Source organism: Pseudomonas luteola NBRC 103146, from assembly GCF_002091675.1.
Lineage (GTDB): Bacteria > Pseudomonadota > Gammaproteobacteria > Pseudomonadales > Pseudomonadaceae > Chryseomonas > Chryseomonas luteola.
This window is the reverse complement of sequence record NZ_BDAE01000002.1, coordinates 399,356-487,814: the sequence shown is the minus strand read 5'-3', so window position 1 is coordinate 487,814 and position 88,459 is coordinate 399,356. Positions and strand designations below refer to the sequence as shown.

Annotated in this window: 78 protein-coding genes, 1 pseudogene and 1 riboswitch (1 of these 80 only partly in view); of the genes and pseudogenes, 41 read left to right on the top strand and 38 right to left on the bottom strand. The window is 56.7% G+C overall.

Annotated elements, in window-relative coordinates; all coding sequences use genetic code 11:
• Positions 1-25: 25 nt before the first annotated feature.
• Positions 26-427, bottom strand: a complete 402-nt coding sequence (locus PLU01S_RS04545; protein WP_074822575.1) for a hypothetical protein — start codon at positions 425-427, stop codon at positions 26-28.
• Between the two features lie 317 nt (positions 428-744).
• On the opposite strand from PLU01S_RS04545, the gene PLU01S_RS04540 reads away from it, so the two are divergent.
• The 4 genes and pseudogenes from PLU01S_RS04540 to PLU01S_RS04525 all read left to right on the top strand — a co-directional run bounded on the left by PLU01S_RS04540 (position 745) and on the right by PLU01S_RS04525 (position 4,234).
• On the top strand, positions 745-1,542 hold the full coding sequence (locus tag PLU01S_RS04540; RefSeq protein WP_074822572.1) for an outer membrane protein OmpK: 798 nt from the start codon (positions 745-747) through the stop codon (positions 1,540-1,542).
• Between the two features lie 105 nt (positions 1,543-1,647).
• Positions 1,648-2,178 (top strand): annotated as a pseudogene (locus PLU01S_RS04535) (TetR family transcriptional regulator C-terminal domain-containing protein); the annotation flags it as partial.
• Positions 2,175-2,765 carry an IMPACT family protein gene (locus PLU01S_RS04530; protein WP_074822567.1) on the top strand — a complete coding sequence of 197 codons (591 nt, stop codon included), beginning with the start codon at positions 2,175-2,177 and terminating at the stop codon, positions 2,763-2,765. The pseudogene PLU01S_RS04535 and the gene PLU01S_RS04530, both read left to right, overlap by 4 nt.
• Positions 2,766-3,025: 260 nt before the next feature.
• Positions 3,026-4,234 (top strand): ammonium transporter, encoded by a 1,209-nt coding sequence (locus PLU01S_RS04525; RefSeq protein WP_074822565.1) that lies wholly within the window; start codon positions 3,026-3,028, stop codon positions 4,232-4,234.
• A gap of 381 nt (positions 4,235-4,615) precedes the next feature.
• Here the strand turns inward: PLU01S_RS04525 and PLU01S_RS04520 are convergent, their stop codons facing one another.
• Positions 4,616-5,719, bottom strand: coding sequence for a calcium:cation antiporter (locus tag PLU01S_RS04520; protein ID WP_074822560.1), 1,104 nt, complete (start codon positions 5,717-5,719; stop codon positions 4,616-4,618).
• A gap of 422 nt (positions 5,720-6,141) precedes the next feature.
• Here PLU01S_RS04520 and PLU01S_RS04515 point away from each other — a divergent pair, with 422 nt between their 5' ends.
• Together PLU01S_RS04515 and hisN are read left to right on the top strand one after the other, a co-directional pair.
• The gene (locus tag PLU01S_RS04515) at positions 6,142-7,089 is read left to right on the top strand and encodes an adenosine deaminase (RefSeq protein WP_074822673.1); all 948 of its coding nucleotides are present in this window, start codon (positions 6,142-6,144) and stop codon (positions 7,087-7,089) included.
• Between the two features lie 70 nt (positions 7,090-7,159).
• Complete coding sequence (hisN, locus tag PLU01S_RS04510) at positions 7,160-7,951, top strand: histidinol-phosphatase (protein ID WP_074822557.1); 792 nt, start codon at positions 7,160-7,162, stop codon at positions 7,949-7,951.
• Positions 7,952-7,958: 7 nt separating this feature from the next.
• On the opposite strand, the gene PLU01S_RS04505 is transcribed toward hisN, so the two are convergent.
• Entirely contained in the window at positions 7,959-8,879 is a 921-nt protein-coding gene (locus PLU01S_RS04505; RefSeq protein ID WP_074822670.1) for a LysR family transcriptional regulator, read from the bottom strand.
• Between the two features lie 93 nt (positions 8,880-8,972).
• Between PLU01S_RS04505 and PLU01S_RS04500 the strand changes: the two genes are divergently transcribed.
• The 4 genes from PLU01S_RS04500 to PLU01S_RS25650 all read left to right on the top strand — a co-directional run bounded on the left by PLU01S_RS04500 (position 8,973) and on the right by PLU01S_RS25650 (position 13,927).
• Positions 8,973-9,266 carry a putative quinol monooxygenase gene (locus tag PLU01S_RS04500; protein ID WP_010795508.1) on the top strand — a complete coding sequence of 98 codons (294 nt, stop codon included), beginning with the start codon at positions 8,973-8,975 and terminating at the stop codon, positions 9,264-9,266.
• A 10-nt stretch (positions 9,267-9,276) separates the two neighbouring features.
• Positions 9,277-10,296: a zinc-binding alcohol dehydrogenase family protein gene (locus tag PLU01S_RS04495; protein WP_074822554.1), complete on the top strand. Its 1,020-nt coding sequence runs from the start codon at positions 9,277-9,279 to the stop codon at positions 10,294-10,296.
• A gap of 149 nt (positions 10,297-10,445) precedes the next feature.
• Entirely contained in the window at positions 10,446-13,679 is a 3,234-nt protein-coding gene (locus tag PLU01S_RS04490; protein WP_074822551.1) for a bifunctional diguanylate cyclase/phosphodiesterase, read from the top strand.
• 77 nt (positions 13,680-13,756) lie between these two features.
• The gene (locus PLU01S_RS25650; RefSeq protein WP_010795511.1) at positions 13,757-13,927 is read left to right on the top strand and encodes a hypothetical protein; all 171 of its coding nucleotides are present in this window, start codon (positions 13,757-13,759) and stop codon (positions 13,925-13,927) included.
• Positions 13,928-13,932: 5 nt separating this feature from the next.
• Here the strand turns inward: PLU01S_RS25650 and PLU01S_RS04485 are convergent, their stop codons facing one another.
• Positions 13,933-15,111, bottom strand: a complete 1,179-nt coding sequence (locus PLU01S_RS04485; RefSeq protein ID WP_010795512.1) for a Bcr/CflA family multidrug efflux MFS transporter — start codon at positions 15,109-15,111, stop codon at positions 13,933-13,935.
• Between the two features lie 129 nt (positions 15,112-15,240).
• On the opposite strand from PLU01S_RS04485, the gene PLU01S_RS04480 reads away from it, so the two are divergent.
• Entirely contained in the window at positions 15,241-15,873 is a 633-nt protein-coding gene (locus tag PLU01S_RS04480) for a TetR family transcriptional regulator (protein WP_010795513.1), read from the top strand.
• Here the strand turns inward: PLU01S_RS04480 and PLU01S_RS04475 are convergent.
• Positions 15,852-16,049 (bottom strand): heavy-metal-associated domain-containing protein, encoded by a 198-nt coding sequence (locus PLU01S_RS04475; RefSeq protein WP_010795514.1) that lies wholly within the window; start codon positions 16,047-16,049, stop codon positions 15,852-15,854. The genes PLU01S_RS04480 and PLU01S_RS04475 overlap by 22 nt on opposite strands.
• Positions 16,050-16,216: 167 nt before the next feature.
• Here PLU01S_RS04475 and PLU01S_RS04470 point away from each other — a divergent pair, with 167 nt between their 5' ends.
• The 4 genes from PLU01S_RS04470 to cyoB all read left to right on the top strand — a co-directional run bounded on the left by PLU01S_RS04470 (position 16,217) and on the right by cyoB (position 21,820).
• Entirely contained in the window at positions 16,217-16,750 is a 534-nt protein-coding gene (locus PLU01S_RS04470; protein ID WP_074822549.1) for a cytochrome b, read from the top strand.
• A 51-nt stretch (positions 16,751-16,801) separates the two neighbouring features.
• The gene (locus PLU01S_RS04465) at positions 16,802-19,201 is read left to right on the top strand and encodes a heavy metal translocating P-type ATPase (protein ID WP_074822546.1); all 2,400 of its coding nucleotides are present in this window, start codon (positions 16,802-16,804) and stop codon (positions 19,199-19,201) included.
• Positions 19,198-19,608 (top strand): Cu(I)-responsive transcriptional regulator, encoded by a 411-nt coding sequence (cueR, locus tag PLU01S_RS04460; protein ID WP_074822542.1) that lies wholly within the window; start codon positions 19,198-19,200, stop codon positions 19,606-19,608. The genes PLU01S_RS04465 and cueR overlap by 4 nt, the downstream gene beginning before the upstream one ends.
• A gap of 187 nt (positions 19,609-19,795) precedes the next feature.
• Positions 19,796-21,820, top strand: a complete 2,025-nt coding sequence (gene cyoB / locus PLU01S_RS04455) for a cytochrome o ubiquinol oxidase subunit I (protein ID WP_074822539.1) — start codon at positions 19,796-19,798, stop codon at positions 21,818-21,820.
• A gap of 77 nt (positions 21,821-21,897) precedes the next feature.
• On the opposite strand, the gene PLU01S_RS04450 is transcribed toward cyoB, so the two are convergent.
• The 5 genes from PLU01S_RS04450 to PLU01S_RS04430 form a co-directional block, all read right to left on the bottom strand.
• A complete protein-coding gene (locus PLU01S_RS04450; protein WP_019364929.1) occupies positions 21,898-22,761 on the bottom strand; it encodes an isocitrate lyase/PEP mutase family protein in 864 nt (287 codons plus the stop codon).
• Between the two features lie 146 nt (positions 22,762-22,907).
• On the bottom strand, positions 22,908-23,537 hold the full coding sequence (locus tag PLU01S_RS04445) for a phosphatase PAP2 family protein (protein WP_074822536.1): 630 nt from the start codon (positions 23,535-23,537) through the stop codon (positions 22,908-22,910).
• A 166-nt stretch (positions 23,538-23,703) separates the two neighbouring features.
• On the bottom strand, positions 23,704-24,441 hold the full coding sequence (locus PLU01S_RS04440; protein WP_074822534.1) for a substrate-binding periplasmic protein: 738 nt from the start codon (positions 24,439-24,441) through the stop codon (positions 23,704-23,706).
• A complete protein-coding gene (locus PLU01S_RS04435; RefSeq protein WP_074822531.1) occupies positions 24,438-26,183 on the bottom strand; it encodes a sensor domain-containing diguanylate cyclase in 1,746 nt (581 codons plus the stop codon). The genes PLU01S_RS04440 and PLU01S_RS04435 overlap by 4 nt, the downstream gene beginning before the upstream one ends.
• A 160-nt stretch (positions 26,184-26,343) precedes the next feature.
• Positions 26,344-27,102, bottom strand: coding sequence for a substrate-binding periplasmic protein (locus PLU01S_RS04430; protein WP_074822667.1), 759 nt, complete (start codon positions 27,100-27,102; stop codon positions 26,344-26,346).
• Between the two features lie 186 nt (positions 27,103-27,288).
• Between PLU01S_RS04430 and ada the strand changes: the two genes are divergently transcribed.
• Together ada and PLU01S_RS04420 are read left to right on the top strand one after the other, a co-directional pair.
• On the top strand, positions 27,289-28,350 hold the full coding sequence (ada, locus tag PLU01S_RS04425) for a bifunctional DNA-binding transcriptional regulator/O6-methylguanine-DNA methyltransferase Ada (protein ID WP_074822527.1): 1,062 nt from the start codon (positions 27,289-27,291) through the stop codon (positions 28,348-28,350).
• A 25-nt stretch (positions 28,351-28,375) separates the two neighbouring features.
• Positions 28,376-28,615, top strand: coding sequence for a hypothetical protein (locus PLU01S_RS04420; RefSeq protein WP_010795525.1), 240 nt, complete (start codon positions 28,376-28,378; stop codon positions 28,613-28,615).
• 31 nt (positions 28,616-28,646) lie between these two features.
• On the opposite strand, the gene bfr is transcribed toward PLU01S_RS04420, so the two are convergent.
• The 6 genes from bfr to PLU01S_RS04390 all read right to left on the bottom strand — a co-directional run bounded on the left by bfr (position 28,647) and on the right by PLU01S_RS04390 (position 33,556).
• On the bottom strand, positions 28,647-29,138 hold the full coding sequence (gene bfr / locus PLU01S_RS04415) for a bacterioferritin (RefSeq protein WP_074822525.1): 492 nt from the start codon (positions 29,136-29,138) through the stop codon (positions 28,647-28,649).
• Positions 29,139-29,182: 44 nt separating this feature from the next.
• Entirely contained in the window at positions 29,183-30,076 is an 894-nt protein-coding gene (locus PLU01S_RS04410; protein ID WP_010795527.1) for a PA4780 family RIO1-like protein kinase, read from the bottom strand.
• A 94-nt stretch (positions 30,077-30,170) separates the two neighbouring features.
• On the bottom strand, positions 30,171-31,124 hold the full coding sequence (locus tag PLU01S_RS04405; RefSeq protein ID WP_074822520.1) for a 5-oxoprolinase subunit C family protein: 954 nt from the start codon (positions 31,122-31,124) through the stop codon (positions 30,171-30,173).
• Positions 31,121-31,801, bottom strand: a complete 681-nt coding sequence (locus PLU01S_RS04400; RefSeq protein WP_074822518.1) for a 5-oxoprolinase subunit B family protein — start codon at positions 31,799-31,801, stop codon at positions 31,121-31,123. The genes PLU01S_RS04405 and PLU01S_RS04400 overlap by 4 nt, the downstream gene beginning before the upstream one ends.
• On the bottom strand, positions 31,798-32,544 hold the full coding sequence (locus PLU01S_RS04395) for a 5-oxoprolinase subunit PxpA (RefSeq protein ID WP_074822516.1): 747 nt from the start codon (positions 32,542-32,544) through the stop codon (positions 31,798-31,800). Before PLU01S_RS04395 ends, PLU01S_RS04400 begins: the two co-directional genes overlap by 4 nt.
• A gap of 97 nt (positions 32,545-32,641) precedes the next feature.
• Positions 32,642-33,556, bottom strand: coding sequence for a LysR family transcriptional regulator (locus PLU01S_RS04390; RefSeq protein WP_074822512.1), 915 nt, complete (start codon positions 33,554-33,556; stop codon positions 32,642-32,644).
• A gap of 359 nt (positions 33,557-33,915) precedes the next feature.
• Here PLU01S_RS04390 and PLU01S_RS04385 point away from each other — a divergent pair, with 359 nt between their 5' ends.
• From PLU01S_RS04385 to pcp, 3 genes are read left to right on the top strand one after another with little or no spacing between them, the layout of a single operon-like run.
• Positions 33,916-34,647, top strand: a complete 732-nt coding sequence (locus PLU01S_RS04385; protein ID WP_074822506.1) for a DUF969 domain-containing protein — start codon at positions 33,916-33,918, stop codon at positions 34,645-34,647.
• Positions 34,648-34,651: 4 nt separating this feature from the next.
• On the top strand, positions 34,652-35,602 hold the full coding sequence (locus PLU01S_RS04380) for a DUF979 domain-containing protein (RefSeq protein ID WP_074822504.1): 951 nt from the start codon (positions 34,652-34,654) through the stop codon (positions 35,600-35,602).
• Between the two features lie 8 nt (positions 35,603-35,610).
• On the top strand, positions 35,611-36,252 hold the full coding sequence (pcp, locus tag PLU01S_RS04375; RefSeq protein ID WP_074822501.1) for a pyroglutamyl-peptidase I: 642 nt from the start codon (positions 35,611-35,613) through the stop codon (positions 36,250-36,252).
• A gap of 56 nt (positions 36,253-36,308) precedes the next feature.
• Here pcp and PLU01S_RS04370 read toward each other — a convergent pair whose 3' ends face one another.
• Positions 36,309-37,160, bottom strand: coding sequence for an urea carboxylase-associated family protein (locus tag PLU01S_RS04370; protein WP_074822498.1), 852 nt, complete (start codon positions 37,158-37,160; stop codon positions 36,309-36,311).
• Positions 37,161-37,328: 168 nt separating this feature from the next.
• On the opposite strand from PLU01S_RS04370, the gene PLU01S_RS04365 reads away from it, so the two are divergent.
• The 6 genes from PLU01S_RS04365 (at position 37,329) to PLU01S_RS04345 (ending at position 42,996) form a co-directional block, all read left to right on the top strand.
• Positions 37,329-38,690, top strand: coding sequence for an MATE family efflux transporter (locus PLU01S_RS04365; protein WP_074822494.1), 1,362 nt, complete (start codon positions 37,329-37,331; stop codon positions 38,688-38,690).
• 174 nt (positions 38,691-38,864) lie between these two features.
• Positions 38,865-39,899, top strand: coding sequence for a GGDEF domain-containing protein (locus PLU01S_RS04360; protein WP_074822492.1), 1,035 nt, complete (start codon positions 38,865-38,867; stop codon positions 39,897-39,899).
• Between the two features lie 71 nt (positions 39,900-39,970).
• Positions 39,971-40,111, top strand: a complete 141-nt coding sequence (locus PLU01S_RS25645) for a hypothetical protein (RefSeq protein ID WP_159435095.1) — start codon at positions 39,971-39,973, stop codon at positions 40,109-40,111.
• 131 nt (positions 40,112-40,242) lie between these two features.
• Complete coding sequence (locus PLU01S_RS04355) at positions 40,243-40,770, top strand: hypothetical protein (RefSeq protein WP_010795539.1); 528 nt, start codon at positions 40,243-40,245, stop codon at positions 40,768-40,770.
• Positions 40,771-41,244: 474 nt separating this feature from the next.
• Complete coding sequence (locus tag PLU01S_RS04350; protein WP_074822489.1) at positions 41,245-42,294, top strand: acyltransferase family protein; 1,050 nt, start codon at positions 41,245-41,247, stop codon at positions 42,292-42,294.
• 114 nt (positions 42,295-42,408) lie between these two features.
• Complete coding sequence (locus PLU01S_RS04345; protein WP_074822486.1) at positions 42,409-42,996, top strand: O-methyltransferase; 588 nt, start codon at positions 42,409-42,411, stop codon at positions 42,994-42,996.
• 47 nt (positions 42,997-43,043) lie between these two features.
• On the opposite strand, the gene PLU01S_RS04340 is transcribed toward PLU01S_RS04345, so the two are convergent.
• From PLU01S_RS04340 to PLU01S_RS04310, 7 genes are all read right to left on the bottom strand, one after another.
• Complete coding sequence (locus tag PLU01S_RS04340; RefSeq protein WP_139208686.1) at positions 43,044-43,451, bottom strand: hypothetical protein; 408 nt, start codon at positions 43,449-43,451, stop codon at positions 43,044-43,046.
• Positions 43,452-43,609: 158 nt separating this feature from the next.
• Entirely contained in the window at positions 43,610-44,620 is a 1,011-nt protein-coding gene (locus PLU01S_RS04335) for a class 1 fructose-bisphosphatase (protein ID WP_074822479.1), read from the bottom strand.
• Between the two features lie 123 nt (positions 44,621-44,743).
• A complete protein-coding gene (glgX, locus tag PLU01S_RS04330) occupies positions 44,744-46,843 on the bottom strand; it encodes a glycogen debranching protein GlgX (RefSeq protein ID WP_074822476.1) in 2,100 nt (699 codons plus the stop codon).
• A 58-nt stretch (positions 46,844-46,901) separates the two neighbouring features.
• Positions 46,902-49,340: a glycogen/starch/alpha-glucan phosphorylase gene (locus PLU01S_RS04325; RefSeq protein WP_074822473.1), complete on the bottom strand. Its 2,439-nt coding sequence runs from the start codon at positions 49,338-49,340 to the stop codon at positions 46,902-46,904.
• 186 nt (positions 49,341-49,526) lie between these two features.
• Positions 49,527-51,461 carry an esterase EstP gene (gene estP / locus PLU01S_RS04320; protein WP_074822471.1) on the bottom strand — a complete coding sequence of 645 codons (1,935 nt, stop codon included), beginning with the start codon at positions 51,459-51,461 and terminating at the stop codon, positions 49,527-49,529.
• A 133-nt stretch (positions 51,462-51,594) separates the two neighbouring features.
• Complete coding sequence (gene mutM, locus PLU01S_RS04315; protein WP_010795547.1) at positions 51,595-52,407, bottom strand: bifunctional DNA-formamidopyrimidine glycosylase/DNA-(apurinic or apyrimidinic site) lyase; 813 nt, start codon at positions 52,405-52,407, stop codon at positions 51,595-51,597.
• Positions 52,408-52,437: 30 nt separating this feature from the next.
• Positions 52,438-53,262: an HDOD domain-containing protein gene (locus PLU01S_RS04310; protein ID WP_162493719.1), complete on the bottom strand. Its 825-nt coding sequence runs from the start codon at positions 53,260-53,262 to the stop codon at positions 52,438-52,440.
• A 214-nt stretch (positions 53,263-53,476) separates the two neighbouring features.
• On the opposite strand from PLU01S_RS04310, the gene PLU01S_RS04305 reads away from it, so the two are divergent.
• Together PLU01S_RS04305 and PLU01S_RS04300 are read left to right on the top strand one after the other, a co-directional pair.
• Entirely contained in the window at positions 53,477-54,016 is a 540-nt protein-coding gene (locus PLU01S_RS04305) for a type 1 glutamine amidotransferase domain-containing protein (protein ID WP_010795549.1), read from the top strand.
• Between the two features lie 158 nt (positions 54,017-54,174).
• The gene (locus PLU01S_RS04300) at positions 54,175-55,368 is read left to right on the top strand and encodes a class I SAM-dependent rRNA methyltransferase (protein WP_019364904.1); all 1,194 of its coding nucleotides are present in this window, start codon (positions 54,175-54,177) and stop codon (positions 55,366-55,368) included.
• A 39-nt stretch (positions 55,369-55,407) separates the two neighbouring features.
• On the opposite strand, the gene PLU01S_RS04295 is transcribed toward PLU01S_RS04300, so the two are convergent.
• Together PLU01S_RS04295 and PLU01S_RS04290 are read right to left on the bottom strand one after the other, a co-directional pair.
• The gene (locus PLU01S_RS04295; RefSeq protein ID WP_074822466.1) at positions 55,408-56,313 is read right to left on the bottom strand and encodes an AEC family transporter; all 906 of its coding nucleotides are present in this window, start codon (positions 56,311-56,313) and stop codon (positions 55,408-55,410) included.
• A gap of 78 nt (positions 56,314-56,391) precedes the next feature.
• A complete protein-coding gene (locus PLU01S_RS04290; protein ID WP_074822463.1) occupies positions 56,392-57,162 on the bottom strand; it encodes a CPBP family intramembrane glutamic endopeptidase in 771 nt (256 codons plus the stop codon).
• A gap of 129 nt (positions 57,163-57,291) precedes the next feature.
• Here PLU01S_RS04290 and PLU01S_RS04285 point away from each other — a divergent pair, with 129 nt between their 5' ends.
• Together PLU01S_RS04285 and PLU01S_RS04280 are read left to right on the top strand one after the other, a co-directional pair.
• A complete protein-coding gene (locus PLU01S_RS04285; protein WP_074822461.1) occupies positions 57,292-58,557 on the top strand; it encodes an Hsp70 family protein in 1,266 nt (421 codons plus the stop codon).
• A gap of 119 nt (positions 58,558-58,676) precedes the next feature.
• Positions 58,677-59,132, top strand: coding sequence for a GyrI-like domain-containing protein (locus PLU01S_RS04280; RefSeq protein WP_074822664.1), 456 nt, complete (start codon positions 58,677-58,679; stop codon positions 59,130-59,132).
• 9 nt (positions 59,133-59,141) lie between these two features.
• Here PLU01S_RS04280 and PLU01S_RS04275 read toward each other — a convergent pair whose 3' ends face one another.
• The 3 genes from PLU01S_RS04275 to PLU01S_RS04265 form a co-directional block, all read right to left on the bottom strand.
• On the bottom strand, positions 59,142-59,408 hold the full coding sequence (locus PLU01S_RS04275; RefSeq protein ID WP_074822458.1) for a PAAR domain-containing protein: 267 nt from the start codon (positions 59,406-59,408) through the stop codon (positions 59,142-59,144).
• Between the two features lie 92 nt (positions 59,409-59,500).
• Positions 59,501-60,712: an N-acetylmuramoyl-L-alanine amidase gene (locus PLU01S_RS04270; RefSeq protein WP_074822456.1), complete on the bottom strand. Its 1,212-nt coding sequence runs from the start codon at positions 60,710-60,712 to the stop codon at positions 59,501-59,503.
• 318 nt (positions 60,713-61,030) lie between these two features.
• Entirely contained in the window at positions 61,031-61,915 is an 885-nt protein-coding gene (locus PLU01S_RS04265) for a lipase family alpha/beta hydrolase (protein ID WP_074822453.1), read from the bottom strand.
• Positions 61,916-62,098: 183 nt separating this feature from the next.
• On the opposite strand from PLU01S_RS04265, the gene osmE reads away from it, so the two are divergent.
• From osmE to PLU01S_RS04235, 6 genes are all read left to right on the top strand, one after another.
• On the top strand, positions 62,099-62,431 hold the full coding sequence (osmE, locus tag PLU01S_RS04260; protein WP_074822447.1) for an osmotically-inducible lipoprotein OsmE: 333 nt from the start codon (positions 62,099-62,101) through the stop codon (positions 62,429-62,431).
• A gap of 70 nt (positions 62,432-62,501) precedes the next feature.
• The gene (locus PLU01S_RS04255; protein ID WP_074822445.1) at positions 62,502-63,251 is read left to right on the top strand and encodes a Mut7-C RNAse domain-containing protein; all 750 of its coding nucleotides are present in this window, start codon (positions 62,502-62,504) and stop codon (positions 63,249-63,251) included.
• 13 nt (positions 63,252-63,264) lie between these two features.
• Positions 63,265-64,551 (top strand): GDSL-type esterase/lipase family protein, encoded by a 1,287-nt coding sequence (locus PLU01S_RS04250; RefSeq protein ID WP_010795562.1) that lies wholly within the window; start codon positions 63,265-63,267, stop codon positions 64,549-64,551.
• A 350-nt stretch (positions 64,552-64,901) separates the two neighbouring features.
• Positions 64,902-66,740: a dihydroxy-acid dehydratase gene (gene ilvD / locus PLU01S_RS04245; RefSeq protein ID WP_074822442.1), complete on the top strand. Its 1,839-nt coding sequence runs from the start codon at positions 64,902-64,904 to the stop codon at positions 66,738-66,740.
• Positions 66,741-67,083: 343 nt separating this feature from the next.
• A complete protein-coding gene (locus PLU01S_RS04240) occupies positions 67,084-69,735 on the top strand; it encodes a bifunctional diguanylate cyclase/phosphodiesterase (RefSeq protein WP_233432118.1) in 2,652 nt (883 codons plus the stop codon).
• Positions 69,736-69,821: 86 nt separating this feature from the next.
• Positions 69,822-70,391, top strand: coding sequence for a hypothetical protein (locus tag PLU01S_RS04235; protein WP_074822436.1), 570 nt, complete (start codon positions 69,822-69,824; stop codon positions 70,389-70,391).
• A 29-nt stretch (positions 70,392-70,420) separates the two neighbouring features.
• Here the strand turns inward: PLU01S_RS04235 and PLU01S_RS04230 are convergent, their stop codons facing one another.
• Positions 70,421-71,035: a DedA family protein gene (locus PLU01S_RS04230; RefSeq protein ID WP_074822435.1), complete on the bottom strand. Its 615-nt coding sequence runs from the start codon at positions 71,033-71,035 to the stop codon at positions 70,421-70,423.
• Positions 71,036-71,352: 317 nt separating this feature from the next.
• On the opposite strand from PLU01S_RS04230, the gene PLU01S_RS04225 reads away from it, so the two are divergent.
• Complete coding sequence (locus PLU01S_RS04225; RefSeq protein ID WP_010795568.1) at positions 71,353-72,729, top strand: nucleobase:cation symporter-2 family protein; 1,377 nt, start codon at positions 71,353-71,355, stop codon at positions 72,727-72,729.
• A gap of 108 nt (positions 72,730-72,837) precedes the next feature.
• Positions 72,838-73,320, top strand: coding sequence for a metallophosphoesterase family protein (locus PLU01S_RS04220; RefSeq protein ID WP_074822432.1), 483 nt, complete (start codon positions 72,838-72,840; stop codon positions 73,318-73,320).
• Between the two features lie 9 nt (positions 73,321-73,329).
• Here the strand turns inward: PLU01S_RS04220 and PLU01S_RS04215 are convergent, their stop codons facing one another.
• The 3 genes from PLU01S_RS04215 to PLU01S_RS04205 form a co-directional block, all read right to left on the bottom strand.
• Positions 73,330-74,820, bottom strand: a complete 1,491-nt coding sequence (locus PLU01S_RS04215; protein ID WP_074822429.1) for an NCS1 family nucleobase:cation symporter-1 — start codon at positions 74,818-74,820, stop codon at positions 73,330-73,332.
• Between the two features lie 390 nt (positions 74,821-75,210).
• On the bottom strand, positions 75,211-75,831 hold the full coding sequence (locus PLU01S_RS04210) for a TetR/AcrR family transcriptional regulator (protein ID WP_074822662.1): 621 nt from the start codon (positions 75,829-75,831) through the stop codon (positions 75,211-75,213).
• A gap of 65 nt (positions 75,832-75,896) precedes the next feature.
• On the bottom strand, positions 75,897-76,301 hold the full coding sequence (locus PLU01S_RS04205; RefSeq protein WP_010795573.1) for an acyl-CoA thioesterase: 405 nt from the start codon (positions 76,299-76,301) through the stop codon (positions 75,897-75,899).
• Positions 76,302-76,487: 186 nt separating this feature from the next.
• A riboswitch (S-adenosyl-L-homocysteine riboswitch) is annotated at positions 76,488-76,583 on the top strand.
• A gap of 69 nt (positions 76,584-76,652) precedes the next feature.
• Here PLU01S_RS04205 and ahcY point away from each other — a divergent pair.
• The 3 genes from ahcY to rhlE2 all read left to right on the top strand — a co-directional run bounded on the left by ahcY (position 76,653) and on the right by rhlE2 (position 81,110).
• The gene (gene ahcY, locus PLU01S_RS04200) at positions 76,653-78,059 is read left to right on the top strand and encodes an adenosylhomocysteinase (protein ID WP_010795574.1); all 1,407 of its coding nucleotides are present in this window, start codon (positions 76,653-76,655) and stop codon (positions 78,057-78,059) included.
• Between the two features lie 117 nt (positions 78,060-78,176).
• Positions 78,177-79,025 (top strand): methylenetetrahydrofolate reductase [NAD(P)H], encoded by an 849-nt coding sequence (gene metF, locus PLU01S_RS04195; protein WP_010795575.1) that lies wholly within the window; start codon positions 78,177-78,179, stop codon positions 79,023-79,025.
• A gap of 147 nt (positions 79,026-79,172) precedes the next feature.
• Positions 79,173-81,110, top strand: coding sequence for an RNA helicase RhlE2 (gene rhlE2 / locus PLU01S_RS04190; protein ID WP_074822426.1), 1,938 nt, complete (start codon positions 79,173-79,175; stop codon positions 81,108-81,110).
• 87 nt (positions 81,111-81,197) lie between these two features.
• Here the strand turns inward: rhlE2 and adeC are convergent, their stop codons facing one another.
• From adeC to PLU01S_RS04165, 5 genes are all read right to left on the bottom strand, one after another.
• Positions 81,198-82,718 (bottom strand): AdeC/AdeK/OprM family multidrug efflux complex outer membrane factor, encoded by a 1,521-nt coding sequence (adeC, locus tag PLU01S_RS04185; protein WP_074822423.1) that lies wholly within the window; start codon positions 82,716-82,718, stop codon positions 81,198-81,200.
• Positions 82,719-82,720: 2 nt separating this feature from the next.
• Positions 82,721-85,858: an efflux RND transporter permease subunit gene (locus tag PLU01S_RS04180; protein ID WP_074822419.1), complete on the bottom strand. Its 3,138-nt coding sequence runs from the start codon at positions 85,856-85,858 to the stop codon at positions 82,721-82,723.
• Between the two features lie 14 nt (positions 85,859-85,872).
• The gene (locus PLU01S_RS04175) at positions 85,873-87,087 is read right to left on the bottom strand and encodes an efflux RND transporter periplasmic adaptor subunit (protein ID WP_074822417.1); all 1,215 of its coding nucleotides are present in this window, start codon (positions 87,085-87,087) and stop codon (positions 85,873-85,875) included.
• Between the two features lie 383 nt (positions 87,088-87,470).
• Positions 87,471-88,049, bottom strand: a complete 579-nt coding sequence (locus PLU01S_RS04170) for a YceI family protein (RefSeq protein ID WP_026003820.1) — start codon at positions 88,047-88,049, stop codon at positions 87,471-87,473.
• A 30-nt stretch (positions 88,050-88,079) separates the two neighbouring features.
• Positions 88,080-88,459, bottom strand: the 3' portion of a protein-coding gene (locus PLU01S_RS04165; protein ID WP_074822414.1) for a cytochrome b. The gene runs 169 nt beyond the window's last position; only the last 380 of its 549 coding nucleotides appear in the window; its start codon lies beyond the right edge, outside the window; the stop codon is at positions 88,080-88,082.

The window sequence follows — 88,459 nt, the reverse complement described above, 5'->3', positions numbered from 1 at the left end:
TTTGAAATATATCTGTAATCAACCTTTATCGATCTTGATAGAGATCGACAGGCGCCAGGAAGTAGCCCTGCTCACTTTGGACGACGCGGTATTGCTTTATCTCTCCGGGTGCAAGCAACAATGACTGACTCTTTATAGAAGCCATTGGAGCAGAGCAATAGCCAGCACCCAGCGAACGCAGCGTAACAGTGGTTTCGCCCGGCGGCAGGTTAAAGGATACGCTTTCGCCTGCCATCAAACGGGCAGCCAGCTCATTCTTAAGGTAAATGCCGACATCACAGGCAGATGTAGTGGCTGTATCCCCTCGCGTAATCATCAAGACTGAAGGAGAGCCGCCTGCAGCGCCCGGGCTATTAATGGTCTGGGCACAGATAAAGCTAGCGTGAAACGCCAGAATGCCTGCTAACAGCTTTAGGGGATGCCGCATGTTGGTTTCTCCTGCTCACCTGTGGTGATGATTTTCTGCTCTGCTCAAGCGTGGAACAGAGCCTTTCCTTTATATCGACAAAGCGCCCGAATTCTTATTACACGGTGCTCATTTTTTTGCACGGCGAAAAGCCTACCTGTCGGCCTTACCTACCGCTTACCTGATTGACTCAAAAAGCCCTTTCGCTTGGCTTAGACCTCTGTAGAATGCCGCCGCCCAAACCTTGGCTCTGTTCTTGCTAAACGGGGAAAAGCCTGACCGAGCGGACAGGTTTGGAGCGTTTATTACTAAAAACGACTTTTCTCTAGGAGCAGACAATGAGCCGCGCCCTTTCTTCCGTTGTATTAGCCAGCGGCCTGTTGTTAACAGGAAATGCTATGGCTGATGGCATGTTACATTGGCAGGACAATAGCCTTACCTACCTATATGGGCAAAATTACAAGGTTGATCCTGATACCCAACAAACGATCACCTTTGAACATGCCAGTGACTGGTCATGGGGCGATATCTGGTTTTTTGTCGATAACAGCTGGTACAACGGTGTCGGGCGCTCCAACGCCAATGGCCATCACAGTTACTATGGCGAATTCAGCCCTCGCTTCTCGCTGGGTAAGCTGACGGGTACCAAATTAGAGCTTGGCCCGATCACTGATGTGCTGCTGGCCACTACCTATGAGTTTGGTGAAGGTGATGTCGATAGCTACCTGATCGGCCCTGGTTTCGATCTGAAGGTGCCCGGCTTCAATTTCTTTACTCTGAACTTCTACTATCGCAAGCCTGAAGGTAGCCGGGTTCGCTCAGGCGCCTGGCAGGTTACGCCCGCATGGTCCATTACTTTGCCGGCGGGGACTTCAGATATCCTGTTTGACGGCTACATCGACTGGGTCGTTAATAATAGAAACGATAACAAAACTCCTAGTCGCAGCTATCACGCCAATTTCCACTTCAATCCACAGATCAAATATGACCTTGGCAAGGCGATGGGCTACGAAGCCAAGCATATGTATGTAGGGGTGGAGTACGATTACTGGTCTGACAAATACGGCATCAAAGACAGCCACGCTTTTCGCACGGACCAAAATACTTTTAGCGTGATAGCCAAATATCATTTCTAAGAGCTTAGGCGCAGTGCCTATTTGATGCGCTGCGCCTGCTTATGCTACTCATTTTATCAAGCGCCGTTCTCGAAACGCGGCACTCCTGAGGCCCTGACTGGCTTTATAAATACCATTGCCCAGCGGGTCGGCTTGCCCAAGGCAAACGTACATTACTGTTTCAATAACACGTTAGGCTTCATATGGCTCTGCTGGCCAATATCCTTGAGCTCTGGCAGTACATTTAACACGCTTGCGTTTAAAGAGAATCCTGCCGAAGCATTGGCTCGCTACATTCAAGCCAAAACGACGCTTTCTCGGCGGTATCTTTTAGCCTCGTGTATTTTTGCCGTGGAAATTGTTGGTGACGGTACTTGCCTGTATGAATATTTCGATCAGGACTACCGGAACTGGTTTAGGCAGCAGGCAGCTGTCTTTGAAGCATGGATCAAACACGGCAAAATGGATCCCGTTGACCCTGTACATCTTATTTTCCTGCTATGGGGCAGCACTTAGCACTATGCTGACTTTTCCAGCCAACTCTGCCATGTGACAGGACGCAATCAATTGACTGACCAGGATTTCGAGGCAGCGACCCATACGTTGACTCATATCACATTCAAGGGCTGTAGCCTTCAGCTGCCGGCTCGCATATGAGCGAAACACTATTAGTTGAAGCGGTGTTTCAGGAAGAGATCCGCAAGAGTCGCTTTCAGGCCTTTGCTGCGCCTATTTCAAGTGCTGCCGATGCGCAGACTTTTATTGACCGGGTCAGCGACCCTGGCGCTACTCACAATTGTTGGGCCTGGAAGCTTGGCCAACAATATCGGTTCAACGATGACGGCGAGCCTGGCGGGACTGCCGGCCGCCCCATCCTAACGGCCATCGAAGGACAGAACTGTGACCGTGTGGTTGTAGTGGTAACACGCTGGTTCGGTGGCATAAAGCTGGGGACAGGTGGATTGGTGCGCGCATATGGAGGCTGCGCTGCCAAATGCCTTCAACAGGCTGAGCGTGTGGAGTTGGTACCTCGAGTACTGGTGGCCTGCCACTGCACTTATTCTGAGCTTCCCCTGCTCGAATCCAGACTACATGAATTTGATGCTCTTCTAGACGACAAGGCATTCGGTGCTTCGGGTGTCGATATTCGCCTGGCTTTGCCGGAAGAGCATCTCTCTCCTCTAGAGCGCTTTCTGGCAGATGTTAGCCGGGGCCGCATAGCGTTGCACCGTATCCGAGAATAAGACTGCCCAAGCGAAGCGTATAGCTTCGCTCTTCACCGCTTCGAACGGCACAAGAATTGCTGCCTTATGGTGCGCAGGAGAGGGACCCTGCTCTGCAAGCGTGCAATTGAGGCTTGCGGGCTCGTCTTCTCTGCCATTTAACATCTGCACCTAACATCAAAGCATGTAAATCACGTCAGGTAAATGCGCCATTTCAGTGCGCCGACCTTGAATACTGACTGCTTTTGGTGCCGTTATTCATTCTTGTGTAACTGCCAATCATGAACGAACTGCAAAGCGCCGTAAGCATTCTGATCCACGGATCCAACACATTATTCATTCTGGTAGGCGCTGTCATGGTTCTGGCCATGCATGCTGGTTTTGCCTTTTTAGAAGTAGGCACGGTTCGCCAGAAAAACCAGGTAAATGCGCTATCAAAAATACTGGCTGACTTCGCCATTTCTACCCTGGCTTATTTTTTTATCGGGTATTGGATTGCCTATGGCGTCAACTTCTTTGGCCCGGCTGAAGCGCTAATGGCCGATAACGGCTACGCCTTGGTGAAGTTTTTCTTTCTGCTGACATTTGCAGCCGCTATTCCGGCGATTATTTCTGGCGGTATTGCTGAGCGGGCACGGTTTGCACCACAGCTCTGCGCAACGGCTCTAATCGTGGCTTTTATCTATCCGTTTTTTGAGGGAATCGTCTGGAATAACAACCACGGCATACAAGCGTGGCTTGAAGCCTCTTTTGGCGCGAAGTTTCATGACTTTGCCGGATCGGTTGTGGTGCACGCCGTTGGGGGTTGGCTTGCATTGGGAGCCGTCCTGTTACTCGGCCGCCGTAACGGTCGTTATCGCGATGGACGGCTGGTGGCGTTCCCTCCCTCCAATATTCCTTTCCTCGCACTTGGCTCATGGATTCTGATTATTGGCTGGTTTGGCTTTAATGTCATGAGCGCTCAGACACTGGACGGCGTGAGCGGTCTGGTTGCCGTAAATTCGTTGATGGCCATGGTAGGCGGTGTCGTGGCGTCGCTTATTTTTGGCCGAAACGATCCCGGCTTTCTACACAACGGTCCGTTAGCTGGACTGGTCGCGGTTTGTGCCGGTTCGGATTTAATGCATCCTATTGGTGCATTGGCAACAGGCCTGGTTGCTGGGGGACTCTTCGTATGGGCATTCACTGCCACCCAAGTGAAATGGAAAATCGATGACGTTCTGGGTGTCTGGCCTTTGCACGGCTTATGCGGCGTCTGGGGTGGTGTCGCATGTGGCATCTTCGGGCAACCCGTGCTGGAAGGCCGTGGAGGCGTAAGCCTTGTAAGCCAGCTGATTGGCACATGTATGGGCGTAGCGATTGCACTGGCAGGCGGACTAATCGTTTATGGCGTCATCAAAAAAGTGCTTGGTCTGCGTCTGACGCAAGAGGAAGAGTATTACGGAGCGGACTTATCCATCCACAGGATTTCTGCTACCAGTCCAGAATAAGTGCTTGATTTCAAAGCGTGTATCGGATTAACAGGCGCGTTGAGAGGCTCGACTTGCTCACACTTAACGTGGATGGGGCTGTGGATAAGCCAAGGATACATGTGCCAAACGCATACGTTGCGCGGCCTAGGGAAAATTGATCACTTTTTGATCACTCCATGACGGATTGATCCTTTATCTTGCTCCCCTATAGATTTTCAGCCCTACCCTAGTGCTAATGGCCTACAGGCCTTCCCTTGCCTAGCCGTTTATTAGGAGTCTAGTAATCCCAATTGTTACCAACAATATGGCAGGCCGAAAATAAGGTGCATTGAATTTTCAAGTTGCCACTTTCTGAACGATGCATGGAGCGGGCAAGCATTACCAAGCCCGCCCTCAAGATCAAAGACCTATGATTGTCAGCATAATAAAGGTCAGGAACAGTACAAAGTGAGTCATGCCTTCAATTGCATTGGTCTCACCGTCATTGAGATTGATGGCAGCAATGATGAGGGTGACACCCATCATGACCGTCTGCACTGGGGTCATAGCCATTTGCATAGGCTGCCCGGTATAAAGTGCAATGGCCTCAACAACCGGCACCGTTAGAATAACGGTGGAAAGCGATGCTCCCAACGCGATGTTGATAACAGACTGCATGCGGTTGGCCATAGCTGCACGCAAAGCAGTAAGAATCTCTGGACTGGCTGAGATAACAGCAACCACCAAGGCAGACACCATAGGCGGAACCGGCAGCCCTTCAAGACCAGCGTCTAGTGATTTTGACATGACTTCGGCCAATGCGCCTGTCACTACCACGCCTACAATCAGCAGACCAACCGATAACCCTGTATTCGCTGGCGCTTCGTGCTCTACGACAGTTGAGTCACCAGCAGGCTTCTTTTTCTTCTTTTCTGGATAGTTGTAGCTGAAGAAGTAACTATGGGGACCAGTCTGCATCCGCAGAAACAGGGCATACATCAAGACCATTACGATAATGGTAAAGCCGGAGTAGACATGCCAGCGCTCGACCGGAATGAATTCCGGCACCAGCATGGAGATACTCACTGCGGTCAGGATCATTACCCCATAACTACGGCTGGAATCATCATTGTAGCGCTGCTCGCCATGCTTGAGCCCTCCAAGAAGAGCGGCCAAGCCGATCAGTCCATTGATATCGAGAATAACAGCTGCGTAGATCGTATCTCGCGCCAGGGTCGGCGAGTGATCGTGCCCCATCATAATGGCTAGGATGATCACTTCTACCAGCACCGCCGAAAGCGTCAGGATCATCGTACCGTAGGGATCACCCACTTTTTCAGCAAGCACCTCTGCATGGTGAGCAACACGCATGGCAGCGCAGATGATGGCTGCGATCAGGGCCACCGCCCCGACCAAAGCAATCGTCTGGCCGCTTCCTATCAATTGATGCTCGAAAACATAGGCCAGCACGCCGGCGATAATGGCGATCAGCAGAAATGCTTCGCCCCTCAATGTTGAAACCATGTAAGTCGTATCCTTTGAAAGACTCGCCTCATGCGGCGAAAGGCCAGCCAATTGACGGCATAGGGTTACGACATGTTTCAACGCGTGATTTCGCCATCGGCCCGCAAAAAATCATCGCCCTCCGCCAAAATGCCCTCGTGCCACAGGGCTCTTTCTGAAAACGACTGGCAACCTGTAGGCGAGATCGAGCTGCTAGTTGAGGATTTCTATCTGAACGCTTTTCCTGCTCGTCTTTTTCTACAATAGACAACACAGAGATGGGCCAGGAGGCTGCCAGACTGCAAGGCGTTGGCCTGACACTCTGCACGGGCATTATTAGCGCTTTGCCTGCTTCAATGCCCCGCTCAGGCAGTAAAGACCTGCATAGCGCCGGTGGGCATGACATAATTTCGGGCAAATCGCTGTTAATGAGTAATCCCACCATGTACGACTGGCTCAATGCCCTCCCCAAAGCCGAACTTCATCTTCATCTGGAGGGCACGCTCGAGCCCGAGCTCATGTTCAAGCTGGCTGAGCGCCATGGCATCCAGTTGCCTTTCGAGAATGTCGAGGCGCTGCGCAAAGCCTACTCCTTCAACAACCTTCAGGAATTTCTGGACCTGTATTACCAGGGCGCGAATGTTCTGCGCACTGAAGAAGACTTTTACGACCTGACGTGGGCCTATCTGCTCAAGTGCAAGGAACAAAACGTCATTCATACCGAACCATTCTTCGACCCGCAAACACATACGGACCGTGGTATTCCGTTCGAAGTAGTCCTGCGCGGTATCCAGCAGGCGCTCAAGGATGGCGAGCAGAAGCTGGGTGTAACCAGCGGCTTGATCCTGAGCTTCCTGCGTCACCTGTCTGAAGACGAAGCCCAGAAGACATTGGATCAGGCGCTTCCCTTCCGTGACGCCTTTATTGCGGTTGGCCTGGACAGTTCCGAGATGGGTCATCCACCAAGTAAGTTCAAACGTGTTTTCGACCGCGCGCGCAGCGAAGGCTTTGTTGCTGTGGCACATGCTGGCGAGGAAGGCCCGCCCGAGTACATCTGGGAAGCTCTGGATCTGCTGAATGTGGTCCGTATCGACCATGGCGTCCGTGCAGCCGAAGATGAGCGCCTGCTGCACCGCCTGATTGACCAGCAGATTCCGCTGACGGTCTGCCCGCTGTCCAACACCAAGCTGTGCGTGTTTGATGACATGAGCCAGCACAACATTCTCAAACTACTTGAGCGTGGCCTGAAAGTAACCGTGAACTCTGACGATCCAGCCTATTTTGGCGGTTACGTGACCGAAAACTTCATGGCACTGTACGAAAGCCTGGGCATGACTCAGGATCAGGCCAAGCGCCTGGCCCAGAACAGCCTGGACGCCCGACTGGTCTGACAGGTACTACCGGTCGCTCTCGTGCGGCCGGTTTTCATTGTGCTTTCCGTAATCGCTATCGAGAACTTCAATGCCTTTGAATGCCGCTGAAACGACCCAGTATCAACAGTTCGCCGAGCGCCTGGCCGATGCCGCCGCCGTGGCTATCAAGCCGTATTTCCGCTCGCAGCTTCAGGTAGATGACAAAGGCGGTCGCCTATTCGACCCCGTCACGCTGGCCGACAAGGCCGCCGAGCGCGCCATGCGTGAGTTGATCCTGAGCGAATTTCCGGAACACGGCATTCTGGGTGAAGAAGAAGACGCTGTTACCGGAAGCAGTTCGCTGACCTGGGTGCTGGACCCTATCGATGGCACGCGCGCCTTCATTACCGGGCTACCGCTCTGGGGTACCTTGATCGCCCTGAACGATGGCTTTCGCCCCGTCATCGGCGTAATGAATCAGCCGTTCACAGGCGAGCGCTTTGTCGGCACACCAGAAGGCGCCTGGCTCAATGGCGCCCCGCTAAAGACCCGCGCCTGTGCCAGCCTCTCCAAGGCCCGTGTGATGTGTACAAGCCCCCAGATCCTTGATACACCAGAGCGTCTGGCAGCGTTTGAACGCATTGCCGAACAGGCCCAGCTGGTTCGCTTCGGTGGTGACTGTTACGCCTATTGCATGCTGGCGTCGGGCTTTGTGGATGTCATTATCGAGGCGAGTCTACAACCCTATGATGTCCAGGCGCTGATTCCGATCATCGAAGGCGCTGGCGGTGTCATGACCAGTTGGAATGGTGGCGACGCGCAGAATGGCGGTGCAATCATCGCCTGTGGTGACAAGACGCTGCATGCCGAACTCATTCAGCAGCTTGCCCCCTACGCCTGATTTCTGTCTATAGGCCTTGCCAGGGCGCTTTTTCCAGAAGCCTCTGGCAATGCAGCCGGATCAGATCCCTCAATTGCGTCACGGCGCTCGATAGTTGGGCGCGGTGTGGACAGAGCAGGTTAAGCGGCGTTACTTCGCCATGCCACTCCGGTAGCGCCAGTTCCAGTAGCCCCGCTTCGACATCACTCGCGACATCCAGCCACGACTTATAAACAAGCCCCTGCCCGGCCACGGCCCAGCGTCGAATGACATCGGCATCATCACTTATGCGGTCTCCCTGAACGGTGACCGTTACCTGTCGCTTGCCATCATCGAATACCCATCGATCATGAGCCCTGGAACCACGCATATAGCAGAGGCAATTATGCTGACGCAGTTCATCCGGCTGCTGAGGATGGCCCCGTCGTTGAAAGTAAGCAGGCGACGCACACAGTACACGTCGATTGAGCGGAGCGAGGGGCAAGGCCACCAGGGAAGAATCTTCAGGTGCGCCATACCGGATGGCAATGTCTACAGACTCACGAAACAGATCGTTCAGGTGATCGGACAGGAGCAATCGAAAGCTTACCTCAGGATGCAGCGCCTGAAATTCGTCCAGCCATTCTAGTAGATGATTGCGACCCAGATCCGAAGGTGCCGACAGATGCAGCACACCCCTGATCCCAGCCTTGCCGCTTTCCAGCAGGCGCTGCCCTTCTTCAAGGCTCTGTAAGGCTTGTCGGGCGTGCTCCAGATACATCTGCCCTTCAGAGGTTAGCCGAAGGCTTCGGGTCGAGCGCGCCAGCAGCCTGGTATCGAGCGCATCCTCCAGACGCTTCAGTGCCGCGCTTGCGACTGCCGCAGACAGACCTAATTCTCGCGCAGCGGCGGAAAGACTGGCGCATTCCACAGTCCTAACAAACAGTTGTAAGTCAGCCAGACGGATCATTTTCAAGATTTTATTGAAAGAGCCTTGCTTTATAACGGCTTTTATCATCCAGCGAAAGAGAACACCATTACTGCATTTCACAGGAGAAATACGATGACTACTCCCCTGACACTGGTTGCTACCCTGGTTGCCAAAGAGGGTTCCGAAGCTGAACTGGAACAAGCCCTACGTGGCCTGCAGCCGCAGAGCCGCGCAGAAGATGCCTGCATCCAATATGACTTCCATCGTGATGCCGAGCAGCCACGCACGTTTCACATGATCGAACAATGGCGTGACGAAGCGTCCCTGGCCCAGCACGAGGCAACACCACACTTCCAGGCCGCATTACCGGTTATCGAGCGTACCGCTGAGAAATTCAGTGTGACCAAGATGTACCGTATTTCCTGAGGAAAACAGCATGAAAGTCGTTGCACATTACAAGTGCCTGCCTGTCGACAACCCGGATAGTCTGCAGGACATCGAACTTCCCGAGCCAACCCCAGGCCCGCGTGATCTGCTGGTTGAAGTCAAAGCTGTCTCGGTGAATCCGGTAGACACCAAGGTTCGCCAGGGTTACGTACCCCATGCCGATGAATCGCAACCGCGTATTCTGGGCTGGGACGCGACCGGCATCGTCAAATCGGTAGGCCGCGATGTCACCCTATTCAAGCCGGGCGATAGGGTTTGGTATGCCGGATCACTGGTGCGCCCGGGCAGCAATAGCGAGTTTCAGCTGGTTGACGAGCGTATCGTAGGTCGCATGCCTGAGTCGCTGGCGTTTGCTCAGGCGGCTGCGCTGCCATTGACCTCCATTACAGCATGGGAGCTGCTATTCGACCGCCTGGGTGTCACACGTGATAAGGCTGATCGTGGCGAAACCCTGCTGATCGTGGGTGCTGCGGGTGGCGTAGGCTCTATCATGACGCAACTGGCTCGCCAGTTGACCGGGCTTACCGTCATCGGTACGGCTTCTCGTCCTGAAACGCAGGCTTGGGTAACCGAACTCGGCGCGCATCATGTGATCGATCACAGCAAACCGCTCAGCGAGGAGCTCAAGCGCATCGGCATTCCGCAGGTTACCTATGTCGCGAGCCTGACCCAGACCGATCGTCATTATGAGCAGATCATCGAGTCTCTGATGCCTCAGGGCAAACTCGGCCTGATCGACGACCCTGAGTCGCTGGACGCCGTACCGCTCAAGCGCAAGAGCCTGTCGCTGCACTGGGAGCTGATGTATACCCGCTCGCTGTACGAGACGCCGGACATGCAGGAGCAGCATAATCTGCTCAACGAGGTGGCTCAGCTGATTGATAGCGGTGTACTGCGCACTACGTTCGGTGAGCATTACGGAAAGATCAACGCCGAGAACCTGCGTCGCGCCCATGCTCTGCTGGAAAGCGGCAAGGCCAAGGGCAAGATCGTATTGGAAGGCTTCTGATCGCCAGCAGCTCGGTAGTGAAAAGCTGCCGGGCTGCTTTCAGAGAGCTATCAAGCGTCAGGCCAATGGCATGGCAGTGAACCTCGTCACACGCTACCCTGTCCACTGTGGATATCAGCTTTCGCTTCGTGCGAACGATGGGGACACGGATGCGGACATTTCATCCATTTCGCTTGGCTGGTCTGTATGCCCTGATCGGGATTGCGTGGGTAGGGATCACTGACTACCTTCTGGATCATGCGTCATTCAACGCCAGTACGCTTAGCGCCCTGCAAACGACCAAAGGCATTCTGTTTGTCTGTGGCATTGCCGTCCTGCTCTACTTCTATGTTCGTCGAGAACACCACGCGCGCCAACAGCTGATTGATGAGTTACAGCGGCACGTAGAGCAACTGCAACAAACATTAAATACCACTGCTCAGGCTGCCGATGATCCCTCCCCGCCCCAGCCTGTTGCTCAGACGCACGCTGAAACACATCATTATCAGGACATAATCGATCATCTCCCGATTGTGGCCTTTCTGGTCGATATAGATGGGCATTGGCGCTTTCTCAGCTCTGCCTGGGAGCGGATGACCAACAAACCCATCGCTCAGACGATAGGCGTTTCGGTTTTCCAGTGTTTCCATAGCCAGGAAAGCCAGCCCATCCGCCAGATGCTTAATGAGTTTCGTGATGGTACGCGACAAGACTGCTCTGCCACGCTGCGCCTGTGTCAGGCAGATGGCTCGCATCGCTGGGTCTCGTTCAGGATTCACAAGGTCATCGATAATGGTCTTCAGGGAACTCTCACTGATATCCATCATCAGTTCCAGGCCGACGCCTTACAGCGCGCCCGCAATGCCGTGCTCGACGAGCTCCTGCTGGCGCATTCCAAACGCAGCATCCTCACGGGTATTGCTAAGCGTCTGGAGGATATATTCCCTGAAATGCGCGTTATCATTCAGCTAGCGGATTATTCTCAAAACAAACTCCGCGTCAGCGCAGCACCAAGCCTGCCGGATGCGTATATCAATGCAATGGAAGACTCGCCTATTGCTCCAGACTCAGGCACCTGTGGCGCAGCGGTCTATCGTAACGGACTGGTCATCAGCCAGGACATCGAGCACGATCCGAACTGGGAAGGTTTGCGCGAGGCTGCCCGACAGGCCGATATCCGCTCCGGCTGGTCCTTGCCGATTCGTGATGAGACCGAAAGTGCTGTTGGGGTATTTGGCATCTATTACCACACGCTCACGTCACCCGAGCAGGCCACCATTGCGCTGGTCAACGAATTTACCCGCCTGGCCGCACTGGCCATCCGGCAACAGCGTCATACTCAAGAGCGGGACGAGATTGAACACCGCTTCCGCGCCACGTTCGAACATGCGGCCATCGGAATCGCTCTGGTAGGGCTTGATTACAAGTGGATGCGTGCCAATCGATACCTGTGCCAGATGGTGGGATATTCGCACGATGAATTAAGGAACCTGACGGTTCATGATGTTACCTATTCCGAGGATTTGCCTTCCGGTACCGAGCGGATTCGCGAACTGCTCGCCGGAACAATGGATAGCTATGAGCTTGAAAAACGCTATGTGCGTCGGGATGGCCAAGTCATCTGGGTCGATCTGAACGTTACCCTGATTCGAGGCACGCAGGGCGAGCCTCACTACTTCATTGCGGTCATCGAGGATATAACGCTGCGCAAGATTCAGGAGGAGTCGCTGCGTCAGGCGGCGGCTCTTTTCGAAAACAGCCGTGACAGTATTGTGGTGCTTGATCAGCGACGCCGTATCCTCATGGCTAACCCAACCTTTCAAGCCTTGTGCGCTCGCTCCATCATGGAGTTGCAGGGTCAGAAACTGCCGCTGCCGCTCAGTGGCCGCCAGGATCATCACTTCTATCGCACCCTATGGCGCACGTTACTGAAGGAAGGCCACTGGGAAGGCGAGGTCTTATGGCGCCGCCCCAACGGCATGAACTTCCCCGGCTGGCTCAACATCAGCCAGATTAGCCAGCGGGACCAGCGTCAGTTCGTCATGGTGCTGAGCGATACCAGCCAACTTAAGGAAAGCGAAGCACGGCTGGCCCATTTGGCCCATTTCGATCCACTAACTGATCTACCCAACCGCCTGCTCGCCCGGACCCGACTGGATCATGCCTTGAAACGGCTGCAGGGAGAGGGTCAACTGGCCGTGCTGCTGCTTGATCTCGACCATTTTCGTACTGTTAACGAAAGTTATGGCCATCCCGCAGGGGATGATTTGATCAACGCAGTAGCCAATACCCTCAGATCCGGCCTGAGACCCGAGGATACGCTGGCCCGCATTGGAGGAGATGAGTTTCTGGTCATCCTTGAGCAATTCGAACGGCTCGATGAAGTGGCGACGCTGGCGCAAACGCTGCGCCAGCTGTTAGAAGCCCCGCTACGTCTGGAAGATGGCGAGGAGGTCTTTCTTAGCTTGAGCCTGGGTATCAGTGTCTACCCCAGCGATGGTAGCACTGCCGACGAGCTGATTCGCAATGCAGACGCGGCCATGCACTTGGCTAAGAACCAGGGCCGCGACACCTATCGCTTCTATACACAGGCGTTGACAGAGCAGGCTCGTCGGCGGTTAAGCTTGGAATCGCGCCTGCGCGTAGCGTTGCAACGCTGCGATTTTGTCTTGTATTACCAACCCCTGATTGATGTCGCAACGGGCCAACCCATTGGCGCAGAGGCGTTGGTGCGCTGGCGTGACCCGGAATTTGGAATGATCTCCCCAGCCGATTTTATTCCTCTGGCCGAGGAAACCGGGCTGATCGTCCCTCTGGGCTTCTGGATTCTAGAGCAAGCCTGCCACCAAATTCGAGAGTGGCTCGACAAGGGTATTGAACTCGACATCATCGCGGTCAATTTGTCTCCAAGGCAGTTTGCCCAAGCCGATCTGGCTGAGCGCATTACCAGAGCCCTGAATCGACAACATCTGCCTGCCAATAAGCTGGAGCTGGAAATCACAGAGGGAACGCTGATGGAAAATGTCGAGATGGCATTGACCAGCCTTGCGGCTCTGAAAGCGCTTGGGGTGCGCATTGCAGTCGATGACTTTGGCACTGGCTACTCGTCGCTTGCCTACCTGCGCCGTTTCCCACTGGATAAACTCAAGATCGACCAGAGCTTCATGCGCGATATCCGTACCGATAATGGCGAACATGGCAATCAGGCCATTGCGTCCGCCATTATTGCCTTGGGGCACAGCCTGCACCTGGACGTTCTGGCAGAAGGTGTTGAAACCGACGAACAGCTTGAAGTGATCCGTAAACTCGGCTGTCAGCAATGCCAGGGGTATCTGTTCAGCCCTCCGCTTCCACCGGAAGCGTTCGAGAAATGGTATTACGATTACCACCGGTCACTAACTTGACCCACGTCACGCTTCTGTAACCTAAGTAATGTCTACACTAAGCGCCCACCGACAACCGAGGGAAGGGGGAATACGCAATGAAAATTGAAGTCCGCCCGTTGACGCGCTCGCCTCAAAGTAGTTGGCAAGTTCGTCTGGATGATCAAGCCATCACCTTTAGAACCGAGGACGAAGCGCGTACATACGTCGATAAGCTCAATGCTCGATTGAAAGCCCCTCATAAGCTGCCGGAAAGCCTTCCGGCCTGATCGGATCAGTGGGGTGCTGGCCTTGTACGTGTTGTCAGCCAGGCCAGCACCGCTGCTGCCACGCCACAGATCGCAATGATTGCCGCCATTGGCCGTGCCGTACCGTCATGCAGCATTCCTACCGCCGCGGACGATAAGGCCGCGATGGAAAACTGCAGGCATCCCAACAGTGCAGACGCACTGCCTGCGTTGCTCCCCTGACCAGCCATTGCGCATGCCGAAGCGTTGGGAATGATGCCGCCTAACGAGGCGATGCAGCAGAACAGCGGCACACAGATCCACCACAACATGGCGGGCTGAAAGGCCGCGATGGCGAGCAGCACAAGGCTTGCCGCACCGTAAAACCGCGTGACTCTTGTCAGCAGCCAGGATGGGCCGTGCCGGCTCAAAAGGCGCGCATTAATCTGACTAAATAAGATGAATCCTGCCGCATTGCTACCAAACACCCAGCCGAAATGCTCTGCCGGTACACCGTACAGGTTGATGAACACAAACGGAGAGCCTGCGATATACGCAAACATACCTGCCATGGAGATGCCGCCGATAAGCGCAAACCCCATGAAGTTCCTGTCACTCAACATTTGCCAGTATTGCCGCAGCGCGTTGCGCAACAATGGACGCGGTGCCTCGGGCGGCAGGGTTTCTGGTAGCCAGCGCGCAACCGCGCTGCCACATAGCAGGGCAAAGACCACCAAACTGATAAAAATGGCTTGCCATCCAACATGATTGAGTAGGAAGCCTCCGCCAATCGGCGCGAGGATCGGCGCAACCCCGGTCACCAGAACGATCTGGGAAAACGCCTTGGCAGCATGAATCGGATCGCACAAGTCACGCACTACGGCACGCGAAATCACCATGCCTGCGCAACCGCCTAATGCCTGAACGAAACGCGCTGCAATCAGCCATTCCAGCGTAGGCGCCATGGCACAAGCCAATGAGGCAAGGGTGAACAGAACGATACCCGTGAGTAGCGGTATACGCCGGCCGAACCGGTCTGCCAGCGGTCCGTAGAACAGTTGTCCAATGGACAAGCCTGCGAAATACGCCGAAAGGCTCAACTGGACGTGTTCCACATCCGTTGAAAAGGCTTTTGCCAGTGACGGGAAAGACGGCAGGTACATATCGATGGCAAACGGCGCAAACGCGCTGAGCGCACCCAGCATTAACAAAATGCGAAATGTCATTGAGGAGATCCGGAGGGGGCTAGCGGCCCAAAAGCGATGAACTGCCATGCTGTTACATACAACAATGTTTGTAAATACACGGCCAACCGTTAAACTATCGTTTTAATCCTTGATTTTCATACGAACCTTATGCGCAGAACCAAAGAAGAAGCCGAGCAGACCCGACGCGACATTATTGAGGCCGCTGAACAGCTCTTTCTCGCCAATGGCGTGGCGCATACCAGCCTTGAGATGATAGCTCGTGAATGCGGAGTCACACGTGGCGCTGTGTATTGGCACTTCCAGAACAAGGCACATCTGTTCCATGAGATGCTCAACGAGGTTCGTACCCCCATGGAAGTGCTTAATCAGCAACTCTGCGGTTGTCAGGGACGAGATCCGATTATTTCCTTGAAAGATGTCTGTGTGAACGGCATGCACCGGCTGACTCAGGATGAGCGCAGTCGCCGGGTCATGACCATTCTGCTGCATCGCTGTGAATTTACCGACGAGTTGCGGGAGGCCGAGGAGCGCAATAACGCCTTTATTTCACAGTTCATAGGTTTGTGCGAGCAGCTATGGAAGCATCAGGAAAAGCGGCTGCAACCGGGCGTCACGCCTCGCATGGCTGCCTTTGCCGTGCATTCGATGTTCATTGGCCTGATCAGCGACTGGCTGCGCGACCCCGGCCTGTTTGACCCGGTCAAGGATTCGACCGCAATGTTCGATATCCTCTTCCGGGGCCTGGTGCGGGACTGGGATCAGGCGATTTCAGCGGAATAACCTTCTTCGCGAATCGCCTCCAGCAGCGGCTCGGGAGCTTCGCGACTGTCTACCGTGACTTTGCCGGTTGGCAGATCCACGTCGACCCTGGCCGATGCGTCCAATGCGGTGATCGCCTGGGTAACCGCCTTGACGCAGTGGCCACAGCTCATGCCTTGTACATTAAAGGTATGCATGGGGTATCTCCTGACGGGAAAATTTCATTCTCAACCTTCCCACGAGGTCAAGGTCAAGTCCGACAGCTTCTGTTAGCACGGTAAGTCACCTATTATTGCGGAAGGTCGCCTTGCCCTTTCGGAAGAACGGCCTATCACCACTACACCGTGCGGATAGGGACTCGCTCATGGCTACACTGCCGCGTTATTCGAATGCACAGATTCTTTTGCATTGGCTAACGGCCCCTCTGGTCATCCTCATCATTTCCCTTCCCTACTTCGAAGATTTTTTCAGTGGGCTACTGGGCAGCGGAGCCGATGTCTTCACCCTGCATAAATCGCTGGGCATTACCGTTCTGGCTCTGACCGTGATTCGTCTGATGATTCGCTTCAAACATGGCTCACCAGCCCTGTTGCCGCCGGATGCCGTGCTTCAGCAGAAACTGGCCAAGCTGGGGCATGCAGTACTGTATGCCCTGCTTTTTCTCATGCCCATCACAGGACTTATCTTCAGCGTTCGCCCCGTCAACTACTTCTGGTTGTTCAGCTTTGGTCCCCTGCCCTTGCCTGAAGCGCTTCGCGGTGCAGCCAAGCAATTTCATGTCACCGTGCAGTATGCGTTTATCCTACTGATTCTGGGACATGCCAGCATGGCGATCTGGCACTACGTGGCGCGTCGGGACCGTGTATTGCCCGGCATGTTGCCCCTGATCAAGGATTGATCGGCAGGGCTTGACCTTAACACGAGGTCAAGGTTGATCCTCTATCCTGTGATGAGGAGATTAACCATGACCGAATTCGATCTACCCGTACACGGCATGACATGCGCGGCCTGCGCCGGCCGGGTGGAGCGTGTGCTCAGAAAAGTTGAAGGTGTGGAAAGCGCCAGCGTCAATCTGGCCAATGAACGTGTCCGGGTCCACGCACCAGAGGGATCGCTTCCTATCTTGCAGCAAGCCATTACGCGCGCAGGATATAGCGTTCCTACCGAGTCGCTCGAACTTGATATCACCGGCATGACCTGCGCCAGTTGCGTCAACCGGGTCGAGCGCGCGCTGCGCAAGGTTCCGGGCGTCAATACCGTAAGCGTGAACCTGGCCTCCGAACAGGCCCATGTCGAGCTGATACCGGGAACAGATTCGAGCCTGCTCCTGGTCGCCATCGGCAAGGCGGGGTATGAGGCCCGACTTGCTACCACCCATGATGACAAAACGGCTGGGCAGCGTTTGGCCCGGGAACGAGGTGCCCTGATACTCGCTTTGTTATTGGCCCTTCCCCTCATTGTGCCGATGCTGCTGCAACCACTGGGTATCCACGCCATGCTGCCACCTTGGGTGCAGTTTGCACTGGCAACACCCGTTCAGTTCCTGCTGGGTGCTCGCTTTTATGTGGCTGCATGGAAGGCTGTGCGGGCCCGCTCCGGCAATATGGATTTGTTGGTTGCCCTTGGCACCAGCGCAGCCTACGGCCTCAGCCTGTACCAGTGGTGGAGCGCCCCGTCCAACAGCATGCCGCACCTGTATTTCGAGGCGGCTGCCGTAGTTATCGCCCTGGTCCGCCTGGGCAAATACCTGGAAAGCCGCGCCAAGCAGCAGACCGGTGATGCCATCCGGGCCCTGCAAGCCTTGCGACCGGAGCGGGCTTTTAGGTTATCCAACGACGGACTGGAGCAGGAGGTCAGTCTGGCGGAGCTCAAGATAGATGATCGGGTACGTATCCGCCCCGGTGAACGGATACCCGTAGATGGCCTTGTGGAATCTGGAGACAGCTACGCCGATGAAGCCTTGATCAGCGGAGAAAGTCGTCCAGTAGCCAAGGGGCCAGGGGATCGTGTCACAGGAGGCTCCATCAACGGCGAAGGTGTACTGACGGTTCGTGTGACCGCATTAGGCAGTGAAAGCGTTCTGTCGCGTATCATTCGTCTGGTAGAGGACGCCCAGGCCGCCAAGGCGCCCATTCAACGCCTGGTCAATCGCGTCAGTGAGGTGTTCGTCCCCGTCGTGCTGGGTATCGCGTTGTTGACGCTGGTTGGCTGGCTGCTGGCAGGCGCAGGTTGGGAAACATCGCTCATCAATGCCGTCGCCGTTCTGGTGATTGCCTGCCCCTGCGCCCTGGGGTTGGCCACGCCTACGGCCATTATGGCAGGAACAGGCGTCGCGGCACGCCACGGCATCCTAATCAAGGATGCGCAGACGCTGGAAATAGCCCATGCCGTGGATACCGTTGCCTTTGACAAGACCGGTACACTGACCTCAGGGCAGCCTCGCCTGATTCATCTGGCGACAGATACCGTAAGTGAGAAAGAGGCACTGGCCCTGTCGGCCCGCCTGCAACGCGGTAGCGAACATCCTTTGGCTCAGGCCGTTCTCACTGCCTGCGAGCAGAACCTGCTGGACGCACCTGCTGCGCAGAATATCCGCGCCCTGCCGGGGCGCGGTATTCAGGGCCAGATCGGCCACCGGCAGTTGGCGTTGGCCAATGGGCGACTGCTCCAAGAACTAGCGCTCGATAAAGGTCCGCTTTTCGCTCAGGCCAACGCCTGGGAAGAGGAAGGTCGCACGCTTTCCTGGCTGATTGAGCAGCAGCCCGAACCAAGGGTGCTGGCCCTTCTGGCCTTTGGCGATGAGCTCAAGCCGGGAGCGGGTCATGCGATTGCCACGCTTGAAAAACACCATATCAGCAGCCATCTGATCACAGGTGATACCGAAGGCAGCGCAAGGGTTGTTGCACGGCAGACCGGTATTCGAGACGTTCATGCCCAAGTGCTGCCAGCCGATAAGGCCGCGGTCGTACAACAGCTCAGGTCGCAAGGTCGCTGTGTGGCAATGGTGGGTGACGGGATAAACGACGCACCCGCCCTGGCGGCCGCCGATGTGGGTATCGCCATGGGCAGCGGGACGGATGTGGCCATGCATGCCGCCGGGATTACCCTGTTGCGTGGCGACCCGGCATTGGTGCCAGGGGCGCTGGATATCTGCCGTCGTACGTATCGCAAGATTCGCCAGAATCTGTTCTGGGCCTTTATTTACAACGTCATTGGTATTCCGCTGGCGGCGTTTGGCCTGCTTGACCCGGTCTTCGCCGGGGCTGCTATGGCCTTTTCCAGCGTGAGCGTTGTCAGTAACGCTTTACTGCTCAAACGTTGGCAACCAGAGAAGATGAATCAGTCATGAACATCAGCCAAGCCGCCCGTGCAAGCGGGCTTACCCCCAAGATGCTCCGGTACTACGAAAACATCGGGTTGCTGGACCCAGCCGGGCGCAGCGCCAGTGGTTATCGACAGTACCGCACCAGTGATCTGGAGACGCTGGCCTTTATCAAGCGCTCACGAGACCTGGGATTTTCGCTTGAAGAAGTCGGCAGGCTCCTGGGGCTCTGGCGTGATCGGCACCGCTCCAGCGCCGAAGTCAAGGCCCTGGCCAGCGCCCATGTGGATGAGCTGAACCGCAAGATCGCTGAACTGGCGAGCCTGCGTGACACTCTTCAACAGTTGGTGGATCAATGCCCGGGCAACGAACATCCTGAATGCGCCATTCTGGACTCGCTGGGCAAAGCGTCCTGTCGGCATTGCAGTTCTTGAGCGATACCAGGACCAGCACTGAAGGCATGCGCTCTTTTCGCTTCGTGCCGCCAATGTTCGCTGAGCCTCACCCTAGACACAGACCTGCAAAAAGACCTGAGGCGAGTTTGATAGGGTATTGAGTGGAACTAACGAAATCTCCAGCGTTCAGGTCATTACGCCTAGTTACATTGGAGGAGCAACGCGAATGTACGGAAGATTCAGTGTATCGGACATTCCGATTCATGAACCTATTATCATGGGCGCCATCGGCTTCATTATTCTGGTGGCCCTCTCCTCTGTGGGTGCACTCACCTATTTTCGCAAGTGGCGCTGGCTGTGGTCGGAGTGGCTGACCTCGGTCGATCACAAGCGAATCGGCGTGATGTATATCATCGTCGCCATGGTAATGCTGCTTCGTGGTTTCTCGGATGCAATCATGATGCGCGCCCAGCAGGCCATTGCGGCGGGCGGCGCAGAGGGCTACCTACCTCCGCATCACTATGACCAGATTTTTACCGCCCATGGCGTGATCATGATCTTTTTCGTAGCCATGCCGTTGGTGGTCGGCCTGATGAACGTGGTGGTACCGCTGCAGATTGGTGCACGTGACGTGGCCTTCCCGTTCCTCAACTCGCTCAGTTTCTGGCTGTTCGTTGTCGGAGCAGTACTGGTCAACCTGTCGCTCGGCCTGGGCGAGTTCGCCAAGACGGGCTGGGTCGCCTATCCGCCGCTCTCCGGGATCAAGTACAGCCCTGGCGTTGGCGTGGACTACTACATCTGGAGCTTACAGATCTCAGGCCTCGGCACGCTCCTGACCGGCCTCAATTTCTTCGTTACGATCCTGAAGATGCGTACCACCGGCATGACGTTGATGAAAATGCCGATCTTTACCTGGACGGCCTTTTGTACCAGCGTGCTGATTCTGGCCGCCTTCCCGATCCTGACCGTAACCCTGGGACTCCTGAGTCTGGACCGCTACCTGGGAATGCACTTTTTCACCAATGAGCTGGGCGGCAACGCCATGATGTACGTGAACCTCATCTGGGCCTGGGGCCATCCCGAGGTGTACATCCTGATTCTGCCGGCGTTTGGTGTGTTCTCCGAAGTGACCGCGACGTTTACCCGCAAGCGCTTGTTCAGTTACAACATGATGATCTGGGCTACGGTGGCGATCACGGTGCTCTCGTTCCTCGTATGGCTGCACCACTTCTTCACGATGGGCTCAGGAGCTAACGTCAACGCATTCTTTGGCATTGCCACCAGCATCATTGCTATTCCAACCGGCGTAAAGATCTTTACCTGGCTCTTCACCATGTACAAGGGGCGGATTCAGTTCACTACCCCAATGCTGTGGACCGTTGCCTTCATCGTAACCTTTACCATCGGTGGCATGACCGGTGTGCTGCTGGCCGTCCCGGGGGCTGATTTTGTCCTGCACAACAGCCTGTTCCTGGTGGCCCATTTCCACAACGTAATCATTGGTGGTGCCTTGTTTGGCTACTTTGCCGGCATCACCTACTGGTTTCCCAAGATGTTTGGCTTCACTCTGAACGAAAGGCTTGGGCGCTATGCCTTGTTTTTCTGGGTGGTCGGCTTCTACCTGGCCTTCATGCCGCTTTATGTGCTGGGCTTCATGGGCATGACGCGCCGCCTCAACCATTATGCCAATCCAGACTGGCATCCCTGGCTGATCGTGGCAGCTGTCGGTGCCCTGACCATCCTGTGCGGCATCATCTGTCAGATAGCGCAGCTGCTCGTCAGCATTCACCAGCGCGCCCACAATAAGGACCTGACCGGCGATCCGTGGGATGCCCGTACGCTCGAATGGTCCACAGCCTCGCCTCCAGCTCCGTATAACTTTGCCGAGCTGCCGGAAGTCCATGGCATTGATGCCTATCTGGACATGAAAGAGCATGGCGTCAGGGAAAAGCACCAGGCGGATTACAAGGATATTCACATGCCGAGTAACACCGGCGCCGGGCTGATCATCGCCGGATTCAGCTTTGTGCTGGGCTTTGGTCTGATCTGGTACATCTGGTGGATGGCCATACTGGGATTTATCGGCATGATTGCCACTGCCATCCTGCATAGCTTCAAGGACGATCACGGCTATTACATCAAGGCTGCAGATGTGGCCCGCATGGAGGAAGCGCACAAGGCGCAGCGGGAGCAGTGTACGGGGGTGAGTCAGGAGGATGCGGCATCGCCCAAGGCGTATACGATGGTTTAAGCGGCCCGCCTGCTGAGTGGAAGTTCTCCGTTCAGCAGGCAGTCGGGCTCACTGGAGTCGGGACGCGAAGAAGCGCCTTACTCTTTCACGTTCATGTAGTCACGTGCCCAGACACGGTACTCATCAAGCGTGGAATACTTCGTCGAGAGTTCGGAAGCACTCAGGTCGGAAGCATGGATGCCGCGCTGTTCACGCAGGCAGTCGTAGGTGGCCTTGATAGCGGCGAAATAGGCCGCATGGCCATTTAGAACGATACGCACGCCCAGGCTGGCCAGACGCTCGAAATCACGCAGCTCAGGATTGCCATAGGCAACCAGCATCAGCGGCACGCTCAGGTGCTGCGAAATCTGCTCCAGATGATCGAAGTCCTTGATACCCACCATGCAGATACCATCGGCGCCTGCATCCTGATAGGCGCGGGCGCGCTCGATGGTTTTCTCAACGCTCAAGACACCGGCATTGGTCCGGGCAAACACGCTTAGTGCCGGATCGATACGGGCTGCCAGAGCGGCCTGGATCTTGCCAACAGCTTCATCCAGTGGAATCAGGTCGGTGGACTTGCGACCATACTGGGCAGGCAGCAGGGTGTCTTCGATGGTCAAGGCTGCCACACCGGCGCGCTCAAGCTCGACGATGGTACGCATGACGTTCAGGGCATTACCGTAGCCATGATCGGCGTCGGCAATGATGGGCAGTGTCGCAACACGACCGATACGGGTCGCCTGCTCAACGAATTCGCTTAAGGTAATGAGGGAAAAGTCAGGTGCAGCCAGAACCTGGAGCGATGCGACAGATCCACCCAGGATACCCATTTCGAAGCCTAGATCGGCCGCGATGCGGGCAGACATCGGATCGAATACCGAACCAACGTCATAGCACTTATTGGATTCAAGCAATGCACGAAACTGCTTTCGCAACTCATGCTGCGAAGGTGTGGCCATAAGACCTCCATTGGACAGGGCTGATGGATTCGAAGCCGATGACACACGAGCGCACCATCTATGCTTCTATGACAGCTGTACGGGAGAAGATTGCTCCATGGCAGCTGTCACTCCTCGGGATGCACCATCATACACCCTACTAAGGTCTAATCGCCTATCGGCTTAACACCTGCACGCTGATGAGCACGCGTATAGGGGTTCGCACCGTTGGCCAGCTTGGTTGCGACATCTTCCATGAAATGCTGGGTCGGTGCATTGAGTCCATAGAGCACCAGCAAGGGGGCCAGCAGGCTGGCAATGACAGCCAAGTTTGATTTCACCACGACCGCTCGATCACGCATGAGCCAGAGAAAGACACCACTGGCTGCAAAGCCGATCGGCACCCCGGTAACCACTTCGGAAACCGAGTGAAACCCCAACTTGATTCGGGTGACCGCAATCGCGAGGGCGAAGAGCGCCCCGGCTCCGGCACAGACCCAGCGCACGACAGACCGGGCCTTGGCTGCCAACAGCCAGAACAGAACCGGTATGACACTGCAGGCCAGCATGGAGTGTCCACTAAAGCCGGTGAAGTCGTAGGCGCGGATGCCAATACCCCAGCCAAAGAAAGCCATCTTGGAAATTGCTACCAGCAGGCATGCCCCACCAAACAACGACAGCCAGAGCAGTACCGTACGGCGTGAAGCGCCCAGCCACAGCCATAGAGCAATAATCAATGCGCACGGCAACATGACCGAGGAATCACCAAAATTGGTAATGGTTGTCAAAGCCTGCATCGCTCAATCCCTTAATTACAAAAACAATCCTCAGACACCCTAGGATAACGGCATGTCGGCGCAAGTGATCACCGGATTGCCAAGGTGTGTATTCCTGCAAATAACCGGCAATGCGTTACGGTAAAGACGAGACCTGGATCAATTCATAATGCAGCGAGCAGGTGTCTCAATGGTTGTTCGTGAGCGTACCAATGATCTTGTCGACAACACCTTCCTGCTGGAGCTGTCCGAAGGCGGTGCGGGTCCTTTCCACGACAGCATCATCCGTTGCCACGCTATAGGCCATGTACAGTTCCGCCTCAATGGTACCTAGCGCTGCAACCTGTTCCAGTTCGGTACAGTCAAAATGCTTTCGGGCGCACTCATGGGCGGCGCTGCTTTCCGTCAGCGGTGCCAGCTGCACCTGCCCATTGATAAGCTTTTGAAAGTTCTCTTCAACCCCAGCCGATATCACCAACCGGGAAAACCCATGGTGCAGTAGATACTGATGCCGGAAATCATCACGCATCACGCCTACGCTGTATTGCCGCGCATCCTCCAGGCTCTGCGGATCAATATCCGTACGGGACTTTAGCTTGTAAAAGTAATATTGCATGCTCGTTACATGCCCTACCCATTTGAATAAGGATTCACGCTGCGGTGTTCGGGCAACCAGATAGATGAGAACGTTTGGCTGGTTGGTCGCGATATCGTAGGCCCTTGCCCAAGGGTAAAGACCAATCCTGTAGTCCGTCTGCCCGGCCCGGCTCAGCGTGAGCTCAACGACCTCTGTTGCCGCCCCTCCAATACGCCCATTTTTGACTGTAATGAACTGGCTTTCTTCGGTAACCACCTGAATCGGCTCGGCCATGACATGATTAACAACCATCCCCGCCAGCAGTGCCATCCATTTTCCAATTTTCATAACGTCTCCCTGAATGTGGCGCTCACCACCCGATTACGACCATCCCCTTTCGCCTGGTACAAGGATCGATCAGCCAGTTCGAGCAGCTCATGAAAGGTGCTGGAAATGCCTGCTTCGAACGTGGCCAGTCCGATGCTCAGGGTGACGATGGGTGCGACAGACGATTCGTCATGAGGAATAGCCAAGTCACAGACAGCCTGACGCAATCGCTCTGCCAAGAGGTACGCCGCATCCTTGTCTGTAGCCGGCAGCAGAACAGCGAACTCTTCCCCACCCAGGCGCGCGACCAGATCACCCGCCCGCGCAATGCTGGCCTTCATGGCCGCCGCCACCAGGCGCAGACACTCATCCCCCTGGGCATGGCCATAGGTGTCGTTGTAGCGCTTGAAGTAGTCGATATCGCACATCAGCACGGACAGGGGTTGGCCCGAACGCTGAGCACGGCTGAACTCAACGTCCTTGACCTCATCGAAATGCCGCCGGTTGGGCAACCCCGTCAGCGGGTCGCTCCGCGAAAGCGCTTTCAACTGAGCATTGGCTTCCCGCAACGCCTCCTGGGTTTGCATGATGTCGCCCAGCTGCACGCGATGCCGGGTGCTGTGCAACAGCATTTGCGCCGTCATGGCCAACAAAGCGTGCTCATCGGGCTGCCAGACGTCGGTAACCTGCTTGCGAATGAACACCAGAAAACCCAGCTGCTCATCGCCAGCTCCTACCGGGACAAATGCAGAGGCTTCGGCATTCAATAATTGGAAGGCGGCAGCACCATACGCTGACAGCACATCGGTAAGCGCCTTGCCGGAAGTGAACGTAACCGGCTCGCCCTGATCAAGAAGTACCTCCAGATGCGCCAGCTGCGCTGCGTTGATCTGGTTTTCCGGGACGGCGTGGGTTTCACAGCACCAATGCATGGCCAGACGAAAATAAGCACCCGACTCCTCACGGATATACCAAAGGGCATAACAGGCCCCCAGGCGCTGGGCCACTTCGCTCAGGCAGGACTGCTGATACAGCTCCAGCCGCTCATACGGCGCACGGATAAGCCGATTAGACAACAACAGCACCATGTGCTGCGCCTCGGTCAGGCGTTGCAACTCCGCCGTACGGGCCTGTACGCGCTCGGCCAACTGATCCCGGTGCGCGGCCAACTCCTTTTCGTACACATGTTGCCGCCCCAGATACCCGGACAGGTTGTTCTGTAGCTGATTGATCCCCTGTACCAACAGGGTCAATTCGTCCTCGCGCCCGGCAGAACGAAAAAGCCGTAAGGGAAGGTGAAGCCGCTCGGGGCTCAACTCAGCCAAGTGAAGCGCAATACGCCGGATATGTACCGTGACCAGACGGCTGAACATAAGAATGATCAGGCCGGCCAGCGGCATGGATTGCAGGAGCTGGAACCCGACGATTGACACCACGACCGATTTCAGTTCAGACCAGAGCAGCTCTTCATTGCCATAGAGTCTCAGCGCCCCAACAGTCTCCCTACTCCCGGCGTACGGTGAAAAGACCAGAGGAACCTGGCGCATCGGAGCCAGGTTTGACTCGATCCATCCGGTACGGGAGCGCACCTGAACGATCGGCGTTTGCTGAGCGGAAAACACGGTCAGCTGCACGCGCGCCACCGACGCGATATGAACGGCACTGTCCAGATGCGCCTCGACCGACTCCTGATCCATGTCCCAGATGGCCTTGGTCAGGGTGCGCTGGTAGACCTGCTCGATCAGCCCCAACTCAATGTCCATTTGATGGACATTCTCGTGCCACACCGCCCAGGTACGAACCCCAACGGTGATCAGCGTGAAAAAAAACAGAACCCCAGCGTGACAACTACCAGACGCCAGCCCAGCGAGTGTCGTCCCTGCTGCCAGTGCTCCGGCAGCTCTGCATGAGTATTATCGGTATCTACAGCCATTTCTTTTTCAATGCCTCATAGATACCGTTACGCTTGATCTGCTCGAACCCTTCTCGGGCTCGGGCGACTACTTCATCGGGCGTCCGGGCGCTGAAAGCCATATACAGCCCTTCGTTGCGTCCGATATCGGTCAGTGGATAAACCTGAGTCACGGTGTCATCAAACGGTTCACCTGCCTGCCGTGCCAGATACTTGGCCATAACGGCATTGGCGACCCACAGGTCCACCCGTCCACGCTTGAGCTTCTGGTAGTTTTGCGCATAGGTATTGCTGGATTGCAGGTTCAGTCCCACGGAAAAGCCGCGGGACTGCAAATACTGTTCACCTACATCACCATGTACCGTAGCGATCTGATAGCGCCTGGCATCCTCAAGTGCATTAAGAGAAATATTTCGCGTACGGTCACTGAATAGCCCCCATTGAGCTGGAGCAATGACGCCAACCCATTTGAATAGCCCGTCCCGCTGGGGTGTACGGGCAATCGAATAAATCAGGACATTTTCATCGTGCAGCGCCGTCTCGTAGGCGCGGGCCCAGGGCATTGACTGAAAGGCCCCGTTGAGTCCGGCCTGGACCAATACAGCCTCTACAACTTCTGTACTAAAGCCGGTCAGCTTGCCGGAAATGGTCATGTTGTAAGGCGGCAGCTCTTCCGTCACGACGCGCAGCGCTACCTCGTGGGCCTGAACAGGTTGCAGACCGCCCATGAGAAGCGTCAGAAAAAACAGTGCGGTCTTGATCTGGCTCATTGCCTGATCCCAGAAGCCCATAGGCTAGTTTCGTGTTAACTGTGAGAGGGTATCGCTCGAGTGATACAAATCTTTATTCGTCTCGGACGGAGCGTGCCTGTACGGATTTGAAAGCGTGAACCGGATTGCCCACCGCGGCCTGGAAGCCGACAATCATCCAAACCCTGACGAGATGAGATCCCCGCCATGCTCGACATCGACCTCTGCTGGAATGCCGTCTGTACCCGCGATACGGCCCATGACGGCCGATTCGTGTTTGCGGTCCAGACCACTGGCATCTATTGCCGCCCCTCCTGCCCTGCCCGTCGCCCTCGTCAGGAGCGTGTGACGTTCTACACAACGCCAAGCGAGGCAGAAGCAGCCGGGTATCGCGCCTGTAAACGCTGTCAGCCGGACCGGGAAAGCCCCGTTAAGCAGCAGGACGCCTTGATTCAGGCCGCATGTGCCCTGCTCGACCAGGCCGAGCAGCCGCTCTCCCTGGATCAACTGGCCTCGCGCATTGGGCTTTCACCCTCGCATCTGGCCCGGTTGTTCAAACAGCGTACCGGGCTTACACCCCGCGCCTGGGCTGAAGCCCGTCGCCAGCAGCATCTGCAGGCCAACCTGCCTCGAGCGGAGACTGTTCTGGAAGCTGCGCTAGCCAGTGGGTATGGCAGCAGCCGCGCTGTCTATGAACAGCCCAACGCCCTGGCGCTGGCGCAACGTCGGCGCAAGGGTGCGGGAGAACACATCCGTTATGGCATTGCTGTCTGTTCACTTGGGCTGGTATTAGTCGCCAAGACCTCCCGTGGTCTCTGCGCCGTATTGTTTGGGGACGAGGCATCAGCGCTTGAACGGGAATTGGCCGAGCGCTTTGCCGCCGCCCATTGCGAGCATGACGACGCCGCCCTGGCCGATGAGCTTGCCCATGTCCATGCTCAGCTCGATAAGCCGACCCAGGTGCATGCCCTGCCGCTGGATATGCAGGGTAGTGCCTTTCAGCAACGGGTCTGGCAGGCCCTCATGCAGATCCCGCCCGGCGAGACCCGGCGCTACGGGGAGCTTGCTGTAGAACTGGACAGTCACCCACGCGCCATTGCCCGCGCCTGTGCCAGTAACACCCTGGGCCTGCTGGTGCCCTGTCATCGCGTCATCGGCGCCAGCGGAGCGTTAACCGGTTATCGCTGGGGCGTTGCGCGCAAGGAGACGCTACTCAAGCGCGAAGCCGAAATGATTGAAACGAGTAAGGCGCCGCCGCGGTCCATCTAGGTACAGGCCCTTCAAGGAGATCGTTATGCATAACCTGCACCGTTACGCCATTCACTACCGCTTTAATGGCGAGCCGCTCGAAGAACAGATGGAGAGTTTTGAACCCATCACTCAGGAGCAGGCCATCATGCAGCTACTGATCAAGCATGTCCCCGAGCCCACCGGTGTGGTGGATGCCCCTTGGGAGCTGCATGCTCAGCCCAGCATCGAGCGACGTGCCGTTGAGGTTGGGCTAAGTGATGTCTGTATTCAGGAAGTGGCCTGAGGCGCTGTATTGCGCCTCATAACCAGGCGCGCTATACCGTCTCGGAAGGCTCGCCGGCCTTCATTTGGGATTGCAGGTAATTTTCCAGTCCCAGCTTGTCAATCAGCCGCAGCTGTTGTTCCAGCCAATAGGCGTGGTCTTCCTCAGTGTCTTCAAGCTGTGCCACCAAGATTTCACGACTGACGAAATCACCCACGCTGTTACACAGCGCAACGCCTTGGGCCAGTGCCTCACGCACTTCGTATTCCAGCGCCAGATCGCTGCGCAGCATGTCCGGCACTGTATGGCCTACATTGATGTCCTTGGGGCGCATGTCCGGCTGCCCTTCCAAAAAGAGGATACGACGCAGCAGGGCATCTGCATGTTGGGTTTCCTCTTCCATTTCATGGTTGATGCGCTCGTAAAGGCGCAGATACCCCCAGTCTTCATACATACGGGAATGGATGAAGTACTGATCGCGTGCGGCCAGCTCACCACGGAGCAGGTCCTTTAGATAATCAATGACTTGCGTATGACCTTTCATGGTTACTACCTAATTAAATGATCGCACCGGACCGAGCATCAGGCTCAGCTCAGCCATGGTGGGGGTGGAGGCTCATCGCTGGACGACGGTGCCTCGGCCTCTTTACGAGCCGCTTGGCGACGTGCCTCTTCGCGCCGGGCATCTTCGATTTCGCGCATGACGGATGAAACATCGGTCTGCCCCTCGGGTTCAGCATAGATGCCCGTAAGCGGGGTGTGCGGGTATAGCTCGCCCTTCTGATAAAGCGCCCACATCTCCGGTGCATACCGGGTCTGCTTCAGCTCAGGCGCAAAACGCCCAAAATACTGGGCCATGTTTTCCACATCACGGGCGAGCATACGGAAGGCATGGTTGTTGCCCGCCGCATCGATTGCCTGAGGGAGGTCAATGATCATCGGCCCATCGGTCGCCAATAACACATTGAACTCGGACAAGTCGCCGTGTACCAGTCCGGCACACAGCATAAGCACCACCTGCCGGATCATCAGCTCATGATATTCACGGGCCTCGTCGGGCGTCAGGGTCACGTCATTCAAACGCGGAGCGGCATCCCCCCGCTCGTCCGTCACCAGATCCATCAGCAGGACGCCGTCCAGGAAGTCATGCGGCTTCGGTACGCGAACGCCGGCGCCAGCCAGCCGGTACAGGGCGGCAACCTCAGCATTCTGCCAGGCTTCCTCCCGTTCCTTTCTGCCGTATTTAGTGCTCTTGGCCATGGCGCGCGCCTGACGGCTATTACGCACCTTGCGACCCTCCTGATACTCGGACGCCTGACGAAAGCTGCGCTTGTTTGCTTCCTTGTAGACCTTGGCGCAACGGATCTCGTCGCCGCACCGAACTACATATACGGAGGCCTCCTTGCCGCTCATCAGCGGGCGCAGCACCTCATCAATCAGGCCGTCCTCGACCAGAGATTCCATGCGCTTGGGTGTTTTCATCTGTTTATACGTTGATCACTTCTGGCCATACCTACATAACGTTATACGTCATGACGCACGGCTCAGCAAAAATCACTCGCACAAACGGCACCCTCTAGTCCGCACATAAGTTCATTTCATGGTGCTTGAAGAACCGATAGAACCGCTTGAGATCACCCTGGGCCTCCTCCAGCTCGATCGGCCTGAAGCGCACTTCATGGTGGGCGGGGCATTGCGCCAGCCGGCAGAGATCCAGCGGATGCACGAAGCCGAGGACCGGATATCCCCCCATGGTCTGACAGTCTGCCATGAGCACAATGGGCTGGCCTTCCGGCGGAACCTGAACCGCTCCGGCCAGAACCCCCAGAGACCACTGACGGACTGGCGCTGCAAGCGGTGCATCGCCCTGTAGACGAATCCCCATCCGATCGGCCTGAGGACTGATTCGCCAGGATGAACCAAAGAACCGATCCCGCTGCTCGACCGCAAAGGCTTCTCCATCGCCCCCGACGACCAGACGTAACACCGGAGACTCACGGTAGTCGGGAATGAAGCGGCTCGCCGCACCCAGTGCCTTGTCGAAAGCCTCAAGCCCAGGGCTGCAAACCAGAATGTCATCGGCCTGCAACGCTTGACCATCGCCATTCAGTCCGCCCAGACCTTCGCGACGATGTGTGGCCACGCTACCCAGCACGGTCTTACCCCTGAAGCCACCCACTACGCCCAGGTAAGCGCGTTGCCCGGCCTGGGCAAATCCCAATTGCAGCCGCTGCCCGGCCTTCATGCAGAAGCGCGACCAGGCAGGAACCGTCTGTCCATCTACCGTCGCGCCCAGCGGCGCCCCGGTCAGCGCCAGCCAGGTATCGACCTGGGCTTCCATCTCTACGCCACCCAGGGCAATTTCCAGGACCGGACTACCATAGGGATTTTCGAGCAGATGATTGGCCCAGGCCGCCGCCTGACGGTCCATCGGACCTGATGTGGATACGCCCAGATGACGCCACCCATAACGACCGACGTCCTGCAGCAGGCTCAGCGGCCCCGGTTTTATGACTTTCAACCCTTTCATACCTGACCTCCCGCGGCGCGATAGGCGGCCTCGTCAACCGCAACGAACCGAACCTGATCGCCCACAGCAAGCGGACATGGCGGCTCGGCCTGTGCGTCAAAGAGCGGCCAGGCACTTAGTCCAAGGATATGCCAGCCCGCGGGTGACGCCTGGGGATAGATGGCGGTCATGCGCTCGGCAATCGCCACGCTGCCAGCCTCTACCCGAGGCCGTGGTGAGGCCAGTCGAGGCAGGACAATTCGCTCATCCAGCTCGCCCATATAGGCAAAACCGGGCGCAAAGCCGATGGCACCGACCAGATAATCGCGTCCGCTATGCAAAGCAATCAATTCCGCGACCGTCAGCGAGCAGGCCTTGGCCACCGGCTCCAGGTCCGGCCCGCAGTACCAGACGGGCACTTCATGCCGGCGTGAAGTGCTCTGCACGGCTTCCGGCTCCTTGCGCCACCGCTCGACGATCGCCGTGACGCGAGCCTGAATGTCCGTCAGGTCGTAGCGCAGCAAGTCATAGTGAATGAGCAACGTATTCCAGCCCGGCACCAGATCGATCACACCGTCGCCCAGTCTGTGTTCAATCAGATCGGCCAGACGGGCAATACGTCCGGGGAGATCGGGCGTGGGTGTATCCGCCAGGGTCAACATCAGCGCCTCGGCGCCGTAGGGCTCAATCCGGATCATGCCGCATCCAGAGCCGCCCGCAGGCGACGTAACACAGCGAGTGACTCGGCGTTGTCTCCATGGACACACAGGCTGTCTGCCGTCAGGCACATGGGTTGGCCATCGAAACCGGGAAAGGCATCCCCGCGGGAAATGGCGATCGCCTGGGACAGAATACGTTCAGGATCATGATGGACCGCGCCCGCTTCCCGGCGAGGCGCCAATTGCCCGTCGGGCATGTAGGCGCGGTCGGCGAAGGCTTCACGCAGCAAGGGTACGCCGACTTTCTCCGCCAGCTGCTGCTCACGGGTATTGTCCGTCTTGGCGAGCACCATAAGCGGTAGCCCCTCACGAAACTGCAAACAGGCCTCGAGCACGGCAGTGAGCAAGGTATCGTCACGCACCAGATCGTTATACAGGGCGCCGTGAGGTTTCACATATTGCACGGTCGTTCCTGCTGCGCGGCAGAAGGCATCCAGTGCGCCGATCTGATAGAGCACCAGCGCCTTCACCTCCTCCGGCGAGCACACCATATGCCGGCGGCCAAAGCCGACCAGGTCTGGATAAGCCGGATGAGCACCGATTCGAACACCATGCCTTACGGCCAGGGCTACGGTCTTCTGCATCGTCAGCGGGTCCGAAGCATGGAAGCCACACGCGAGATTGGCCTGGTCTACCAGTGGCATGGCATGAGCATCGTCGCCCATCGTCCAGGCCCCGAAGCTTTCGCCCATATCGCAATTCAGAAGGATACGCGTGCTCATATCAGGATTCCCTTGATGCGGAAAAACCAGTCTTTGAGGAAATCATGCCGGCTGTCCAACAAAACTTTCCGGCCCCCGGCGATAAGGCTTTGTTGCTTCAGGCCGGTAATGCCTGTTCAGGCCCCACCTGCGCACAGAAGCCGCCGACTACCTGCTGGCTGAGCGTTACAATGGCCTCGTTCAACGTCAGTCCCACGCCCGTATGCCAACTGGCATACACGGCAAACGGCGGCGGCGCCTCGAAAGGCAGAAGCGCCAGGGCCCCGTGCTTCAGCGCCTCGCTAACGAGGGCCGGGGGCAACGCACCAATGCCAAATCCGTCCCTGATCAACTGGATGATGGCCGCCGCCGAGTTGACGCAAGAGACCCGGGGCGTCGAAATCCCATGCTGATGCAGAAAGTTAAGCAGGTCCTGATGGGGACGCGAATTACGCGAGAAGGTAATCAACCGCTCGCGGGCCAGCTCATCCAGACTGGTGTACGCGCGGTTGAGCGGCGAGTCGGTTGCAACCACCCAGCGGATGGGATAACTGGCCAGCTTCAGGTTACGCACGCTTTCGGCGCGCAAGAGATCGGTCTGGAATACCAGATCAAGCTGTCCCTTGAGCAGCTGGTCGCTCAAGTTGAGCGCTGTATCGGCCAGCAACTCGATTTCCACGTTTGGATGGGCGTCGGTTACACAAGTGAACAAGGCGCTCAGCCAGCTGTGGATGACCGTGTCCATGGCGCCGATGCGTATCCGTCCGCTCAGCCGGGTTTCCTGCCCAAGCACTTTGCGCAGGTCGTGCCAGGTATCGATCATCTGCTCGGCGTAACCCAAGACCTTCTGGCCATCGGCTGTCAGCGTGACGCCTCGTGGATCGCGCAGGAACAGCTGGACACCCAGCTCGCCTTCAAGCACGGCGATACGGCTGGAAATTGCCGCCTGGGTGCTGGACAGTTTTTCAGCTGTCAGCCGAAAGCTGCCCAGACGCGCCACCCAGACAAATGTTTCGAGAAAGCGAAGGTTCATGCTGGCTTACCATCCCCGTAGAGCATTTCACTCTACCCCCTTTGAACGACCTCTCACCACTGGCCGTCAGTCGCCTCGCCCCTGAAAGGCCACGCTTTTTATCAATCAGCGGTGAACACTTTTATTTGTTGGACGTTCTTCACTATCCATACAAAAAATGGGGACGCTTCGCCTTGAGCGAGCCACTGCAGGTTTCTGGTATCGCAGATTGATACCTTTGGCGCGATCGTGCCCGTTGCAGTCATAACAAGAACTGACGCCGGCTCGGGCGGCGTAAATATCAAAGGAGGCGCTCCCGATCGCCTCCACACAGCCGTCAAACCCACCTGCCTGGGCATAACCGGCGAGGGAGACTCCCTATGCAAACCACAGTCAACCTGTGGCCACTGATCGGTGTGCTGGTCATCGTCATCGGCTTTGTGCTGCGCTTCAATCCCATGCTGGTCGTAGCCCTGGCAGCCCTGGCGACCGGTTTTGCGGCATCCATGCCGTTCGAGACCATTCTTGCCACTATCGGCGCCGGGTTCGTCAAGACACGTGCCCTGCCCCTCATCATCCTCCTGCCGCTTGCCGTAATCGGTCTTCTTGAACGGCATGGCCTGCGTGAACATGCCCAGAACTGGATTGCCAAGATCCGCACCGCCACGGTGGGCCGGCTCCTGATCTTTTACCTGTTTGTACGGGAGCTGACGGCTGCGCTGGGCCTGACCAGCCTTGGAGGGCATCCGCAAATGGTACGCCCTTTGCTAGCGCCCATGGCGGAAGGTGCTGCAGAAAACCGCTACGGCAAGCTGCCGGAGAAAATTCGCTACAAACTGCTCGCCTTGTGCGCCGCTACCGATAATGTCGGCCTGTTTTTTGGCGAGGACATCTTTGTCGCCTTTGGTGCCATCGCCCTGATGCATACCTTCCTGCTCGGCTCCAATATCGATGTCGAGCCGCTGCACATTGCGGTCTGGGGCATTCCTACCGCCATTTGTGCGTTCATCATCCATGCCATTCGCCTCAAGCGCTTCAATAGCCAACTGGAGCGCGAGCTGGGCGGAAAACGTCCGGACACCGACCATACGCCTATCGGCCGTCAGGAGTGATGCCATGATCCTCTCGATTCAATACCTTTACTGGCTGGCCGGCATCATCCTGGCAATCACGGCAATCATGACCTTTGCCGATCGCGCTCATCCCAAGCGCTGGACGACAGGTTTTTTCTGGGCGCTGTTCAGCCTTGTTTTTTTGGTAGGCGATCTATTGCCGCCCGCCTGGGTAGGCGTAGGCGTGCTGGTCATGGCCGTCATTGCAGGCACAGGTGGCGTCGGACTGGGCAAGCATGGGGAATTGCCTGCTGAAAAACGCCAAGCCAGTGCGCTGCGCCTCAAGAACAAATTGTTCATTCCCGCCCTGGCCATTCCGCTGGTCACCGTTATCGGCTCGGTAGTGGTCAAGGACGTGCAGATCGGTGGTCTTCCACTGCTGGATCCTAAAAATACGACCTTTGTCTCCCTGGGGGTCGGCTGTCTGATTTCCTTGGCCCTCGCCTGCTGGCTGACGCGCGATACGCCTGTGCAATCCATGCGCGAATCACGCCGCCTGACCGAGGCCTTGGGCTGGGCCCTGGTACTGCCGCAGATGCTCGCCATGCTGGGGCTCCTGTTCAACGATGCGGGCGTCGGCAAGGCTGTCGCCCACCTCACCACCTCCTATATCAACATGGATTTCCGCTTCGTGGCGGTGGCCGTGTATGTCGTGGGGATGGCGCTGTTTACCATCATTATGGGTAACGGCTTTGCGGCTTTCCCAGTGATGACAGGCGGTGTGGGCGTTCCGGTTCTGATCGGGCAATACGATGCCAACCCGGCGGTGATGGCGGCCATAGGCATGTTTTCAGGCTACTGCGGCACGCTGATGACACCTATGGCAGCCAACTACAACATCGTGCCAGCCGCCCTGCTGAATCTGCCGGACAAGAATAGTGTCATCAAGGCACAAATCCCCACCGCCTTGAGTCTATTGGCAGTTAATATCATGCTGCTATATATCCTGATGTGAGGACCACCATGACTACCATCCTGTTGACCGGATTCGAACCGTTCGAGAACGAGCCCGTGAATCCTTCCTGGGAGGCCGTGCGCCAACTGGATGGTCTGAATCTGGGCGATGCCTACATCATCACGCGCCAGCTGCCGTGCGTCTTTGGTGCTGCCTTGGTCTCGCTGGATCACATGCTGGCAGCTCATCGGCCCGCCCTGGTGATTGGTGTAGGCCAGGCCGGGGGGCGTACGGACCTGACCCTCGAGCGCATAGCCATCAACGTGAACGATGCCCGTATTCCCGACAATAATGGTCAACAACCCATCGATACACCTGTAGTGCCAGGCGGTCCGGCGGCCTATTTCTCGACGCTACCTATTAAAGCCATTGTACGGGCACTCAGGGATGCCGGTATTCCTGCCTCGGTATCGCAGACGGCTGGCACATTTGTCTGCAACCATGTGTTCTATGGACTGATGCACCGGCTCGCCGGCACGAATGTGCGCGGCGGCTTCATTCATATCCCTTATCTGCCCGAACAAGCGGCCCGGCATCCAGGCCAGCCCTCCATGGCACTCGAGACCCTGGTAGCGGGTCTTGGAATTGCCGTGAAAGCGGCCATGATGACGCCCACCGATCTCAAGGAAACCGGTGGACAACTGAACTAGCTTTTACCGTCACACGGAACACGGCTGTACAGTGCAAGGCTCAAAAGGACAGTCCTTCACCGATCCCACGCAGGCCTCACCAGCTCCAGGCCGTGGTTTCCCTTGTAACCCGCCCGCTCCGGGGATGACCAGCCTGCCAGTAGGGTGTCATCCAGCGAATAAACCTCAACGCCCAGAGGGCGGCAGACGGACAGCGGGTCTTGCGCGTCCGGCCCCCACAGCGCAACGGACAGATCACCACCCGGGCAGGTCGACAGAGCGCACAGCACGTCGATCTCCGTGAAAAGCTCCAGGTAGTCTCCTTGCTTCGCCGGGCAGGCCTTCATGAAGTACATGTCCTCATCGTTAAGCCCGGTCACCTGAAAAATGTTCAGCACATCATGTACGTCGAACTCGGTCAGCCCGTAGGGCAATACCGCGCGGGTCAGGTTCGAATGGCAGTGATGATGGAAATCTTCTCCGGTCAGGAGCTTGTTGACGTAAGGATCGCAGCGGGTGCCCAGCAGGTCATGAACGCGCCCGCCATGTTCGTCGATGCCATAATTGGCCAGGGTGTCGTCCGTGATGGTGACCATTGGCCGCAGAAAGGGCAGGTTCGACCACAGTCGATCATAGATAGACACATGAGCGCCCTGTAGCTGACGGGTACGGGCTGCCCATAACCGCTCGCGTGGATCATGGGCATTCCAGATATTGAAGTCGCCCACTTGCGGCCCTACAGGCGTCGTCACTCGAAAGACATGCCCGGCCGGCACCCGCCACGCACGACCGGTACGGATCGGAACGTCAAAGGACTCAATAAGCGTCCGCTTATCCTTGCCCTCCCGAATACGGTCATAGAAGGCCGTATCCACCGACAGGGCCGAACCGTGGCTCGCTTGATAGGCAGCAGGGTAATGCTTATACATGTCAGCTCCTTTCCCAAAGAAAAATCACTACACACAGGTAATGCCATGCCGATGGCGCACCCTCAACACTAGCCCTGCCGCCCCTGCCCGGCCAGTACTGTTTTCTCAGCCATGAAACATGATGATCGGTAAGCCTTTACACTAGGGGTTCTGCTGACTGGAGCCCTTATGTCCACCCTGCTTGCCGATTGGCGCTACCGTCCAATGCATCGTCGTGTCTGGCTGCTGGCCGGCCCGATGATTCTGTCCAACCTGACCGTACCCCTCGTGACCCTGGTAGACAGCGCCATCGCCGGTCATCTGCCGGATGTACATGATCTGGGCGCCGTGGCGGTGGGGGGAAGCCTCTACACTACAATGGTCGCGGTGCTGGGCTTCCTACGCATGGGAACGACCGGCTTCGCTGCGCAAGCCAGCGGCCGTAAGGATGGCAGTGCGCTTCGGCAAATTCTGTTGCAAGGTCTGTTGCTGGCCTGTGTGCTGGCGCTGGGGTTGATCGGCCTTTCACTGCTAGGCCTTCCTCTGCTGCTGAACAGCATGACCTCCTCGGCAGCGTTGAGCGAGGCCACCGAGCGCTTTTTCCAGATTCGCCTGTTGGGTCTGCCTGCCGCCCTGTCGAGCTATGCCCTGATTGGCTGGCTGCTGGGCACCCAGAATGCGCGTGCGCCGCTGGCGATGCTGCTGACCACCAACATCGTCAATCTGCTGCTCGACGTGTTGTTCGTGTTCGGCTTTGGCTGGGGAATTCGCGGTATTGCAGCAGCAACCGCCATGGCCGAGTGGTTCGGCGTGGGGCTCGGCCTATGGCTGGCGCGCCAGACACTGCATCACATGGCAGGCGCGGTTCGCATCAAGCGACTCAAGCGCTGGTCCACCTGGCGCCCCCTGCTGGCGGTTAACCGCGATATCTTTATCCGCTCGCTGGCCTTGCAAGGCGTCTTCTTTCTGATCACATTTCAGGGCGCACGTTTAGGTAATGCCACGGTGGCCGCTAACGCCCTTCTCCTCAATGGCCTGATGGTGACCGCATTCGCCCTGGATGGACTTGCCCATGCGGTGGAAGCGTTGGCAGGGCACGCCATTGGGGCTCGTGATCGCAAGGCCCTCCGGCAAACCCTGGTCATTGCCGCCGGCTGGTCGCTGCTGGCCAGTCTCTTATTTGCCCTGGGATTTGCCTTGTTCGGTGCACGCTTCATCGACTTGCAAAGCGATCTTCCCGCGGTACGTGAAGCGGCTTATACATACCTTCCGTATCTGGCCGCACTGCCAGTCATTGCCATGAGCAGTTACCTGCTGGATGGGCTGTTCATCGGAGCAACCCGAGCCCGGGAAATGCGCAATGCGATGGTCATTGCCGTCCTGCTCGCCCTGCCGCTAGGCATTGCGCTCAAAGACCTGGGCAACCATGGGCTATGGTTGTCGTTTCTGGGCTTCATGGCCTTGAGAGGTATCGTCCAGAGCTTTCAGGCCTGGCAGATGACCAGACGCAACGCCTGGATACCTGATCAGCACCCTCAAGACCCTTCTTGATGCCTAGCAAAGGTTGGCACAGGTAGCCCAGCGGAGAGATGACAGCCGGGCTTCGTCTCTCGCCTCCTACACGCCGCCTATTTTCCTTGGCAACACCGCGCGTTTCCAAGGGTCATATCAAGCGGAACGCCTTCTGGAACAAGGTTATCGCACCTACCTGCCACAGGACTCACCATGCACGCTGCGCCTGCACACCCTCGTGAAGCCGAGCGCCAAAAAGCGCTGGAGTCGCTTGAAATACTGGACACCCCGGCGGATGCCTATATGAATGCCCTGGTGCGGATCGCGCGGGACCTGTTCAAGGTCGACCGAGTGCTGATCAGCTTGATCGACCGTGAACAACAGTGCATCAAGGCCCACAGTGGATCACCCTTCAGCGCTACAGCACGCAGTGTTGCCTTTTGTGCCCATGCTCTGCTCGATACCCATCGCCCGCTAATCGTACCGGACGCCTTGAGCGATGAGCGTTTTGCATCCAACCCACTGGTGATCGAGCCCCCGTACATACGGTTTTATGCCGGGCATCCCCTCGTAGCGCCATCAGGTCTGCCCATTGGCACCCTGTGCCTGATGCATTCCGAGCCCAGGCAGCTGACGGCTCAGGAGCGTGACCGCCTGAGAGACCTTGCCCAAATGGCTGACGGCTACTTGAAACTACGCAGCCTTTCAGAGCAGACCCGCTACCTGCGCACCATTATCTCACGCGAACGCCGCAGGGCGATGCTCGATCCGCTGACACAATTATGGAATCGTGCGGCGCTGGAGCACTTCTATCCGGTCGAGCAAGCTGCCGCACGGCGCGACAACGAGCGAATCGGCGCATTGTTCATCGACCTGGATCACTTCAAGGCAGTCAACGATCAGCATGGCCATGCCGCAGGCGATCAGGTGCTTGTCGAAACCGCGCATCGGATCGCCACCACGCTTCGCCCCCATGACCTGTTACTCAGACTGGGAGGTGAAGAATTTGCCGTGATTACCCGCATCGACAAGGCGGAGCAGCTGGATGGCATCGCGGAACGCATACGCTTTGCCATTGCCGATACTCCCTTTTTGACCGTCAGCGGCCCTGTTGCGGTTACTACCAGCATTGGCGGTGCCAATGGGGATGCCGATGAGCCTGCCGAGTCACTGTTGAAACGCGCTGATGCGGCTCTTTATCAGGCCAAGCACGAGGGCCGTAATCGAGTCGTGATGGCCTCTGAATAAAATTCCCGAGGAACCTGATGGGCATTTATCGGCCCAAACAATAGACCCCGTATCCACTGGAGGACGCCTGTATGCCTGAAGCTGATGACTATCCCAAGGACGATACCCAGCCTGAAACCCTGGATGACACGACGCCGGAGCACAGCAAGAAAGAGAACATCGACAAGATCAAATATGACTCTAACGACATCATTCCTCCTAGCGTCTGGTAATTCACCTCTGAACGGGTAAGCCTGGGTTCCCCTCCCGGCTTACCCGGCGACTGCACCACTTCTTTCAACATCGCTGACATGAGGTATGATGCGCGTCATCATCATTCACCCTTACGTCGGAATGTCATGTAATGCGCAAGTCAGGGTATCTGCTAGGCGTTATCGCTTCGCTGCATGCAGGCCTTTCCCAAGCCGTAGACGGCTATAAGGATTTGCACTTTGGTGATAGCAAGCAAACGGTACTGGAAAGCAAGATCTGCACCCTGACACCGCGTACTGCACCTATCGAGGGGCTGGAGTATTACAGCTGCCCCGATCTTAAGCTGGGCAAGGATAGCCTTGAGGCTGGGCTGTTCTTTATCGACAACCGCTTCTTGCGCCTTTCGATTGTCACGCCGGTTGAAAAGAGCTTTCTCATTGCTCAAGGCCTGACCGAGAAATACGGGCCACCCTCCTCGCAATCGCCGTCCGATCACTTCATCAAACTGGAAAGTCAGCCCAACAGTCATGCGTTCATGGCGTTCGATAACAATACGGTGTTCTACAGGTTTTCCACCAACGCAGATATGAAGCGGCAGGCACTTCTGATCTACACCTCACCCGATTACGAGAAAATCCTCGTCAAACAGCAGCTCAAGGGCATCAATCCAGACCTCTAGACTGCCAGTGAGCACTCCAGCGTGCAGATGTCCAGCCTCAAATGCTGATTTGGCGATCTGCCAGACAGAACAGCGAAATCTTTTCAAAGCGCCACGGAACAATAGCACATCGCCATTGTCAGACCTCGTCGCTGGAGTTGTGATTGTTCCATAAACACGTTTTTATCTTGTTATAAAACCCGTTCTTTATTCAGGGTTTTATTGGCGTATTTAATTTTGCCAATAACAATAAGCGTGTGCAGGTCTGGCCAGACTTTAAAGCAAATCTCGATTGTCGGAATTATTTTTTTAGACTTTTCACTATACGTTTCACATTCTAATTTATGATGACTTTACGATCTCGCGTTGTTATTAAAGCGGCCAAGCCTGATCAAGGAAGCGGAACTCCTCAGGAACAGGGATGAGCAGTTGGATCCCAACTTACTACCTCTAAAAAATCGTCTTAGTTTCAACCTTTGAATCAAGGATAGTTCAATGAATAACCGAAATGTGTGGGTCGATTATGCCAAAGCCATTGGCATAATCCTGGTTGTCTATGGCCATGTGCTCCGCGGGCTTTTAAATGCCGGCATCATCAAGACCGATGTCGAGACGCACATGCTTGTGGACAGCATCATCTACAGCTTTCACATGCCGTTGTTCTTCTTCCTGTCTGGCCTGTTTTTCTTCAAATCGCTAACGAGTCGCGGCGGCAAGGGTGTATTCGTCAACAAGCTGGACACGGTTGTCTACCCTTTCCTTGTCTGGTCAATCCTGCAGGGCGTAATTGAAGCCTTTCTCTCTCGCTATACCAATGGCGATGTGACGCTGGGTGAGGTGTTCTCCCTCTTGTGGCGGCCCAGAGCGCAGTTCTGGTTCCTGTATGCGCTGTTCTTTGTATTTGTTTTGTCCATCGTGCTGTACGGCAGCAAATCGAAGAAGGTTTTCCTACCCATTTTCCTGCTGTCCGCCGTGGCCTACGGGCTCCAGCAATACGCGCCGCGCCAGATGCTGGTCGACTTTCTGATCCAGAACTTCGTGTTTTTCGCCTTTGGCGTCTGGTTTACCAATATTGCTGCTGCCATCGAAGCGCAGCCAGGTCGCATAGCAGCCTTTACGCTTCTGGTTACAGCGGGACTGGAGTATCAGTTCCATATCATCTCGCATCACACTTATACCGACCGCGGATGGATGTCGCTGATGGTGGCGCTATCGGCCATTCTGCTGGTTACGAGCCTGTCCATGCTGCTGGCCCGCAAACCTGTTCAGTGGTTCATTACCATCGGCACGCTGTCCATGCCGATCTATCTCATGCACATCCTGGCCGGGAGCGGCGTACGCGTTATCCTGAGCAAGTTCCTACATATCGATAACGTCTATCTGCATATTTTTGCAGCATGCCTTGTTGGCATTGTCGTACCGATTATTGCTGCTAAAATCATGCTGAAACTGCACATGGACTATATGTTCCAGGCACCAAAGTTAAACTTCCTAAAAAAGCACCCAAAGCAGCCGAGTAACGATACACCCCCGGTTGCTTCTTAAAGCGTTAACTAAAAGCCCCGCCAACTATATTGGCGGGGCTTTTTTATTCTCCAAACACTTACTATTATCCAGCAGTATTAATTCCCTAAAACAAAAACAGTGAGTAGATAATTAATGCCTTCCAATCTGGATACTTTATTAAAAGAACTGGAAACCTTTGGGGAAGTTAACGATAGCCGTACGCATGAGCGGCCAAGTCGCATGCTGAACATCACACGTGATACGGGTGAGTTTCTTTATGTCATGGTTCAGGCTACCAATGCCAAGCGTGTCTTGGAAATCGGGACCTCCAATGGCTACTCCACTTTGTGGCTGGCAAAAGCGGCTCATACAGTGGGCGGAACCATTCGCACCGTGGAGCTTTCTGAAGCCAAAATCGAGCTGGCACGGCAGAACTTCAAGCGCTCCGGGCTCGAGGCGCTGATAACACAGCTTCACAGTGACGGCGGTGCCATCCTGGCTGCACAGGACAAGTACTCACTGGACCTTGTGTTTCTTGATTCCGAGCGCTGCCAATATTGTGGCTGGTGGCCTGACCTCAGAAGAGTCCTGCGCCCGGGCGGCCTTCTGATCGTGGACAATGCCTTGTCCCATGCCGATGAAATGGCGGCCTTCAAGGCTCTGGTTGAGAGCGATCCGGACTTTTCGACTTGCCTTGTGCCGGTAGGCAAAGGTGAGTTTCTGGCAACCCGTCGGCCTTGAACCTGCCCTGCCGGGAGCACTGCGCTCCCGTGCAGAGCTTTACACCATCAGATTGTCTCTTTATCGGACAAGTACGGTGTCGGCTGATGAGCGGAGGTACTTTGCTCAAGGGACGGAACCTCGAAAGCTACAGCACCCTGCGGGTTTGTGGCCGAGACACCGGAGTAATGCCCAGAGGGGTTGTGCGACTCAATAGCCTTACCGTTGAAGCGTTGGGTTGCAATTGTATAGCGCTGACCGGAGCGCCCAAGACGCTGACTCCATGACTGACCCTGGGAAACCCCATCGCCAGTATCGGATTCTTTGGCTGTCTGCAGTAAGTCCCGGGTATCCATCACATCACCACCCGTAGAGCCGACCGGGGTTTCAACAGAAGCATCGCGATCTGCTGCCAGGGCGGTGTAGCTCACGGTATTGATTACTGCAAACGCTGCCATTTTCTGAAAGAGATTCATAATACTGTCCTCGCTGGCCATGAATGAGCAAGCAGGGTCAGAGTAGAAAAAGAGCTCTTAACAGCGTCTGAATCGCGGCTTAATACAGGCTGAACGAAGCCTGCATTAGCGGGAGAAGAGAACTGGCCAACGGTAAATGACCATTGGCCAGTCGGTCATCAGGCGTCCTGATGGTAACGGGTAACGCGCTCGACTTCTTCTTTGGAGCCGAGGAAGACGGCTACACGCTGATGCAGGCCTTCCGGTTGCACTTCCAGAATACGCTGGTAACCATTGGTGGCCGCACCGCCTGCCTGCTCGACCAGCATGGCCATCGGGTTGGCTTCGTACATCAGACGCAGCTTGCCGGGCTTTTCCGGTTCACGAGCATCACGTGGGTACATGAAGATACCGCCACGGGTAAGAATACGATGCACATCGGCCACCATGGAGGCGATCCAGCGCATGTTGTAGTTCTTCTCCAGTGGACCTTCCTTGCCAACCAGCAGCTCGCTTACGTAACGCTGTACCGGCGGCTCCCAGTGACGCTGGTTGGACATGTTGATAGCGAACTCGGCAGTTGTCTCCGGAATGGAGATGTTTTCGTGTGTCAATACGAAGCTGCCCAGCTCACGGTCCAGGGTAAAGCCTTTGACGCCATCACCCAGGGTCAGAATGAACATGGTCTGGGGGCCATAGATGGCATAGCCTGCAGCGACCTGCTCAGTGCCCTTTTGCATGAAGGCTTCTTCAGTGGTATCACCGTAGGTGGCACCCCCATGATCCTTACGCAGAACGGAGAAAATAGTGCCAACCGACACGTTAACGTCAATGTTGGAGGAGCCGTCCAGGGGATCGAACATCAGCAGATAAGCACCCTTGGGGTACTCACCAGGGATCTGGTGAACCTGGTCCATCTCTTCGGACGCCATGCCAGCCAGGGTGCCGCCCCACTCGTTGGCTTCAAGCAGGATTTCGTTGGACAGGACGTCCAGCTTCTTCTGAACTTCGCCCTGAACGTTTTCAGTGCCCATGCTGCCCAGTACGCCACCTAGCGCACCCTTGGATACCTCATAGCTGATTCGCTTGCAGGCACGGCCTACGACTTCGATCAGAAAACGCAGATCGGCTGGGGTTTTATGACTACGGGTCTGTTCGATCAGATAGCGGCTCAGCGTAATACGGGACATGTGAGGCTCCGGTAGAAAAGGTTCGCGCAGTGTAGCGCGGATGCTCAAGCTCCGTCTCAAGCGAAGCGGCCTACAAGCCCCACCCAACGTTCTGATTGTTCGAGAGACAAGGTCTGCACGCCGCTAGGGACGCAGCAACTCCACGGCTATGCTAACACCGCGGCCGAGCGCTAGGCTTTCGGCGCTGGAGTAGACTGCATGACCGGCTTCCAGTTCAGGTCGTGCGCTATCTAGAATGAGCGACCAGTGATGGCCGTCACGAGATAGCGCTAACCGACACGTCTGAGGATGGTTAAGCGGCTGGAAACAGAGCCATAACCGCTCTGCCCTGAGGTGCCCGGCACCGTTCATGGGCGAGAGCACCAGTGCCAATGGCGCAGATTCAGGCCTATTCCAACCCGCCTCGTCCAGGGGTTCACCCTCTGCATCGAGCCATTGCACGCTAACCCAGTCACCGTAAGCGGGACGCCCGATGAAGTGCTCGGCTTGCAACGCCTTGTATTGACGACGCAGCGCAGCCAGCCGGGCGACAAAATCGATCTGGCGTTTGCCGGTTGGGCTGCTGGCAAGTGCCCAGTCCAACCATGACAGCGGATTATCCTGAACATAGGCATTGTTGTTGCCATGCTGAGTACGACCGAACTCATCGCCAGCCGTCAACATTGGCGTGCCACCTGCCAGCAGCAGCGTTGCCAGCAGGGCACGCTGATCAGCTGCACGCTGCTCATTGATGTGGGGATCGTCGGTCGGGCCCTCGGCACCGTTGTTCCAACTGTGATTGTCTTGAGTCCCGTCGCGATTTTCTTCGCCATTGGCTTCATTATGCTTATGTGCATAAGTCACAAGGTCTGCCAGCGTGAACCCATCATGAGCCGTCACAAAGTTGATGCTGGCGTCGATGTTCCGGCCGTGCCGGTCATACAGATCGGCGCTTCCTGACAATCGGGTCGCCAGTGCGCCACGCATGCCGTCGTCGCCCCGCCAGAACTTGCGAACATCGTCGCGAAAATCATCATTCCATTCAGCCCAAGGACTGCGGAACTGTCCGACCTGATAGCCGCCCGGGCCAATATCCCAAGGCTCGGCGATCAGCTTGACCTGTTTTAGGACCGGATCTTGGGCAATGGCCAACATGAGTGGCGCGTCGACGCTAAAGCCGGTCTCAAGCCGTCCAAGTGCGGGCGCCAGATCGAAACGGAAACCGTCTACACCTGCCGCCTGCACCCAATAGCGCAGCGAGTCCATCGTCAGCCTCAGCCCTGGCTCGCGTTGCAGCGCCAGGCAATTACCGCAACCTGCATCATTGATGTAAATCGAAGGATCATCCGGATGCAGCCGGTAATAGCCTCGGTTATCCAGTCCTCGCATACAAAAGGTCGGACCCAGCTCGTCACCTTCACCGGTGTGGTTGAACACCACATCAAGGATGACCTCGAACCCTGCCGCATGCAGCGCTGCCACGGTTTCACGTAACTCAATAATGGCGTCACGTCCTGCCAGACGGGGGTCGACAGCCATCATGGTGACGGGGTTATAGCCCCAGTAATTGCCAAGCCCAAGCTTGGGCAGATGACGATCATCCGCCCAGGCCGCAATAGGGAGCAGCTCCAGCGTAGTCACGCCAAGCTTTTGCAGATACTCGATCACGGCAGGCTGCCGAAGCCCGGCCAGTTTACCGCGCATGGTTTTAGGAACTTTGGAATGCTGCATGGTCATGCCACGCACATGCAGCTCATAGATGAGGCTTTGGCTACCCCTGTAACGCGGGCCTTCCAGCTCAAGCGGTGTTAGCGGTGCCTGAACAATGGCCTTGGGAACATGAGCCGCGCTGTCGCGATGGTCCGGTCGATCATGGTGGTCTGGATCGAAGCCATAGACGCTGGGATGCAGCACGAACGGGCGGTCTACCGCTTTGGCGTAAGGATCGACCAGTAGCTTATGAGGGTTGAAGTAAAGTCCTTGAGAAGGCTGATAGGCACCGTAAGCCCGCAGCCCATAACGCTGCCCCGCCTTACCTCCCGGAAAATGCCCGTGCCAGACACTGCCTGTCTTTTCGTGGAAGACGAGTCGATAGGTTTCATGCTCGCCCTTGGCATCGTACAGGCAGAGCTCTACCCGCTCGGCCTCTGGCGCCCACACAGCAAAGTTGATGCCATCGCCGACCAGTGTCGCGCCCAGTTCAGCAGGGTTTCCGGTTTCGAGATGAGTCACGTGGCGGGGCACAGAAAATCTCCGTAAAGCAGAAAAAAGCCGGCACGCGAAAGGTGCCGGCTATTGAGACTTACAAGACTTGCCAGATATCCGTGGCGTATTCACGAATGGTTCGATCGGAGGAGAACCAACCCATGCTGGCCGTGTTGAGTACCGCTGAGCGCCACCACTCGTCCGGCTGATTCCAACGCTCCTCGACGGCCACCTGAGCATTCCAGTAGGCATCAAAATCAGCACAGACCAGGAAGCGGTCGTGCCAGGTCAGCACGTCCAGCAGCCCGTTATAGCGAGAGGGATCATCCGGTGAGAACTGCCCGCTGCGAATGGCCGAAAGCACGGCCGACAGCCGTGGCGAGCTGTTGATGATGTCCGAAGAGTTGCCCCCCATGCGCTGGCGCTCTTCAACCTCGGCCGCCTTTAGGCCAAAGATGAACATATGTTCCTGACCGACAAACTCGCTCATTTCAACGTTGGCGCCATCGAGCGTGCCAATGGTAAGTGCACCGTTCAGGCCAAATTTCATATTGCTGGTGCCTGACGCCTCGAGACCCGCTGTGGAAATCTGCTCGGAAAGGTCGGCCGCCGGGATAATGACTTCAGCCAGGCTCACATTGTAGTTAGGCAGGAACACCACTTTGAGCAGGTCACGAATGGACGGGTCATTATTAACCACCTTGGCCACGTCGTTGGCCAGCTTGATGATGAGCTTGGCCTGGTGATAGCTGGCAGCTGCCTTGCCCGCAAAAATCTTTACACGAGGTGTCCATTGCCCGTTGGGGTTGTCCTTGATGGCCTGATACAGCGCAATGGTCTGCAGCAGGTTCATCAGCTGCCGCTTGTATTCATGGATGCGCTTGATCTGCACATCGAAGATGGCGTCGGTACTGAGGGAGACGTCCAGCGTCTTTTTCACCAGCTCGGCAAAACTGTTCTTGTTATGCAACCGCTGGTGGGCAAAACGCTCTCGAAAATTGGCATCGTTGGCATAGGGCTTGAGCCGGGGGAGCGATTTTTCAGGATCGTGCTGGACATCCTCGCCCAATACATCCACCAGAAGATCGGTCAACGCAGGGTTGGCCTGATAGAGCCAGCGGCGGAAGGTAATGCCGTTAGTCTTGTTGTTGATTCGATCCGGGAAGAGCCGGTGCATGGAGCGGAAGACGGTCTTGCGCATCAGCTCGGTATGCAATCCGGACACACCGTTGACCTTGTGCGAACCGATAAAGGCCAGGTTGCCCATACGTACCCGACGGCCGTGACTTTCATCGATCAGGGACACGTAAGACAGCATGGAGCCATCTGTCTCGCCCCGTGCCCGGAGCGAATCGAGGAACTGGGCATTGATCATGTAGATGATCTGCATGTGGCGCGGCAGGAGGCGCTCCATCAGATAGACCGACCAGGTTTCCAGTGCTTCCGGCAGAAGGGTGTGGTTGGTATAGGACAGCGTGTTGACGGTGGTGCTCCAGGCAGCGTCCCATGGCAGACCGTACACATCCACCAGCAAGCGCATCAACTCGGCCACGGCAATGGCCGGGTGAGTATCATTGAGCTGGATGGCCGCGTATTCGGGCAGGCTCATGATGTCGCCGTGCTGCTTGATATGGCGGCGGGTAAGATCCGCCAGCGAGGCGGCCACGAAGAAATACTCCTGACGCAGGCGCAGCTCCTGTCCCGCCTCGGTGCTGTCGGCCGGATACAGCACTCGAGAGATGCTTTCAGCCCGGGCCTGATCGGCTACGGCCCCGACATGGTCACCTGCGTTGAAGGTGTCCAGCTTGATGTTTTCCAGAGGGCGGGAGCGCCACAGGCGCAGCGTATTGGCCCCTTCCCCACCCCACCCCATGATGGGCGTGTCATAGGCAACCGCACGAACTTTCTCACCCGGCGTCCAGACCTGACGCAAGGAATTACCTTCATAGGGCGTGACATGACCGCCGAACCCGATCTCGTACACGACCTCGGCACGCTCGAATTCCCACGGATTACCGAAATCAAGCCAGTTCTCCGGCTGCTCGTGCTGGAAACCATCAGCGATGACCTGACGGAACAGGCCGTGCTCGTAGCGAATACCGTACCCATGGGAAGGAATACCCAGCGTCGCCATGCTTTCCATGAAGCATGCCGCCAGACGGCCCAGACCACCATTACCCAAGGCAGCGTCCGGCTCCAGTCCGCGGATACGCTCAAGGTCGACACCCAGGTCTGCCAGTGCGCGACGGGTTTCCTCCAGTATGCCCAGATTGGACAGGCTATCGATCAGCAGGCGGCCAATGAGAAACTCCAGGGACAGGTAATAGACGCGCTTCTGGTTGGCCCGGTAAGCCTCACGCGTCCGACTCATCCAGCGATCGACGATATAGTCACGCGTCGCCAGGGCAGTCGCCATGAACCAGTCATGATCCAGGGCGTGCTCGGGGTCCTTGCCTACGTCATAGGTCAGCTTGGAAAGAATGTTTGAACGCAGAGCAGCAACTTCGTTGGGCGAGATAAAACGGGCTCTCGTCATCTAGTAACAACCTCGGCATAACGAACACTGATAGGCTGACCGGCAAGCGTGTCTGGAAGGTATTGGGAGACACATCGACCGGCCCATGATTAAGGGTGCATACCTATCTTTGTAGGTCGAAACGGCAAATAGGTCCAAGGAATCGACGACTTTTTTATGCGCCGACTCCTATTTCAGACCTCTTTATTACCACTGCCACGACACACTGAGGCCTACAGACTGCTGGGCATCGTCTTCCCGGCTCTTGCGATAGGAATAGCTCGCACGCACTGCCACATCGTCGGTCAGCTGTTGGCTAACCCCTAGCGAAGCACGGTCCAACCGATCCGATGGCGTATAGCCCTGCAACGTATAGCTGAGTCCTGGCAGGTCAACCTGAGACATCGTAAGGTCCTGCGTACTGTCCTCGAATTCCTTTTCCCGAGCTACTTCTGCGAAAACCTGCGTTCTGGTGGTCAGCTCGAACTGCCCCTGCAGACCAGCACCCAGGCGCCGCGAGCGGCGCTTTTGCTCGTCGATGTTCAGCGCCGTTGCTCGATCACTGTTTTCCGAATAACTGTCCACGGTAATTCGCGCGTAGTCGGCACTGATGAACGGCGACAGGTGCCAGGCGCTTTGTGGCTGGGCCAGATCAAAGCCCAGCCGTCCGCTTGCCGCCCACAGATGACCGTTGGTATCGCCTTTTTCGCTACGCTCAGTCGGCCCCAGGGCGAAGGTACGCTTGAGATCATGGTAATCCAGGTGCCCCCCGGTCAAGGCCAGGTCGGCCCACCAGTGATTCTGCTGATATTGCGCGAAGGCGGTAGCGAAATAACTGCGCAGGTCATAGCGAGAATCAGCAGCACCCACGTTCAGATCCTGCTTGTAAAACCCGGCGGCCACGCCCACACGCCAATAGTCATTCAGGCGGAAACTGCCTCCCAAGTCCAGGCTGTAGCCGTCGCCATCACCGCTCACGCTGCTGGACTGTCCATCAAAGTTCTGACGCAACCCGCCCGGCGATACGAAGGAATTCCATGTGCCTACTGGCTGCCAGTGATTGCGGTCACTCAGCCATTGCGAATACAGCTGCCCCTGATGGGCAGTCAGCGAACCGTAGGCCATTTCCGGCAGCAAGGTCAGCTCCCAGGGGGCCGCCAGAATTGAATAGGCATAGTCGGCGATCAGGCGCTGACCAGTAATCGTAGGGTGCACACGGTCGTTGTAGAGCAACCGGGTCGGATCAGGGTTGGCGCTGTCGAGGCCGTAAACAGCGTTCTGCTGCGTGCAGTCATCGAAACAGGTAGCCGTCAGGTTCTGGTCGGCCGCCAGGCCGTAACGGGCAGGATCGGCCAACACTTCACTCAGAAGTCGTGGCACATTCAATGGAATGATTTGCGCATCGATGGTGGGAAGCTGTGACACCAGCTGGTTGTTGAACACAGCACTGAGCTGGGACGCAGCCGCTTGCTGTGGGGTTCCGCTCAAGGCAGGCGTAAGGCCGATATCAGGCAGCAGCCAGACCATGATGTAGCGGGCACCGGCCTGCTGCAGTGCGCTGGCACTGGCAGCCAGTTGATTGGCCGCTGTCTGGGCGGTTGCAGGCGATGTGACCACACCCTGCAGGAAGTCATTTCCCCCTCCCGTCAGGTAATACAATGCGTTGGAGTCAAGGCGTTGGCCCTGATCCGCCAGATCGACCAGATAGCCATCCCGGCGGCGGAGCGTCAGACCATTAGTGGCTACAACAGAGCCATTCTCCTCGGTAATCGACGCGAGGATCTGGTCGGTTCGATAACCGCCTACCGCCCAGTTGTTGCCGTCGGGAAGTCCCAACACGGAATTGATGAGCGCTGTGGAAGGCCCAAGCTTCTGGCTGGAAAAGCCTAGCCGGCCGCCCAGCAGCATGACGCTGGTAGGCCCGACTGGCTCACCACTCCCCGGTTGGTACGTGGGCCCTACCCGATTGGTAAAGCGCAGCGAGGAGCCTAATGGGCCATTCAGGTCGGGAAACTGTCCCGAGTCGCTCAGACTATCGCCAAAGACGACCAGATGACTGTAAGGGTTGGGAGCGGCATGGGCGGCGCTGGCGAAGGAAATCGCAGCGCACAGTGAGGCAAGAGCGAGACGACGGACTGACATGGCTTATCCTTGATCTTGTGGGTCAGTTCTGCTGTTTGGCAAGCGACCACAGCCTAGACCAGGATTCCGCCCTGTGCAGCCCGTACGTTAACCGGCTGACTTATAAAAAGAGAAATAGCTCACGCACGTTCACTTATCGCTGGCATTTGCCGCAATAAACACTGGCGCGTTGCCCCAGCCGTATCTCGCGCAGGCCAGAGCCACAGTTCTTGCAGAACTCACCCGCCCGGCCATAGACAAACAGCTCCTGCTTGAAATAGCCCGGCTTGCCGTCGCCGCCCACAAAATCCCGAAGGGTTGTGCCCCCGGACTCGATAGCCAGTGCCAGGATGCGCTTGATCTCCTGGGCTAACCGGTCGTAGCGCGCTCGGGAAATGCTGCCCGCCGCCCGACGCGGATCGATACCGGCCGCAAACAGGGCCTCCGTCGCGTAAATATTGCCAACGCCCACCACAACGGCGTTATCCATGATGAAGGGCTTTACTGCCATGGAGCGACCACGCGACATTTCGTAGAGACGCCGCCCGTCAAACGCCTCGGTCAGAGGCTCCGGCCCCAGCGACTTGAGCAGCACATGCTCCAGAGGCTCATGGGACCACAGCATGGCGCCGAAGCGGCGGGGGTCGGTATAGCGCAGCGACAATCCTGACTCGAGTTCGATATCCACATGCTCGTGCTTAACCGGCGGCGTCCCGACCGGCACCATTCGCAGGCTGCCGGACATGCCCAAATGAGCAATCAGCGTACCCGCCTCGGCACGAATCAACAGGTACTTAGCGCGCCGCTCGACCGCCTCGATCCTCTGGCCGGACAGGCGAACATCCAGGTCTTCCGGAATGGGCCAGCGCAGCCGGGCATCACGAATGATGACGCGGGACACACGCTGCCCTACCAGGTGCGGCGCTATTCCACGCCGGGTCGTTTCGACTTCAGGTAATTCAGGCATTCAGCCCTCGACAGAGAAAACAATATGCTCTTAAAAATGGATGTGCCCAAGCCCCATTTCAAGGATGTTGTTCTTGAGCATATCGAAGTCATACTCGGACAGACCGATGTAATCCAAAACCTGATTACTGACCAGATTCCACTCGGCGTCCTGAGCCTGATTGCCCAGCACGCGATAACAGCCACAGATATGCTCGGCCATTTTCAGAATGGCCAATAGGTTTTTCATCGGCACACTGCTGGCGTCACCGTCGACAAAAATCCGGTGGGCATTGTGATGATTGGAAATGGCCTCAGCGACATGGGCCGGCAAACGCCATGAGCGGGCCGTGTAATAACCGACGACCGCATGGTTGGTGTTGAAGTAATGGTTTTCCGTATCCACGACACGCCTTTCAGGCCCAACCCGCCCATAGGCCTCCTCCAGCACTTCCATATAATGAGGAAACCGCCCTAGCATCAGCGGTATGCCGCAGTTGTGAAAGAGCCCAAGAGCGTATGCCTCATCCGGAGCCTGATAGCCTGTCCGCTTGGCCAGTGTCAGGCAGGTTTCCGCCACATCCTGGGCGGTGTCCCAGAAGCGGTTTAGCGTCACGATCGTCTCATCACTCATCTCGCTCTTGATGGACTGCGCATTGATGAGATTGACGACGGAATTGATCCCGAGCAGGTTGACGGCCCGCTGGATAGACGTAATCCGGTTGGCCAGCCCGAAACAGGGTGCATTGACGAGCTTGAGCAGCGCGCCTGCCAAGCCGGGGTCCTGGCTAATCAGCTGCGCAATCACCTTGAGGCTGGGATCCGGGGCAAGCTGCTCAAGTTGTAGATCAACCATGATCTGCGGTTGAGGCGGGATGGTGATTCCCTGAAGCGCCTGGCGAATCTGCTCGGGTTGAAGCTCTAGCGACATGGATCAGATACCTGTGAATGACCTCACATTTTAGCCCACCCTACGCTCAGCAACCACTGATCACTGGAGGAACTTGCCTGCTTTCCCGGGTTCGACTCATACAGAAGCCGTGGAAACGCATCTCCACTTAATCCTAGATCACATAGCTTACGGAGGTTCCATGATGGCATCGTTAGAAGGCAAAAAAGTAGCAATCCTGGTAACTGACGGTTTCGAGCAGGCCGAGCTGACCGGTCCCAAGGAGGCCCTCGAGAAGGTCGGCGCCAAGACTCATATCATTTCTGCCAAGTCTGGCACCGTCCAGGGTTGGAACCACACCGACCCGGCGGACACATTCAATGTCGACCTGACGTTCGATGCTGCCAACATCGGCGACTATGACGCGGTGGTTTTACCAGGCGGCGTCGTCAACTCAGACACCATTCGCACCGATGAGCGTGCGCAGACTTTGGTCAAAGAGGCCAGCAGCAGCGGCAAGCCGATCGCCGTGATCTGCCATGGTGCCTGGCTGCTGATTTCCGCCGGTCTGGTGGATGGCAAGACCATGACTAGCTGGCCTTCGCTGACCGATGACCTGAAAAATGCCGGTGCCCAGTGGGTGGATAAGGAAGTCGTCGTGGACGGAAAACTGGTCAGCAGCCGCAAGCCTGATGACATTCCCGCGTTCAATCGCGAGCTGATCAACATGATCGCTGCCTGATCTCCAACCTGCCTGATCCATGGCCCGCGCGGTATCAGCCGGGCCATTTTTCATCCGTACGTCGTGTTTCTCTCTATCTTTGAGACTGATCTTCAAGCGCGAAGGCGCCGTGCCGCCCGGGCAGGTATACTTCGCCCCTTTTTCTTGGAGTCCCTCAAATGTCCTTGCCCAGCCTGCGACTGAAAGCCAATGCCGAGCGCCGTCTGCGCGCCGGGCACCTTTGGGTCTACAGTAACGAAATTGACGTGGCAGCCACTCCGCTGACCGCTTTCCAGGCCGGCGAACAAGCCGTTCTCGAAGCTGCTGGCGGCAAGCCGATCGGTATCGTTGCCCTGTCCCCACACAACCTGATCTGCGCCCGTCTGATCTCCCGCGATACCAAGCATGTACTGGACAAATCCCTGCTTGTTCATCGCCTGAAAGTCGCCCTGAGCCTGCGTGAGCGCCTGTTCGATAAACCGTTCTATCGCCTCGTCTACGGCGACTCGGACCTGTTGCCCGGCCTAGTGGTGGATCGCTTTGGCGATGTCATCGTGGCTCAGCTGGCATCGGCCACCATGGAGCGTCACAAGGATGATGTGCTGGCTGCACTGCTTCAGGTGCTCAAGCCAGCGGCCGTATTGTGGAAAAATGACTCCAGTGCTCGAGAAGCCGAGGGCCTGCCCCGCTATGTCGAGTCCGCCTACGGTGACGTACCGGAATGGGCTGCCCTGGAAGAAAACGGCGTGAAATTCGAAGCGCCTATCGTTGAGGGCCAGAAGACCGGCTGGTTCTATGACCATCGCATGAACCGTGCCCGCCTGGCACCTTATGTACAAGGCAAGCGCGTTCTGGACCTGTTCAGCTACATTGGTGGCTGGGGCGTGCAGGCCGCTGTATTCGGTGCCAGCGAAGTGATGTGCGTGGATGCCTCCGGCTTTGCCCTGGATGGTGTAGAGCGCAATGCGGCCTTGAACGGCGTTGCCGAAAAGATGGTCTGCGTAGAAGGCGACGTGTTCGAGGCCCTGAAGGAGCTGAAGGCTGCTGACGAGCGCTTCGACGTGATCGTGGCCGACCCGCCCGCCTTCATCAAGCGCAAGAAGGACGTGAAAAACGGCGAGGCCGCCTATCGTCGTCTCAACGAGCAGGCCATGCGCCTCTTGAACAAGGACGGCATTCTGGTCAGCGCCTCCTGCTCGATGCATCTCGTTGAAGAGAACCTGCAGGAAATCCTGCTCAGCAGTGCACGTCACCTAGATCGTCATATCCAGCTGATCGAGCGTGGTGCCCAGGGCCCTGATCATCCGGTCCACCTTGCCATCCCCGAGACCCGCTACATCAAGAGTCTGACCTGCCGTATCCTGCCCAGCTGATCCCACGCTCTGGCCGTCCGATCCTTACCGGACGGCCAGTCACCGATTCAGTCCGACCAGTGCCATCCACAACGGCACGGTTACGACAGCCAGAACGGTTGAAAGAAACACCGTTGAGCTGACGACACGGTTTTCCTCAGGCGTCCGGGCAAATGCCAACACGTTTACCCCGCTCGGGCAGGCGGCCATCAGCATCAGCACACTCCGTGCTGCACCGCTCAAGCCCGGCAGCCACAGGCATACCGTCCAGACCACGAAGGGAAAGACCAGCAGCTTTATTGCCGTCAACCCGACAACGAAAAGGCTCGGCCTTAGCCGGTAGCGTGAAAGGTTCACGCCTAGCACAATCAAGGCGCAAGGCAGACCGGCTTGTGCCAGCCAGGTCGCGATTTGCCATATCGGGCCCGGCAAAGTTAGCCCCGATACATTCACGGCAGCCCCCAGCAAAAGTCCGACGATCAACGGGTTTGCCAGACTCATCAGCAGCTCTGGGATGCTAACCTTTTCCGTGCCGCCAAAGGCCGTATAAAAGCTCTGCATGGCAAACAACGTCAGGCTATGCAGCGCCAGAATAGCGAACACATAGACGAGATTTTCCTCCCCCATCAAATTGACGACCAGAGGAATACCGATCAGGACATTGTTCGAATAACTGGCCGTCAATCCGAACGCCGTAGGCTCACGCCGGCGCCAATGCACAAACAGATTGACCAGTAGAAACACCAGCAGGACCGGGCCGAAATATCCGAGCAGCAGTAAAGGTGACAAACCATGGCGCAAGTCTGCTTTGGCAATTCCCGTGAGCAGCACAGCCGGCATGAACACCTTGAACGCCAGTTGGGTCAGCCCACCCATAGACTCTGGCGTCAACCACTGCCGCCACCCTAATACATAACCCAGCACAATCAGTCCGAATACGGGCATGATTGCGAGGACAACCACCATGTACGTCTACTCCTTGCCTTAACCATCGGGACGCCGGACTGAGGATTCAGACGCCATGAACATGCCTACCGATGCAAGCTAGGACAATCGCAGCGGATAGCTGAGCAGCAGAACATGCAGCACATTGACAGCCAAATGCAAGGCCACGGCCATACTCAGTCGCCGTCCACTCCGCTCGAATATCGCGCCGTACCCCAGAGCCGCCACGGCAGCAACCAAGGCAAAACCGGCACTGAATGGCCAGTGCGCCATGCCAAACAAGACTGCCGTTACCAACAGACCTGCCCAGAACCCAAACCGATCAATCAACCCGCGCTGCAGCAGGGCTCGAAACAGCAGCTCCTCCGCCAGTACCGCAACGCCCAGATTAAGAGAAAACCAGGTCCAGAACAGTGCTGGCCATTTGGGCTGGAAGGCCACTAATCCCATTCCTAACGCTAGGGCAGGCACTACGGCAAGAGTACCGACAGCAATCAGCACGCATGGCCTGACCTGCAGCATACGCCGCGTATCGTACGGAACCGCCTTGCCAAGCCACCAGGCCAGTAGCGTCACTCCCACCAGTGCCTTATCCCAGCTTAACCTTAGCCACACTGGCCCGGCGTCCGGGCTGTATTGCAGCGGCCCGCCGAGCACATGAGGAGAGAATCCCGGCGCGACATGAATGGCGAGCGCAACACTGGATGCCAATGCCCCAAACCACCATAGCCAGGACGGCAACCGCCCCTCGCTCAGCACCCAGCCGACATAAAGTGCTCCGGTCAACAACCCCGCTTCGTCAATATCGCCCAGCCCATAGCCCAGCGCCAGCAAAAGTCCGGGAAGCAACATTTGTAGATGAAACGGCATGGCTACTCCCAAACAGAAGATGACAACGTAACATCGTGCAGCATGCTAACCGAGCCTTTTGCCTGACCGAGCGGACAGGTTCGGCAAGTCGCGATAAACTGTGCGGCTGCTTCTGGATGGACCAGCACCATGACTATCGCTTTACCCGCACGTGCCTGTGGTATCGACTTTGGCACGTCGAACTCCACCGTCGGCTGGCTGCGGCCCGACTCGGATATCCTCATACCTTTAGAAGACGGCAAGGTGACGCTTCCCTCGGTCATTTTCTTCAATGTGGAAGAGCGCCGTCCCGTCTACGGCCGTCTGGCGCTTCATGAATACCTGGAAGGCTATGAAGGACGCCTCATGCGCTCGCTCAAGAGCCTGCTCGGCTCCAAGCTGCTCAAGAGCGAAACCAGCATTCTAGGCAGTGCCCTGCCTTTCAAGGACCTGCTTGGCCTGTTTCTCGGTACGCTGAAAAGCCGCGCCGAAGCCACGGCCGGACGTGAGTTCGACAGTGTCGTGTTGGGCCGCCCTGTTTACTTTGTGGATGATGATGAAACCGCCGACCGCGAAGCTCAGGACACATTGGTTGCCGTAGCGCAAAAGCTAGGCTTTAAGGACATTTCCTTTCAATTCGAGCCTATCGCGGCAGCATTCGACTACGAGCGAACACTGAATCAGGAAGAGCTGGTGCTGATCGTCGACATTGGCGGCGGTACGTCCGACTTTTCCCTGGTACGTCTGTCACCCGAGCGCCGGCAGCTGGCGGATCGACAATCGGATATTCTCGCCACCGGCGGGGTACACATCGGTGGTACCGACTTTGACAAGCAGCTTAGCCTGCAGGGCGTCATGCCGCTTTTCGGCTATGGCAGCCTGATGAAAAGCCAGGCACTGATGCCTACCAGCCACTTCATCAACCTGGCGACCTGGCACACCATCAATACCGTATACAGTCAGAAGGCACAGCTTGCCCTCAAGGACATGCGCTACGACGCTCAGGACACGGCCGGGATGGATCGGCTGTTCAAGCTGATCGAGCAGCGCGCCGGGCACTGGCTCGCGATTCAGGTAGAAAACAGCAAGATAGAACTGACCCATGCCGATCGGTTGAGTCTGGACCTGTCGCATATCGAGAAGGACTTGTCTGCTGAACTGACCCGCCCATTGTTCGAGGAGTCGATCGCTCAGCTACTGGCGCGTATTCAGGCAAGCGTCAATCAACTGCTGGCCTCGGCAGGCGTTTCCCATGAGCAGATCAATACGGTCTTTTATACCGGCGGCTCGAGTGGTATTCCGGCGCTGCGCCACAGCATTGACCAATTGCTGCCCCAGGCGCGCAAGGCAGAAGGCGATCAGTTCGGCAGCATTGGTAGCGGTCTTGCCATCGAGGCCTTCAAGCGCTACGGCTAGGCCATACAGCAACCTGACCTATCAAGGCAGTTGAACTCGACCCATCGAAACAGGCTCAACTGGAAATATTCCTCATGGGCCTGTCCAGGCGCGACGCCTCTATCTACAAGGAGACCACCATGCCGCTCAGTATCACCGAGCTTCCAGCGTTTACCGTCGTGGGCCTGGAGTACACGGGCGATGGCCAGGGCGGCAGCATTGCACAGCTCTGGCATGACGTTACGCATCGGCTAGCCGAGCTGCAATTGCCTAGCGCCCCGCAACAGTGGTTCGGTCTGACACTCAGTCCGCCCCCCGGTGTGCTGCGCTATCTGGCCGGTATAAAGGTCGACGAGAACACACCCGTACCGGAAGGCATGCTCCGTTACACGGTGCCTGCGCAGAAATATCTGCAGTTCACCCACATCGGAACGACAGACACGCTCCCAGATACCTACGAGTATCTGTATGCCCGCGTCCTGCCTGAGCGTGGTCTGGAACCGAAGAAAGCTGTCAGCTTCGAGCGGTACGACGAGCACTTCAAGGGGCCGGATAACCCAGCCTCTGAAGTAAACCTGTACATCCCGATCTACTAGGCCTTCCGATCAGCCTGTCAGAACATCACCGGAGCCTGTGATGATCACGCCACCATGGGCGGTGGCGCTGCCCAGGTAAGCCAGCGGCTGGCCATTGACGAATACGGTAGCACTTCCTACCGCCACGGTATCACCGCAAGCGCTGGAGTCACCGACACGCAAGGCAGGTAGGGAGTTGATCAGAACGTCGGGGGAGCCAGTCATGGTCGGGTTGGGGCCGTGGCCCGTCATGGGGCAGGCGTTGACGTCGGAGAGACGAGCAGCGGGGTTGGCCATGTGCGCTTTCCTTGTGGACATGAAAGCGCACACTTTACCGCGGATCAAGAAAAAATACCGTGCCCGTGCACAGAAACCCAAGCGTCTTTTTCTTAGCCGGTGGCCTGTTCCTTGATACTGGACAGATAGGTTCCTGTCGGCGGACGCTCACTGAAATAATGATGGATACCGCCAAAAATGGATTGGGCTAACTCCTTCTGATGACGTGGGTTCAGAAGCTTTTGGCTGTCCCGATCATTCGACATGAAGCCGGTCTCCACCAGAATCGACGGAATATCCGGCGACTTGAGCACGGCAAAACCGGCCTGCTCGACGCGTTTCAGATGCAGACCTGTGACATTGGATAGGCTGTTCAGGACACGGTCTCCCAGATCGAGACTCGACGAGATCGTGGCATTCATGGACATATCCAGCAGTACGCCCGCCAGGACCGGATCCTTGTTTTTCAGGATCTCATTGGCACCAATCAGGTCGACATCGTTTTCCTTGTTGGCCAGCCAGCGTGCCGTTGTCGAGGTCGCCCCATGTTCGGACAGGGCATATACCGAAGCTCCTGAAGCCGTGCGGCGCGGCGCAGCATCGGCATGCACGGAGATGAACATGTCTGCGTTGTACTTGCGCGCAACATCCACACGCTTGCGCAGCGGAACGAAGAAGTCATCGTTACGTACCAGCTTGGCCTTGTAGCCCTTCTGCTGATTGATCATGCGCGCAAGATTTTGCGCAATGATTAAGGCGACATCCTTCTCGCGGTCCCCGCGTTGGCTCAGCGCGCCTGGGTCCTTGCCACCGTGACCGGCATCGACGACCACAATAATGTCGCGGCCTTTGCCAGCCCTTGTCACGACGGGGGCTGATGCGAGCATTGCCTCAGGCTCCGGTACAGGGATGCTAGGTACCTGGGCAGGCTTGAGATCCAGCACCAGACGATGCCCTGCATTCTCGGCAGGCCCGAGCAGGAAGCTATCCAGGGTAACCGGCTGGGAAAGTTCGAGGACGACACGGGTATCGGATGAGCCGAACGGGGCACTTCGAATGGAGCGCACCGGGGTATTCTTGAGCGGCACATTGTTGAGTGCGGCTACCTGTTGCGTATTGGCCAGATCCAGAATGATCCGGTCAGGCGCACTAAGTCTGAACGTCTTGAATCGGACAGGGCCGCTCAGATCGAAAACCAGGCGAAATTTATCCGAATCCAACCAGGCGCGTGCGCTGGTCAGACGCTGAGGAAGCGCCAGCACTGGAAAAGCAGCGGGTAGTGTCAGGCTGGCCAGGAGCAGGTTGAGCAAGCGGCGGCGATTCATGCGACCCTCTGACGTAGCAAGTAATATTTTGAAATATTATAACGATACCAATGCAGCGCATGTTTAGATAGCGCGTACGATGTCCAAATCAGTATTTCTTCCTTTTAAATCGGAAGGATAGGCACTTTTTTTAATGTCATCTATAGATAGACCAACAAGCCGACAAGGGGTCATTTCAGCGCTTAAACGGCAGACAGGACTCTTCTTGAGCAGGAGGAGGAATCAGTGTGCTGACCAACCGGCATTTCGAGTGCCAGCTTGAATAACGAGCTCAGATCGGCAAGCTGTTGAGTCTGCACGACATTTGGCCGTGCGCTGTCAAAGTCCGTCGGCTTTCAGGCGAAGCGCATGGTCGGTGTAGAGCGCTACCGGATTGACGCCATGCCCTATCGCACCGGCCAGTTGATTGATGATATCGAGGTGATCAAGCGGATAATCGGAGCGGATGACTTTCCCCAAATGTGAACTGAATCGCCCAACGAATCCATCGTTTTGATCTGCTTCCAGCTCGAAGCAACGAGACAGGCGTACACACATGCTATGGGTAGGGTCGAGCCGATTGGCACCTCGGTCCGTCAGCTCCGGCACCAGAATGCCGGACCAGGAGTAATAACGGACGTCATTGACGACAGGAGCACCTTCACCGCCCCAGGTAGCGGGAAGTCCTTGCGGGTATTTATCGTTGAATGCTGCCACGCCTTCGGTAGTAAGTGACTCATGACTGGCAATCGCGCTCTGGGGATAACCATTACTGCGATCCAGAAAGGCCATGAACTTGGCCATGCATTGAACATACTCAGCGGCCAGATGCGCCTTCAGACTACTGGTACGCATGGAGAGCTGGAGCATATCGGCCAGCTCCGACCCATGATTGGGACCTGCTACAGAGGTGACTGACGCAACCCGCTCAGGACGAATGGCGGCTGCGTAGCGCGCGGTCAGGGCACCTTGACTGTGACCGATCAGATTGACCCGCTCGGCCTTGCTGTCGCGCACGATATCCTCGATAAGCGCAAGCAGCTGTTCCCCCCGCACTTCGTTGCTATGAGCACCGGAAAGCCGTACCGGATAGACCTTGACCCCCATGGACTCCAACGCCGAAACGATGCCATACCAGTATGGATAGCCTGCAATTTCCACAAACCCCAGCAGACCATGGACCAACACTAGCGGATAGCGGGTCAGGTTTTGATGCTCGCTCATGCCACTCCCAGAATTACCCTCTGACCAGTCAACCGTTGGATCTCAATCATCACGGTTGTTTCTTCCTAGGGTACGCCTCTTTATTTGAGACCGTTTCGTTGAACATCACGAATTCAGTGAATTTCTGGGCAACGGCACGCTCAAAGAAGTGACCGGTCATCAACGACCTTATAGGAGAATCATATGTACAAGAAGACACTCGCCGTTGTTGCTCTCGCTGCCGTGGCCGCTGGTTGTAGCTCCGTCAAGGAAAACGTCGATACGGCCAAGGATCGTATTGAATACCGTGAACAACCACTGGTTCGCGACGTGAAGACAGGCATGACCAAAGAGCAGGTGCTGCAGATTGGTGGTACCCCATCCACCCAATACACACGCAAGGTCAAACCAGGCTCCTGCAATAACTACGTACTCAACAGAGACGGCAAAGAGCAGGTGTATTCGGTAGGCTTTGACAGCGCAGGTCGCGTCGATAGCAAAGGTTTCGAAACATGCGAATCGGCCGATCATTATTGATTAGCCGCTCTACGCTTTCGGTAACGACCGCTTCCGGTCGTGTCATGTCTGATACGACCGGATGGCGCGTATGAACAACGCGACATTTCGTTTCTACGCACGCCTCAATAACTTTTTACCTCCAGCTCACCGCCAACGCAGCTTTACGCTCAGCTGCAACCCGAATTCCACCGTCAAACACATGATCGAGGCGTTGGGCGTTCCGCATCCAGAAGTCGAGTTCATTCTGGTCAATGGTAAATCCGTAGGATTTGACTACCTGATACAACAGGATGATCGGATAGCGGTCTACCCGCCCTTTTATCGTTTGGAAGTAGAAGATGCTGTCCCCTTGCGCGATCGGCTAACGGCGTTTCGCTTCATTGCCGATGCCCATATGGGCGCGCTAGCGCGGCTGTTACGACTGGCTGGATTCGATACGCTGTATTATCCGGCCATTCATGACAATGAAATTGCCAATTATTGTGCGCGAGAACCTTATATTGTCCTGACCCGGGACCGCGAACTGCTCAAGCGAAGCCAGATTGTCTACGGCTGCTACGTCCGCTCAAACAAGCCTGAGGCACAGCTGCGCGAAGTATTCGAGCGCTACAACCTGGCTGACCATGCTGCGCCCTTCAGCCGGTGCTTGGTCTGTAACGATACCCTTCATTCCGTCGATAAGAGTGTCGTCCTCGATAGCCTGCCGCCACTCGTGCGGGAACGTCATGATTATTTTTTGAAATGCTCGGGCTGTGATCGTGTCTATTGGGAAGGCACCCACTGGGAGAACCTGCAAGCCCAGCTGAAAAGCCTGCTTAATCCAACGTCCGATACCTGATCAAGGAATCCTCATGCGCCTGTTAACCCTTCTGGCTGCCGGCCTGTTTGCACTCGCGTCCAAGCCCGGACATGCCGATGATTGGAAAACAGCCTGGACAGCCCCCGTGCAGGCAGCCTACCCCAACGGTTCGCCCATCGCCCAGCCAAAGCTGGAAGGTATTATTTCGGCTAGTGGGGCTCAAGATCAAAGTATCCGGCAGATCATTCGACCTAGTGTATGGGGAAGCCAGGCACGCCTGCGATTCTCGAATACCTTTGGCAACAGGCCCATTACCTTGCGCAGTGTCTATATCGGGCAACCTTTAGGGGGCGCAGCTCTGGTACCGGGCAGTAATCGCCCGGTCAGCTTTGACGGCCAGAGCGAAATTCAGCTTCAACCTGGTGAGACTCGCTGGACGGATCCGGTCCCGCTACCCAAAGCACCTTCCCACACCCTGGCGGTAAGCTTTCATCTCGCTGGGAACAGCGGCCCGCTGAGCTGGCATGCTGCAGCGCTCGCAACCTCCTATTTCAGTGTTCGCGGCACCGACCACGCCGCCGAGGAGCAGGAAAGCGCCTGGCCCTTTACTACGACCTCGACGTTCTTGCTCGACGCGGTTGATATCCAGGCACCAGACGTTGCGCGAGTCATCGTAGCCTTGGGCGATTCCATTACCGACGGTACCGGCTCAACACCCAATGGATATGACAGCTGGCCAGACATCCTGAATCGTCGCCTCGCCCAGTTGGCACCGGGACAGTACTCGGTAGTGAATGCTGGCATTTCTGGCAACGAGGTCGCAGGCCCTCTGAATGAAAGCACCCGGCAAGGCTACGGTGGCGGTCCATCTATCATGGATCGTCTGGAACGGGATGTATTAAGCCTTTCTGGTGTAACAGACGTTATCTGGATGGAAGGTATCAATGATTTTTCACCGGGTACTGGTGCGTCCGTCGAGGTCGTCGAGACAGCTATGCGCAATGCGATTGAACGTATGCGCAAAGCGTTGCCCGGTGTACGCCTTCACGGCGCGACCCTGACCAGCAGCCTGGCGGCCAATCCTGCAGACCCGGCCTTTCAGGAGCAGGATCAGAAACGTATGGCACTTAATCGCTTCATAAAGGAAAGCGGTCTGTTTGACTCGATCATTGACTTTGATGCGGCCACGCTCGATCCCACTACGGGCGGCCTGCGTGCAGAGTTCATTCCCAGCAGCGCAGGCGGCCCTGGCGATGGACTGCATCCCAACCGGGCAGGTTATGTAGCGATGGCAAATGCTATTGATCCAAAGATCTTTGGGCTGCACGCAAACAAATGACGCCTTCTTGAACCGTGAAAGCGCAAGCCAAGACATACCCTTTGTCGTACGCTTTCCTCTTTGAACAAATGCGGAGTAGAATCGGGAGATTCCCTCGCCATTATCCCCGGCGGGTCTGTGAGCCCAAGCCAGTCACGCGGAGATCCCGCGCTATCCGACCGGCCCAGAGCACGGCACTCGGTCCACTTCCGTTTGCTTTGCGCTCCGTCCGCGCTCACGATAGCCCTGAGCCTATTCAATGCTCGCGTGCCCTAAGCCTCCACTGCTACCTTTACAGTTATACGGTGGATACGCCGCAGTGTTTGAACAGATTACCGTGATAAGCAAAGCCGCCCCGGAGAGCAGCCTCCATGCCTGATTACCGCTCGAAAACCTCCACCCACGGCCGCAATATGGCTGGTGCCCGCGCACTTTGGCGTGCCACCGGCATGAAGGACGAAGACTTCAAGAAGCCGATCATTGCGATAGCCAACTCCTTTACCCAGTTCGTGCCAGGTCATGTTCACCTAAAGGACCTGGGCCAGCTGGTCGCCCGCGAGATAGAAAAAGCCGGTGGCGTTGCAAAGGAATTCAACACTATCGCTGTGGATGACGGCATCGCCATGGGTCACGATGGCATGCTCTATTCCCTGCCGTCCCGTGAGATCATCGCTGATGCCGTAGAGTACATGGTCAATGCTCACTGCGCCGACGCGCTGGTATGCATTTCCAACTGCGACAAGATCACCCCCGGCATGCTGATGGCGGCCCTGCGCCTGAACATTCCGGTCGTATTCGTCTCCGGCGGCCCAATGGAAGCCGGCAAGACCAAGCTGGCCAGCCACGGCCTGGATTTGGTCGACGCTATGGTCATCGCCGCGGATAGCACCGCCTCTGATGAAAAAGTAGCCGAGTATGAGCGCAGCGCTTGCCCAACCTGCGGCTCTTGCTCCGGCATGTTTACGGCCAACTCCATGAACTGTCTGACCGAGGCCCTGGGCCTGGCACTGCCGGGTAATGGCTCGCTGCTGGCAACCCATGCCGACCGCAAGGAGCTATTCCTGCAAGCCGGCCGTACGGCGGTCGAGCTGTGCAAGCGCTACTATCAGGAGAACGATGCCTCTGTACTGCCACGAAACATTGCGTCTTACAAGGCCTTTGAAAACGCAATGACGCTGGATATCGCGATGGGTGGCTCCACCAATACCATCCTGCACCTTCTGGCAGCGGCTCAGGAAGCCGAGGTCGACTTTGATCTGCGCGCCATTGACGCCCTGTCCCGTAAAGTACCCCAGCTGTGCAAGGTGGCGCCGAACATCCAGAAATACCATATGGAAGATGTTCACCGTGCCGGCGGGATCATGAGCATTTTGGGTGCACTGGCTCGCGGCGGTTTGCTCAATACGAATCTGCCAACCGTGCACAGCAGAACCCTGGGCGAAGCCATCGAGAAGTGGGACATCACGCTTACTCAGGACGAAGCGGTCAAGACCTTTTTCCGCGCAGGTCCGGCCGGTATCCCCACGCAGGAAGCCTTCAGTCAGGCGACTCGCTGGGACACCCTGGATGACGACCGCGCCGAAGGCTGCATCCGTAGCGTCGAGCATGCCTACTCTCAGGAAGGCGGTCTTGCCGTGCTATACGGCAATATCGCGCTGGACGGTTGCGTGGTGAAAACGGCGGGCGTGGATGAATCCATCCATGTTTTCGAAGGCTCGGCAAAGATTTTCGAAAGTCAGGATGCCGCGGTGAAGGGCATCCTGAACGACGAAGTGAAAGCCGGCGATATCGTTATCATCCGCTACGAAGGTCCCAAGGGCGGCCCGGGCATGCAGGAAATGCTCTACCCCACCAGCTACCTGAAGTCCAAGGGACTGGGCAAGCAGTGCGCCCTGCTCACCGACGGCCGTTTCTCGGGCGGCACGTCAGGACTTTCCATCGGCCATGCTTCGCCAGAAGCGGCGGCTGGTGGTGCGATCGGCTTGGTGAAAGACGGCGACAAGGTTCTGATCGATATCCCCAATCGCAGCATCAACCTACTGGTTAGCGATGAGGAGTTGTCTCACCGCCGCATCGAACAGGACAAAAAGGGTTGGAAGCCTGCCACGCCACGTGCGCGCCGCGTGAGCACAGCGCTCAAGGCGTATGCCCTCTTGGCCACCAGTGCCGACAAGGGTGCCGTCCGTAACAAGGCGATGCTGGAAGACTGATCTGGGATCGTGTTGAGCACGCCGCCTTCGGGCGGCGTTTTTGTATCTGCGCTGCAAAAAGCGCAGCCTCTCCGCTGGTCTGGTTGGGACTCTCTTACTCTTGGCAAAAAGCCTGTTTCAGGCAAGATGGCGGCGCCTGTAGAACGTCTCCCTTTCTGCTCGATGATAGCCCTCCGACAGCATGGTAAATCGTTACCCTCGTATTTCATGGATGATTATGAATTGAGCCATTGCCCAGAGCGACTACGCTTTCTATAGAGTCCTGTTTTAGACGCACCGCTGCTGTGCCGCGCCCGCAAGACGTGGCAGATCAATCGATAGTTGGAAACTTCGAGTGAACGATATGCCGGACACCAATGCCGAGCCCAGGGTAAAAAAGGATGTCAACACCGCCCCCTCGCCTTCCTCCTCCGCTGCTGAACTTGAGGCACGCCTGCAGTTCGCGCTCGATGTAGCGGACCTGGGTGAATGGGAACTGGACGTCGCTAGCGGAACGCTGACCTGTCTGTTGAGAAACGGGCCGGATTTCGGTACGTCCATACAGCCGGACACATGGGCGCTCGAGGAGTTTTTCGAGCGTATCCACACGGATGACCAAAGGCATGTACGCCGCGTCATCGAAACGGCAGCGAAACGTGCCGAGCATTGGCATTTCGACTGCAGGTTGCTGCTGTCAGACGGCCGCACCCGCTGGATCAGTGTCAAAGGCAAGGTGCTGAGCGACGCTGACAGCCTCCGGCTACGGGGCATTGCGTCAGATATCAGTGATCTGAAACGCACCGAGGCCCTGGCCAACGGTCAGCAGCAGGCACTGGCACAGGCCGTCGCGGGAGCCCCGCTCAAGCAGATTCTCGATACCCTGACCCGCTCTGCGGAAGAGCAGGCAGGTGGCAATATCTGGGCATCGGTCATGCTCATGGACACCGATGGCCTGCACCTGCGCTTTGGCTCGGCCCCCTCGCTCCCCCAATCATTCAATCAGGCCGTAGAACGCATACCCATTGGCCCCCTCGCCGGCTCCTGTGGAGCGGCCGCGTATACCGGCGCCTCGACTATCGTCAGCGATATAGAGAACGATCCGCGCTGGGTTGAAGCCAAGTCTGTGGTGCTCGGTTATGGTTTCCGCGCCTGTTGGTCTCACCCGATCCTGTCATCCTCTGGAAGAGTATTGGGCACCCTGGCCTATTATTGCAGGGACGCGCGTGAACCGAGCGATTCAGAGCAGGAGTCCATGCGCCTGCTGGTCAATACTGCGGCGCTGGTTATCGAGCGCGACCGGGAAACCACGGAGCGCAAAGCGGCAGAGTTGGCGCTTCAAGCCAGCGAACAACGCTTTCGCTCACTGGTAAATGCTACAGGAGCCATCGTGTGGACGGCTTCGCCTACCTTGGAGATTGTTTCTCCTCAGCCGGACTGGTGTGCCTTTACCGGCCAGACTCAGGAGGAGATGCAGGGGTTTGGCTGGATGAACGTGGTTCACCCGGACGATCAGGAGTCCACCGCTGCGCTGGGAGCCAAAATGCTGCAGGACCGCCAGCCGGTATATGCCCAGTACCGGCTGCGCCGGGCCGATGGTCAATATCGCCATGTCAGTGGTTATGCCGTTCCCATTCTTGATACGGAAGGTCAGCTTATCGAATGGGCAGGCAGCTATACGGATGTCACCGAGCAGAAGCTGGCCGAAAGTCGCCTGCACCAGCTGGCCAACCATGACATGCTGACAGGGCTGCCCAATCGGGCGTACCTGAACGAGCATTTGCAGGCTCTGATCAATTTCACGCCGCTTAACAGCTGCCTTGCCATCATGCTGATCGACCTGGACCGCTTCAAGCAGGTCAACGACTCGATGGGGCATGATGCAGGCGACACAATGCTGCGCGAAGTGGCGCAGCGATTGAGGGCAGCGGTACCTCAGGGTGATCTGGTGGCGCGCCTGGGTGGCGATGAGTTTGTCGTGGTGGCCCACGCCCCGGAAGGTGAAATCTCCGTTCAAGCGGTGGCTAACGCCATCATCCGAGCGGTTGCGGCTCCGATCGAAATCAATGGCAGCCGTGTTTTTTCCGGTGCGTCGGTAGGGATAGGACTCTACCCTGAGCACGGCCATACCAAGGAACAACTGGTCCAGCATGCAGATATTGCGATGTATCGTGCCAAGGCGGCAGGAGGCCATTGTTGCCGCATCTTCTCAGAAGAAATGAGTGTCGAAGCCAAAAACCGCATGGTGCTGGAAACGGCGTTGTACCACGCCTTGGAGCAGAATCAGTTTTCGCTTTACTACCAGCCGCGTATTCGGCTGCCTGAGGGCACCCCCCAGGGCGTTGAGGTCTTGATTCGCTGGCATCACCCGGAGCGGGGTTGGATTTCGCCTGTGGATTTCATTCCGATCGCCGAAGAGATTGGCATGATAGACGAGCTGGGGCTGTGGGTTCTGCAAAAGGCCTGTCAGGAAATTCACGACCTGTCCAGTCGACTTGGGCAGTCGCTGGAACTGTCCGTGAACCTTTCACCCCTCCAGCTCAAGTCACCACATTTGAAGGACAGGATAGAAGCGATTCTGCACACGACCAAACTGAGACCCTGTCACCTGGAACTCGAGTTGACCGAGGGGGCTTTCATTGAAGACATGGACGCCTCCAATCAGGCGCTCGGAGCGCTGAAAACTTTGGGTGTCAAACTGGCGGTAGACGACCTGGGAACCCGCTACTCCGGCCTGTCCTATCTTAGGCGTTTTCCTATTGATACCGTCAAACTCGACCGCACGCTTATTACCCATCCCGCCGAAGGGTTGGACCGCTACGTGTTCATCAAGGCCATTACCGACATGGCCCATGCCTTGAACCTTGTTGTCGTGGCGGAAGGTGTGGAAGACGAAGAGACGCTCGAACTGCTCAAGCGCGCGAGTTGCGACGAGGCGCAGGGGTATTTTCTGGCCGAGCCACTGCCTCTGGAAGGCTTGTTCGATTTTCTGTCAGCAGCGCAGCACTCCCTGGCCTAACCTTCACGGTTTTCTTCAGTAACCGTTTAGATGACCCGACCTGCAAAGTGCTAGAGTGGCATGCAGGTACGTTAGAGGGGATTGCTATGAAGTGGGCAATTCTGGCGGTTGCGGTCTCAAGCCTGGGCGGCGTCACCCATGCCCAGGCAGACACCATACTCAAATGCGTCGACAAGGCAGGCCAGATCACGTTTACACAAGGCCATTGCCCATCTGATCAATCCCTGGCCGACCGTATCGAAGTTGATAACCCTCCGCCAAGAGGCAGTGGCCCGGTCACCCGTATGGCCGACCCGACGCCACCACCGGTAGTGGAAAAGCCCAGCATCAAGCCTCGGGACGAGACGTCTCAGTCAAGCACTCGTACACCATCAGACGCTGATCGTTATTACGATCTCGACGATGATGACTATGATGTCCCGCCACCGATCCGACAGGACCGCTACTATCCCTATCCAGAGCCCTATTACGATTATGGTGGACACCGTCCGCCCTGGCATCATTATCCCAGGCCAACCCCACCAACGCCCCAGCCAGCCCCCGAGCCCGCACCGCGCCCCAGCGTAACAGAGCGTGGACGCGCCGCGATCGAGCAGAAAAAGGCGCAGGTAGAAGCACAGAAAGCCGAGCGCAGGCGTCTGCTGGATCAGCGCTAGGACTCATCCCTGGCGCTATTCCAACCCGTCTAGCCTTCCCGGCAGTCTTCCCGGTTGTTGGTTTTAAACAGGCGATACAGGTAAACGAGCACAATCACTGCCAGAACTATTTTGGAGGCCGGATCCAAAAGCGTCGCGACACGCTCGTATTCGGCATTCAGCAGGTAACCCGCCAGTGTCAGCACCGTTGTCCAGATCAGAGAACCCGCCAGGGTATATCCGGCGAAGCGACGAAACGGCATATGGGCAATACCGGCCGGTACAGAAATCAGGGTACGGATTGCCGGTACCAGGCGGCCAAAGAAGACAGCCTTACTGCCATGCGACCTGAACCAGAGAGAGGCCTCACTGACGTCCTTGGCCGAAAGAGTCAGCCAGCGCCCGTAACGCTGCGCCAGCTTGCGCATGCGCGCCTCTCCCCATACCGCACCAGCGTAATACCACGGTAGCGCGCCCAGAAAGGACCCCAGCGTTCCCGCCAGCACCACGCCGATAAAATTCAGCTCCCCTCTCGCCGCTAGAAACCCTGCCAGCGGCATAATGACCTCCGATGGAATAGGCGGAAACACGTTTTCCAGAAACATGAGCAAAAGAATGCCCAGGTAACCCCCCTGTTGAATCAACCCTGTGATCGCGTCAAACACGCAAAAGCCCTCGGTAAAAGAAGAAGGTATGGGCAACCTGGCTGCTGGATCTGCATGGCATGACTGCTGAAGTGCTTGCCATGAAGCCCGGCGGGATGGGAGTAGTGAATGCCAAGCGCCTGTCATCAGAACAAGGCCTAAGACCCTGGATACTGGTAAAGTTAGGCCGTGGGACTTTCGTCTTTATTACTGAACGTTAACGCCATGCCCAAGGCGCATGGCAGCAGCCTGTCCTATCGCCTGTCTCTTTTATGAGATGAAGACTGTGCGGCGCATCACCGGAACAGTACACTTGCCGCCTTTTGCGGAACCGCTACATGAGCCAGCCGGACGCCTCTCCCTCCCGCCATGAACTGGTCTACGGTCTCGACGATCGGCCTCGCCTGCCTATCGCCCTGCTCGCTGCGTTGCAGCATCTGCTGGCGATCATCGTGCCTATCGTCACTCCAGGCCTTCTAATTTGCCAGGCACTGGGTGTCTCACCACGGGATACCAACCTGATCGTGTCCATGTCCCTGGTGATTTCAGGCATTGCCACGTTCATCCAGTGTCGCCGCTTCGGCCCGTTCGGGGCAGGGCTACTAATCGTTCAGGGTACCAGCTTCAACTTTGTCGGCCCCTTGATCGCTGGCGGCGCGCTGATGGTCAAGCAGGGCACGCCGGTTGAAGCCGTAATGGCTGCCATTTTTGGCGTGGTCATGGCGGGCTCTTTCGTCGAGATGGGTATCTCCCGGATATTGCCTTTCGTGAAGCGCCTGATTACTCCGCTGGTAACCGGCATCGTGGTGCTGATGATCGGTCTTACCTTGATCAAGGTCGGACTCATCAGCATGGGCGGCGGCTTCTCAGCCATGAGCCAGGGCACCTTTGCCAACGGCGAGAATCTGCTGCTGTCCGGTGTGGTGCTGGCAATCATCGTCGTGCTCAACCGCGTTCGCGTGGTATGGGTACGTAGCGCGGCCATCGTCATTGCGCTCCTGGTCGGCTACGGCCTGGCGGCCTATCTGGGACGTCTGGACTTTACCGGCATGCATGAAGCGCCTCTGTTCCAGGTGCCGGTTCCCCTGCATTTTGGGCTGGGTTTTTCCTGGGCACTGTTCGTTCCCATGTTGGTGATCTATCTCGTCACCTCCCTGGAAGCCATCGGTGACGTGACCGCAACCAGTAAAGTGTCCCGCCAGCCGGTAGAGGGTCCGGTCTGGATGGCTCGGATCAAGGGCGGTGTACTGGTCAATGGAGCCAATTCCTTGTTGGCCGGACTGTTCAACAGCTTTCCCAGCTCAATCTTTGCGCAAAACAACGGCGTGATCCAACTGACGGGTATCGCCAGCCGCCACGTCGGGCTGTGGATTGCCGTCTTTCTCGTTCTGCTCGGCCTGTTTCCAGCCGTTGCTGGCATTATTCAGGCCGTACCAGAGCCAGTATTGGGTGGCGCCGCACTGGTGATGTTTGGCGCCGTTGCAGCTTCGGGGATCAACATTCTGGCCGGCATTCAGTTGGACCGCCGTGCCCTGTTGATTATTGCCGTTTCCCTGGCACTGGGTCTGGGTGTGTCCCAGGTCCCTGAGTTTCTCGCCCACATGCCAGCAGCGCTACGTGATGTGCTGAATTCAGGTGTGGCCACAGGAGGGCTTTGCGCTCTGATCATGAACTGGTTCCTGCCAGACAGCACCACAGACATAGCACAGGAATAAAGGGCGCTTGTGATCGACGCCTGCACTGGGCGTCGATCACACTCATTCAACCCTTACACACTTTATCGGTCAAAGGTTATACAGACCCAGCCTGTGTACGGGAGAACCATGCCTGCCTCCAACCATCCGATTTTTCGCATTGGCGTTATCGCCGATACGCACAACCACCTGCGTCCCGGCGCATTGAGTGCACTTGAAGGGAGCGACCATATCATCCATGCCGGTGATATCGGCAAGCCCGAAATCCTTGAGCGACTTCGGGAAATAGCTCCCCTTACCGTCGTCCGCGGCAATAACGACACGGACGACTGGGCCCAGACCCTACCTGAAACAGCTACGCTTCGTTTTGGCGAGGTCGATCTCTACGTGATCCACATCCTCCAGGATCTGGTGATTGATCCGGCGGCCGAAGGTATTCGCGTTGTAATCTGCGGGCATTCACATAAGCCAAAACGGGAGGAGCGCGAGGGCGTGCTCTACTTCAACCCAGGCAGCCCTGGCCCTCGCCGCTTCAAGCTGCCTGTCTCTCTGGGACGCCTGACCATACAGGGTACTGAGGTCAACGCCGAACTCATTACCCTGGAAGTCTAGTCAGGGCCTTCACAGCGAAGGTCTGGCCAGCGGCGCCGGGCTGCGATGACGCTGCCCGGCACAGGCAAAGTAGATCACCCCACCAAGTGCCGAACCGGTAAACCAGCCGTAATCGTAAAACCAGGTCATGACGCCCGTTGTCAACGCCATGAGCGTCAGCACGACAGGAATACCGAACGCAACGAAACCCGCCACGTTGTAGGCTGGGTAATAGTCGTCACGGTATAACCCGGCCAGATCAAGCTGCTGCTTTTTCACGATGAAGTAGTCCACCACCATGATGCCGGCGATGGGTCCCAGAAGACTGGAGTACCCCAGCAGCCAGTTCGAGTACACGCTCTCCAAGCTGACATCCGAGACGATCCAGCCTAGTTTCTTGAGCAGTTCATGGGCCATCAGCGCCAGGCCCACCAACCCAGTTATCAATACGGCTCGGGTCCGATTGATGAGCCGGGGCGCAAGATTCTGGAAATCATTCGTGGGCGAAACGATATTGGCAGCTGTATTAGTCGACAGCGTCGCAACTACGATCAAGGCCATGGCCAAGGCGACCCAAACAGGGCTCTGGATATGACCGATAAGCGAAACCGGATCAGACACCGTCTCGCCCACCAGGGCCGCCGAAGCGGCCGTCATTACCACGCCCAGGGAGGCAAACAGGAACATGGTGACCGGCAGGCCAATTACCTGGCCTATGATCTGATCCTTCTGGCTTCTGGCATAGCGACTGAAGTCTGGAATGTTTAACGAGAGAGTCGCCCAGAAACCCACCATGGCAGTCAGGCCTGCCAGAAAATATTTGGTCACCCCCTCGCCTTCCGGTCGTTTGGCTGGCTGGGACAGGAGCTCCGTCATCGACACATGGGGCATCGCCCACATCAGAAGACCGACCCCGACAAGTAACAGGAGCGGCGCAGACAAGGTCTCCAGCCACTTGATCGACTCGGCGCCTCGAATGACCACCCATAGATTGGCCGTCCAGAACACCATGAAGCCAATGACCTCACCCGTACTGCCCAAGGCCTTCCAGCCCTCGAAAAGTGACCCGAGAAACAGGTGAATCGCCAAACCGCCAAACATCGTCTGGATGCCAAACCAGCCGCAGGCCACGACTGCTCGAATCAGGCAGGGCACGTTCGAGCCCAGAATACCAAAGGAGCTGCGCAGGAGGACCGGAAAAGGAATCCCGTACTTGGTGCCTGGAAATGCATTTAATGTCAGGGGAATTAGCACGATCAGGTTGGCCAGCAGAATGGTAGCCAGCGCCTCGCCCACTGATAATCCAAAGTAAGCCGTCAGTACGCCACCCAGGGTGTACGTGGGTACGCAGATGGCCATGCCCACCCACAGCGCTGCGATATGCCACTTATTCCAGGAACGCTCCGCTACCTGAGTAGGCGCCATGTCGTGGTTATAACGTGGGCTGTCCAGAACATCCGGGCCGGCATGAAGCTCATGAAGACCATCGCGCACAATCACTTCGGATCTGTTGTATGGCATGGCATGCTCTCCCTGTTTTCTCTCATAGGGGTGAGTAGGTCCTGCTAGCAGGCTGATCGCCCTTTCTCTCAATAAGCGTGCCGGAACCGTGATCGAAAACAGTCAGGGGAGCGGGCCTTGCGCTAAGTCCTTGATATCACACCTGGAATATTGGTTTGCCTAGCAAGGCAATGGCAGTTGATCACCGAAGCGAAGCGTCCTAACAACATTGTCAGGAATCAAACTGGTGCAGAAAAAAGCAGGGTGATCGCTTGCAAGCGTTGAAAAAGCAACCAACTCATTGATTAAGTTCAGAAAAGCCAAGCCATAGCCTGTGCAACAATTTGGTGAGCGACGATCACCAAGGCAGCGCCGGATACCCTTTATTCCTGACAGCTACGTTAGGAATGCTCAAGGCTCCAGACCAATTCCTCGCAGGATAACCGCCGTCACCGTCTGTACAGCCTGCTCGAACTGGCGGTCGCTTAAGGGCGTATGACCGTTGATTAGGTCGATCTGATAATTGAAATCTGCATAGTGCTGAGTCGAGGCCCAGATCATGTAGAGCAGATAAGCCGGCTCTACCGGCAGGATACGTTTGTCATCCACCCACTGCTTGATCTTGGCCTGCTTGAGTCTGGCCCACTCCATCAGGTGTTCATCCAGAGCGGCCCCCAGCAGCGGTGCACCATGCATGATTTCGTTGGCCCAGATCTTTGAGCCATAAGGGCGAGTACGGGAGTGGTTCATCTTGGCGCGGATATAGCTCGCCAGCACTACCCGGGGGTCATCGAACTGCTCGAAACAGATGGCATCCTGTTTCCAGAGTTCCAGTAATCCGAGCACCACCTCACGGTACAGGTCATCCTTGGTCGAGAAGTAATAATGCAGGTTCGACCGCGGCAGCTCTGCTTCCTGGGCAATATCGCCCATGGAAGCAGCACCAAACCCTTTCTCGGCAAACACCTTTTCGGCAGCCAGCAATATCTTCTGCGTATTCCTGCGGCGGATCTCGATCTTGTGATTAGCCATGGCATTTCCGATACGAGCAGTAAACGCCAAGGCTACTCCAAGGTCTGTCGCGAACCTAGAGCGACTCAGGCGCCCTTTTCTTCATCCTTGAACTGATCTTCGATGTACGTGATCTTCGTCTTGCCATGGGGAGTCGGATTACCCTCCTCGTCCAGGTTGACGAAGACGATCTTGTCGATGGTCAGAATGCTCTTGCGGGTAATCTTGTTGCGGACTTCACAGCGCAGGGTAATGGAGCTGCGGCCAAATTCAGTAGCCGTGATCCCTAGCTCGATGATGTCACCGATACGCGATGCGCTGACAAAATTGATCTCGGAAATATATTTGGTGACGACCCGCTGGTTGCCCAACTGAACGATGGCATAAATCGCAGCCTCTTCGTCTATCCACTTCAGCAGGCTGCCGCCAAACAGAGTGTTGTTGGCGTTCAGATCCTCGGGCTTTACCCACTTGCGTGTATGGAAATTCATGTCGTCTCCTTGAGTAATAGCGGTCCACAAGCTTAACCCTTTCCGCCGGTTAGAGAAGCCACCGAAGCGGTCGTTCCTCTCTATGCAGTCAATTACTGATCATCATGAATCCGGTACACCTACAAAGCCTGGGGATTGCCCGCTATACTTCGAGCCCATGGCGATTTTCAAATCGCCACCCGCCATCCTACCGAGGGGCGCTGCAGCAGGGTTTCCCTGTCAGGCTCGGGGGAGCGTAGCCGCAGGCCTGGCCTGCACACGCATCAACGGCGCCCATTCGCATTTACAGCTGTCCTGCAGCAGCACGTTATCGCCGGGGCAGCCAACAACTTCGAACGAATGGAGAGCTTAATGAGCGCTGTTATCACGCCTGCCGGTTTCAACGACTACAAGGTTGCCGACATTTCCCTGGCTGACTGGGGCCGCCGCGAAATCATCATCGCCGAGTCCGAAATGCCAGCCCTGATGGCCCTGCGTCGCAAGTACGCCGGCGAGCAACCGCTCAAGGGTGCCAAGATCCTGGGCTGCATCCACATGACCATCCAGACTGCCGTGCTGATCGAAACACTGGTCGCGCTGGGCGCTGAAGTGCGTTGGTCCTCCTGCAACATCTTCTCTACCCAGGATCAGGCCGCAGCCGCCATTGCCGCTGCCGGTATTCCTGTCTTTGCCTGGAAAGGTGAAACCGAAGAAGAATACGAGTGGTGCATCGAGCAGACCATCCTGAAAGATGGCCAGCCTTGGGATGCCAACATGGTCCTGGACGATGGTGGCGACCTGACCCAGATCCTGCATGACAAATACCCGCAGGCCCTGGAAAAAATTCACGGCGTTACTGAAGAAACCACTACTGGTGTACATCGCCTGCAGGACATGCTGAAGAAAGGCACCCTGAAGATCCCGGCGATCAACGTCAATGACTCCGTTACCAAGAGCAAGAACGACAACAAGTACGGCTGCCGTCACAGCCTGAACGACGCCATCAAGCGCGCTACCGACCACCTGCTCTCCGGCAAGCAGGCGCTGGTTGTCGGCTATGGCGACGTAGGCAAGGGTTCTGCTGCCTCCCTGCGCCAGGAAGGCATGATCGTAAAGGTGTCCGAGGTCGACCCGATCTGTGCCATGCAGGCCTGCATGGACGGCTATGAAGTCGTTTCGCCCTACAAGAATGGTCAGAACGATGGCACCGAAGCCTGCGTTGATGCCGACCTGCTGGGCAAGATCGACCTGATCGTCACCACAACCGGCAACGCCAACGTCTGCGACGCCAACATGCTGAAAAAGCTGAAGAAGCGCGCCGTGGTGTGCAACATTGGCCATTTCGACAATGAAATCGATACAGCCTTCATGCGCAAGAACTGGGGCTGGGAAGAAGTGAAGCCGCAGGTTCACAAGATTCACCGCACCGGTAAGGACATCGATCCGGCCAACGATGATTATTTGATCCTGCTGGCCGAAGGTCGCCTGGTCAACCTGGGCAACGCAACCGGCCACCCAAGTCGCATCATGGACGGCTCCTTTGCCAACCAGGTTCTGGCGCAGATGCACTTGTTCAACGAGAAGTTTGCCGACCTTCCTGTAGTCGAAAAGACCAAGAACGTCACGGTTATGGTTCTGCCCAAGAAGCTGGACGAAGAAGTGGCGCTGGAAATGGTCAAGGGCTTCGGCGGTGTCGTGACACGTCTGACCAAAGAACAGGCGGACTACATCGGCGTTGAGCAGGACGGCCCGTTCAAGCCGGAAACCTATCGCTACTAAGCGGTAGGCATCAATCGACACGGAGAAGGTCTTCCCCTTCTCCTCGGCAGTTCAGGACAACACCGCCCAAGCGGCGGTGTTTCTTGAGGAAGCGCCAATGCGCTCCAGGAATTACCCATGACTCGTACCACACCCAACGTCAGTTTCGAGTTCTTCCCGACGAAGACCGAAGCCGGCCACGAAAAATTGCTCAATACTGCTCGCCAGCTGGCCGGCTACTCCCCAGAATTCTTCTCCTGCACTTATGGTGCTGGCGGCTCGACCCGGGACCGTACCCTCAATACCGTTCTTCAGCTCGACAGCGAGATTCGGATTCCTACAGCGCCCCACCTCTCCTGCGTAGGCGACTCCAAGGCCGAATTACGGGACCTGCTGATTCGCTACCGTGAAGCGGGCATCACGCGTATTGTGGCACTACGCGGTGATCTTCCTTCCGGCATGGGGATTTCCGGCGGCGAACTGCGTTACGCCAACGAGTTGGTTAGCTTTATCCGCGAAGAAACCGGCGATCATTTCCACATTGAAGTTGCCGCTTATCCGGAAGTTCATCCCCAGGCACGCAACTTCGAAGCCGATCTCGCCAATTTTGTTCGCAAAATCAAGGCTGGAGCCAACGGCGCGATCACACAATACTTTTTTAATGCCGACAGCTACTTTCATTTTGTCGACAGAGCGTGCAAGCTAGGCGCAGACGTACCCATCATTCCTGGCATCATGCCGATTACCAACTACAGCAGCCTGGCTCGCTTTTCCGAAGCCTGTGGCGCCGAAATCCCACGCTGGATTCGCAAGCAGTTGGAAGCGTATGCTGACGATGTCAAAAGCATTCAGGCGTTTGGCCAGGAAATCGTGACAGACATGTGTGAACGCTTGCTGGCCGGCGGAGCGCCTGCCCTGCACTTCTACACATTGAATCAGGCTGAACCCAGCCTGGCCATTTGGAATAACCTTGGCTTTAAAAGCTGAACATCATCGCCTGGAGCCATTTTCCAGCCTTCCACCCAGCGCAGGGCGGTAGCGTGTGGAGAAGACGAACACATTATTGTCGTCAGTTTCAGGCGAAACCGCGCCCCAACGTCGGCGGGACGCCGACTTAGTAGACAGGAACCCCGCATGTCCTTCACTTCCCTCGGTCTCTCCGAGGCCCTATCCCGCGCAGTAAACGACGCGGGTTATGTCAACCCGACTCCCGTTCAACAACGGGCCATTCCCGCTGTACTGCAAGGCCGTGACCTGATGGTTGCCGCCCAGACCGGTACTGGCAAGACGGGTGGATTCGCCCTCCCCGTTCTCGAACGGCTCTTTCCGAACGGACAACCTGACGGCAAAAAAGCCGGTCCGCGCCAAGCCCGTGTGTTGGTATTGACGCCTACCCGGGAGCTGGCCGCCCAAGTGCATGATAGTTTCAAGATCTATGCACGCGACCTTCCCATGCGTAGCACCTGCATCTTTGGTGGTGTTGGCATGAAGCCCCAGGTCACTGCGCTCTCCAAGGGCCTTGACGTCCTGGTAGCGTGCCCTGGTCGTCTTCTGGACCTTGCCGGTCAGAATAACGTCGATCTGTCAGCCATCGAGATTCTCGTGCTGGACGAAGCTGACCGCATGCTCGACATGGGCTTCATTCACGACGTGAAGAAGGTTCTCGCCCTGCTTCCCAAAGAACGGCAGAACCTGCTGTTTTCGGCAACGTTCTCCAAAGACATTACCGATTTGGCCGACAAGCTCCTGCGTAATCCCGAGCGCATCCAGGTCACGCCGCCAAACACCACGGTCGAACGTATCGAGCAGCGTGTCTTCCGTATTGCCGCTGCCCAGAAACGCGCCTTGCTGGCTCATCTGATTACTCTTGGCGCCTGGGAACAAGTGCTGGTCTTCACACGGACCAAGCACGGTGCCAACCGCCTGGCCGAATACCTGAACAAGAACGGCCTTCCGGCTGCGCCTATCCATGGAAACAAGAGCCAGAACGCACGTACCAAAGCGCTGGCCGATTTCAAGGACAATTCCATTCGCGTGCTCGTAGCAACCGATATTGCCGCTCGCGGTCTGGACATCGACCAGCTTCCCCATGTCGTCAACTTCGAGTTGCCGAACGTGGAGGAAGATTACGTACACCGCATCGGCCGTACAGGTCGTGCCGGTCGTAGCGGCGAAGCCATATCCCTTGTGTCTCCCGACGAGGAGAAACTGCTGCGCGCCATCGAGCGCCTGACCAAGCAGAACATCCCTGACGGTGACATGCAGGGCTTTGACCCTGCCAGCGCACCGGTTGAGAAAGTGGAAGCGCGTGAGCCACGCGAGCCCCGTCGCCAGGCACGACAGCCACGTGCACCCCGCAAAGAGCAGCCTGCAAGAGCAGCGGAAGGTGAAGTTTCTGCTGAACACGCAGCACCACAGCACGAGGAGCGGCAGGCACGCCAGCCACGTCGTGGCCGCCAGCAGAACCAGGGTCAGGACCAGGCACGCGCCGGTAGAAACAAGCCACGCCAGGAGCGCAGCGGCGAGCGCCAGCCACAGCAGACAACTCAGAGCCCCCAGAACCGCGATCCGGAAGAATTTCTGGATGACGATTTCGATAACTTTGGTAACCGGGTCGATTATGTCAGCCCTTATCAAGGCAAGAATCGCCGTAATGGTGGTCCGCGTCGTCCAGGTCAAGGGCAACCGCCGCGTACCCATAGCCAAGGCGCAGCGACTTCAGGCGCTACGGCTCAAGCACGCCCGCCCCGTCCTAGACAAGGTGCGGCCAATGCCAGCAACGCGCCTGCAACCGATAGTCGTGGCCCAGCTCAGAACAAGCGTCGCAACAAGCCGGCCGGACAACGTCCCCGTCAGGAGAATCGTCCTTACCAGCCACGCGAACCCCGTGAGCCGCGTCCCGCTATGACAGAGGAGCGTGCACCCAGCAAGCCGCAACCTCGCATTCTGCACAAACCTTCTCGTGCAGACCGCATGCTGACGCCTGAGCAGCTGGATTCGCTCCAGGTTCGTCCAAAGGCTGAAAAGCCTGCCTTGCTGACACGTAATCGCTCGGCTGACGCTGACGCTTGATGCGTTTTCCCTCCAGCGCAGGCTGGAGGGAAAAATAGGCATAAAAAAAGCCGACTCAATCGAGTCGGCTTTTTCATGTCTGCCTTACTAGCGCTTTGATGTGATTGCGGGCGTCGCACTGACGTTGTTATCCGTCGTACGCTCCAACCAGCCACCGCCTAACGCCTTGTACAGCGTCACACTGCTGCTGAGCTGATTAAGGCGGTCTGCGAGCAGCTGCTCCTGAGCCGAATATAAGGATCGCTGCGCATCAAGCACAGTCAGGTAGTTATCGATGCCCTGACGGTAACGCTTCTCAGCCAAATCGTAATACTCCTGACTTGCCGTCACCAGATCACGCTGGGCCTGAAGTTGGTCATCATAAGTTCCCTGTGCAGCTAGAGAATCAGACACTTCCCGGAAGGCTGTCTGGATGGCTTTCTCATACGCAGCGATATTGATGTCCTTCTGGATCTTGGCCGCATCGAGGCTTGCCTTCAGACTACCGGCGGTAAAGATCGGGATATTGATGCTGGGTGCGAATGTCCAGTATCCCGAATGGGCATCAAACAAGCCAGAAAGCTCCCGGCTACCCGTTCCACCCTGGGCGGTCAGGCTGATGCTTGGGAAGAACGCTGCCCTGGCGGCTCCAATATTGGCATTGGCTGCCTTGAGGTTAAGCTCGGCCTGCAAAACATCCGGACGGCGCTGTAACAGCTGCGACGGCAAGCCAGCTGGCAGCTTGGCCAGCAGGTCATTGTCATCCAAGCTCTTGCCGGCCGGTAAATCGGTCGGCAAGGGCGCGCCCAACAGCAACCCCAGCGCATTGCGATCCTGCGCCTCCTGACGAGTGTACTGCGCAAGACTCGCCCGAGCGCCCTCCAGCGCCGTACGGGACTGACGTAGATCTAGACCGCTACCCACCCCATTATCCAACAGACGCTTGGTCAGATCGAATGAGCGCTGATAAGCGTCCAGTGTATCGCGGGTAAGCTGGAGCAATTTCTGATCGGTTTTCCAGGTGAAGTAGGCGTTAGCCACTTCGGAAATCAGGCTGATCTGCGTACTGCGCCGCGCCTCAACGGTTGCAAAATAACTTTGCAAGGCCTGCTCGTTCAAACTACGCAACCGACCGAACAGATCCAGCTCATAGGCCGACATACCAAGCGTTACCGTGTATTGGCTGTTGATCGAGCCGCTACGAGAGCTTCCCGCGCCAGCCTGACCAGTGCTTTGCAGCAACTCCTGGATCGCCGCTGCCGAGCTCATGTCTGCTGGCGTACGCGTCCGCGAACCATTGGCATTGACGCCAATGGTCGGGAACAGCTCTGCACGTTGGATACGATACTGCGCCTGATACAGGCGAACATTCAGAGCCGCCTGCCGCAGATCACGGTTGTTATCCAGAGCGACTTGAATCAGACGCTGCAATTGCGGATCGCTATAGAACTCACGCCAGCCAATATCGGCCGTGTATTCCGAACCACTGCTGGTTGGATTGCCTTTGTACGCCTCGCCTTGCGGCCAAGCGTTTTCCACAGGCGATGCAGGCCGCTCGTAGTCGGGAATCAGGGTGCAGCCCGAAAGCAGCACTGCACCTATTGCGATGGATAAAAGAGACTTCTTCATACTCAATGTCTTCCCTCGGCGCCTGATTCCTGATCACGTGAAGCCTTGTCCTTGAACAGACTGCTGACCACGACGTAGAACATGGGAATCCAGAAGATCGCCAAAACGGTTGCGGTTACCATCCCGCCAATCACACCCGTACCAACCGCATGCTGACTACCGGAGCTGGCACCATTGGAGATGGCCAGCGGAACCACGCCCAAGATAAAGGCCATGGACGTCATGATAATCGGGCGTAGACGCATCCGTGCGGCTTCTACGGCGGCATCGACGATGTTCTTGCCGCCCTCGTGCAATTCTTTAGCAAACTCCACGATCAGAATCGCGTTCTTGGCTGACAAACCAATGGTGGTTAGCAGGCCCACCTGGAAGAACACGTCGTTTGCCAAACCTCGGAAGTAGGTAGCCAGAAGCGCACCGATCACGCCCAGCGGCACTACCAGAATAACCGCAATCGGGATCGACCAGCTCTCATACAGTGCTGCCAGACAGAGGAAGACCACTACCAGGGACAAGGCATACAAGGCAGGTGCCTGCGAACCTGAAAGTCGCTCTTCGTACGACATGCCGGTCCAGGCAATACCAACGCCCTGCGGTAGCTCCTTGGCCATGTTCTCGATTTCGGTCATGGCATCGCCCGTACTGTAACCAGGCGCAGGAGAGCCCTGGATCTCGACAGACGAGATACCGTTATAACGCTCAAGCTTGGGTGAACCGTAGACCCACTCGCCATGGGCAAAGGCCGATACCGGCACCATCTCGCCATTGCTGTTACGTACGTACCACTTGCTCAGATCTTCCGGGTTCATCCGTGAATCGGCTTCGCCCTGTACATACACACGCTTTACGCGGCCTCTGTCGATGAAGTCATTGACGTAACTGGAGGCCCAGGCAATTGACAAGGTCTGGTTGATATCGGTCTGGGACAGACCTAGCGCACGGGCCTTTTCATCGTCGATGATCAGCTTGTACTGCGCTTCGTCATTCAAACCATTGGGGCGAGTCTGAGTCAGCTTCGGATTCTGTGCCGCCATGCCCAGCAATTGATTCCGCGCCTCCATCAACTTCTCATGGCCAAGGCCGGAGTTGTCCTGAAGATAGAAGTCGAAACCGGTAGCGTTACCCAGCTCAAGTACCGCTGGCGGAACGATGGCAAAGATCATGGCATCCTTGATCTGCGACAGATAACCCATAGCGCGTCCGGCTACCGCACTGGCGCGATCCTTGGCATCCGGACGATCTTCCCAAGGCTTGAGCTGAACGAATGCAAGGCCGGAGCTCTGACCACGACCGGCAAAGCTGAAGCCGTTGACCGTAAACATGGAGCTGACTGCCGACGGCTCGTTCTTCATCATCATTTCGCGCATCTGATCCAGCGCAACCTGAGTGCGTGCCGCAGACGATCCAGTTGGTGTGGTTACCTGCACGAAAATTACGCCCTGGTCTTCCTCAGGCAGGAAGGATGATGCAATGCGGGTAAACATGAACGCCATGCCAGCCAGAATGACGACATATACCAGCAGGAACGGTACCTTGTGACGGATAACAGTAGCGACGCTGCGCTCATAACGGTTGACGCCACTGTCGAACTTGCGGTTGAACCAGCCAAAGAAGCCGCGCTTCTCGTGATGGTTCTTGTCGACCGGTTTGAGGATCGTGGCGCATAGCGCGGGCGTCAGAATCAGGGCGACCAGTACCGACAGCGCCATGGCTGAAACGATGGTAATTGAGAACTGCCGGTAGATCACCCCGGTCGAGCCGCCAAAGAAGGCCATCGGCACGAATACCGCTGACAGCACCAGAGCGATACCCACCAGCGCGCCCTGGATCTGATCCATGGACTTGCGGGTCGCTTCCTTGGGACTTAGCCCCTCTTCCGCCATGACCCGTTCGACGTTTTCCACCACAACGATGGCATCGTCCACGAGCAGACCAATCGCCAGCACCATCCCGAACATGGTCAGGATATTGATGGTAAAGCCTGACGCGAACAGGATACCGAACGTACCCAGCAGAACGACCGGAACTGCAATAGTCGGGATCAAAGTGGCTCGGAAGTTCTGCAGGAACAGATACATCACGAGGAATACGAGCAGAATCGCCTCGCCCAGTGTCTTGACCACCTCATGAATGGAGGCAGTTACAACAGGCGTGGTGTCATACGGGTACACCACTTCCATGCCTTCAGGCATGAACGGCTTGAGTTGCTCGATGGTCGCACGAACGGCCTTGGACGTGTCCAGAAGGTTGGCCCCGGTCGCCAGACGCAGCGCCATACCCGACGCAGGCTTGCCGTTGAACTGGGCGTCGATCGAATAGTTTTCACCGCCCAGCTCGATACGTGCGACGTCACGCAGCCGCACCTGGGAACCATCGGGATTGACCTTCAGGAAAATGTTACCGAACTGCTCTGGGGTTTCCAGACGGGTACGGCCAATGATCGTAGCGGTGAGCTGCTGGTTTTCAACGGCAGGCAAACCGCCCAGCGAGCCCGAAGCCAACTGGACGTTCTGGCTCTGAATGGCATTGGAAACATCTCCGGGAATTAACTGATATTTATTCAGTTTGGCCGGATCCAGCCAAATACGCATGGCGTACTGCGAGCCGAAGACCTGGAAATCACCTACACCCGGGGTCCGCGCGATGGGGTCACGCATGTTGGACACGATGTAGTTGGACAGATCCTCACGAGTCAGGGAGTCGTTGTTTGACACCAGGCCCACTACCAGCATGAAGTTACGCTGATACTTGGCCACCCGAAGGCCCTGCTGCTGCACCTCCTGAGGCAGAAGCGGTGTCGCCAGCTGCAGCTTGTTCTGTACCTGAACCTGCGCAATGTCCGGGTCCGTGCCTTGGTTAAAGGTCACGATAATGGTCATGCTGCCATCGGAGTTGGACTCCGAGGAGAGATAACGCAAGTTGTCGATCCCGTTCATCTGCTGCTCGATGACCTGAACGACTGTATCCTGAACGGTCTGTGCCGACGCGCCGGGATAGCTCACCTGGATCGAAACAGCCGGTGCCGCGATGTTTGGGTACTGGTTGATCGGTAGGTTAAGAATGGCGAGACCGCCCGCCAGCATGATCACCAGGGCAAGTACCCAGGCGAAAATGGGGCGGTCAATAAAGAATCTTGACATCGACAGCGGCTCCCTTATTGCTGCTTGTCGGCACTACCCTGCTGAGCAGGTTGTGCCGAATCGCCAGGCCCAGCCACATTGGTGGCCGGCTTGGTCGTAACCGAAGCACCCGGGCGAATACGCTGCAGGTTTTCCGTAATCAATTGGTCGCCCGCCTTCAGGCCATCGGAGATCAGCCAGTTGGTGCCGATCGTACGCTCGGTCTTCACGGTACGCTGCTCGACCTTGTTGTCCGGCGTAACAACCATCGCTACGGCGTTACCTCTCGGGTCGCGCGAGATGCCCTGCTGTGGCGCCAGGATAGCCGTCTGACGGACTCCTTCCTGCAGTTGCGCACGCACGAACATGCCTGGCAGCAACAAACGGTCAGGGTTGGGGAACTCTGCACGAATGGTAACCGAGCCGGTTCCCTGATCCACTGACACCTCAGAGAACTGCAGCTTGCCCAGATGCTTGTATTCGGAACCGTCTTCCAGCATCAGCTTCACCTGGGCGGCATCTTCACCCGCCCGCTTGATCAGACCGCTGTCCAGCTCACGTCGCAGACGCAGCATCTCGGTGCTGGACTGCGTCACGTCCACGTAAATGGGATCAAGCTGATTGATGATGGCCAAGGCAGTCGCCTGATCAGCGGTAACCAGCGCACCTTCTGTCACCAGTGAACGACTGATCTGTCCCGAAATCGGCGCCGTCACCTTGGTATAGGCTAAATTGATCTCTGCAGTACGCAGATCAGCCTTGGCAGTCTCTACCTGGGCTTCGTTCTGCTTGAGAGTCGCCTGGGCGTCATCCGCTTCCTGGCGGCTGATCGCTTCGTCCTTTACCAAGGCAGCATAGCGCTGGGCCTTGAGCCGGTTGGACGCCATGGTCGCCTGCGCCTGTGCCAAAGTGGCCTTGGCTGCATTCAGGTTGGCCTGATAGGTGCGAGGATCGATCTGATAGAGCTGCTGGCCGGCCTTGACCTCAGAACCTTCCTTGAAGTAACGCTTCTGGAGAATACCACCGACCTGAGGTCTGACTTCCGCTACACGGAATGCCGAGGTCCGGCCAGGTAATTCAGTCGTCAGGGTAACCGGCTGTTCCTTGAGCGTAACCACACCCACTTCAACCGCTTGTGGCTGCTGTTGCTGAGCCTGCTGATCCTGATCCTGCTTACCGCATCCATTGAGCGTCAGCGTCGCCAGCAATAAAACCGGGACAAAATAAGCATGCGCCGACTTGATGTGCATATCGGAGTCCTTGAACAAAACCTTTGAATAGGGTGCTAGGCAACGCGACGCTATGCGGCCGCATCATTCTTGGCAGATTCTTGTGATCGCCCAATATACTTACGTACATGGTTGTTTGTAAACAGGAACAAGTCGCCTGCGGGGACTTATCCAAGCGATTGAAAAAACCATTTGGCATCTTGCTCCTGAGCTTTCAACAGACCCGCATTCGATGTGATGCGTTTCATGGTTAACAGGCTAGAGCACTGCTGAACTTGGTTATTTAGCCTAGACAGTGTGCAGAAGTTATGAAGATTTAAAGGCTATTATCACGTTTGTCAGACTAGGCCCATAAAAAAAGCGCAGCCCTTGCGGAACTGCGCTTTGTGTATCGAAATGTTTAGTTACTGGCGTACACCTTCCAGTGACAGGGTCAACTCAACCTCTTGCGAAGCCGGACCCAGGTCACGTTGGATGTTGAAATCCTTGAGCTTGAGCTTGGTCGAGCCTTCAAATCCGGCGCGGTAGCCACCCCACGGGTCATTGCCCTGCCCCATCAGCTTGGCCTTGATCACGACAGGCTTGGTCACGCCGTTGAGCGTCAGATTGCCTTCGATGTCAGCTGCATTATCACCTGTCGGCGTCACCTTGGTGGACTCGAAGGTTGCCGTCGGATGCGCTGATACGTTTAGGAAGTCGGCGCTGCGTAAATGCTTGTCACGTTCGGCATGGTTGGTGTCGACGCTATCGGTCTTGATCGTAACCTTCACCTTGTCTGCAGACGGATTTTTTTCGTCATAGGTGAAATTGCCATCAAAATCCTTGAATGTCCCATAGAGCCAGCTGTAGCCCAGGTGCTGAATACGGAACTGGATAAAGGCATGCTGCCCTTCCTTGTCGATCTTGTAATCGGCGGCCATGGCGTGGCCGGCGGTCAACAGTGCAGTTCCCAATGCCAGAGCAGCGAAGCTTTTCTTCAACATCATGATGTCTCCCTTCTGAAATAGGTCACGTCATGCCCGGCGTCGGCCGAACATGCGTAACAATGTGGCATCGCGGTCGATAAAGTGGTGCTTGAGCGCGGCAAGTACATGCAGCCCGCTCAGAATGATCAACGTCCAGGCCAACCAGAGATGAATCGCCCCAGCCCAATCAGCCTGATCACGCAACCCACTGACGGTAGCCGGCACATTAAACCAGCCAAATACGTTGATCGGTTGGCCTTCAGCCGTCGAGATGAAATAACCGGCGACCATAACGCCCAGCATGAGTGCATACAGCGCCAGATGGCCAAACGTGGCAGCCAATTGAGTCGTTCGGCTTCCTTCGATGGCAGGCGGCCGACTGACGAAACGCCAGACGATACGCATGAGCAGAGCAATCAGCAGAAGAA

Coding starts and splice junctions, on each gene's coding strand:
- pcp (WP_074822501.1), top strand. CDS start 35,611: ATGACTACCATCCTGTTGACCGGATTCGAACCGTTCGAGAACGAGCCC.
- PLU01S_RS04170 (WP_026003820.1), bottom strand. CDS start 88,049: ATGTTGAAGAAAAGCTTCGCTGCTCTGGCATTGGGAACTGCACTGTTG.
- ilvD (WP_074822442.1), top strand. CDS start 64,902: ATGCCTGATTACCGCTCGAAAACCTCCACCCACGGCCGCAATATGGCT.
- PLU01S_RS04465 (WP_074822546.1), top strand. CDS start 16,802: ATGAGGAGATTAACCATGACCGAATTCGATCTACCCGTACACGGCATG.
- PLU01S_RS04440 (WP_074822534.1), bottom strand. CDS start 24,441: ATGAAAATTGGAAAATGGATGGCACTGCTGGCGGGGATGGTTGTTAAT.
- ada (WP_074822527.1), top strand. CDS start 27,289: ATGCTCGACATCGACCTCTGCTGGAATGCCGTCTGTACCCGCGATACG.
- ahcY (WP_010795574.1), top strand. CDS start 76,653: ATGAGCGCTGTTATCACGCCTGCCGGTTTCAACGACTACAAGGTTGCC.
- PLU01S_RS04525 (WP_074822565.1), top strand. CDS start 3,026: ATGAACGAACTGCAAAGCGCCGTAAGCATTCTGATCCACGGATCCAAC.
- PLU01S_RS04370 (WP_074822498.1), bottom strand. CDS start 37,160: ATGTATAAGCATTACCCTGCTGCCTATCAAGCGAGCCACGGTTCGGCC.
- PLU01S_RS04385 (WP_074822506.1), top strand. CDS start 33,916: ATGCAAACCACAGTCAACCTGTGGCCACTGATCGGTGTGCTGGTCATC.
- PLU01S_RS04295 (WP_074822466.1), bottom strand. CDS start 56,313: ATGGTGGTTGTCCTCGCAATCATGCCCGTATTCGGACTGATTGTGCTG.
- PLU01S_RS04235 (WP_074822436.1), top strand. CDS start 69,822: ATGAAGTGGGCAATTCTGGCGGTTGCGGTCTCAAGCCTGGGCGGCGTC.
- osmE (WP_074822447.1), top strand. CDS start 62,099: ATGTACAAGAAGACACTCGCCGTTGTTGCTCTCGCTGCCGTGGCCGCT.
- PLU01S_RS04400 (WP_074822518.1), bottom strand. CDS start 31,801: ATGATCCGGATTGAGCCCTACGGCGCCGAGGCGCTGATGTTGACCCTG.
- PLU01S_RS04435 (WP_074822531.1), bottom strand. CDS start 26,183: ATGGACATTGAGTTGGGGCTGATCGAGCAGGTCTACCAGCGCACCCTG.
- PLU01S_RS04475 (WP_010795514.1), bottom strand. CDS start 16,049: ATGCATACCTTTAATGTACAAGGCATGAGCTGTGGCCACTGCGTCAAG.
- cyoB (WP_074822539.1), top strand. CDS start 19,796: ATGTACGGAAGATTCAGTGTATCGGACATTCCGATTCATGAACCTATT.
- PLU01S_RS04390 (WP_074822512.1), bottom strand. CDS start 33,556: ATGAACCTTCGCTTTCTCGAAACATTTGTCTGGGTGGCGCGTCTGGGC.
- PLU01S_RS04445 (WP_074822536.1), bottom strand. CDS start 23,537: ATGCAGGCTTTGACAACCATTACCAATTTTGGTGATTCCTCGGTCATG.
- PLU01S_RS04500 (WP_010795508.1), top strand. CDS start 8,973: ATGACTACTCCCCTGACACTGGTTGCTACCCTGGTTGCCAAAGAGGGT.
- PLU01S_RS04285 (WP_074822461.1), top strand. CDS start 57,292: ATGACTATCGCTTTACCCGCACGTGCCTGTGGTATCGACTTTGGCACG.
- PLU01S_RS04240 (WP_233432118.1), top strand. CDS start 67,084: ATGCCGGACACCAATGCCGAGCCCAGGGTAAAAAAGGATGTCAACACC.
- PLU01S_RS04290 (WP_074822463.1), bottom strand. CDS start 57,162: ATGCCGTTTCATCTACAAATGTTGCTTCCCGGACTTTTGCTGGCGCTG.
- PLU01S_RS04180 (WP_074822419.1), bottom strand. CDS start 85,858: ATGTCAAGATTCTTTATTGACCGCCCCATTTTCGCCTGGGTACTTGCC.
- PLU01S_RS04480 (WP_010795513.1), top strand. CDS start 15,241: ATGCGCAGAACCAAAGAAGAAGCCGAGCAGACCCGACGCGACATTATT.
- PLU01S_RS04530 (WP_074822567.1), top strand. CDS start 2,175: ATGAGCGAAACACTATTAGTTGAAGCGGTGTTTCAGGAAGAGATCCGC.
- PLU01S_RS04365 (WP_074822494.1), top strand. CDS start 37,329: ATGTCCACCCTGCTTGCCGATTGGCGCTACCGTCCAATGCATCGTCGT.
- PLU01S_RS04205 (WP_010795573.1), bottom strand. CDS start 76,301: ATGAATTTCCATACACGCAAGTGGGTAAAGCCCGAGGATCTGAACGCC.
- PLU01S_RS25650 (WP_010795511.1), top strand. CDS start 13,757: ATGAAAATTGAAGTCCGCCCGTTGACGCGCTCGCCTCAAAGTAGTTGG.
- PLU01S_RS04395 (WP_074822516.1), bottom strand. CDS start 32,544: ATGAGCACGCGTATCCTTCTGAATTGCGATATGGGCGAAAGCTTCGGG.
- PLU01S_RS04325 (WP_074822473.1), bottom strand. CDS start 49,340: ATGACGAGAGCCCGTTTTATCTCGCCCAACGAAGTTGCTGCTCTGCGT.
- PLU01S_RS04255 (WP_074822445.1), top strand. CDS start 62,502: ATGAACAACGCGACATTTCGTTTCTACGCACGCCTCAATAACTTTTTA.
- PLU01S_RS04215 (WP_074822429.1), bottom strand. CDS start 74,820: ATGCCATACAACAGATCCGAAGTGATTGTGCGCGATGGTCTTCATGAG.
- PLU01S_RS04345 (WP_074822486.1), top strand. CDS start 42,409: ATGCCTTCCAATCTGGATACTTTATTAAAAGAACTGGAAACCTTTGGG.
- PLU01S_RS04470 (WP_074822549.1), top strand. CDS start 16,217: ATGGCTACACTGCCGCGTTATTCGAATGCACAGATTCTTTTGCATTGG.
- PLU01S_RS04270 (WP_074822456.1), bottom strand. CDS start 60,712: ATGAATCGCCGCCGCTTGCTCAACCTGCTCCTGGCCAGCCTGACACTA.
- PLU01S_RS04540 (WP_074822572.1), top strand. CDS start 745: ATGAGCCGCGCCCTTTCTTCCGTTGTATTAGCCAGCGGCCTGTTGTTA.
- PLU01S_RS04250 (WP_010795562.1), top strand. CDS start 63,265: ATGCGCCTGTTAACCCTTCTGGCTGCCGGCCTGTTTGCACTCGCGTCC.
- PLU01S_RS04450 (WP_019364929.1), bottom strand. CDS start 22,761: ATGGCCACACCTTCGCAGCATGAGTTGCGAAAGCAGTTTCGTGCATTG.
- PLU01S_RS04515 (WP_074822673.1), top strand. CDS start 6,142: ATGTACGACTGGCTCAATGCCCTCCCCAAAGCCGAACTTCATCTTCAT.
- metF (WP_010795575.1), top strand. CDS start 78,177: ATGACTCGTACCACACCCAACGTCAGTTTCGAGTTCTTCCCGACGAAG.
- estP (WP_074822471.1), bottom strand. CDS start 51,461: ATGTCAGTCCGTCGTCTCGCTCTTGCCTCACTGTGCGCTGCGATTTCC.
- rhlE2 (WP_074822426.1), top strand. CDS start 79,173: ATGTCCTTCACTTCCCTCGGTCTCTCCGAGGCCCTATCCCGCGCAGTA.
- PLU01S_RS04265 (WP_074822453.1), bottom strand. CDS start 61,915: ATGAGCGAGCATCAAAACCTGACCCGCTATCCGCTAGTGTTGGTCCAT.
- PLU01S_RS04175 (WP_074822417.1), bottom strand. CDS start 87,087: ATGCACATCAAGTCGGCGCATGCTTATTTTGTCCCGGTTTTATTGCTG.
- PLU01S_RS04350 (WP_074822489.1), top strand. CDS start 41,245: ATGAATAACCGAAATGTGTGGGTCGATTATGCCAAAGCCATTGGCATA.
- PLU01S_RS04410 (WP_010795527.1), bottom strand. CDS start 30,076: ATGAAAACACCCAAGCGCATGGAATCTCTGGTCGAGGACGGCCTGATT.
- PLU01S_RS04355 (WP_010795539.1), top strand. CDS start 40,243: ATGCGCAAGTCAGGGTATCTGCTAGGCGTTATCGCTTCGCTGCATGCA.
- PLU01S_RS04420 (WP_010795525.1), top strand. CDS start 28,376: ATGCATAACCTGCACCGTTACGCCATTCACTACCGCTTTAATGGCGAG.
- PLU01S_RS04220 (WP_074822432.1), top strand. CDS start 72,838: ATGCCTGCCTCCAACCATCCGATTTTTCGCATTGGCGTTATCGCCGAT.
- PLU01S_RS04485 (WP_010795512.1), bottom strand. CDS start 15,111: ATGACATTTCGCATTTTGTTAATGCTGGGTGCGCTCAGCGCGTTTGCG.
- mutM (WP_010795547.1), bottom strand. CDS start 52,407: ATGCCTGAATTACCTGAAGTCGAAACGACCCGGCGTGGAATAGCGCCG.
- PLU01S_RS04405 (WP_074822520.1), bottom strand. CDS start 31,124: ATGAAAGGGTTGAAAGTCATAAAACCGGGGCCGCTGAGCCTGCTGCAG.
- PLU01S_RS04380 (WP_074822504.1), top strand. CDS start 34,652: ATGATCCTCTCGATTCAATACCTTTACTGGCTGGCCGGCATCATCCTG.
- bfr (WP_074822525.1), bottom strand. CDS start 29,138: ATGAAAGGTCATACGCAAGTCATTGATTATCTAAAGGACCTGCTCCGT.
- PLU01S_RS04545 (WP_074822575.1), bottom strand. CDS start 427: ATGCGGCATCCCCTAAAGCTGTTAGCAGGCATTCTGGCGTTTCACGCT.
- PLU01S_RS04280 (WP_074822664.1), top strand. CDS start 58,677: ATGCCGCTCAGTATCACCGAGCTTCCAGCGTTTACCGTCGTGGGCCTG.
- PLU01S_RS04300 (WP_019364904.1), top strand. CDS start 54,175: ATGTCCTTGCCCAGCCTGCGACTGAAAGCCAATGCCGAGCGCCGTCTG.
- adeC (WP_074822423.1), bottom strand. CDS start 82,718: ATGAAGAAGTCTCTTTTATCCATCGCAATAGGTGCAGTGCTGCTTTCG.
- PLU01S_RS04490 (WP_074822551.1), top strand. CDS start 10,446: ATGCGGACATTTCATCCATTTCGCTTGGCTGGTCTGTATGCCCTGATC.
- PLU01S_RS04335 (WP_074822479.1), bottom strand. CDS start 44,620: ATGTCCCGTATTACGCTGAGCCGCTATCTGATCGAACAGACCCGTAGT.
- PLU01S_RS04305 (WP_010795549.1), top strand. CDS start 53,477: ATGATGGCATCGTTAGAAGGCAAAAAAGTAGCAATCCTGGTAACTGAC.
- cueR (WP_074822542.1), top strand. CDS start 19,198: ATGAACATCAGCCAAGCCGCCCGTGCAAGCGGGCTTACCCCCAAGATG.
- PLU01S_RS25645 (WP_159435095.1), top strand. CDS start 39,971: ATGCCTGAAGCTGATGACTATCCCAAGGACGATACCCAGCCTGAAACC.
- PLU01S_RS04340 (WP_139208686.1), bottom strand. CDS start 43,451: ATGAATCTCTTTCAGAAAATGGCAGCGTTTGCAGTAATCAATACCGTG.
- hisN (WP_074822557.1), top strand. CDS start 7,160: ATGCCTTTGAATGCCGCTGAAACGACCCAGTATCAACAGTTCGCCGAG.
- PLU01S_RS04520 (WP_074822560.1), bottom strand. CDS start 5,719: ATGGTTTCAACATTGAGGGGCGAAGCATTTCTGCTGATCGCCATTATC.
- PLU01S_RS04505 (WP_074822670.1), bottom strand. CDS start 8,879: ATGATCCGTCTGGCTGACTTACAACTGTTTGTTAGGACTGTGGAATGC.
- PLU01S_RS04225 (WP_010795568.1), top strand. CDS start 71,353: ATGAGCCAGCCGGACGCCTCTCCCTCCCGCCATGAACTGGTCTACGGT.
- PLU01S_RS04275 (WP_074822458.1), bottom strand. CDS start 59,408: ATGGCCAACCCCGCTGCTCGTCTCTCCGACGTCAACGCCTGCCCCATG.
- PLU01S_RS04360 (WP_074822492.1), top strand. CDS start 38,865: ATGCACGCTGCGCCTGCACACCCTCGTGAAGCCGAGCGCCAAAAAGCG.
- PLU01S_RS04210 (WP_074822662.1), bottom strand. CDS start 75,831: ATGGCTAATCACAAGATCGAGATCCGCCGCAGGAATACGCAGAAGATA.
- PLU01S_RS04430 (WP_074822667.1), bottom strand. CDS start 27,102: ATGAGCCAGATCAAGACCGCACTGTTTTTTCTGACGCTTCTCATGGGC.
- PLU01S_RS04495 (WP_074822554.1), top strand. CDS start 9,277: ATGAAAGTCGTTGCACATTACAAGTGCCTGCCTGTCGACAACCCGGAT.